This window comes from Gardnerella greenwoodii 00703Dmash, assembly GCF_000263635.1.
In the GTDB taxonomy this organism is placed as follows: Bacteria; Actinomycetota; Actinomycetes; order Actinomycetales; family Bifidobacteriaceae; genus Bifidobacterium; species Bifidobacterium greenwoodii.
The window spans coordinates 1-93952 of the sequence record NZ_ADEV01000006.1 but is presented as its reverse complement, the minus strand read 5'-3'; the positions used below and the strand labels follow the sequence as shown (position 1 = coordinate 93952).

At 43.6% G+C, this 93952-nt stretch carries 70 protein-coding genes, 1 other RNA gene and 1 pseudogene; 52 read left to right on the top strand and 20 right to left on the bottom strand.

The genetic code is table 11. From position 1 onward, the window contains the following. Positions 1 to 475: 475 nt before the first annotated feature. The 7 genes and pseudogenes from NG78_RS03445 to NG78_RS03475 all read left to right on the top strand — a co-directional run bounded on the left by NG78_RS03445 (position 476) and on the right by NG78_RS03475 (position 5761). On the top strand, positions 476 to 1195 hold the full coding sequence (locus tag NG78_RS03445) for a nitroreductase family protein (protein ID WP_004574777.1): 720 nt from the start codon (positions 476 to 478) through the stop codon (positions 1193 to 1195). Positions 1196 to 1216: 21 nt separating this feature from the next. Then, a pseudogene (locus NG78_RS03450) lies at positions 1217 to 1567 on the top strand (XRE family transcriptional regulator). Between the two features lie 318 nt (positions 1568 to 1885). Further along, positions 1886 to 2788, top strand: a complete 903-nt coding sequence (locus tag NG78_RS03455) for an efflux RND transporter periplasmic adaptor subunit (protein ID WP_004574775.1) — start codon at positions 1886 to 1888, stop codon at positions 2786 to 2788. Continuing rightward, on the top strand, positions 2785 to 3495 hold the full coding sequence (locus tag NG78_RS03460) for an ABC transporter ATP-binding protein (RefSeq protein ID WP_004574774.1): 711 nt from the start codon (positions 2785 to 2787) through the stop codon (positions 3493 to 3495). The genes NG78_RS03455 and NG78_RS03460 overlap by 4 nt, the downstream gene beginning before the upstream one ends. After that, a complete protein-coding gene (locus NG78_RS03465) occupies positions 3479 to 4690 on the top strand; it encodes an ABC transporter permease (RefSeq protein WP_004574773.1) in 1212 nt (403 codons plus the stop codon). The genes NG78_RS03460 and NG78_RS03465 overlap by 17 nt, the downstream gene beginning before the upstream one ends. A gap of 27 nt (positions 4691 to 4717) precedes the next feature. Next, on the top strand, positions 4718 to 5242 hold the full coding sequence (locus tag NG78_RS03470; protein ID WP_004574772.1) for a hypothetical protein: 525 nt from the start codon (positions 4718 to 4720) through the stop codon (positions 5240 to 5242). Positions 5243 to 5359: 117 nt separating this feature from the next. Then, on the top strand, positions 5360 to 5761 hold the full coding sequence (locus NG78_RS03475) for a type II toxin-antitoxin system HicB family antitoxin (protein ID WP_004574771.1): 402 nt from the start codon (positions 5360 to 5362) through the stop codon (positions 5759 to 5761). A 180-nt stretch (positions 5762 to 5941) separates the two neighbouring features. Here the strand turns inward: NG78_RS03475 and NG78_RS03480 are convergent, their stop codons facing one another. The 5 genes from NG78_RS03480 to NG78_RS0105835 all read right to left on the bottom strand — a co-directional run bounded on the left by NG78_RS03480 (position 5942) and on the right by NG78_RS0105835 (position 11506). After that, entirely contained in the window at positions 5942 to 6313 is a 372-nt protein-coding gene (locus tag NG78_RS03480) for a hypothetical protein (RefSeq protein ID WP_004574770.1), read from the bottom strand. 161 nt (positions 6314 to 6474) lie between these two features. After that, on the bottom strand, positions 6475 to 7635 hold the full coding sequence (locus NG78_RS03485) for a hypothetical protein (protein ID WP_004574769.1): 1161 nt from the start codon (positions 7633 to 7635) through the stop codon (positions 6475 to 6477). Beyond that, the gene (locus NG78_RS03490; RefSeq protein ID WP_004574768.1) at positions 7632 to 8303 is read right to left on the bottom strand and encodes a response regulator transcription factor; all 672 of its coding nucleotides are present in this window, start codon (positions 8301 to 8303) and stop codon (positions 7632 to 7634) included. Before NG78_RS03490 ends, NG78_RS03485 begins: the two co-directional genes overlap by 4 nt. A 275-nt stretch (positions 8304 to 8578) precedes the next feature. Next, on the bottom strand, positions 8579 to 9847 hold the full coding sequence (locus NG78_RS03495) for an MFS transporter (RefSeq protein WP_004574767.1): 1269 nt from the start codon (positions 9845 to 9847) through the stop codon (positions 8579 to 8581). Positions 9848 to 9979: 132 nt separating this feature from the next. Next, complete coding sequence (locus NG78_RS0105835; protein ID WP_004574766.1) at positions 9980 to 11506, bottom strand: aminotransferase class I/II-fold pyridoxal phosphate-dependent enzyme; 1527 nt, start codon at positions 11504 to 11506, stop codon at positions 9980 to 9982. 271 nt (positions 11507 to 11777) lie between these two features. Here NG78_RS0105835 and NG78_RS03500 point away from each other — a divergent pair, with 271 nt between their 5' ends. Both NG78_RS03500 and NG78_RS06195 read left to right on the top strand, forming a co-directional pair. Continuing rightward, positions 11778 to 13814 (top strand): cation:proton antiporter, encoded by a 2037-nt coding sequence (locus NG78_RS03500; RefSeq protein WP_032837738.1) that lies wholly within the window; start codon positions 11778 to 11780, stop codon positions 13812 to 13814. Positions 13815 to 13862: 48 nt separating this feature from the next. Continuing rightward, a complete protein-coding gene (locus tag NG78_RS06195; protein WP_029599928.1) occupies positions 13863 to 14120 on the top strand; it encodes a hypothetical protein in 258 nt (85 codons plus the stop codon). Positions 14121 to 14152: 32 nt separating this feature from the next. Here the strand turns inward: NG78_RS06195 and NG78_RS03505 are convergent, their stop codons facing one another. Then, positions 14153 to 14935: a nitroreductase family protein gene (locus NG78_RS03505; protein ID WP_004574763.1), complete on the bottom strand. Its 783-nt coding sequence runs from the start codon at positions 14933 to 14935 to the stop codon at positions 14153 to 14155. 70 nt (positions 14936 to 15005) lie between these two features. After that, a complete protein-coding gene (locus tag NG78_RS03510; protein ID WP_004574762.1) occupies positions 15006 to 15461 on the bottom strand; it encodes a DUF4235 domain-containing protein in 456 nt (151 codons plus the stop codon). Between the two features lie 172 nt (positions 15462 to 15633). On the opposite strand from NG78_RS03510, the gene NG78_RS03515 reads away from it, so the two are divergent. From NG78_RS03515 to NG78_RS03525, 3 genes are all read left to right on the top strand, one after another. Then, positions 15634 to 16344: a histidine phosphatase family protein gene (locus tag NG78_RS03515; RefSeq protein ID WP_004574761.1), complete on the top strand. Its 711-nt coding sequence runs from the start codon at positions 15634 to 15636 to the stop codon at positions 16342 to 16344. Positions 16345 to 16521: 177 nt separating this feature from the next. After that, on the top strand, positions 16522 to 17937 hold the full coding sequence (locus NG78_RS03520; protein WP_019260507.1) for an ABC transporter substrate-binding protein: 1416 nt from the start codon (positions 16522 to 16524) through the stop codon (positions 17935 to 17937). A 273-nt stretch (positions 17938 to 18210) separates the two neighbouring features. Beyond that, a complete protein-coding gene (locus NG78_RS03525) occupies positions 18211 to 19557 on the top strand; it encodes an ABC transporter substrate-binding protein (RefSeq protein WP_019260508.1) in 1347 nt (448 codons plus the stop codon). Between the two features lie 238 nt (positions 19558 to 19795). Here the strand turns inward: NG78_RS03525 and NG78_RS03530 are convergent, their stop codons facing one another. Next, entirely contained in the window at positions 19796 to 20809 is a 1014-nt protein-coding gene (locus tag NG78_RS03530; protein ID WP_004574758.1) for a LacI family DNA-binding transcriptional regulator, read from the bottom strand. Between the two features lie 300 nt (positions 20810 to 21109). Here NG78_RS03530 and NG78_RS03535 point away from each other — a divergent pair, with 300 nt between their 5' ends. The 3 genes from NG78_RS03535 (at position 21110) to NG78_RS03545 (ending at position 23592) form a co-directional block, all read left to right on the top strand. Continuing rightward, complete coding sequence (locus NG78_RS03535; RefSeq protein ID WP_004574757.1) at positions 21110 to 21964, top strand: carbohydrate ABC transporter permease; 855 nt, start codon at positions 21110 to 21112, stop codon at positions 21962 to 21964. Continuing rightward, positions 21961 to 22794 carry a carbohydrate ABC transporter permease gene (locus NG78_RS03540; protein ID WP_004574756.1) on the top strand — a complete coding sequence of 278 codons (834 nt, stop codon included), beginning with the start codon at positions 21961 to 21963 and terminating at the stop codon, positions 22792 to 22794. Before NG78_RS03535 ends, NG78_RS03540 begins: the two co-directional genes overlap by 4 nt. A gap of 192 nt (positions 22795 to 22986) precedes the next feature. After that, positions 22987 to 23592, top strand: coding sequence for a DUF624 domain-containing protein (locus tag NG78_RS03545; RefSeq protein WP_004574755.1), 606 nt, complete (start codon positions 22987 to 22989; stop codon positions 23590 to 23592). Between the two features lie 154 nt (positions 23593 to 23746). On the opposite strand, the gene malQ is transcribed toward NG78_RS03545, so the two are convergent. From malQ to NG78_RS03570, 5 genes are all read right to left on the bottom strand, one after another. Beyond that, positions 23747 to 25990: a 4-alpha-glucanotransferase gene (malQ, locus tag NG78_RS03550; protein WP_004574754.1), complete on the bottom strand. Its 2244-nt coding sequence runs from the start codon at positions 25988 to 25990 to the stop codon at positions 23747 to 23749. Positions 25991 to 26183: 193 nt separating this feature from the next. Next, positions 26184 to 28193, bottom strand: a complete 2010-nt coding sequence (pulA, locus tag NG78_RS03555) for a type I pullulanase (protein WP_004574753.1) — start codon at positions 28191 to 28193, stop codon at positions 26184 to 26186. Between the two features lie 373 nt (positions 28194 to 28566). Beyond that, positions 28567 to 29487 carry a sugar ABC transporter permease gene (locus NG78_RS03560; protein ID WP_004129320.1) on the bottom strand — a complete coding sequence of 307 codons (921 nt, stop codon included), beginning with the start codon at positions 29485 to 29487 and terminating at the stop codon, positions 28567 to 28569. Then, positions 29484 to 30884, bottom strand: a complete 1401-nt coding sequence (locus NG78_RS03565) for a carbohydrate ABC transporter permease (RefSeq protein WP_004574752.1) — start codon at positions 30882 to 30884, stop codon at positions 29484 to 29486. The genes NG78_RS03560 and NG78_RS03565 overlap by 4 nt, the downstream gene beginning before the upstream one ends. Positions 30885 to 31057: 173 nt before the next feature. Beyond that, the gene (locus NG78_RS03570; RefSeq protein ID WP_004574751.1) at positions 31058 to 32287 is read right to left on the bottom strand and encodes an extracellular solute-binding protein; all 1230 of its coding nucleotides are present in this window, start codon (positions 32285 to 32287) and stop codon (positions 31058 to 31060) included. A 260-nt stretch (positions 32288 to 32547) separates the two neighbouring features. Between NG78_RS03570 and NG78_RS03575 the strand changes: the two genes are divergently transcribed. The 13 genes from NG78_RS03575 to NG78_RS03635 all read left to right on the top strand — a co-directional run bounded on the left by NG78_RS03575 (position 32548) and on the right by NG78_RS03635 (position 51962). Beyond that, positions 32548 to 34254 carry an alpha-amylase family glycosyl hydrolase gene (locus tag NG78_RS03575; RefSeq protein ID WP_004574750.1) on the top strand — a complete coding sequence of 569 codons (1707 nt, stop codon included), beginning with the start codon at positions 32548 to 32550 and terminating at the stop codon, positions 34252 to 34254. 118 nt (positions 34255 to 34372) lie between these two features. Then, the gene (locus tag NG78_RS03580; RefSeq protein ID WP_004574749.1) at positions 34373 to 35149 is read left to right on the top strand and encodes a TraX family protein; all 777 of its coding nucleotides are present in this window, start codon (positions 34373 to 34375) and stop codon (positions 35147 to 35149) included. 39 nt (positions 35150 to 35188) lie between these two features. Continuing rightward, positions 35189 to 37876 (top strand): glycoside hydrolase family 31 protein, encoded by a 2688-nt coding sequence (locus tag NG78_RS03585; RefSeq protein WP_004574748.1) that lies wholly within the window; start codon positions 35189 to 35191, stop codon positions 37874 to 37876. Positions 37877 to 38088: 212 nt separating this feature from the next. After that, positions 38089 to 38439: a hypothetical protein gene (locus tag NG78_RS03590; RefSeq protein WP_004574747.1), complete on the top strand. Its 351-nt coding sequence runs from the start codon at positions 38089 to 38091 to the stop codon at positions 38437 to 38439. A gap of 140 nt (positions 38440 to 38579) precedes the next feature. Next, positions 38580 to 43673: an FIVAR domain-containing protein gene (locus NG78_RS03595; RefSeq protein ID WP_004574746.1), complete on the top strand. Its 5094-nt coding sequence runs from the start codon at positions 38580 to 38582 to the stop codon at positions 43671 to 43673. Between the two features lie 622 nt (positions 43674 to 44295). Next, complete coding sequence (gene thiO, locus NG78_RS03600) at positions 44296 to 45366, top strand: glycine oxidase ThiO (RefSeq protein WP_004104781.1); 1071 nt, start codon at positions 44296 to 44298, stop codon at positions 45364 to 45366. A gap of 53 nt (positions 45367 to 45419) precedes the next feature. Continuing rightward, positions 45420 to 45626 carry a sulfur carrier protein ThiS gene (gene thiS / locus NG78_RS03605; protein ID WP_004574745.1) on the top strand — a complete coding sequence of 69 codons (207 nt, stop codon included), beginning with the start codon at positions 45420 to 45422 and terminating at the stop codon, positions 45624 to 45626. Between the two features lie 38 nt (positions 45627 to 45664). Continuing rightward, positions 45665 to 46489, top strand: a complete 825-nt coding sequence (locus NG78_RS03610; RefSeq protein WP_004574744.1) for a thiazole synthase — start codon at positions 45665 to 45667, stop codon at positions 46487 to 46489. Positions 46490 to 46524: 35 nt separating this feature from the next. Continuing rightward, complete coding sequence (locus NG78_RS03615; protein WP_004574743.1) at positions 46525 to 47256, top strand: HesA/MoeB/ThiF family protein; 732 nt, start codon at positions 46525 to 46527, stop codon at positions 47254 to 47256. 257 nt (positions 47257 to 47513) lie between these two features. Then, positions 47514 to 49409, top strand: coding sequence for a molecular chaperone DnaK (dnaK, locus tag NG78_RS03620; protein ID WP_004137127.1), 1896 nt, complete (start codon positions 47514 to 47516; stop codon positions 49407 to 49409). After that, positions 49409 to 50122, top strand: a complete 714-nt coding sequence (gene grpE / locus NG78_RS03625; RefSeq protein ID WP_004137129.1) for a nucleotide exchange factor GrpE — start codon at positions 49409 to 49411, stop codon at positions 50120 to 50122. Before dnaK ends, grpE begins: the two co-directional genes overlap by 1 nt. 126 nt (positions 50123 to 50248) lie before the next feature. Further along, the gene (locus tag NG78_RS03630; protein ID WP_004137132.1) at positions 50249 to 51310 is read left to right on the top strand and encodes a DnaJ C-terminal domain-containing protein; all 1062 of its coding nucleotides are present in this window, start codon (positions 50249 to 50251) and stop codon (positions 51308 to 51310) included. A gap of 55 nt (positions 51311 to 51365) precedes the next feature. Beyond that, positions 51366 to 51962, top strand: coding sequence for a heat shock protein transcriptional repressor HspR (locus NG78_RS03635; protein WP_004137134.1), 597 nt, complete (start codon positions 51366 to 51368; stop codon positions 51960 to 51962). Here NG78_RS03635 and NG78_RS03640 read toward each other — a convergent pair. Together NG78_RS03640 and NG78_RS03645 are read right to left on the bottom strand one after the other, a co-directional pair. Beyond that, the gene (locus NG78_RS03640; protein WP_004137136.1) at positions 51916 to 52689 is read right to left on the bottom strand and encodes an HAD family hydrolase; all 774 of its coding nucleotides are present in this window, start codon (positions 52687 to 52689) and stop codon (positions 51916 to 51918) included. The two genes, NG78_RS03635 and NG78_RS03640, sit on opposite strands and share 47 nt — an antisense overlap. 28 nt (positions 52690 to 52717) lie before the next feature. Beyond that, entirely contained in the window at positions 52718 to 55069 is a 2352-nt protein-coding gene (locus NG78_RS03645) for a transglycosylase domain-containing protein (RefSeq protein ID WP_004137138.1), read from the bottom strand. 173 nt (positions 55070 to 55242) lie between these two features. On the opposite strand from NG78_RS03645, the gene NG78_RS03650 reads away from it, so the two are divergent. The 6 genes from NG78_RS03650 (at position 55243) to NG78_RS03670 (ending at position 62763) form a co-directional block, all read left to right on the top strand. Next, positions 55243 to 56385 carry an inositol-3-phosphate synthase gene (locus NG78_RS03650; protein ID WP_004129278.1) on the top strand — a complete coding sequence of 381 codons (1143 nt, stop codon included), beginning with the start codon at positions 55243 to 55245 and terminating at the stop codon, positions 56383 to 56385. An 88-nt stretch (positions 56386 to 56473) separates the two neighbouring features. Then, an RNA gene (ffs, locus tag NG78_RS05980) (signal recognition particle sRNA small type) lies at positions 56474 to 56570 on the top strand. A 61-nt stretch (positions 56571 to 56631) separates the two neighbouring features. Then, complete coding sequence (locus tag NG78_RS03655; RefSeq protein ID WP_004137140.1) at positions 56632 to 57798, top strand: phosphatase PAP2 family protein; 1167 nt, start codon at positions 56632 to 56634, stop codon at positions 57796 to 57798. Between the two features lie 132 nt (positions 57799 to 57930). Further along, a complete protein-coding gene (gene topA, locus NG78_RS03660; RefSeq protein WP_004137143.1) occupies positions 57931 to 60792 on the top strand; it encodes a type I DNA topoisomerase in 2862 nt (953 codons plus the stop codon). Positions 60793 to 60855: 63 nt separating this feature from the next. Then, complete coding sequence (tmk, locus tag NG78_RS03665; RefSeq protein WP_004137145.1) at positions 60856 to 61560, top strand: dTMP kinase; 705 nt, start codon at positions 60856 to 60858, stop codon at positions 61558 to 61560. A gap of 33 nt (positions 61561 to 61593) precedes the next feature. Then, entirely contained in the window at positions 61594 to 62763 is a 1170-nt protein-coding gene (locus tag NG78_RS03670) for a DNA polymerase III subunit delta' (protein WP_004137147.1), read from the top strand. Positions 62764 to 62783: 20 nt separating this feature from the next. Here NG78_RS03670 and NG78_RS03675 read toward each other — a convergent pair whose 3' ends face one another. Together NG78_RS03675 and NG78_RS03680 are read right to left on the bottom strand one after the other, a co-directional pair. Next, entirely contained in the window at positions 62784 to 63863 is a 1080-nt protein-coding gene (locus NG78_RS03675; RefSeq protein ID WP_004137149.1) for a LacI family DNA-binding transcriptional regulator, read from the bottom strand. 109 nt (positions 63864 to 63972) lie between these two features. Continuing rightward, the gene (locus tag NG78_RS03680) at positions 63973 to 64239 is read right to left on the bottom strand and encodes an HPr family phosphocarrier protein (RefSeq protein ID WP_004129267.1); all 267 of its coding nucleotides are present in this window, start codon (positions 64237 to 64239) and stop codon (positions 63973 to 63975) included. Positions 64240 to 64507: 268 nt separating this feature from the next. On the opposite strand from NG78_RS03680, the gene ptsP reads away from it, so the two are divergent. From ptsP to rsmI, 8 genes are all read left to right on the top strand, one after another. Next, positions 64508 to 66166 carry a phosphoenolpyruvate--protein phosphotransferase gene (gene ptsP / locus NG78_RS03685; protein WP_004129265.1) on the top strand — a complete coding sequence of 553 codons (1659 nt, stop codon included), beginning with the start codon at positions 64508 to 64510 and terminating at the stop codon, positions 66164 to 66166. Positions 66167 to 66232: 66 nt separating this feature from the next. After that, positions 66233 to 66682 carry a PTS sugar transporter subunit IIA gene (locus NG78_RS03690; protein WP_004137152.1) on the top strand — a complete coding sequence of 150 codons (450 nt, stop codon included), beginning with the start codon at positions 66233 to 66235 and terminating at the stop codon, positions 66680 to 66682. 61 nt (positions 66683 to 66743) lie between these two features. Beyond that, on the top strand, positions 66744 to 67013 hold the full coding sequence (locus NG78_RS03695; RefSeq protein WP_004574742.1) for a PTS sugar transporter subunit IIB: 270 nt from the start codon (positions 66744 to 66746) through the stop codon (positions 67011 to 67013). Between the two features lie 54 nt (positions 67014 to 67067). Further along, entirely contained in the window at positions 67068 to 68585 is a 1518-nt protein-coding gene (locus tag NG78_RS03700) for a PTS ascorbate transporter subunit IIC (RefSeq protein ID WP_004137153.1), read from the top strand. A 344-nt stretch (positions 68586 to 68929) separates the two neighbouring features. After that, complete coding sequence (locus tag NG78_RS03705; RefSeq protein ID WP_004129257.1) at positions 68930 to 69481, top strand: YbhB/YbcL family Raf kinase inhibitor-like protein; 552 nt, start codon at positions 68930 to 68932, stop codon at positions 69479 to 69481. Positions 69482 to 69556: 75 nt separating this feature from the next. Next, on the top strand, positions 69557 to 71164 hold the full coding sequence (locus NG78_RS03710; protein WP_004129253.1) for a C69 family dipeptidase: 1608 nt from the start codon (positions 69557 to 69559) through the stop codon (positions 71162 to 71164). 48 nt (positions 71165 to 71212) lie between these two features. Then, on the top strand, positions 71213 to 72730 hold the full coding sequence (locus NG78_RS03715; protein ID WP_004129250.1) for a formate--tetrahydrofolate ligase: 1518 nt from the start codon (positions 71213 to 71215) through the stop codon (positions 72728 to 72730). Between the two features lie 17 nt (positions 72731 to 72747). Next, positions 72748 to 73728: a 16S rRNA (cytidine(1402)-2'-O)-methyltransferase gene (gene rsmI / locus NG78_RS03720; protein ID WP_004137154.1), complete on the top strand. Its 981-nt coding sequence runs from the start codon at positions 72748 to 72750 to the stop codon at positions 73726 to 73728. A gap of 109 nt (positions 73729 to 73837) precedes the next feature. On the opposite strand, the gene NG78_RS03725 is transcribed toward rsmI, so the two are convergent. Together NG78_RS03725 and NG78_RS03730 are read right to left on the bottom strand one after the other, a co-directional pair. Further along, positions 73838 to 74107, bottom strand: a complete 270-nt coding sequence (locus NG78_RS03725; protein WP_004129243.1) for a variant leucine-rich repeat-containing protein — start codon at positions 74105 to 74107, stop codon at positions 73838 to 73840. Further along, entirely contained in the window at positions 74098 to 74724 is a 627-nt protein-coding gene (locus NG78_RS03730) for a hypothetical protein (protein WP_004129241.1), read from the bottom strand. The genes NG78_RS03725 and NG78_RS03730 overlap by 10 nt, the downstream gene beginning before the upstream one ends. Before the next feature lie 310 nt (positions 74725 to 75034). On the opposite strand from NG78_RS03730, the gene metG reads away from it, so the two are divergent. Beyond that, positions 75035 to 76906 (top strand): methionine--tRNA ligase, encoded by a 1872-nt coding sequence (gene metG, locus NG78_RS03735; protein ID WP_004129240.1) that lies wholly within the window; start codon positions 75035 to 75037, stop codon positions 76904 to 76906. A gap of 490 nt (positions 76907 to 77396) precedes the next feature. Here metG and NG78_RS03745 read toward each other — a convergent pair whose 3' ends face one another. Next, complete coding sequence (locus NG78_RS03745) at positions 77397 to 78851, bottom strand: C1 family peptidase (RefSeq protein ID WP_004129237.1); 1455 nt, start codon at positions 78849 to 78851, stop codon at positions 77397 to 77399. A gap of 564 nt (positions 78852 to 79415) precedes the next feature. Between NG78_RS03745 and NG78_RS03750 the strand changes: the two genes are divergently transcribed. From NG78_RS03750 to NG78_RS03790, 9 genes are all read left to right on the top strand, one after another. Then, positions 79416 to 80399, top strand: a complete 984-nt coding sequence (locus NG78_RS03750; protein ID WP_032837733.1) for an ABC transporter permease — start codon at positions 79416 to 79418, stop codon at positions 80397 to 80399. 27 nt (positions 80400 to 80426) lie between these two features. Beyond that, entirely contained in the window at positions 80427 to 81374 is a 948-nt protein-coding gene (locus NG78_RS03755) for an ABC transporter permease (protein WP_004574740.1), read from the top strand. 21 nt (positions 81375 to 81395) lie between these two features. Continuing rightward, positions 81396 to 83285, top strand: a complete 1890-nt coding sequence (locus NG78_RS03760; RefSeq protein ID WP_004574739.1) for an ABC transporter ATP-binding protein — start codon at positions 81396 to 81398, stop codon at positions 83283 to 83285. Between the two features lie 323 nt (positions 83286 to 83608). Next, the gene (locus NG78_RS03765; protein WP_004574738.1) at positions 83609 to 85351 is read left to right on the top strand and encodes an ABC transporter family substrate-binding protein; all 1743 of its coding nucleotides are present in this window, start codon (positions 83609 to 83611) and stop codon (positions 85349 to 85351) included. 194 nt (positions 85352 to 85545) lie between these two features. Beyond that, the gene (locus tag NG78_RS03770; protein ID WP_004574737.1) at positions 85546 to 87360 is read left to right on the top strand and encodes an ABC transporter ATP-binding protein; all 1815 of its coding nucleotides are present in this window, start codon (positions 85546 to 85548) and stop codon (positions 87358 to 87360) included. A gap of 2 nt (positions 87361 to 87362) precedes the next feature. Then, the gene (locus tag NG78_RS03775; RefSeq protein WP_004574736.1) at positions 87363 to 89159 is read left to right on the top strand and encodes an ABC transporter ATP-binding protein; all 1797 of its coding nucleotides are present in this window, start codon (positions 87363 to 87365) and stop codon (positions 89157 to 89159) included. 122 nt (positions 89160 to 89281) lie between these two features. Continuing rightward, complete coding sequence (locus NG78_RS03780; protein WP_004134330.1) at positions 89282 to 90262, top strand: TatD family hydrolase; 981 nt, start codon at positions 89282 to 89284, stop codon at positions 90260 to 90262. Positions 90263 to 90435: 173 nt separating this feature from the next. Further along, positions 90436 to 93015, top strand: coding sequence for a KUP/HAK/KT family potassium transporter (locus tag NG78_RS03785; protein ID WP_004134328.1), 2580 nt, complete (start codon positions 90436 to 90438; stop codon positions 93013 to 93015). A gap of 61 nt (positions 93016 to 93076) precedes the next feature. Next, a complete protein-coding gene (locus NG78_RS03790) occupies positions 93077 to 93892 on the top strand; it encodes an HD domain-containing protein (RefSeq protein WP_004134326.1) in 816 nt (271 codons plus the stop codon). Positions 93893 to 93952: the final 60 nt, after the last annotated feature.

Sequence of the window (93952 nt, the reverse complement as noted above, 5' to 3'; positions counted from 1 at the left end):
ATTCTCGCATGCTGCCGCACGCATCACGCCAGACACTCCTACCACACACCAACCCGCAGCTTAAATATGCGACTTTAGTTGCACTTAGCAAACCACGCACTTTCGTAACAAACTTAACGAGTCTATGAGTTTTGTGTTGTCGGTTAATGTGTTGAGAGGCTGGAAAAATTGTGTTCAGTGCTAAAAGAGGACTGAGAAGCTACACTCTTGAAGAAAGGCGAACACAATAAGCGCCTTTAACAGCCAGAGCGCCCGAAGGACGGGACGCACGCAAACACAAATTTTCTAGCCTCGTCAAAAACAAAAAACTAAATCAGTTACAAAACTCATAGACGATACTCAAGAATAACGTAAACAAAATCGCGAGGAGAGAAATCCACCAAAACTCGCGCAACATCAAGCAAGAGCGAAAGCAGGCCGTCGCTCAAACTCGAGAAAATACTGCGTGCGTATTTGGTGCGATATACTAAAAGACATGACTACACAAACTTTTGAAGCACTCGCAAAGTCGCGATTTTCTGCACGTGATTTTCTAAATAAACCAGTCGATTCTAAAATACTTGAAACTATTTTGCAAACAGCTGCACAATCACCGAGCTGGTCTAACACTCGTGGCTACATGCTCGCTATTGCTCAAGGAGAACGCAAGCAGCAGCTTATTGATGCATATACGCAAAAATGCAAAGCAATGTTTCGTACTAAAGACGCTACCCTTAGCGAAGAAGAACGCCTGATAGCACAGAAAATGAGCCAGCCGGATGGAGATTTTCCTGTAATGGCTCCGTATCCACAATCGCTTAAAGAGCGCAGTGCGCGTTTAGGGTTGGCGTTGTATAAACATTTAAATATTGATCGTAAAGATTTTCCTGCTCGAAACGCTCACACTTTGCGCAACTTCCAGGCGTTTGGTGCGCCAGTTATGGGATTTGTGCTTGTGCGTCGCGATTTTCTGCCATTTGCTGCGCTGGATGCTGGAATTATGCTGCAAACGTTACTGTTGGCTGCCAAAGAGCAAGGCGTAGATTCATGCCCGCTTGGCGTTCTTGCTACATGGCGTTCACCGCTTGACGAAGTATTCGACATTCCGACGGAGTATGCGCTGATTACTGGTTTTGCGCTGGGATATGCGTCTGAAGCGCACGTAAATGCTTTCCGCGCGGAGCATCCGCCAATCGAACTTGCGCAAGAAAAGTAACTTCGCACAAACCAATCTATCTTGCAAAACCCAAAGTACTTTGGAAAATATCAGATAGTAGTGCCGGAAATACCAGGATTGTTTACTCAAATACGTAGGCTTGATTAGGTTGCAGTAATGGTAAAAGATGTTGCTGCAACTTTAAATGTTAAAGTCAATGGCGTGAAAGTAACTCCGAAACTTAGTGAGCAAGATGAGCTTATGCTTCAGCGCATGTTAGATGCAAAATCTGCAGCTATAAAAACTCAGGAAGAAGCGTCTATGCTTATGCGTGAAACAGTTCGCTTATTAAGGAATCAGGGATTGACGGTTCGTGATGTTGCAGAGCTTACGAGGGTTACTCCGCAGCGAATAAGTTCGCTTAAAGCTTAGTGATTTAATCACAATGTGGTTGGGGCTATGCGCACGGAAGTCGCTCAGTAGTGTATAAACTCTATGCAAAATAAATCATTCTCTGGTATTACACAAGCTTAAAGAATCATAAATAAAAATCATCATTTAGTGTGATGCAAACTCTTTACGGCGATTATAGGCTATTAAGCAAAAGCTGAAATTCTAAATAAAGTGGTAATCAGAAAAGCGTTAATTGCAGCATTATCAAGCACTTTATTTATTTTGGGTCAGTTTGAGAGGCTCGTTTCGACGCATCCTATGTGTTTTACGAGTTTGGTGAGTAAGGAGCTTTGTGTTATGCGTAAGTTTACAAAAGTACTCTTGTTGGCTGTTCTGCCAACGTGTTTGCTTACTGCATGCGCTGGTAGAGCAGTTGATGATAGTCAACAGCAGGCATCACATGATTCAGTTCCACTTGTTTCAGTCAAAAAACAGCCTTTAACACAAGTTGTGTCGGGTAAAGCAGTAATAGAACAATCATCTACCTTTGTTATCACTGCTGTAAGTAGAGGGAATTTTTCTCCATCTGTAAAAGCAGGAAGTGCTGTAAAAGCTGGAAGTATTTTAGGCTACAATGCTGGTAACAAAATTATTGCTCCCGTAAACGCTAAAGTTGTGTCAGTAGCTGAATCATCTGCGGACGTGCCTAAATCTTTCCCGCTATTCACTCTTAAATATGAAGGTTTTTCAATAAGCCTTAACGCAAAAGCTTTACTTCGTTCTGCTGATATTGCAGATGTTAAAGGTCGCTTCCAAGTTGAAGATGGTGTTGGACCAACCAATTGTTTGCAAATAGTACAAAGCGGTGGAGCTTCTACCGATGTTGCAGCCTCGGGTAGTAGCAAGAATGATAATGCTGATTCAACTCAAACAGATGAGTCGAGTGTGCAAAGTACGCCTAGTGTATCGTCAAAAGTTTTAACGTGTTTAATAGATAAAAGCACAGAAGTAGAATCAGGCCAAAATGCGACGCTTGTTTTTAATGGCAAGCATAAACAATCGGTTTTAACTCTGCCTGTTAGTGCGGTTGCTGGAAGAGTCCAAAAAGGTTTAGTCTCATACAAGAAAGGCGATAATTGGGAGCGTAAAGAAGTTGGTCTTGGAATCAGTGACGGCGCTAATATTGAAATTACGTCTGGCTTGCATGAGGGTGATGTTGTAGCAGGTGTTTCTCCTGATCTCATTCCAGGAGTGCAATGATTATGGGAAACAATCCTGTTCCGCTGGTTGAACTACAAGACGTGTCAGCGCGTGTAAAACTAGGCAATGGCGAATGGCTTACCACTGTCAACTCTGCTTCTATGCTACTTAATCAAGGTGAAACATACGCGGTAGTTGGCAGGTCTGGCTCTGGCAAAACAAGTCTTATTTCTATTATTGGATTTTTGAATAAAAATTTTACTGGAAAATACTATTATTCTGGCAAGTCAATCCAAAAGTGTAGTGATGCTACAGTATCGCATATGCGCGCTCGAAATATTGGTTTTGTTTTTCAAAACTATTCGCTTATTAAGCATTTAAGCATTAGAGAAAATGTTGAGTTGCCGCTTTTGTACGCAGGGCTACAACAAAGCAAGCAGACAAGAAGAAAAACGATAGAAGAAGCATTATGTGCTGTTGGATTGCAAGATAAACTAAATGAATACCCTGGAAGGCTATCAGGCGGTGAACAGCAGAGAGTCGCAATAGCGCGTGCCCTAGTTACTAATCCCGAATTACTTATTTGCGATGAGCCAACTGGTGCGCTCGATAGTAGTACGGGAGAAAAAGTGCTTCAAGTGTTGCATGATCGTGTTCAAGAATCTGGAACAACATTACTATTAGTCACTCATGATATGAAAGTGGCTCGTTCTTGCTCTCACATTTTTACTATGGAAGGCGGTGTTCTTTATGACCATGCTGCTTAAAGATTTGCGCCTGTCTCCTATGAGATCTTTCCTCACAGGTTTTTCAATGTTTATTGGCATCGTTGCTGTTATTGCGTCAGTGCTTATCGGCACGGTTGGTAAGGACTATCTTATTGCAACTAACGAACAGCTAAACGGCCGTAGGCCAACATACGAGATTACTTTTTCAGCACAAAATTTTGACGAATATTCAGTATTTAACAAATTCTTAAATCGCATTGAATCCGCAAACCGTAATGCTAACGTTATGCTACAACCAAACACTGGACTACTGTTTAGCGCTTCTATGCCAGCTTTGAATAGCGTAAAAATAAGCGAAGAATATAAAACCAGCAATCTTCAATATGTTGACGCTGTTTACACTACGTCAGGATACAACAAAGTTTATAACTTACCTATTGTAAGTGGAAGATGGTTTAGTAATAGCGCTAAAAGCAACGCATTAGAAATGGTAGTAAACCAATCTGCTAGCAAAAGATACAAGATTGGTGAAGTAGCATTTATTACTTCTCGCAAAACAACACAAATGAGTCCTATAAGGATTGTTGGAGTTGTGAACGATGGCGTAGACTCAGCAAAAGTATACGTGAATATTCTAGGCTTGTTACGTTACGCTCCAACTCTTTGGGAATATTCTGAAAAAGAAGCTCAAGGCTCAATCTACTGGTTAAATAAAGAAAATCGTTCTCAAAAATCAATTAAATCTTATGTTTCAGATGCTCTTTACGACTGTTGCGGTGGACAAGTAAATGAAATTAGAAGACATGATAATAGTGATAATTACGAGAATGTTATAACAGTATTGCAATTAAGTTTTGCTATCGTAGCAGCATTATTGCTTTTTGTTTCCGCGCTAGGTTTAATCAATATTGGTTTAGCATCGTTGGAGCAGCGCACACATGAATTGCTTATACGCAGAGCCTTGGGTGCTACTAGATGGTCGATTGCTTCACTTGTGTTAGGCAGCGCGATTATTTTAGCGCTGATAGTTTCGATTGCTGCCGTCGCTGTTTCCTTTGGTCTTGTGTCTATAGCATCAAGTTTTTGGGATGCAGCAAGCCCAGTTAGTCCGCCAGTTTACCCATATGAAGCCGCTATTGGAGCTGTTATTGCGGCTTTTATAACAGCACTTGCTGGAAGTGTGGTGCCGGCAATAAAAGCATCGCGTTTACAACCAGCATTAGCATTGCGTTAATTTTCAAAAAATAAGAAAGAAGGAATAATGAATAATCATACTATTGGTAAAGCAACTCTTATTATTGGTGTGCTTAGTGCGATTCTTATGTTCAATGCTTGTGGAGGAGTAGGCAACAATAATGCGAGTGGTATGGGTGGTGCGCGCTCGCAAAATAGTTCGCCTAGAGAGACTGTTGATTTTGCTCATATAGAGAAGGAATATCAGGAATCTGTGGCAAAGCTTAGTTGGCCTGAAAAATATAAAGCTCCTGCAAACTTGGTTGGAGAAGAAAAAGACAGTCAGTTCCAGAGTGGATATGGCGATACACAAGCATCTAATTATTATCAGTGTGCTTGGGAACGGCAATGGCTAGACACGTATGCTAGTGATGAGCGCGCAGCAAGTAAAGCTTTGCGTGAGCTTGAAAAAGTGCCTAGTATGCCGTTTATGGGTCCAGACCGTTGTGATGATGCAACGCGAAACTTTTTCAAAGAGCACATGCGTAAAGCAAAACTGGGAGATCCGTCAGGATTCCAACAGGATGTGCAAACTAATTGTCCTGTGATGTAATTGCATTTGTATAGCTTTGTTGTGCTGATTTTATATGCAATGCCTATTTACTGAATTGATAAATAGGCATATACTTATATGTGTGAAGCGAAAAGAGTTGGAGAAAAGACTTAATCAATGAGTGCTACTGAGCATGATAATGCAACGACTTGTTTGCAAAATGTGACCGCTATAGCTCGCAGATGCGATGGCTGGTGGGCTATAGAAGTGCCAGAAATACCAGGATTATTTACTCAAGTACGTAGACTTGATCAGGTTGCAGCAATGGTAAAAGACGCTGCTGCAACGTTAAATGTTAAAGTCAATGGCGTGAAAGTAACTCCGAAACTTAGTGAGCAAGATGAGCTTATGCTTCAGCGCATGCTAGATGCAAAATCTGCAGCTATAAAAACTCAAGAAGAAGCGTCTATGCTTATGCGTGAAACGGTCCGCATACTAAGGAATCAGGGATTGACGATTCGTGATGTTGCAGAGCTTACGAGGGTTACTCCGCAGCGAATAAGTTCGCTTAAAGCTTAGTAACTTAATGCAATATAGTTGAGGCTATAAGCAAATGAATTGTTAAGTAACGTATACACTCTATGCAAAATAAATCATTAACAGATAAATAATAAAGGCCAAGCCGTAGGATGCGTGGCTACAGCTTGGCCTTTGAAAATTGTGATATGTTTTTATATTAAAATTCGCGGTCTAATGCTTTTACTTATTTTTGGCTATGCCAAGAGCTTTTGAACTTTCATCCTTATCAAGGCCTATAAATAGAAGCACAATTATACCAATAATCAGCGGAACATAACCGTATCCAGATCCGTGGATTATGCCGAATATTTCCATAAGCCCATTTGCTATTACAGCTAGTGAGGATACGATAAAATATAGTTGCGCGCACCACGGTTTTTTAATGAGAAACATGGTTGTAAGGCCAAATAATCCAGCGATAATTTGAGGCACTCCCCATAGATAATCATTACGCATTACAATCAGCGCAATTCCGCTAGCAAGAAATACGCCATTGGCTATTGTCCAAAATACGGACGGAATTTGTGCTTTTGTATCTTCTAAATTACTCATATTCTTCTCCTTCTAATACAAGAAAATAATTGCGTATATAAAACCTTTACAATTTATAAATTAATGGCGCGCTAAAAGGTAAACAATATCTTGTATATGAAAACCTTTACAAATAATTACTAACTAAAACTACTCAAGATTCATTAATCTTTTAAACTGAATCAGTAAAGTATACTATTTATACGGTTATGTTCATTTTTTAAAGGGATAACTGCATTACATTCCCAATACTTGCCAAAGGCTCGAAAATAAAGTGAACCGCCTAAATGCTTTAGGGTATCGCGATGAAGCAGAAGCCCTTTTTGAGATACTGCGCGAATCGCATCTTTACTTTTCTTGCCCAAAAATCGAACATTGAACTGTTTTATAACAATTTGTTTTTCGCGTATCGAAATTCTGATGTAATAAACTAAAGAAGCATATTTTCGAATGTTCAAATATAGTTCTTCGATTAATTCAATAACTTCACAGATGATTTCATCGCTAATGTCTTCAGGAATATCGTTACTAGATATATTGCATATGGATCTTCCTTTTAATCCACATGATTCATTGATTGAGTCGTTCATTTGTAGCGTATCTTCAATGCGCTGAATGAACTCGCTTCGAGCATCATGCTTAGCAGTATTTCCACGTAGAATGTCGATAATATTATGACCTTCTTCAAAAGCCTGATCTGCCAAATCATTTATTTCTTCAATAGCTTCTCGTTGCTTTTTAGAAATAGACTTGTCAAGTAATGCTATTTTACTTTGTAGTGCAATATCTGCAATCTTATTAGTTAATTTATCGTGCATTCGCACAGCCAAATTAAGATTATTAATTGTTTGCCTATCTTTTTCATAGAGAACCATTTTTTGGTGATAAATGCGCAAAATAATACCAGTGCAAACGCAAAATATATTTATTAAAAGGTAAGCAATAAGATACTTGAAAGACAAAGTTGATAGGTATCGGTATGCAACGTAGTGTAATGCATCTAGTACTAAGAATAAAGGTAGTGTAAATTGAATCGGATATAAATATGAAATAAAAACAAATGATATGATGAGCCCGAAAGTTACTGGTGGAAGATTCAGACTAGGAATAACAAGAATGCTGAGGTGCACAAAAATATAGCACATGCTCATAAAATGCGGGAGCAAGCAAAGGAACAGATTCATAGCAGCAAGAATCATGTAAACTATGACAAGTTGTATTGTGCTATTGTCGCTATTTGAGTAAATATATGCATCCATTGCGCTCGACAAACATCCCAATAGTAAAAATGTTTTATTGTCAATAAGCTTTTCTCGCAAACGCCGCATTAAGAAAATAATCATTGTGTATCATTCCCTAAATATTCATCATGCAGCCATGTGGTAATAAGTTGTGAACGATTCGTCACATTCAACTTTTTGAACACGCGACGAAGGATAGTTTCCACAGTACAAGTTTCAACAAATAAACGTTTAGCGATTTGCGCATTTGTCATGCCTTTACTGCACAACTTTACAATTTCAGTCTCATGATCCGTTAAAGCAAGGCGTCCCTTTTTTGGCTTATTTTGCAAACGTTGAAATGCTGTCATCGTGTCGTCAAAATGAAGATCATCTATTATTTGCGGCTTGAACGCGCCTTGGATAATACTGCTAAGCATAGCGCAAATAGTTTCTGGGTGGTTTTTCCCAACAATGCCTTGTGCGCCTGCCGCCGATGCTTTTAAGGCATAATCGTTGATAGGGAATGAAGTTATAGCAATTATTATTGGGAGTGAGTATCTTCTTCGCAATTCGTATAATATTTTAATTCCCGAAACCCCAGACATATACATGTCAATTAGCAGCACGTCTGGGCATCGATTTTGACAAAACTGAATTGCTTGATTGGCACATGTGGACAACCAGCAAATACTGCAGGACGGAACAACCTGTTCAATATATGTTTTTAGGCCGTGTAGACAAAAACAATCATCGTCGACAATGCCAACAGTAATATGCTTTGCTGCCATACTGCTCCTTTATAAAAGCATTATTTAAGTAATAATAATACTTGAATTTGTATAAGGAATATCTTGTCTAGGAAAACCTTTACAAATGGAATCTTATAAAGGTAGTCGCTGAGAGCTTACGGGGGTTACTCCGCAGAGAATAAGTTCGCTTAAAGCTTAGTAACTTAATGCAATGTGGTTGAGACTTGGCGATGGCTGAGGCTTGGCGATGGCTGAGTAAAGAAGTTGCCATGTGTGCTTTATAGCTTCATTGCGCTGTCGCACTAAATGGCTTGTTATATGCTTCTTTTTACCCATGTTGATGGTGTCCAATAATCTTTGGTAAGCATTGATGGGTATGTTTGTTTACGAGTTTGAATAATCCATAAGGCTATACCTGTTGAAACAAGTATTACGCCAGATGCAATCATTATGAATAATGATGAATTTAGATTTCCCCATGCTAGTACGCTTGCATACCCCACGATAATGCCGCATTGCTCCATAATAGAAGTAAAAGTAGTAGTCGCGCCGAGAATGCGCGTTGGTATGCCGTCGAGAAGAGCTGTTTGCCCATAGACAATAGTGGCGTCAAAAATAATACCTGCAATGAAAGCAGAGCAAAGAAAAAGAGCAATCCAGTTATTAAGTGCGAAAATAAGTAAAGGAATAGAAAGGAATCCAGGTAATAAAATAGAGTATAAAATCTCATAATGCAGCACAATATATTTGCATAATACTGAACCTACAATCATGCCAATGTTAAATATGCTGACTATTGAACCCCACGTGGATGCCGAATGAAAAAGCGTGAGACAATGATGTGCTCCCATTAGTCTGAATGCAGCAAGCCATGAGCCTGATTGTAATGCGGATACTACTCCTAAGACTATTAACCATGGTGTAGATTTCATATACTGTAGAGAAGCTGCAAAACCAGCAGTTTTATTGCTTCCTGTTCCTGTTTTCGTATTGTTTGCGCTATTTTGTGCTTGCTGGTTTAGATTAACTAACAGTAGAGGTAGCGCCGCTAATATCATCACAATAGCAATGCTCGTAAAGAAAATGAGCGGATTGCATATATCAACAAATATGCCAGTAATCGCAGGTGCGGCAAGCCTGCTGAGATTAATCCACATACGCATGCTTGCTAAAAATTTAGTTTTTTCGCCAGTCGGTACGCTATATGCCATTAATACTTTTTGATTAGGCGAAGAAAATGCAGTAAAGAACCCGAATATTATGCCGAGTAGTGTAACCGTAATAGCAATAAGATTATGCTGTGCTACTAGAGCGAAACCGTATCCAGTACACAACAAGGCAAAACAAAACGTTAGTGCTATAAACAATCTAGTTGGTTGATATTTATCTGCGATAATGCCGCCAAGTGGTGCTGCTATGCAGGTCATAAGTGCTACTGATACCGCGTTAAGCGCTGCGTGAGATAAGTCAACATGTATTAAAAGATATAGACTCACGCCAAATCTACAGCTTGTTAAAAGAAAAGCATTAAGCGATAAAACGGCAATAATAAGAGTTGTACGAATCCGTGCCGCAGTGTTCATTTCCTTCTCTTTTTTCTTTCATGTTATGAATGTCTTTCATATTCTGAATGATATATGCCTCTTGATATACACCTTTTTCTGGACTGTGTGTGAAATAAGTGTTTTACTGCGATTTATAGTCAGGAGTTGCGGCTACTGGCGATAGTAGGAGAGGAAGCTGGAGAGTTTGCCCATTGCGTCACGAAGCGTTTGCAAGCGCGGCAAGTAGACTACGCGGAAGTATCCAGGAGTCTGCCAATTAAAGCCTTTTCCGTGCACAATCAGCAACTTCTGATCGCGTAGCAAATCAAGAGCAAACTGTTCATCGTCGTGAATGTTGTATCGACTTGGATCGAGCTTTACAAACATGTAGAAAGCAGCGTCTGGCCGCTCAACGCTTACGCCATCCATCTCCTGAATAGCGTTATAGCAGTACTCGCGCTGCTCATACACGCGTCCGCCCGGCTCCAAATACTTCTCAACGCTCTGGTATCCGCCCAAAGCAGTCTGAATAATCGACTGCGCAGGAACGTTAGAGCACAAGCGCATATTAGACAGCATGTTAAGTCCCATAATGTAGTCGCGAGCCTTGGATTTATCTCCCGAAAGACTCATCCAACCAATGCGGAAGCCAGCAATCATATGCGACTTAGAAAGTCCGCTGAAAGTTACGCAGAACACGTCTGGAGCAAGAGAAGCAATCGAAATATGCTTCTTGCCGTCCATAACAAGACGGTCGTAAATCTCGTCCGCAAAAATAATCAGATTAAACTCGCGCGCAATCTTAACAATCTCTTCCAAAACTTCGCGGCTATACAGCACGCCCGTAGGATTATTTGGGTTAATAATCACGATTGCTTTAGTGCGAGGCGTGATTTTAGAGCGAATGTCGGCAATATCTGGGTACCAATGCGACTTTTCGTCACACATGTAGTGCACAGGAGTGCCGCCAGCCAAGCTCGCACACGCAGTCCACAGAGGGTAGTCCGGGCTTGGTATAAGAATTTCGTCGCCGCAATCAAGAAGCGCTTGCATAGAAAGGTTAATCAGCTCGGAAACGCCGTTGCCGGTGTAAATATCTTCCATTTGCACGCCTGGAATGCCCTTAAGCTGATCGTATTGCATAATCGCTTTGCGCGCAGAGAAAAGTCCGCGGCTATCCGAGTAGCCTTCGCAATCAATAAGCTGCTGCTGCATGTCGTAAATCACTTCGTCTGGAGCGCGGAATCCAAAAGGCGCAGGATTTCCAATGTTGAGCTTTAAAATATGCGTTCCGTTTGCTTCCATGCGGTTTGCTTCTTCAACAACCGGGCCGCGAACATCGTAAAGCACGTGCTCAAGTTTGGTGGATTTGTTGAAGTTCCTATGTTTGAGCGTTTCGGAAAGTTCAGCTTCCGTAAGCTGTGGCTGATTTAATTGCGATTCTTCTTCAGACTGGCAGTTTTGCTCGATTTTTGCGCAAGAATGACCGCCTTTGATGCCGTCGCCGTTGATTCCAAGAATTTCGGCAAGCATGTTACGCACGTCTTTGCGAGGCTCAGTTTTGCCGCTTAAATACTGACTTAACTGGCTTTTGCCAAGCTTATGACCGTTTTTCGCTGCAAGCTCGATTACGTCAATCTGCTTGTACCCCTTGCGTTTCATAGCTTTCTTAAGCTCATCAGCAAAATTCTGTGCCATAATCTGTCTTTCTCGTAAAATCAGCGTTTATAAATTGAACAAGTTTATAGCAAAGTTCAAAATATAAGTATTAAATTGAACTATTTATATTTTTAGTGATGATTTTACGCGCAAATTTGCATTTTGCAAAGTAAAATTGAATTTATTTTGAACTTTTGAACAAGTTCCTCTTTATTTTTAAATTATTTTGCATTTCAATAGATTTTATATTAGTTGCCATGTTTCGATAAGCTGAAAAATAAGGTAAATAAACAGGGGGAGTTATAGTAGTATGCCAGTTTTTGAGCTAATTCTATACATCATGGCGGTTGTAGTGCTGTCATCATTCTTGGAACGTTTTATACCGAGAGTTTCAGTGCCGCTTGTGCAGATAGCCATGGGTGTTATAGCTTCAGAACTGCCTTTCTTCCCAAACGTTACTTTCGATCCAGGGCTTTTTATGATCGTAATTGTTGCGCCTTTAATTTATTTTGAATCGCGTGAGATAAATAAGTTAGCGTTATTGTCTTCATTTAAATACTCAGCAACTCTTGCTGTTGGTTTAGTACTGGCAACTATGGTCGCAGTTGCTGTGCTTTTACCTGCAATATGGTCATTTATACCGATTGCCGCTGCAGCTGTGTTAGGGGCAGCTTTGGGACCGACTGACGCTGTGGCAGTAAGTGCGTTAAGTCATGAAGTATCGCTTACTGACAAACAATTTAGCGTACTACAAGGTGAATCGCTGTTTAATGATGCGTCCGGAATCGTAGGCTTCCAGTTTGCAGTTCTTGTTGCTGCGTCTGGTGTTTTCGATATTACGCCAGCGCTAAGTAGTTTTGCATCAAAATTCTTTGGTGGAATTGCAATTGGCGTATTTGTAGGATTAGCTGCAAATTGGTTGTTTGAAAAAATCAGATCTTTAGGTTGGGAAACTACAAAAACGCGCATCCTTATGGAACTGTTCCTTCCATTTTTGCTTTACATGGGTGCTGAAGCTATTGGCGCTTCTGGAATGCTTGCGTTGGTTACTGCAGGTTTACTTGCAAGATTTGATCGTTCTGGCGTGGGGCCAAACGTTTCGCGCACAAATATCGTAGCGAATAGTGTTTGGAGCGTGCTTTCGTTCGGTTTGAATGGCGCTGTTTTTGTGCTTTTGGGTATTGCATTACCAAAAGTTATAGGCTCAAGTTGGAATGATGGCGGAATAAATAATTTTCTATTGGTTGCGATTATTGCAGCAACTTTGCTTATCGTTATTGGCGTACGCTTCTTGTGGATGCTGATTATGGTTCGCATGGTGCGCTCTAAAAAATTCAAAGCAACAGGCGGATTAAAGTCTGCTGTAATTATGACTTTAGGTGGCGCAAAAGGAACTCTAACTTTGGCGTTAATGTTTACTCTGCCAATGAGCTTCCCATTGAGGAATGAGCTTATTTTCGTTGCGGGCATTGCGATTGTAGTAACTTTGCTTATGGCGAATTTCATTCTGCCGATGATTGCGCCGAAAAAGAACAATACTGAGCTTGAAGAAGTTACGCCTATTGTTATTGAAGTTCTTAGACGAACGGTTGAAGAATTAACTGCAAATACTACTAGTGAAAATCGCCGCGCAGTATTAGCTGTAGTTGACTCTTATACTGAACGAATTGAACGTTTAAAACAGCATATTGGTTGTAGAGATGCAAAAGAGTATTTAGATTTGCGAATTGAAGCTCTTAATTGGGAAAAAGATTATATTAAGCAGCGTTTGCGTAAGCTAAAGCAAGATTGTTCTTTATCGAAACAGGAATTGCTGGAGGTTGAAGCTTGTGAGCGTCTGTTGGATCAAATTATGAATTCTTTACGTCACATTCACACTGATAGGCAGTTGGGAACCCTCATGTGGCATGTTCGCGGAAGGTTAAGAGCATTACAGCGTCATATTGGAACAGTCATAATGCGAGTAAGTAATATGATTCGCAGAACAGCTCCACTCTTACAAGAAGACGTTATTTTTGTGCATATTCGTCAGTTGCATATTGAAGTTATTCAGCACGTTATTGAACGACTATATAATGTCATGAGCAATCAGGAATACGCAGCTGAGTACTGTTCTGCACTTTTGCGCGAGTACAGGAGTGTTGAACGATTGTTGCGTTCTAGACCTAATGTGAGCTTGAGCGTGCGTTTAATCGAAAATATTGAAGAAGTAAAGCGTGAAAGTTACGCAATAGAATTGCGTATTATTCACGATATGTATGAAGCTGGCGATATTACGCGAGTTCAAGAGCGTCAGTTGCGTAATAATGTGTATGTTATGAATGTTGATACTAACGTGGATATGTAATTATTGGACGTATCATAAACTGTTAAGCGGTTTGCTACCATAAAAGCTATGTATTTCTTTACTCCGAGGCGCTGCGAATCTACCCAAAAAATCATGTACAAGAATAAAGGGCAGGCTCTTATGGCGGCGGAGCAGAGTTTAAGAGAGCGCGGCGCGCAGTTGTGGGTTTATGCTTGTGAATATTGCGGTTGTTGGCATTTGACGCATAAAAATCCGGTGGATCGAATGTATTCAGATATGCGCTCGCCGTCTGCAAGCACAAAGCCAAAATCTAAAAAACGCGGGTACAAGCCAAGACGGCGCTAAGTTAAAGCTGCGCTAAGTTAAAGCGTAACTAATTAAGCAACATTAAAACCTTGTCTTGCAACCTGCTCAACATCTTCTGCCTCATGCTTTTTCGCGCTATTATCCGTTGCTAACGCAACAATTTGCGCACTAAAAGCGTCAACTGGTCGGCTGGCGTTTCGCAAATCGTAGTATTGATGCACGCGAGCGTCAAAATCAGCAAGATTTTCTAATAATTCAGCGTCGTCAGCAGGGTAAGTATTCTCAAAAATTTGCATGTTAGCGCTCATTCGCGGCTTTAATTCAGGATTTTGCGCAGGCTTACCAATTGCCAAGCCGAGAACAGGGTACGTGTATTCAGGCAAATTCAAAATATCAATAAGCTGAGTTCTACTGTTCAAAATTGAACCAAGAATTACGCAACCAAGTCCCAAAGATTCCGCGGCAGTTTCCATGGCATGAAGCGCCAAAATAACGTCGTTTTGAGCCTGTGTAAAGCGGTAACGAGTTTTAAGCATAAACTCATCGCTGCTGGTATCGATGCCATTTTTTCGCGCAATTGCAGCGTTTCTGTGTTGGTCAATAATAAAAACGTACAGTAGCGGAGCAGTAGCAATATAGGTTTGATTGCCAATTTCGGAAAGCTTCTGCTTAATTGAAGCGTCAGTAATCCTAATCGCTGACCAATCGTTCAAAAACTGGCTGCAAGCAGCGCGCTGAGCCACGGTTTCAAGAGTTGCAACCGTGGCTTCGTCAATTGCTTCATTGCTAAAAGCGCGAATTGAGCGGCGGTTCAGTAAAGTATCAATAGTTTCGTTATGACGTAAGTTTTGCACGTTTCTTTTGTCCCTTATCTTATTTTTCTTATTTCGCTTATTTCTGCATTCTCAGTTTATTTGTTCAAAATTAGAATTTATTTTTTCTAAATTGACGCTTTCTTTGCCTTCGTGCAATATAAGACAATGTTCCGCTGCTTACTAAGCGACCCACAATCGTAGTAAGAATCGCAGAAAATACTGCAAATCCAAGAGACATTAGCAACGGCTCTTCTTGATTAATACACTGCTTTTGTGCAATTTTTTCTTTAGAAAGATTGTTAGGACGATTATTAGAGTTTAAATTGATCTTTTTAGTATCAACATGTTTTTTCCATATTACGTGCGCAATCTGCCCGGCAATAAACGTTGCAAGAGAAGGGAGTGCGGCTTTAAGTAACGAATCTCCTAAAGTATTTGGGTTTTTTAATCGGCGCTCGCGAAGCGCATCAATCTTACGATTCGCTGCATTAAGTCGCTGTACTGTAGCCTGAGCTGCGCGATGATTGCGAGCGTATTTATTATTTGCCGATGATAATTGCGTCATATTTTCTATGTTAGTGGTAACGAAATACCAATTTTGGCGGTAACATAGAACAGTAATCTTGATTTGCAGCAGTGTGGATGCATTTTGAGAATTGTTTACGTAAAAATCAGTCGTGCTGTGCGGCGCCCGGCGCGATAGAAGGGTACTTGGCGCGCTAAAGGAATGTGAAGCTATGCAAACTAATGGCACTCAAGAATCGAATGATGAAAAGTGTGAAGAACTTGGACGTTTAGTGCTACTTCGTCATGGGCAAACTGCTTGGAGTGTGTCCGGCCAACACACTGGGCGCACAGATTTGCCGCTTACTGAAGTTGGTGTTGAGCAAGCAAAAGAAGCTGGGGAGCGTTTGCGTAAGGAATTTCCGCAAGGTTTTAATCCAGATTGTGTGCTTGTTAGTCCGCTTCGTCGCGCGCAGCAAACAGCTCAGGGTGCGGGATATTCTCCATATACTTTGTGTGAAGGGGTTGTTGAGTGGGATTATGGAGCAGCAGAAGGTCGCACTCGCGCTGATATTGCTGAATTAAGTGGAGTAGAGTCTTGGGATGTGTGGAAGCATGGTCCGAAAGTTCTTCCTTCTCATATGATTACTGATGCTAAAGAAACTTTGCCAAATGGTGAAAATGTTTCAGTGCATCGTACGTCTGGTGAAACTTTGCAAGCGGTTGCAGAAAGAACTCAGAGTGTTATTGATGTTGCAATGCCTAAACTTAAGCAAGGCAAAGATGTTCTTGTGGTTGCGCATGCGCACGTATTGCGAATACTTACAACTCGTTGGCTGGGAGTAAATCCTGAATTTGCGCGTCTTCTTCGCTTAGATACGGCGCATTATTCTGTGTTGGGTGCTTACAAAGGTGACAATGTAATCGTGCATTGGAATTGCTGAAATGCAGATTAGAATTTCAGATATTTTATTGTGATTTGCACAATTTTTATTGCAGATACATTTATATATTTGAGTCTTGCGTTTGCTGTAGTATTGGTTCACTACTGTGGTTTAAACAGTATTCAATAGTGGTAATTAGTTAGTTTGGAAGAGATTAGCAGTATGTGGAAAGGTTCGATGATGAGTCGTTCAGTTAAGTCGATTATTGCGCTAGTGGTTTGCGCTGTTTTGGCGGCTTGCGCGTTTGCTGCTTTTGGTTTTTCTAAGTCTTTTGGTGCAAATACCGATAGGTCTGCTAATGGGAAGGTTATTTTCTTCAACTTGAAGCCTGAAGCTACTGCTGCATGGGAAGAAGTTGCTAGAAAGTACACGGATGAAACTGGTGTTACAGTAAGCATAGTTACACCAACTGGTGGCCAGTATGAAAAGAGACTTAAAACTGAAGTCGAGAAAAATAAAAATAATCCAGATGGCATGCCTACTCTATTTCAGATTAACGGCCCTGTGGGCTACGCTAACTGGAAGGATTACACTGCGGATCTAACTAGTTCTCCTCTTTATATGCAACTTAGCAATAAAAATCTTGCTTTTACGGATAAAGGTAAACCAGTTGCTGTGCCATATGTTACTGAAAATTACGGCTTGATTTACAACAAGGCTTTGCTTGCTAGGTATGCGGATCTTAAAGATGCAAAGTTGAAGCCGGAAGAAGACGGCAAATCTTTTGAAGATCAAATAACTAATTTTAATAAGTTGAAAGAAGTTGCAGACGATTTGCAAAAACGCAAGGATGAGCTTGGAATTGACGGTGCTTTTGCGTCTGCAGGTTTTGATTTGAGCTCCGACTGGCGCTTTAAAACACATCTTGCAAATATGCCTTTGTATTATCAATTCAAGGAAGATGGTGTTGAAGGCCAGCCGCAGAGAATAAATGAAAAATATGTTGATAATTACAGGAAGATTTTTGACCTTTATATTTCTGATTCCACAACTCCTGTAAGTCAGTTAAGCACTAAAACTGGCGAGGATGCTGTTTATGAGTTTGCTCTTGGTAAAGCTGTGTTCTACCAGAATGGTACTTGGGCTTGGGGTGATCTTTCAAAAGCTGGCATAAAGCCTGCCGATGTTGGCATGCTACCAATTTATATTGGTGTTAATGGCGAAGAGAAGCAAGGTATGGCTACCGGTTCTGAAAACTATTGGTGCATTAATAAAAAGGCTTCAAAAAAGAATCAGCAGGCAACTAATGCCTTCCTTAGTTGGTTACTTACTTCAAATTATGGTAAGGATGCTTTAGCTAATAAGATGGGCTTTGCTACTCCTTTCATAGGTTTCCCTAAAGCAGAAAATCCTCTTGTTCAGGCCGCTGTTGAGTACACTGCTAAGCCTGGCAAAGTGCCTGTTAAGTGGGTGTTTCTTACTATGCCATCTAACGGTTGGAAAGACGATGTTGGCTCTGATCTGCTTACATACGCTCAAGCGACAAAAGACGGTATGACTTCTATTGGCGCTGAAAAGGCGTGGAGTACTCTTAAATCCGCATTCGTTAACGGCTGGGCTAAGGAATATAAGATTGCTCATGCGCAGGGTTAGCTTAATTAAATAATTTGTTTTAAACTATAATCCTCAAGGGGTTGCGCAATCGTTTGCTAAATTATTGCGTAATCCCTTTAATTATTTCCAAAAATATCTGTCAATTTTATTAAATATATTATTATGTGCCGTTTTTATGGCGACACGCGTTAATTTAGGTTATGCCATCGTTTGCAATATTCAAATAGTTGAGGCATAATAAGTATTGTCGATAAGGACACCTAGTGGTGTGGCAGTCCAATGAAGGGATTGTCGGCATACGAGAAAGGTTCGATGATGAATCGTACGATTAAGTCAACAATTGCACTGGTAGCTTGCTCAGCGATGGCTTTTGGCGCTCTCGCAGCTTGCGGTTCCTCTTCCAGCGAAAAAGCCGCTGAGAAGGGCAAGGTTTACTTCCTGAACTTCAAGCCTGAAGTTGCAAACCAGTGGAAGGAAGTTGCTAAGGAATATACCAAGAAGACTGGCGTTCAGGTAAAGGTTCAGACCGCTGCTTCTGGTACATACGAGCAGTCTTTGAAGAGCGAAATCAGCAAGGGCGACGAAGCTCCTACACTCTTCCAGATTAACGGCCCAGTCGGTTACGCAAGCTGGAAGGATTACACTGCTGATTTGAAGGATACCGAGCTTTACAACCAGCTCCAGAACAAGGATATTGCTCTTAAGGATGGAGATAAGGTTGTTGGTGTTCCATACGCAATGGAAACCTACGGCTTGATTTACAACAAGGCTTTGCTCAAGAAGTACACCGAGCTTAAGGATGCAAAGGTAAAGTCTGCTGAAGAAATCAACTCCTTCGACAAGTTGAAGGCTGTTGCTGATGACATTCAAGCTCATAAAGCAGATCTTGGTGTCGATGGTGCATTCACTTCTGCAGGTTTCGATTCCAGCTCTGACTGGCGCTTCAAGACCCACCTTGCAAATCTTCCTCTGTACTACGAGTTCAAGGAAGATCACGTTACCAAGCAGCCTGCAAAGGTTAAGGGTACGTTCCTTGATGGTTACAAGAAGATCTTCGATCTTTACATCAATGATTCCACCACTCCTGCAACTCAGCTCAGCTCCAAGACTGGTGAAGATGCAAACGCTGAATTCTCCCAGAACAAGGCTGTGTTCTATCAGAATGGTACTTGGGCTTGGGGTGACCTCTCCAAGGCTGGTATGAAGGCTGAAGATCTTGGCATGCTCCCAATTTACATTGGTGCTAAGGGCGAAGAGAAGCAGGGCTTGGCCACCGGTTCTGAGAATTACTGGTGCATCAACGATAAGGCTTCTGACGCTAACAAGAAGGCCACCAAGGACTTCTTGAAGTGGTTGCTTACTTCCGATGCTGGTAAGGATGCTTTGTCCAAGCAGATGGGCTTCACCACTCCATTCAAGAGCTTCGCAGATATTAAGTCCGACAATCCATTGACTCAGGCTGCTGTTGAAGATGCTAAGTCCGGTAAGACCCCAGTAAGCTGGAACTTCACCGTGATGCCATCTGATAACTGGAAGAATGATCTCGGCTCCGCTTTGCTTGAGTACGCTCAGGGCACTGGCAAGTGGGATAAGGTCAAGACTGCATTCGTCGATGGCTGGGCTAAGGAATATGCTCAGGCTCACGAAGATGAGGACTAATCTTCATTAAATAAATTAATATCAAATAAATTAATAGACGTTGCACCTCTGACGTAAGTAAGCAAAGGTGACGTAAGCGAATCCGCTAGGATACTGACACAGTTTAGTGTTAAGTCCTAGCGGATTTTTGTTATTGTTTATTATTTCGATGTTGCTTATTAAACAGTAAAACTGTTAAACCGTGTAATTATAAAACCGTGAAATTGAGAACCTATAAAACTTATAAAACTTAAAATGCTTACTCGCTTAATAAAGCCGCTGTACTTGAGCGCACAATAAGTTGAGCTGGCACAATTCTATAAGGATTGTCAATTTTCTGACCGTTTATAAGCGAAAGTGTTATTTTAGCTGCAGTTGCCGCAATCTCAACCGGATCTTGCCTAATAGTAGTTAAACCAGTTTCGTGAGCGTAAAAACTATCGTCAAAACCAATAATTGATACATCGCTAGGAGTTGCATAACCGCTACGAGCAAGCTGGAACATAAGAGGTATTGCAATTCCGTCTTCCTGGCAAGCAATAGCAGTTGGCATTGTTGCGTTTCCAAGAAGCATAGAAACTATAGCGCTTATTCTGTCTAAATTAGCTGGAGCAACAATCTCAATTGGCGTAATAGCGTTCTTTTTACACTCGTCAATAAATGAATGATAACGTTGCAATACGCTGAAATGTAGTGAAACATCGCGAGTAGTGCGAACATATGCAATATTGTGATGCCCTAATCCAATCAAGTGGCGTGCCATAAGCCGCGCGCCTTGATCATCGTCAATATTAATAGTTGCGTCAAAATCGCAGTCCTTAGGATGCAAGCAATTTATGCCAACAATAGGCACTCCTGTAGTTTTAAGCTGCTCAATTTCGTTAGTGTTTACGTCAAAAGAGCATACAACAACAGCGTCTGCGTTTCGTCTAGTTGGAAGCATTGTGAAAAATTCGTTACGCTCTTCAATGCTAGAAATCTGGAAAATAGATAAATCGTAGCCTGCGCTGTGAAATACTTGATTAAGACCTTGAATAATAGATGCGCTGAACCATAGGCGAATTTGATCGCTTACAAGTAAAGCTATGCGCAAAGTTCGTCCGGATTTTAATGCTGCTGCAGATTTGGAAATAGAAAAGTTTAATTTTTCTGCGATTCCCAATACTTTGTTGCGTGTTGAAGCGGAAACTAGATCTGGTCGTGTAAATGAACGAGACACGGTAGAAACAGACACGTGTGCTTTATCTGCAACATCTTGAATATTTGCCGGCATGTGAACTCCTTTATTCCCATACGCCAAACGTTTTAACACGGCATCGTTTAGGTTGTTCGATACGGACTTTTGTGGTTCGTAATAAACAAACGTTTGCAACCGTTTCCATTTTAGCAGATTTTGTTAAAAAGCCAATGATAGCAAGCAATTTTTTAATTATAGAATTGTAATTTGTTATAAATTCTTTGCAAGAAAATGACAACGTTTGACATCGCTCATTCATGTAGTAGAATGAAGATATTGGTTCGGATATCGACGTCTATGGTGACGTCGCACTCAAGGAGGAGAAATTGACGAGTCATGATTAGTATGAGCGGAAAAGCAATACGTAAATGGTGGGCGTTATTCGCTTTGCCAACATTTGCGGCTTTTATTATTGGTTTTGTTGTGCCGTTTATTATGGGCGTATATTTGAGTTTTACTAGATTCCACGCTGTTACGGATAGTAAATTCATTGGCGTTCGTAATTACGTTAAGGCGTTTAAGGATCCTCATTTCCTTCATTCGCTAATGTTCACTGTAGCGTTTACTGTTGTAACAACTATTCTTATTAACGTAATTGCTTTTGCAATTGCCTACATGCTTACTAAGAAGTTCAGTGGATCAAACGTTTTCCGCACTGTGTTCTTTATGCCAAATCTTATTGGTGGCATTGTGTTGGGCTATGTTTGGCAGCTGGTGCTTAATGGTATTTTGGCATACTTCGGCCGTTCTATTACATATTCTGCCGTGTATGGCTTCTGGGGATTGGTTCTGCTTATTTGCTGGCAGCAAATCGGCTATATGATGATTATTTATATTGCTGGTTTGCAAGCTCTTCCAGGAGATGTTATTGAGGCTGCAGCAGTTGATGGTGCAACCCCGATGCAAACGCTGTTTAAGATTACAATACCTCTTATGATGCCTTCGATTACTGTTTGCACATTCTTAACAGTCACGAACGGCTTCAAGCTATTCGATCAGAACTTGGCTTTGACGAACGGTATGCCTTCGCATAAGTCTGAAATGTTAGCTTTGAACATTTTCAACACTTTCTACGGGCGTACAAATGGTGAAGGCGTTGGTCAGGCAAAAGCAGTTGTGTTCTTCGTGATTGTGGCTGTTATTGCTTTGATTCAGAATATGCTTACTAGGTCTAAGGAGGTAGTGGCATGAACGAGAAAATGAAGCATCCGGTACTTTGGACAATCTTCTTTACCGTCGTAAGCTTACTTTGGATTTTCCCAATCGCTATAGTTTTTATAAATTCTTTCAAGTCGAAGATTTATATTGCTAGTGAGCCTTTTAGCCTTAACCCTAAGTCTTTTATTGGACTTGGAAATTATTCCCTAGGCATTGAGCGTACGAATCTTATAATGAGCTTCTGGTGGACTATAGTAATTACCGTTGGAGCTGTGATTTTAATTCTGCTTTGCACATCAATGTGCGCATGGTGGATTGTTAGAGTCAACAATTGGTTCGCTGTAATGCTTTACGTGCTGTTCCTATTTAACATGATTGTGCCATTCCAAATGGTTATGTTCACTCTTTCCGACATCACTAACAAGCTCGGATTGAACACTCCATGGGGATTGTGGATTATTTACTTAGGCTTCGGCGCTGGTCTTGCAGTGTTCATTTTCACTGGTGTAATTAAGGGAATACCACAAGAACTTGAAGAGTCTGCGATGATTGATGGTGCTTCTGTGCCGCGCATATTCTTCCAGATTATTATTCCAATTATGCGACCAGCAATTGTGTCTGTGTCTATTCTGCAAACTATGTGGATTTGGAACGACTTCCTGCTTCCGTACCTTACCTTGGACTTGAACAAGTACAAGACGGTTTCGATTGCAGTTCAGTATTTGAAGGGTGGCTATGGTTCCGTTGAAATGGGCGCCATGATGGGCTGCTTGGTTCTTGCCATTCTTCCAATTATTATCTTCTACCTCATCTGCCAGAAGTATATTATCAAAGGCGTTATGTCAGGTGCGGTAAAAGGCTGAGATTTCTTCTCCTCCAAAATCTCAAGTGGCTAAAATAATGGTGGTGACTACGGTCGTAAGATTTGTAAGTCACCACCATTGTATTGTTGGTAGGGGTATTGTTAGTACGTGTTGCTAGTAAGTACTGCCAGTAAGTACTGTCAGTAAGTCAGCTATAAATAGCGCAAACAAAGCGTAAAGGAGATATATTAAATGTTCTCGTTTGGAAGCCCGGATTCAAAGTTTGCGCAAGGCATGGAAACATTTGCTAATACAGTGTGGCTTACCATACTAATGATTGTTACTAGCATACCTTTAATTACCATTGGTGCAGCTGTTAGCGCAGCGCACGATGCTGCAAGACGTGTAGAAAATGCGGAAGGGCACATGACTTCTGCCTACTTCCGCGCTTTTGCCAGCAACTTTTTGAAATCAACTGTAATCTGGATTGTAATGGCTCCGTTTTTAGCTCTTATATTATGGGCTTGGATTGCAGTTAGAATACCACCGCTTTTAATCCCGCAATTTGCAATAAGCATAATCTGGATTCTTATAGCAGAATGGGTTTTTGCATTACAAGCGCGTTTTGAAAATTCCATTGGCAAAACTATTCTGAATGCTTTTATTTTCAGCGTTGCATACTGGCAAGCAACGCTTGGAATGGTTATTATTGACGCTATTTTTATAGGTCTTGTGGCTGCATCAGTTATTTACTTTCCGCAAGGTTTACCTTTGCTATTATTCATCGGTTGGGGATCGACTATTATGCTTCACACGCCTTTGTTGGAGCGTGTTTTCGCAAAGTATATTAAGAAGTAGTTTGTGCAAATAATTAATGAGGCGAGCATCATCGTAGATACTCGCCTCACATAGGACATCATTGCAAGAAATATTTTTAATTTGCTACTGTGCAAACCACATTCCTTGCGGGGAATTGAGTCAGTTTTTCAGTAAACCAACGTTTTAATTATACTCACTTCCTTGTATTTTCGCCGCGCATAACTGCTGTCATAGAAAGCACTCGTGGTGATTTAAATACTTCATCAGTGTGGATTACGCGACCATCTGCATCAGCAAGCGGAATACGCCAATTTGGATACTCCGTGCTAGTGCCAGGCTGATTCTGAGAGCGGCGCTCGCCAACAGCATCAACCAAAGCAACCTGCAAAAGCAAAGATGGGGAAGTGAGCATAATCGCGTGCATAGCTTCAACAATCTCTTGCACGTGATTTTCAACATCCTCGGCAGCTTCTTTACTAATCCAGCCGCCCTCAAGAAGCATCTTCATCATTGCATCACGCTCAGCTTGAGCTGCCTCTTGGAAGGTTTCTACGGAGTCTGTAAGCAGGTGAAGCTGTTCGCGAAGCTTTACATGCTCAAACGCAAGATAACCCGCTGTAGGTGGCATATCGTGCGTTGTAACGGATGCAAGCGCGTACTCGCGATACTTAGAAGGATCGGCAAATATAATCTGCTTCTTTCCAGCCTTCTTAGTTTCAGCCTCTGCATCATCGTCGTGAGTGAACCACTCAACAACAGTTCCAAGAACGCCGTGAGATGCAAGAACTTTAGAAACATACTTCGGTACAGTTCCCAAATCTTCGCCAATAACAACACCGCCTGCGCGAGTTGCTTCAATAGTCAGAACTGCAATCATTGCGTCTACGTTGTAGTACACGTATGCGCCGTTTCTTGCTCCCTGGCCTTGCGGAATCCACCACAAGCGGAAAAGTCCAAGAACGTGGTCAATTCGTGCAGCTCCAGCATGCAAGAACACGTTATGAACCATATCTCGGTAAGCAATATAGCCGGTTTCGTCCAGGTAATTTGGATCAAACGGAGGCTGGCCCCAATCCTGGCCCTGCTGGTTGTAGAAATCAGGAGGAGCACCAACGCTTACGCCGTTAGCAAATCGTTCTGGGCTCCACCAAACGTCAGCACCGTAGCCGTGCACGCCAACAGCCATGTCTTGCATAAGGCCAATTGCCATGCCTGCAGCCTTAGCTTCAGCGTGAGCTGCAGCAACCTGCTCGTCAGCAATCCACTGAAGCCAACGATGGAATTCAAACAAATCAGCATGCTCGCGCTTAAGTCGTTCAATTTGCGGAGTTCCTTTACTGGTAGTGTCAAACCACAAGTTTTCTCCCCAAGGAGCGCCCCAAACTTCAAAAGCAACACACCAGGTGGCAAAAGCATCAAGATCTTCACCGGAGCGATGCTTAAACTCAGTAAACTCGCGCTCGCGTTCTGCAGAGCGAGGCTGCTTGAAGATTATGCGCAGAGCCGGAAGCTTAGCGTCCCAAGCAGCGTTAATATCCATAGGATTTGGATTGTTGTTTTGAGGCGCAATAGACTCGTGTAATTGCTCAACTTTAGCAAGATCTTCGCCGCTCAATTCAGCATATTCTGGAATATCTTGCGGACGAATATACGTAACATTCAAGAATCTACGCGATTCAGGCAAATATGGCGAAGGCTCAAGTGGAGTTACAGGAGCGCATGCATGAATTGGATTAATCAGCATAAAATCAGCTTTGCCGATTTCGCCAGCATCCTTAAGTAGGCGACGCAAATCGCCATAATCGCCAATGCCCCAAGAGTCTTTTGAACGCACAGAATACATTTGCGTCATAAAGCCCCAACGGTGCTGCTTCTTTACGCTTTGTGGAAGAGGAATGCGTGCCGGAGCGGCAATCAAGGTAACGTCTGCATGCTGCGAGATTTCGCCGTTTTTATTCGTTACTTGCGCATGCAAAGTGTGGTATCCCATTGGCAAATCGTCAGGGAGCTCAGCGTATAGGTCGCCGTCGTCCTCGGTTAGGATACTTCCTAATTTGCCCTCGTAATCAGTGCCGTCTTCAAGAGTAAGCGAAAGTCTAATATCTTCCGGCTTAGCATCCCCAGCGTGAATTGGTACACAAGTTTTTGTGCCGTTAAATGAAACTACAGTTGGAGGAAGTAGTTCACTGGCTCTTTTAGCCTGCACTCGCTTGTACGATGACGCTATATTATCTTGAGTGTCAGCAGGCATTCCTAAGGCGTCAAGCACTCCAACCAATGCTTCGTCTGTAATCTCTGTGTAGCTTCCCTGCTGATCAATATAAAAAGTGGCAACACCGCATGCTTTTGCAAGTTTTATAAGCGGGCGTGCAAGACGCTCAGCGCTTTCTTCCATAGGCTTATCAGTGTCAGCTGTGCCGTTAGCTGTTTTGCTCATGGTGCTCCTTCTATCTATTAATCTGGCACATCCCTAACGTCGTCGTAAGCGTGCCAAACGTGCCACTATGGCGGTAGAGTGCAACTCAATACATCTCTGGATTGAAATACGCTCTGTCTGTCAATTATATAAACACCTGATATCGTTTGCAAATTAGCGTTGCGATATCAGGTGTCAGTTTTTTAAAACGCAGTTATTTAGCACTAAGCACTACGAAAGTGCGGCTTGGCAAATGCAGAGTAGTATTATTTTCTTCATTTGCAATACATACGTCAGACTCAGGCTTAGAGCCCGTCCACTCGGAATAATAATCGTTTGAATTAAGTATGCAATTCCAGCCCTTAGACTTTGTGCTGTGAATTGTTGGTAGCTCAACAGTTGCGTCTTCATGATACATAGGATTTGCGCAAACAGTAATATTATTGCCGATTCTAGTAGCTAAAACAGTGCGATTAGATGTAGTAAGCTGCTTTCGCTTGCCGTCGTACAATGCGCTGTATTCTGCTCGAAGCGCAATAAGATCCTTATACCAATTAACTAAAGGCTTGAATTGTTCAGCGCGCGCCCAATCAAGCTGGTTTAGCAAAACGCCTCTATTGTAAGAATTATCGCAACCGTGCTTAGTCCGTCCAAACTCTTCTCCACTTAGCATAAATGGGATTCCAGCAGAGCAAAGAACAATTCCGGCTGCAAAAATATTCGCGTTCAAAATATCTGCAACCTGCTGCTTGTCTTGTGCATTAAACTCAAAATCGCCAGCATTGTCGCGCATAGAAATACAAAGCTTATCCCACAAAGTTAAATCGTCGTGAGCAGAAGTGTACTGAACGATTTGGCCAACTTCTTTACCTGCAGAAGGCGTATCTCTCCACGCATCCAACGCTTGACGAGCAGCATCGCAGCACCAAAATTCGTTGCCATTAACATAGCCTCGGTCGCGATGATTCATAACATTGCCTTTAAGGGAATCGCGAGATTCGTCACTAAACCAGCCAATGCGCTCGTTAAGAGTATGACGTCCTTCCTTATTTCCCAAAGAAATTGCTTCGTCGGCAGCAGGGTCTGAAGCGCCCCAAGGTTCGCCGTACATAACAATATCTTTGCCTCCAGGAAGCTCATCTAATGCAGCTCGTGCCTGATTTAAGGTTTCAGTATCCGTCAAACCCATAAGATCAAAGCGGAAGCCGTCAATATGGTAGCAGCGCGCCCAATGCAGCAAGGATTCAATAATAAACCTGCGGAACATAGGGTGCTCAGAAGCCATTTCGTTGCCGCATCCAGAACCATTAGAGAATGATCCATCTGCGTTACGCCTGCAGAAGTATCCAGGAGCAACACATTCAAAAGCATTTTCTGCGGAACGGTACATGTGGTTGTACACAACATCCATAATTACGCGCTGACCATTAGCGTGCAGGGATGCAATCATTGCTTTACATTCGCGTATACGTGCAGTGCCATCGTAAGGATTGCTGGAATACGCGCCTTCAGGAACGTTATAAGCGTGAGGATCGTAACCCCAGTTGTATAGAGAATCTAATTCTTCGGCTGAAGCACCATTTTTGCGCGCATTGTCGATTGCAGCTTCGTCAACTGTTGCAAAATCGTAAATAGGTTCAAGCTGTACGTGAGTAACGCCAAGCTTCTTTAAATAATCCAATCCGGTAGGGAAGTTGCAGTCGGAAGAATCTGGTTTTTGTAAAGTTGTATGCTCTTCGGTAAACGCGAGATACTGACCGCGATGCTCCGGCTTAAAACCGCCATTAGAGTTGTTGCTGAAGTCAGCAACATGCGTTTCCCACACAACCATTGCGTGGCGCACAAACTTAGGGGACTTATCTTTATGCCAATTGGCAGGAGATATGCGCTCTTCGTCCACAACAAGGCTGCGCTCGCCGTTTACGCCGCTTGCAATACCCCAAGGGTCGCTTGTGCGATTTACAGTGCCATCAGGGAAAGCGATGAGATAATCGTAGTATATGCCGTCCAAGCGTTTGCGGAAATTAATACGCCAAGCGCCGTCGTGCAGCGGTTTTAACTCGTGTGTTTGAGTAGGTTCGCTGTTATTGCCTGTTTCAAAAAGTCTTAAAGTTACAGTTTGTGCAGTCGGAGCCCACATGGTGAAAGTTGTGGACTTTGAGTTCAAAGTAAAACCGAGAGGACCTTCGTACACTGGCCAGGTTGCCGAAGATTGGAACGTCATGTGTAATATCCTTCTTATTTTGTTATTTCGTAAGTACTATCTTACTGTATGTCTTGCAATTAAGTGTGATATTAAATTTTACGATTTACTTATTTTTAATTTATTGGTTGGAATTTTTATTTTTACGCAACTTTATTCGAGCGTTATTTGGCTTAATGCAGTAAGGTTTTGTAACCAGTATCGTTTTGAGTCAAACTGCGGGTAGCTTAAGTTATTTTAGATTATTTTTAGCCTCGACTATTTAATTTTTTATTTAATTATTTAGTTAGTTACTTTTTTTGATGTGCTGATCTGTGTAATAGAGAAGGCCGAAACGCTCGAAAGCGCCTCGGCCTTCATCTTTTTTTAAATCCTACAAATCACTTGCAGAATATCAGCCCTTAACGGAGCCAGACATGGACTCTTCGTAGAAGCGCTGCATGATGATGAACAGGATTGCAATAGGAATCGAAACGCACACAGCGCCTGCGCAGAATCGTGCAAACCAGTGGCTAATGAATTCCCTATCAAGCATCTTCCACAAGCCCAAAGCAACAGTGTAGTTGTCCTGGCTGTTGGCAATCGTCTTAACCATAACGAAGTCAAGCCATGGGCCCAAGAAGCTTGTAATTGCCTGGAACACAATCATAGGCTTGCAGATTGGGAGGATAATCTTGTAGAACACCTGCCAAGTAGTGCAGCCATCCAAGTAAGCAGCTTCATCCAAAGACTTTGGAATGGTATCCATGTAGCCCTTCATAACGTAGAAGCCGGCGCCGCTACCTGCAGAGTAAACGATAATAAGTGCGATTAGAACAACCGAACCATTCGTCAAACCGAGAGCCTTCAAAATGAAGTAGATAGCGATAACTGCCATGATGCCTGGGAACATGCCCAAAATCAAAGCAATATTCATGAATGTCTTACGTCCGCGGAAGCGAAGGCGAGACATGCAGAACGACACGGCAAGTACGAAGAGCAAGGAAATAATGCACACGAAAATGGACACAACCAAAGTGTTCAAGAACATGCGCGGGAAGTCCAAGGCTTCGCGCTCGGTGAACAAGCGAATATAGTTATTGAACGAATACTCTGTTGGGAAGAATGTCTTCTGGAATGGAGATTCGTTCTTGTTGAAGCTTTCCAAGAAAACCCAAACAATTGGAATCAACCAAATAATCGACAGTACAGCCAAGAATAGGTGGGAGAAAATATCTCCAATTATTCTTCGTATACGTTGATCTTTAAACAGAGAGACGCTACGAGTGCTGTGTACAACAGGTTCTTGCTGCATAGCGGTATTTTTATTACTCACCGGAATCCCTCCTCGTTCTTATAAGATCCAGAGTTGCGATACGTAATAAGTGCTACGACGGCTAGAACAATGAACGTCATAATACCGATAACAGCACCAATGTTGTAGTCTCCGCGATCCACTGTCAACTTGTAGAGCCAAGTAATAAGCAAATCTGTCTTACCTGCGGAAGAATCAAGTGGTGTCGGTTCGCCGCCAGACAAGAGGTAAATAACGTTGAAGTTATTGATGTTACCAGTGAAGGTTGTAATCAAGTATGGCGTCATCACGAAGATGATGTATGGCATAGTGACGTTCATGAAACGCTGCCACCAGCTTGCACCATCGAGCTCTGCAGCTTCGTAAAGTTCTGCAGGAACATTCTGCAAAATACCCGTAATCTGCATAATCGTGAATGGAATACCAACCCAAAGGTTAATAAGAATAACTGTTACGCGAGCCCAAGTCACATCCTGGAAGAATGGAAGAGGTTGAGAAATCCAATGGTTTTCCAGAAGGATGCTGTTAATAGCACCATTGCGCTGAAGCATGTTGTTCATAACAAGCAAGGACACGAACTGTGGAACTGCAATGGTAAGAGAGAAGCAAGTACGCCATAATCCCTTAAGACGAGTGGACTTGCGGTTAATAATCATTGCAATAAACATACCGAAGAAGAAGTTCAGGAATGTTGCAAAGAATGCCCAAATAAGAGTCCACAGCAAAACGTCGAAGAATGTAGCTGCGTTAATAGAGCTCTTAGCGTTACCAATCGCGAAGAAGTTGTTTAATCCAGTCCAAGTAAACAGAACTGGGTGCTTCCTATCGTAGCTGGTGAATGCCATAGAAATCATGAAGATCAATGGCAAAATGGTGAAGAGAACAATACCTGCGGTTGGAAGCGTCATTAAACCAATGTGCGCTTTGCTGTCGAGCAAAGACGAAGCGTCTTTAATAAAGTTTACTGGCTTTTGGCCGCTTGCTGTAATAGCCTGTGCCTTATAAGCGCTGCGTAGAGATAGCGTTGCTAAGTAAATGAGCACGATAATTGCTGCAATCGCCATAACGCTGTACAGCAAAATTTCTACAGAATTATCGCCGGCAGTGTAATGATAGAAACCATTGACTTTAATCTTGCCTTGCTTTTTTGTACCAAGCGTAAGAATTTTTGGAAGGTACTCTGCACCGGTTGTGAATAAGAATCCAAAAAGAACAGCTTCGCACAGAAGGAACAAAATGCCTTTAATGAACTGTTTGCGAACAAAAGTGCCGAAACCAAAGATAATAACGGAAATCCACGAAAGAATGTCTGCGTGCTCTGCAGCCTCTTTCAGTGAATATGGTGAAGGAGCAAAGCGTTCTATATTTGACGTCTTCTTCTGGCGCCTTTCTCGCTTTGTGGATGTCGTGCCAGTCATGACATACCTTTCATATAAACAGTGAGTGCTTTAGAGAAGTATATATAAATAGCACGCCCCGGCCCCTTTTCACTAGAGTGGGGACTGGGGCGTGCTATTTGCAAATGCACAAGTTACTTGTAATTTTCACTTACGCATTTATATAAATTTATTTAATTATCGAAAGTAAATGCTTACTTTACGGCGCCAGCTAAGCCCTTGGCAAAGTCAGCGGTCTTGTCAGCAGCATTTGCTTCGGTAACTTCATGATTAGCAATTGCCTTACCGAAGTTGCCCATTGGCTCCCAGAAGCTACCCATCTCAGGGATTGCTGGCTGCAAGACAGAAGTCTTAGCAATGGTTTCCATCTGAGCAACAGCAGCTGGATCAGACTTTACGGAATCAGCAAGAGACTTGTCGGAAGGAATAACGCCCTGCTTCTCGTAAGCAATCTGCTGGGACTTCTTGGAGCCCAAGAATGCAGCGAACTTAGCAGCCATCTCTGGGTGCTTGGAGTTAGGGTTGTAAGCAACAGCCTTAGAACCAGCGAAGGACTTCATCTGATGTTCGCCGGATTCGGTCTTGAAGGTAGGAAGAGCAGCAGCAGCGTAGTTGTCGCCGAGAGACTTCTTTACATCAGCAGCATCCCAAGAGCCGGAGAAGTAAGCGTCAACCTTACCGCTCTTGAGGCCGTTCAAGCCAACGCTGTTGCCATCAAGAACGAAGTTCTTGTTTGCGAAAAGCTTTGCGATATACTTGGTGACTTCAGCAGCCTTGTCGCCGAGCTTCATGCCAGCCTTGGCGTCAGTGCCCTTCTCGCCGAAGAGTGTCATGTTGCCATCGAGGTAGAAGCCTGGGAGGTACCAAGCGTTGCTAAGATCGAATGCAACCTTGCCCTTCTCGAGCATCTTGTCGAGGGACTTTACATCGTCAGCGGAGAACTTAGCCTTGTTGTAGTACATGAACCAGGTGTTGCCGGTGTAAGGAACGCCGTACATGTTGCCGTCCTGAGCAGTGACGGAATTAACCAAAGTATCTTCGTTCTGTTCCTTAACCTGCTTTACAGCGTCATCGCTCAACTGGCCAATTGCGCCAGCCTTAACCAAGTCGCCAAGCTGATCGTTAGGGAAGAGATAAACATCAGCAGCAGCCTTTGCATCCTTCTTTACAGACTCAGCAGCTTTTGGTGGCTCAACAACAGTGTTCTTGAACTTAACGTTTGGATTGGCCTTCTGGAATTCCTTCTCGACGGTGTCAACCCAACCGCCTGCCTTCTGATCTTCAGAAGCAGACCAAACTGTAAGCTGAACAGGGCCGGACTCGGCAGCCTTATTATCGCTATTTGTGCTAGAACCGCAAGCTGCAAATCCAAACAATGTAGCAACAGCAAGACCTGCACCCAGCATCTTCTTAATATTCGTCATCCTTGACCTCCTATATCATGCCAAAAATTGGCACATCATTTGGTGGCGTAGTAACGGATTTCGTTGTGGCGCAACATCGCGATAGCTGCGTAGAGCAGCGTCACAAGTCTCACAAAAATCCGTTCGTAAGCAATGTGTAGTATACACGGATATTATGTCGTTTGCAAATGAGTGGCGGGTTATTTGTATTTTTTCGAATAATATGTTTTTTAAAGTGTCGTCGTATAAACTTTATATAGCAACAAAAGAAGGGTAAAACAATGGGATTATATAATCACGCACAATGGCTTAAAGACGCGGTTTTTTACGAAATTTATCCGCAAAGTTTTTATGATGCAAATGGCGATGGCATAGGCGATATTCAGGGAATTATTGAAAAATTAGATTATGTAAAATCGCTTGGTTGCAACGCAATTTGGCTTAATCCTTGCTATGATTCTCCTTTTAAAGACGCTGGTTATGACGTGCGTGACTACAAAAAAGTGGCTGCTCGCTACGGCACTAACGAAGACTTGCAGCATCTTTTTAACGAAGCTCACACTCGCGGAATGCATATTTTGCTTGATTTAGTGCCAGGTCACACTAGTGAAGAACATGAATGGTTCCGAGAAAGTTCAAAAGCTCAAGAAAATGAGTTCAGTAAGCGCTACATTTGGACTGATAGTGCGTTTAGCGGCTATTCTATGCCATTTATTGGCGGCGAAAGCGAGCGCGACGCAACGTATATTCTAAACTTTTTCAAATGTCAGCCGGCATTAAACTACGGTTTTGCGCATAGGGATCGAGCTTGGCAATCTTCGCCTGATTCTAAAGAGGCTGCCGAAACTCGCGCCGCAATGGTTGATGTTATGCGTTTTTGGCTTTCGCTCGGTGCCGACGGTTTCCGTGTTGATATGGCTGATTCGCTTGTAAAAAACGATGACAATAATGGCGAAGGAAGTCTTGGCAAAGATAATACGATTCACGCATGGCAAGAAATGCTGGGCGCTGTAAAAGAAGAGTATCCTGATGCTGCTTTTGTGTCCGAATGGGGAAGGCCTCGCCAGGCTCTTGCTGCCGGATTCGACATGGACTTTTATTTAAGCTGGCGTTGGGATGGGAATCCTAACGGTTATGCGCGTTTGGCTAGGGATGTTGACAACGCTTTAGACAGTAATCCTGAGCATGATCACAGTTACTTTTCGGCGCGAGGCGGCGGAAGCATTTGCCCATTCTTAGACGACTACTGCCCGCAGTATGAGTCAACCTGTAATCAAGGCTACTTTAGTTTCATCACTTGCAATCATGACACGCCGCGCATGGCTCCGCGCCTAAATGAGCGTGAGCGCAGAGTCGCTTTTGGCATGCTGCTTACAATGCCTGGCGTGCCTTTCGTGTATTACGGCGACGAAATCGGCATGAAATATCGCGATATTCCAACAAAAGAAGGCGGCTATGCTAGAACCGGCACGCGAACGCCAATGCAGTGGGATGACACAAAAAATCTTGGATTCTCAACAGCTGCAAAATCTAAATTATACTTGCCTGTTGAAGCGCGAGCAGATGGAAGAACTTGCGCAAATTCTCGCAAACAAGCAGTGGAAAGTGGCGAAATTACAACAGTTTCTGCGCAAATTAATTGCGAAAATTCCTTCCTTTCTTGGGTGCGCTCGCTTATTGCGCTTCGTCATCAGCGCGCTTCTTTACAAGCTGACGCTTCTTGGAGAGTGCTGTATGCTCCTGTTGACGGCCGCGGCTTTGCTTACGAGCGTTGCGCAAAAAATAACGAGGGAGAATCAGCTTCAGAAAGAAGCATCGTTGTTATGAACCCTGGAGTAAACGCAGAAACAGTACCGTTTGAAGCGCTGGCAAATCTTACTCAGGAAGCAGTCGAAAATCCTTTGCTAAAAATTGGCGAAGTATTAAGCGATGGAAATTCTTTGAAACTCGGCGCGCAAAGTTTCGCAATATTCAATCTGCCGCTTTAAGTCGTAATAAATACTGCGATACAATAAACGGTAGTAAAACAGAGCAGTAAAAAATAAGCAAACGCTACTTAGAACGACGCTACTTAAAACAACGCGTGAAAACAAGGGAGTGCAAGTCATGGATGTGCTAAAGCCTAAAATTCGTGCAGATAAAAACATAAAAATGGGCATTACTTTGCGCAAGTTTAAAATGCTTGGCGCATTCATGATGATGCTTAGTGCATTTAGCGCTCCCGTAATACCGCATTTGTTCGGCGGCTTGCGCAAAGATAACATGCTTGCTCTTACATTCGCGGTTCTTTGCGAAGTAGTTAGTTGGACTGCGCTGCCATGGTATGCGTGGATTCTTATGCGCGGGTATCACAATACGCATAACGTGAATCTTTACATATTGCGACTTTTGATTTTGGCAGTAATTTGCGAAGTTCCGTACGATCTTACTACATCCGGTTGTGCGTTTGATTTGCGCTCGCAAAATCCAGTGTTTGCGCTGGTAATTGCGCTGTTTGTTCTTATTGGGATTGACATGGTTCGAGAGCGTTTTAACGGTTTTTCTCGCGGTGCTGCGTATGTTGCGGTAGTAATTGCAGGATTATTGTGGAATATTATTGGCAAAGTTTATGTGCGTCAGCAAATTTTCTGGGGAGGCGCAATATTTCTTGTGTTTGTGCTGATTTTTGAGCTGATGCAAAAGCATGAAATTCGCATGGAGCTGATTGCCGGCATGTTTGGCGCCATGTCGATGCTTGCGCCAGGCATTGGTGTGGCAGTGTTGCACTATCGCAGCCCTTATGGTGACGGGCATAAGGATTCGCAAGCATTTCGTTGGGCTATGTACGCTTGGTACCCGGTAATGCTGGCGATTGCAGCATTATTTGCAGTGTTCGTCAAATAGAAGCGTGCGCAAATTAATAAAAAGCAAAGGTGCAAAATAATGGAATCTTCTAAGTTGGGAATTTTTTATAAGTACGCAGCCGACTCAAACGCAAAGGCTCAGGATACTCAGGTAATTAAAGGCGAAAAGTGGCGAATTACAGTTATTACAGATTCGCTGTTGCGTCTTGAATGGAGCGATGATGGAAAGTTTGTTGACAATCCTACGCAAACTGTAATCTGCCGCAATTTTGCTCGCAAAAGTGCTGACGCTCAGCCGCAATTTAGTGCGCGCACAAACGAAAATGGATGGCTGGAAGTCGAAACTGAAAAGCTGCATCTTACTTATAATTGCGAAGCTTTTAGCAAAGAAGGTTTAAGTATTGTTGTGCGCGGAGTGCCGTGCACGCAGTTTAATACGTGGCATTACGGAGACGCGTGCCCGGGGAATCTTCTTGGAACTTTTAGAACTTTGGATCAGGCTAACGGCCCGGTAAAACTCGGTAAAGGAATACTTTCGCGCGACGGATGGTCTGTTTTAGACGATTCTGCAACTTGCGAAATTGTGCCAGCTGAGGAAATAAATGGCAAACCAAACCCGTATGGGGCTTGGGTTAAGTCGCGTGCGCAAAAAGTTAGCGAACAAACTGGAAGATATAAAGACTTGTACTTCTTTGGCTATGGACACCACTATATTCAAGCAATTCAAGACTTTTATAAGCTTACGGGCGCTCAGCCGCTGCTGCCGCGTTTTGCGCTAAGCAATTGGTGGAGCCGCTACTATCGCTACCGTCAAGACGAATATTTGCAATTGCATAATCGTTTTAAGCGTGAAGGCATACCTTTTAGCACGGCTGTTATTGACATGGATTGGCATGTGACGGATGTTGATTCTAAGTATGGTTCTGGTTGGACGGGCTATACGTGGAACGAGGAGCTTTTCCCGGATCATCGCGCTTTTTTGCGTAAACTTAACGCTGCTGGATTGTCTCCAACTTTGAACTTGCATCCGCGCGACGGCGTGCGTGCGTTTGAAAAAGATTATCCGCAAGTTGCGCAAGATGCTGGCATTGATCTGGCAAGCGGCAAAGCTGTGGAATTTGATTTAACAAATCCGCAGTTTGTGAAGGCTTACTTCAACATGCATCACCGCATGGAAGATGAAGGCGTGCGATTTTGGTGGATTGACTGGCAGCAGGGTGGAGTGACGCGTGAGCCTGGCTTGGATCCGCTTTGGATGCTTAACCACATGCACTACGAGGACGCTGCGCGCGAAGGCCGTTGGCCGCTTACTTTCTCTCGTTACGCTGGTCCTGGTTCGCATCGCTACCCAGTTGGATTCTCGGGAGATACCGTTACTACTTGGGATTCGCTTGCTTTCCAAACTTACTTCACTTCTACAGCTTCCAATATTGGCTACGGATGGTGGAGTCACGATATTGGCGGACACATGCTTGGCGTGCGCAACAACGAGTTGGAAGCGCGATGGTACGCTTTCGGCGCGTTTAGTCCTATTAATCGTTTGCACTCTACCTGCTCGCCATTTGCTGGAAAAGAGCCGTGGAATTTCCCTCGCGAGACTCGCGAAGCAATGGTGAAAATGCTTCGTTTGCGCGCGGAACTTTTGCCATACGTTTATACGATGAATTATCGCGCGGCTTTTGATGGCAGGCCGATTATTGAGCCAATGTACTGGCAGTCGCCGGAAGTTGGAATGGCTTACGAAATTCCTAACGAGTACCGTTTTGGAAGCGAGCTTATAGTATCGCCGATTGTTTCGCCTAACGACGCGGCTGCTTTGAGCGGATGTGCTGGAGTTTGGTTGCCGGAAGGTGATTGGTACGATTTGTTTGACGGGCGCAGGTATGTGTCTCGCGGCTGGAATGGCCGCAGATTTGAAGCGTGGCGCTCGCTTGACCGCGTTCCGGCTTTTGCGCGCGCTGGAGCGATTGTACCTCTGCAAGTTTTGCCGGAAGTTGCAGATTGCGAGCGTAGTGCTGAGGCTGCTGAAGCGGTTAATAGTATTGAAAATCCGCAATCTTTGCGTGTTCTTGCATTCCCTGGAGCTGACGGCGAATTTGTGATGCGAGAAGATAACGGCGATTTTGCTGCAGCGTCTGCTGGAAATACTGCTAATACACGTATGAATTTTGTGTGGCGAGACGGCAATGGTTCTTCGCAATTTATTATTTCCGGTGTTGCAGGATGCGATGCTGCCGTAGAATCTGTGCCGCAAAAACGCAACTGGAATGTTGTATTTAGAGGAGTTGCTTGTGCAGATTTTGCGCACGTGCGCGTACTTGTGGAGGGAAGAGAGCTTAACGCAAGCGAGTTTGCGGTTTCTTACGAAGGCGAAGAGTCGACTTTGAGCTTGTCGGTTTCTGTGAAAGACGTGCCAGCTCGTTCGGAAGTTCGCGTAATTGTTGACGGCGGATTGCAAATCGCTGCCGACCCTAAAGTTGGAGACGCTTACCGATTCCTGCTTCAAGCGCAAGTGCCGTACCGCGGTAAGGAAATGGCTTTTGACGCAGTGCGAGATGCTGGCGGAAGTGCAAGCGCTATTGCTGCAATCTCAACTCTTGAATATGAAAACGAATCGGAAGCAGAAAAGTATCGCAACAGCGTTGATATGCTTAACGCTTACGCAACTGATCAGCCTTCCGTAGTGAAGTGGGCGCAATGGCGTTGCACGCTGCCTGTTTCGGTAAAGCATGCGCTTGAGGAGATTTTGCTGCGCTCGGTTGAGTGAGTAGGTCTGTTTATTGGCAAACAGACCCTATGAAAATTGACTTTGAAATGGTACAATTCATCATTAACGGGCTGCATGGACGCAATAAAATACGCTAAAAGATTGCTTCATGCAGAAATATACATTTACGCATATTTGGATGCATTTTTAAATGCGTACGAGGCATAATTTAAAGCCTAGAGAGCATAAGTGCATTTTGAAGAGGAGGAATTATGGGTTCAAAGTCTGTAAAGCGTGAGAGCAAGGTAATCTTGGATGCTTCTGTTAGCAGCGCTATTGCGAAAGCTGTGAATACACGCAAAGTGGCTGCGCTTACTATAGGCGCTGCTGGAGTGCTTGCCGGTGCTGCGTTAGCCTTTAGCATTACTCCTGCGAATATTGCAAAAGCTGCAGAGGTGAAAGATTCACAGGTTGTTCAAAGTGATGCTCAAAAAGGCGAGCAACAGAAGAATGCGCAACAAGCTAACGATAAGCAGGTTCAGAAGAAAAATGTGACTGAAACTCCTGAAAACCAAATGGGGGGGGTCTGCCTTCTAAGAAGGACGTTAAGCAAACTAAGGTAGAGAAGCCTGAAGTAGAAAAGACTCAAGTAAAGCAAACTGAAGAAAAGCAAGATAAAGTAAAGAAAACTGAAGATAATCAGCCTAATGCAAATAAAGCCGAGGCAGAGCAGCCTAAGCTAAAATCCGCAGCTTCGCCATTTATGCTGTTGGCTACTAATACTGACGATGGGGATGATGAAGATTACCCAATGCCGCCAATATTCCCAAATACTGATCTTAATTTTGATAAGCCAGTAATCAAAGATCCTGAGCATTTGACTGATTCTGAAAAACTTGAGATTAGGAAGCGTGTAGCTAAAGCAAATAATGTCCCCGTTGATAAAGTGACTTTTGGCGATAACAGGAAAATTGTTATTAATTTTGGGCAAATAATTCCAGGCCAGGATTATACGGACACAATTAACTTGGATGATGCAATCATAAAAGAGATTGCCGAATCTAATATTGCTATTCCTTCTGGCGATGATGCCGTTCCTGTGTACAATCCAATCGCTTTCTCGAATGATGAATTTAATCACATTAAGGAAGCTGTGTATAAAGCAAATAAAAATAATAATGAACTTGGTCTTACATACGAAAATTACAGTAGTGCAATTACAGTTAAATCAAAAATCAGTGGTGATTTAACTAGGACCGGTAAAGCAAACGAAGGTATTTCTAACGGTATGGCAGAAAATACCATAACCGTTACAATCAAAACCGACAAAGCGTATGTGCAGTTTACGTCGAATATTAAGAATAGCAAGCTTACGCGTGCGGTTGATATTCGCAAGGATTATAAACTTGAGTGGACTAAGCAGCAAATGGATGGTCGCAGCACAGATGAAGGCTTTAGCTGGAGTAGCGACAATAATACGCTTATTTACCGCTACGATGCCACTAAAGCGCAAAAATTCAGCACGGAAGATGTTATTAAATATTTGAAGGCAACACCAAAAGACGCTAACTCTGGTTTGCGTACAATAATTGGCGGAGAGACGCTTGCTAGCGAAGGCAGAAATGGTAAAGGGCAAAGATCTAATATGCACTATTTGCTCGATGCTCAGGACAACCCAACAACTTCGCTTACGATGGGCAATATGAGCGGCCCGTATTGGAATGGTAATCCTGCAATTGATAATTCGGATCGTAATTTAGATGACCATAATTCAGATGTACAGGATTATCATTTTGGCAATGATGCTCATATGAAGCTTGCTGCTAAGAGTGGCAAAGTATACCCAGCTCATTTGTATTTATCTCCGTACGATTATTCGTATTTTAAGCTTGCAGTCTCAGTTAACTCTATTAACTTACTGTTTGTGCCACAGCCTTCGCATGATAAAGATAAGTTGAAGGCGTCGATTGATGAGTATACGACTGCGCAAGTTGGGGATAAGAAAGTGCCAACTAAGTCAAAGTATTACAATGCGTCGGATACTTTGAGGAATAATTACGATACTGCGCTTAGCGCTGCTAATACTTTGTATACGAGCGTTGAAAATACTGCTAAAGAGAATCTTACAGAGCAGCAGAAAGCCGATATTGATAACGCAGCTATTAAGCTAAATAAAGCTTATGAAGCGCTTAACGGTGATCCTACAGATAAGAAAGATCTTAATAAAGACATTACGGATCAGGGAACTGCTGCAACAGCACAGGGCGCCGCTACTGGAACGCATGCAACTGATAGGTATAAGAACGTAGCTAATCCAAAATTTAAGAAAGCGGATGGTTCGCTTGATACCGATAAAAATGGCAGAGCTACTCAGGCAAAAACTGCGTACGATGAAGCTCTTGAAGAAGCTAATAAGGTAAAAGAAAACCAGTATGCTACGCAAAAAGAAGTAAACGCTGCCAAAGAGAAGCTTGATAAAGCGCGCAGGGCGTTGGATGATTTTGAAACCAATAAAGATAAGTTGAGCGAAGTAATTCAAAGCTCCAAGGTTAATACTGGTGGTAATCAGGGTATTACTAATGCTGATCCTGCATATCAGAATGCCAGTGATTCTGAGCGTCAAGCTTACGATGAAGCTGTAAAGAAAGCGCAAGAGCTTTTTGGTGATCCGAATGCATCGCAAGCAGAAGTTGATCTTGCGCTGGAAAATCTTAAGAATGCTAAGAAAGCAATTGATGCTAAGGCGACGAATAAGTCTGCTCTTGATGCGCAGGTTTTGCAAAGTCATGACCATGACGGTGACAAAAAGAGCGTTTTCTATAAGAATGGAACTTACAACAAATACTTTGATGACAATCTTCCTGAAGGTGTAAATAAGGAAGAAGCTAAGCAGTACGCATCTAAGTACGATGAGGCTTTACAAAAAGCAAAAGAAGTTATTAATAATCCTAAGGCAACGCAAGCGCAGGTAGATGAGGCGCTCAACAATCTTAAAACAGCCGAAGAGAATTTGCATAAGCTTAAAACAAATAGCTATGACTTAATTCAGACCCTTGCAAATAATTTCAGCGGTAATAAGCTTCCTGCATACTTTAATGCGTATGAGGAAAGCCAAAACGGAGCTGATGCTGCTAAAAAGACGCAGGCTGGTAAGGACTTTGTTGCGTATAACGATGCGTACGCGGAAGCTAAAAATATTAAGCAAAAGATTGATGCTGCTAAAGCTGGAACTTCTACGTATTCTCAGCAAGAAATAGATGCTGCAAAAGCTAAGCTCGACAAAGCGCGCGATGCTATTGTAACCTATGCAACTAAACCGTCTGCTTTGCAAACTTCTGCAGATCAAGATGATGTAACGCAAAACACAACTGCTTACAAGAATGCAAAAGCGTTGGCTGGTAAGGCAGGCGATGGGTCGCTTACAGTGGAAGAAAAAGCTAAAGTAGATGCAGCTAAGAAGATTGTTGATGAGTATACTGCCGCGCTTGCTGCTGCAAAGAAAGTTTTAGCAAATCAAGTTGATAAAGACAAGAATGCTAATGGAGAAGTAATCGATGATTCTGTGGACGGCACAGGTGATCCAAGCTCTGCAACATTCCTTAACGGCGTGCAAAAGCATCCTGAAAACAAGGCTTTGCAGAAAGATGTTGATGAAGCTCTTAAGCGCTTAGATGCCGCTCGCGCTGCACTTTCTACTTACGCGACCAAGAAGGATGATTTGCGCAAGTCGGTGGATGCAGATGCAGACACCAAGCAGTTGCCTCAATATAAGAACACGGATAGCCCTGTGTTTAACGATGCAGATGGTTCAAAGAACACGCAGGCTTCTGCTGCTAAAACAGCGTACGACCAGGCTCTTAACTCTGCTAAGAATGTGCTTTCAAAGCAAGACGCAACGCAAGTGGAAGTAGATGCTGCGCTTAAGAATCTTGATACAGCGCGTAAGGCTTTGGACGCATACAACACTGATTTTGCTAAGCTTAAGGAAAGTGTTGGCAAGAACGGTGAACTTAATGCAGATGGTAGTGCAAAATCCGAAGGAACGCTCACGTCTGACGCATATAGGAATGCTTCTAATCCGCAATTTATGAAGAATGATGGTTCTGGAAATCTTGTTCCTGATGCGGATAGAAATAACGCAGCTGCCGCAGCAAAGACAGCGTACGATTCTGCACTTGCTAAAGCTAATGAATTGCTTGCAAAGAGTAAGGATGCTAATACTCCTGCGGAAGAAAGGCCAACACAAGCGCAGGTAAATGATGCTCTTGCTGCACTTGAAGCGGCTCGAACAGGGCTTGATGTATATAAGACCAATTCTGCAGATCTTAAGGCTGAAACTGAAAAGTCTCAGGCAGAAGGTGCAACCGATGAACCTGCTGCTGATAAGTTTGAGCACAATCTTCAGATTAACAATGCAAAATATCTTCTTGAAAAGCTTAAAGGCAATCAAGATTCTCTTGCATACAAGGATGCAAAAGATAAGCTTGATGCTTACAATGCGGCATTAAAGAAAGCGCGCGAACTTGTAAATAACGCAGAAGATCAAACGCTTAGCAAGCACCCAACTCAGCAAGAAGTTGACGATGCTCTTGCGGCGTTGAAGAAAGCAAAGTCCGACATTGAAAACGATCCGCAGTTCAACACAGATAAGTCTTCATTGCAGAATGAGGTTGACGGTAAAGATAAAGACGGCAAAGTAATTACTCCGAAGTTCGAAGATACTCCAGAGTTTAATAATGCTGCTGGTTCTGCTGCTGCTACTGCGTATACAAAGGCTCTAGAAGACGCAAATAAGGTTCTAAGCGATACAAACGCTACGCAAAAGCAGGTTGATGACGCTTTGAAGGCCTTGCAGGATGCCAAGAAAGCTATCAGCCAGTTTAGTACAGATAAATCTAAGCTTCGAAACGAAGTAGAAGGTAAGGATTCTGACGGCAACATAATAACTCCAAAGTTCAATGAATCTGCGGAGTATAAGAATGCTGAAGCTAAGGCTAACGCAACTCCTGCAGACGAGGATGCGAAGAAAGATCTTGAAAATTACACGAATGCTTTAAATGAAGCTAATTCCGTGCTAAATGACTCCTCTGCTAGCCAGTCAGCTGTTGATGCGGCTTTGAAGAGGCTTCAAGAGGCTAAGAAGAAGATTGCCGATTCTAATAAGACTGATAAGTCTAAGCTTAAGGATGAGGCTGACAGTGACGCTGACTTCCGTAAGTCGCCGTACTTCATAATCGGTAGTAGGGATGATATTGACGAGTATGAGAAAGCTTTGGCTGAGGCTAACAGAGTGCTTAAGGATCCTAATGCAACTCAGGCTGAGGTTGATGCTGCTTTGAAGAGGCTTGCTGCAGCTAAGAATAAGATTAATAATCCATTCGGTCGTGGAGGGAATGGAAGTGGCTCTGAATCCGGTGCTGATTTTGGCTCTGATTCAGAAAATGGCTTCGGATATGGCTACGGCAATGGTTATGGTCACTTCTACGACTCTGACGGTTTAGGCGATTCTTCCAATGGATCTGCAGATAAGTCTGCTTTGCGCGCAGAAGTTGCAGAAGCTGAAAATATTAATGCTGGTAACGCAAACTCTGCTGATGCGAATGCTTACTTTGATGCGCTTTCAGAGGCTCGTAGCGTTCTTAACGATCCTAATGCTACGCAGGCTCAGGTTGATGCGGCTTTGAGGAAGCTTCAGGCGGCTAAGGCTGCGTTGCTTAATAGTTTGAGTGGCGCATCTGGTCATAAGATTGCTAAGACTGGTGCTGCAACCGGCTTGTTTGCAGGATTTGCTGCAATCTTCGCTGGTCTTGGTGCTGCAGGCGTGGCTTCTCGCCGTCGCAAGCACTCTAACGAGTAACCTTACGCATAACTAACAGATCCCTCGCAGGTTATCCTCTGATAATCCGCGAGGGATTTTTTCGTGCTGCTGCCGCACGAAAGAACGCTCGCGCGGTTAACGCGCTCGCTACTGAGCTTGCGTTGAAAGCACACCGTGCTTTCAACTTGAGCAAGCTCACGCTCCGAGTTGCTTTCGCGCGCGAAATGCTGCGCGAAAGCAGGTCGTCGCGCACGTTTGGAGCGAAATGTATCCTCAAACCCTCCAAACGTGATATAAGTTACGCACGCAGTGTGCAATCTGCGCTAGTAACGAAAAAACGGCATTATTCGTTACTAACGCAGAACGCAATCTGCGTCAGTAACGAAATTGCTTAGTTTTGCGATTTGACATGCCGTCTCAATTAACCAATTTTTCACAAAAGTGCTAAAATGCTGCACGGTAGTATGACGAAGCTCACATATTTTCGTTACGTCTATCTGTAGCGTTTGTAATATCGCTAAAGTTGGCAATATTACAGCTTTACAATCGCAGTTTTGAAAGTCAAAGCTACGAAACGCGGGAGCTTGTTCTATACAGGCTGAGAGGGCGAAAGCCGACCGTAAACCTGATGCGGGTAATGCCGCCGTAGGGAAGGAGTATTATGCGAAATATTCGTATTATTGGTGCAGGTATTATTGGTTTAGCAACAGCGTGGAGACTTACGGAAGCTGGCGTAAAAGTTAGCATAATTGATCCAGATCCAGTCTCGGGCGCTTCTCACCATGCTGCCGGCATGTTAGCTCCTACCGCAGAAATGCAATATCAGCAAGAAGCGTTGTATCCGCTTATGTTTGAGTCTGCAACTATGTATAAGGAATTGGTTGATTCGGTTGCAAAGTACACCGATAAGCCAACCGGTTACTTAGAGTGTGGATCTTACGTAATCGGTGGTGACGCTGCAGATAACGAGCACGTAAACGAGTTGCTAAACTTGCAGCATCGTTACGGTCGTAGAGCTGAGCATATTTCTGTGAGTAAGCTTCGTGAGATTGAGCCTGCTCTTTCGCCAACTATTGCTGGCGCTGTAAGCGTGCCGGACGACCATCAAATCAATCCTCGTCTTTTCACTGCAGCAATGATTGATGCACTCGAAAAGCGTGGTGTTGTTATTGAGCGACGCGCAAGCACTCCAGACGATTTGGGTCCAGACACAGTTTTGGCATCCGGCTTGGGTGCTAAGGATATGCTTCCTCAGCTTAAGCTTCGCGCTGTGTGGGGCGATATGATTCGTATGACTATTCCAGAGCCTTTGCGCCCAATTTTGAGCTCTGTGGTTCGTGGATTTGTGCATGATCGTCCAGTTTATTTGGTGCCTCGCGCTAAGGAAACAGGCGAGCTCGTGCTTGGCGCTACTTCTCGTGAAGACGACCGCGATATTCCAAAGGTCGGTGGCGTACTCGACTTACTTCGCGATGCTGCAAGCGTGCTTCCTGGCATTCAGGAATGCTCGATTACTGAGGTTACCGCTGGCGGCCGCCCAGGAACTCCAGATGATTTGCCATTCATTGGTATTGATCCTAAGACGCACACTACGATTTCCACTGGTTACTTCCGTCACGGTATTTTGCTCACCGCTTTGGGTTCTTCTTTGACTACAAAGCTTGTTCTTGAGCAAGAGTTGACTGAGAAGGAAAAGGGCTTCTTGGAAAGCTGCAATCCTGCTCGCTTCTAGTTACGCAAGTTTCTAGTAGCGCAAGTTTAATAGACGTTAATAAAGGTTGAATTATGCAAATCGTCGTCAATGGTGAAACTATTGAAGTTCAAGATGGGTTAACTGTTGCTGAGCTTATTGCTCAACGTTACGGTTCAGACGCTGGTCCTGGCATAGCTGTTGCAATTGGCGACGATGTGCTTAAGCGTAATCAGTGGGCATCGACTGTGATTTGCGATGGGAATCAAATCGAGATTCTCAGCGCAGTTCAAGGCGGCTGATACTTACAAAATATTAAATTTTAAATAAAAGGCTTAAAATGGCAGAAAATAATTCTGAAAATAATGCAGAAGAAAGTGTCGATACTTGGCAGCTTTGTGGTAAGACTTTACATTCGAGGCTTTTGCTTGGCACTGGTGGCATGACGAGCATTGATATTATGGAGAAGTCGCTTGTGGCTTCGGGTGCGGAAGTAGCTACGGTTGCTTTGCGCCGTCACGCAAAAACAGGCGTGGATATTTACGGAATGCTTCAGCGCCATAATATTAACGTTTTGCCAAATACTGCAGGATGCAAAACTGCGCATGACGCTGTGCTTACTGCAAAAATGGCTCGCGAATCTCTTGGAACCGACTGGATTAAGCTCGAAGTTATTGCAGACGACGATACTTTGCTTCCAGATACTCGCGAAGTTTTGCTTGCTGCAGAAAAGCTCGTTGAAGAAGGCTTTAGCGTGCTTTGCTACACGAATGACGACCCGATTGTGGCTCGTCGTTTGGTTTCGCTTGGCGTGAAGGCTGTTATGCCTGGTGGCGCTCCAATTGGCACTGGTCTTGGTATTTTGAATCCTCGAAATATTGAGCTGATTGTGCGCGAATGCAAGGAAGCTGGCGTTCCTGTGATTTTGGATGCCGGCGTTGGCACTGCTTCCGACGTTGTTAAAGCTTTTGAAATCGGCTGCTCCGGCGTGCTTCTTGCAAGCGCCGTAACTCGTTGCCCAGATCCAGTGAAGATGGGCCGCGCAATGGCTGCTGCTGTAACTGCTGGCAAGCTTGCTCACGACGCTGGGCGTATTCCAATGCGAAATCATGCTCTCGCTTCCTCTCCTGTTGAGGGCCGCGCTTGGGCTGATTCCGTGCTGTAAATTTTGTACTGTAATTTTTCGGCATATTATTCAACATGACGATTAATAAAATTTACGACAACCTGCAGGAGCTTGAGGCGGAGCGCACTTGCCGCCACTTGCTCCTGCCGGGCTTTACGCATGAGCATCAGCAGTTACTTCGCAATGCGAAAATCTGCATGGTTGGAGCCGGGGGGCTTGGCTCGCCATGCCTACTTTCGCTTGCTGCAGCAGGAGTCGGCGAAATCACAATTTGTGACGACGACGTTGTTGAGCTTTCTAACTTGCAAAGGCAGACTTTGTACACTGTTGATCAGTGCGGCCAATCTAAAGCGCAACTTGCAGCTAAACGCTTGCAGGCGCTATCTCCGGGCTTAAAAATCAACCTTGTAAATAGATTTAATGAAGATAATGCAAAGCAGCTTGTAGAAAATCACGACTTGATAATTGACGGTTGCGATAATTTTGCTACTCGTTTTTTGATTGCGGATTCTGCCTGGAGTGAGGGGACTCCGGAAGTTTATGGCTCGGTGCTTTATTACGAGGGTCAAGTAAGTGTTTTTATGCCTGGAGAGGGACCATGCTTGCGCGACTTGTATCCTTGCCCACCTCTGGAAGAAACGGTGCCAAAATCGGCAGTATTAGGCGCGACTGCGGCTATTGTTGGCGCAATGATGGCAACTGAAGCAATTAAACTTATAACCGGTATTGGCACGCCGCTTATTGGTGTTTTGGCGCGTTACAATGCGCTGGATAATTCTTTGCGCCGCTTTAAGTTCAGCGCGTGAAACTTGCGTAATTTCTCCTTAAGTTATGCTTTTATTCAAAACTTGAGTCTAGTTGTATAAAGTTTTTTGTAATTTTTGGGAATAAAAGTTGACTTTTACAAGTTGAGTGTAGTAGGCTCAAGTTTTGGAAAGTAAAAAAGCTGGTGATTTACCTAGTTTCCAATAAGGAATCTAAATAAAGCTCAGCTCACGTAACTACAAAACTTAAAGGAAAACGTAATTGCACAAAGCGTGCAATACCTAGTTAAGGAGAAATTATGGGACGTGCAGTAGGTATTGATTTGGGTACAACTAATTCTTGCATCGCTACTCTTGAAGGCGGCAGCCCAACCGTTATTGTGAACGCTGAAGGCGCTCGCACCACACCATCTGTTGTGGCATTTAGCAAGTCCGGCGAAATTCTGGTTGGTGAAGTTGCTAAGCGTCAGGCTGTAACAAACGTTGATCGCACAATTAGCTCCGTAAAGCGCCACATGGGCACTGATTGGACTGTTGAAATCGACGGTAAGAAGTGGACTCCACAGGAGATTTCCGCACAGGTTTTGATGAAGTTGAAGCGCGATGCTGAAGCTTACTTGGGAGAGCCAGTAACCGATGCCGTTATTACCTGCCCAGCATACTTCAACGATGCTCAGCGTCAGGCAACTAAGGACGCAGGTAAGATTGCAGGCTTGAACGTGCTTCGTATTATTAACGAGCCAACTGCTGCAGCTTTGGCTTACGGCCTCGAAAAGGGCAAGGAAGACGAGCGCATTTTGGTATTCGACTTGGGTGGCGGTACTTTCGACGTGTCCTTGCTTGAAATTGGTAAGGATGACGACGGATTCTCCACAATTCAGGTTCAGGCCACTAATGGCGATAACCACTTGGGTGGCGACGACTGGGATCAGAAGATTATCGACTGGCTCGTTGGCGAAGTTAAGAACAAGTATGGCGTTGATTTGAGCAAGGATAAGATTGCTTTGCAGCGTTTGAAGGAAGCTGCTGAGCAGGCGAAGAAGGAGCTTAGCTCTTCTACTTCCACTTCAATTTCTATGCAGTACTTGGCAATGACTCCTGACGGCACTCCAGTGCATTTGGATGAGACTTTGACTCGCGCTCACTTTGAGGAAATGACTTCCGACTTGCTTGGCCGCTGCCGTACGCCATTTAACAACGTGCTTTCTGACGCTGGAATTTCCGTAAGCCAGATTGATCACGTGGTTCTTGTTGGTGGTTCTACTCGTATGCCAGCCGTGAAGGATTTGGTAAAGGAACTTACCGGTGGTAAGGAAGCTAACCAGTCCGTGAATCCGGATGAGGTTGTTGCCGTTGGTGCAGCTGTGCAGTCGGGTGTTATTAAGGGAGACCGCAAAGACGTTCTGCTTATTGACGTAACTCCACTTTCCTTGGGTATTGAAACCAAGGGCGGAATTATGACTAAGCTTATTGACCGCAATACTGCAATTCCTACGAAGCGCTCGGAAGTATTCTCCACTGCTGAAGATAATCAGCCATCCGTGTTGATTCAGGTTTACCAGGGTGAACGTGAGTTTGCTCGCGATAACAAGCCTCTTGGCACTTTTGAGTTGACTGGTATTGCTCCAGCTCCTCGTGGCGTTCCTCAGATTGAAGTTACTTTCGATATTGATGCTAACGGCATTGTGCACGTTTCCGCTAAGGATAAGGGCACTGGTAAGGAGCAGTCCATGACTATTACCGGTGGTTCTGGCCTTCCAAAGGACGAAATCGATCGCATGGTGAAGGAAGCTGAAGCTCACGAAGCTGAAGATAAGAAGCGTAAGGAAGAAGCTGAAGTTCGCAACCAGGCAGAAGCTTTTGCCTACCAAACTGAAAAGCTTGTGAACGATAATAAAGACAAGCTTTCCGACGAAATCTCCAAGGAAGTTACCGAAAAGGTGAACGCTTTGAAGGAAGCTTTGAAGGGTGATGACGTTGAGAAGATTAAGTCTGCTCAGAGTGAGTTGATGACTTCTGCTCAGAAGATTGGTCAGCAGCTTTACGCTCAGCAGGGCGCTGCTGGTGCTCAAGCTGGTCCTGCTGCTGGTGCTCAGGCTGGTGCAAATGCTGGTGCTGAATCTGCCTCTAAGGATGATGACGTGGTTGACGCCGAAGTGGTGGACGACGACAAGGACGATAAGGACAACAAGTAATGTCCGATTTTAACACCAACGAATATTTGCAAGGAATGGAAGATTCTGACTCGCTGGATGTAAAACCTGCAGAAGATTCTGCGAAGACTTCTGCACAATCTTCAAAGCAAGCTGAAAACGTGAATCGTGCAGAAACGGAAGCTGACGAGCATTCTGATGCTAATGTTTCTGCGGATTCCGCAGATTCTGTGGATTCTGCAAATGTCGCAAATTCTTCTGAATCTTCTGAATCTTCTGAATCGAAAGATAGTAAAGATGCAGACGACAGCAGTTTAACGCCTTTAGGTAAAGCCAAAAAAGAGGCTGCTGAATACTTAGAAGCGTTGCAACGCGAGCGAGCAGAGTTTATTAACTTCCGCAATCGTTCTGCGAAAGAGCAGGATCGTTTCAGACAGCATGGAATTATCGACGTGCTAACAGCATTGCTTCCAGCTTTGGATGATATTGACCGTATTCGCGAGCACAGCGAAATGGATGATTCGTTTAAGGCTGTTGCAACCAAGATTGATAAGGCTTTTGAGAAGTTCGGCGTAGAAAAGTTCGGCGAAAAAGGCGAAGACTTTGACCCTACAAAGCACGATGCTGTTTTACATCGTCCTGATCCAGACGCTACAAAAGAAACTGTGGACGCTGTGGTTGAAGCGGGGTATCGCATAGGAGATCGTGTTATTCGCGCAGCTCGTGTGGTCGTTTCTTCACCAAGTAATTCCTAACGAAACTCTTAGTTGTAACTTTATTGCGTAACTTGCTCGTGCTAGCTCATAAGAGTTGGCACGAGCAGGCTATATTTGGTCAAAAAAGCGAAATAGCCAATGTGCTTGTAAAGAAAGGAGGCACAAATGGCTGAAAATGAGTGGTTAGCTAAAGATTTTTATAAAGTTTTAGGTGTCTCCAAAGACGCTGACGAAGCAACGATTACTAAAGCGTATCGTAAGTTAGCGCGTAAATATCATCCGGATTTGAACAAAACAAAAGAAGCTGAAGAAAAGTTTAAGGACGTTTCTGAAGCTTATGATGTTCTAAAAGATAGCCAAACTCGCCAACGCTACGATGCTATTCGTCAATTTGGTGCAGGAGGTGCTCGTTTTGCCGGTGGCGCCGGGGGAGCAGGCGGATTTGATGCGTCAAGCTTCTCGGATATTTTCTCCATGTTTAATGGAGGAGCCGGTATGGGCAACATGGGCGGAATGGGCGGAAACGGCTCGCGCATTCGTTTCGCAAGTAGTGGCGCTGGCCCAAATATGGGTGATATTTTCTCCATGTTTGCCGGTGGACGTCAAAATTCTGGTGCGTCTGGATTCCAAAGCGCGAACAGTTTTGAAGACGAGCAATACGAAAGTGCTCAAAACCAAAATGTGCCTACGAAAGGTGACGATATAACAACAGATATTAAACTCACTTTTAAGCAGGCATTTAAGGGTGCTACTGTTTCGCTGCGTGCAGCCGGATCGACTTTTAAAACGCATATTCCAGCCGGAGTAAAAAACGGTCAAAAAATTCGTTTAAAGAGTAAAGGAAAGCCAGGAAGATTTGGCGGTTCTGCAGGAGATTTGTACCTACAAGTTCATGTAGAAGAATCTAATAAATTCACTTTGCGCGCAAACGATTTGGTCGCAACTCTTCCGGTAACTTTAAGTGAAGCTGTGCATGGTGCAAAAGTTACGCTTAATGACGTAGATGGTAATCCTGTTACGTTTAAAGTTCCAGCTTGCTCATCTAGCGGAGATGAAGTTCGTGTGAAAGGCGCTGGAGTTCCGGGAGCAAATGGCGATTTTGTTGGTCTTGTGCAAATTCGCCTGCCACAACGAGCAAATATGTTGCTTAAGCGTGTAGCAAAAGAATTTGATAAGACTGCCGGCGAATCTTACGCGGAAGAAATTAATAATTTGAGACAAAAATAGTGTAAAAATAAATTAAGAAAAGTAAAAGTAAAAGTAAAGTAAAGGAAGGCGTGCTATGACACCTATAACGCGTGAAACTAAAGCACTGTATGAAATGTGCGCAGTTGCTTTAGTGCGTGGTAGTGCAACGCTTGACGGCGCGGACGAAGTAGGTTTTACAATCGATTTGCCAATATTTACCGTCAGCCATGTAGCGCGCCTTACCAATACTCATCCGCAAACCCTTCGCCAATACGATCGTTTGCGTTTAATCATGCCTCAGCGCACAGAAGGTGGCGCTCGCAGATACTCTTTGAGAGATATAAGCAGAATTGTACAAACGCAGCATTTAAGTCAAAATGAAGGTATCAATTTAGCTGGAATTATGCAAATTCTGGATCTGCAAGAAGAAAATCGACAGCTTAAAAGGCAAGTTCGTCATTTAACAGAAGCTGCAGAGTCTTCAGAGCGCAATATTTTTGCTGCAAACGCAGATGGCGACATTGTGGAAATGCAGCGTTCGCGTAATGCTCGGCGCTGGAGACGAGATATTCGCACTGAGCGCCGAGCTTTGCCGTCGTCTTATTCGTCATCAGAGTATGCAAACGCAAGTGATAATAACGCAATTAAAGACGAGAAATCTGTTGTTCTTTGGCGCGCTTGGCGCGTTTAATAACAATATTTTCAAGAGTTTTTGCGCTCACGCCTTCATATCCATTAAGCTCATCGTGGTGCTTGCTTTCGGAAATATTTGCGCGCGAAAAACCAGTTTGCGCAACTACAGTAGCTCCCGAATTAACTGCAGCAGTAAGACCAGATAAAGAATCTTCTATGATTACGCAGTGAGCCATTTGTTCAGCGATTTCTTCCGCGCTCCCACAAATACCAACCATTTTTCCAGCAGCCAAATATGGCTCAGCGCTTGGCTTAGGCTTAAAACCATCGTCTCCACAAACGTATCCAGCAAAAGCGCCTTCTGGAGCATGCTTAACAATATTTTCTACTAGGCAACGCGGCGAATTGCTGACTAAAATAGAAGGAATACCAGCATTTGTGAGGCTTTTAAGAAGGTCTAGAACTCCTGGAATCCACGGAACGCGTTCAGCTTCGCGAGCTGCAACGTAATCGACCATCCCTTTGCCGATTTCTTCTACGGTAAGTTTAGTCCCGGAAGGAATCATTTTATTTGCAACTGTTTCCAAAGATCCGCCAGAACATTTCCAAGCTAAATCTTCATCCCAATATCCGCCGTATTTTTCTACTAAATAAAATTCAGACTCGTGCCAATACGGTTCCGAATCAATAAGCGTGCCATCCATATCCCAAAATACCGCACGCAAAATATTCTTGCTCGATTGTGTGTTTGTAATTTTTTCTGATTTTTCAGTTTTTTGTTCCACTATTTATGATTCCTTATACTTTCTGTAATTACTGCCCGCTGTGTGGCGTAGAAGCGTCGGATTGGCTTTCGCCAGTGTTTCCAGATTCCGAATTTCCGTAGCTTCCACTGTAACTATTTCCGTAGTTTCCGCTATTTGTATAGCTATCCCACGGATTGTCCGAACGATTAATATGGTCAGGGTCTAAATCGTCTTTATCTTTATCCTTATCTTTATCTTTGTCCTTATTTTTATCTTCTTCATCTTCATCATGAGTGTAAGCATGTCGATCGCCTAAGCCCCACGTGCCGTCCGGCCCACCAATCTTACCAGTATCTTTTACCTCAGGGAATTTAGCAACAGGAGTTCCTGCTACAGCTTGGCGCATGTATCTAGTAAACAAGTGAACAGGGTAGTCGCTTCCGCCAAGATACCCGTGGAATGGCTTAATTACTTGCGGGCTGCCATTTGCGTCTGGATTCCAAATTGCAAAAGCCGTAACAATATTAGGCGTAAATCCTACGAAGCTTCCAGCGGTTTCGTCGTTTGCTGTTCCAGATTTACCAGCTACAGGCCTTCCAATTGATCTAGCCTCGGTTGCAGTACCGTGTTGAACTACTCCAACCATTGCTTTTGTGGCTAATGCAGCATCTGTTGGCGAGAAAACTTGCTTTCCAACAGTTGGAGCACGATAAAACTCTTTGCCATCAGGATTCTTTACGCTAGCAACAATATGCAAATCTGGGCGTCTGCCTTGATTGGCAAAAGTTGCGTAAGCGCGCGCTATTTCGCTTACATGTACAGAATCATTACCGAGCACAGTAAACGGATTTTTACCATTAACTCTCTTAGGATTTAGTCCTGCAGTAACAGCTGTATGTGCAACTTTTTTAGCGCCAAGTTTACTCTGCAAATCCATATAGACCGTATTGACGGAATCTGCAGTCGCTCTATACAAGTTAATCATGCCATAGCTTGCGTTTGCAAAGTTTCCAACAGGTTTTTCAATACCGTCAAACTTGCGCGGCGAATTTCCGTTGAACATTGTGTCAAGACTTGTGCCTGCTTGAATTGCGCCAATTAAAGCAAAAGGCTTCATTGTAGATCCAGGCTCATAAAGTGCTTGAGTTGCGTTATTTAACTGTTTTGTTAAATAGTCGTCGCCTGCATAAACCGAAATAATCGAGCCGTCTTTTGCATTTACGGAAATTCCGCCAATTTGCAATCCTTTAGGCACAATCCCACGTCCGCCTTGAGAAGGGCTTGCAACATTAAACATTAAATCTTGTTTAGACTTATCAATCGTAGTAATAATACGGTATCCGCCGCTATCGAGATCTTCCTGGCTAAAAGCACCATTACTAGTCAACTCGTCGCGAACCATGTGCAGTAAGTAGCCTTGTGGACCTGCATACATATTTTGCGTAGTTTGTGTAATTGTTTTTGGAATCTTAGCTTTTGCTGCCTGAGAAGCCGTAATATAACCGTCTTTTTTCATAATTTTCATCACTCGCTTAAAGCGAATGCCGGCTTCTTTAGGGCCGATTGCAGGATCCCAACTACTTGGAGCAGGAATTATGCCCGCCAAAAGAGCTGCCTGAGATAATGTCAGATCTTTAGCTTCTACGCCGAAATAAGCTTTTGCTGCCGCTTGAATACCATAAGCGCCGCGTCCAAGATAAATAGTGTTCATGTAATTGCATAAAACAGTATCTTTATCTTGTGTTTGAGCGATTTTCAAAGCCAAAATAGCTTCGTGAAGTTTACCGAGATACGTTTTAGTTTCGCCAAGATAGTAGCGTTCAGCGTACTGCTGTGTAATGGTAGAGCCGCCCCAGCGACCACGTTTAGTAACGTTATGAATAAGAGCGCGGCCAATTCCCTTAAAATCAATTCCGCCATCTTGGTAGAAGGAGCGGTTTTCTGAAGCAACTATTGCCTGTCCAACGTATTTAGGAAGAACTGAACAATTAATAATTTCACGGTTTTGTTCAGCAAAAGACCCTAACTCTGTTTTTCCATCTGCGTAATAAACCTTGGTTTTATCTGCCATAGCAACTTTGTCAGGAGCAGGTATGTCGGTAGTTGCGTACATATAAGCAAAAATTGCTGCGCCAATTAAAATAGGTACAAAAATTAGTATTAGTGCCCAAAAAATAATAGGGTGCCTTCCGCGCCAAGTCTTTCTGCGCTGTTGACGAGTGTATGCGCGTGAGCGTTCTCGTCTTGAGCTTCGGTTGCTATTGCCGGAACCTGAAGAATGATATGAGCCGTATGAGCCTTGTCCACGAGGTGGAAGAGAGGCCGGTGTATTCGTATTTTTTTGTGATTGTGACGATACGCTTCTTGGCTCGTTTTTGCGCGAATTAGACGCTCGTCTTCCAGCTTTATTTACAACCATACATTCCACCGTAGCGCCCGGTATTGAATTTTTCACAGAAATTACATGTTTCGGCGTAGAAACGACTGAAAATCTCCCATATTGCACATAATGCTTATGGAAATAGTATTATGAAATGTGTATGAGTGCGGCATAACGTAATGCCGCTGATTTTTTGCAGGCAAGGAGTCTATATGAGCATCCGCGTTGCCATTGCCGGAGTAGGTAATTGCGCTTCGTCGCTGGTTCAGGGCGTTGAATATTACAAAAACGCTGATGACGGTGAGAAAATTCCAGGGTTGATGCACGCTGTTTTTGGACAGTATCGTGTGCGCGATATTGAGTTTGTTGCAGCATTCGATGTTGATTCTTTAAAAGTTGGGCATGATTTAAGCGAAGCAATTGGAGCTTCGCAGAACAATACTATTCGTTTTGCTGACGTGCCAAATTTGGGTGTGGAAGTTATGCGCGGCCCTACTTACGACGGCTTAGGTGATTATTATCGTGAGATGATTGACGAGTCCGAGGCTGAACCTGTTGACGTAGCTCAAGTTTTGCGAGATAAGCATGTTGATGTGCTTGTTTCTTATTTGCCAGTCGGCTCTGAAGAGGCAGATAAAGCTTACGCAACATTTGCAATGGAAGCTGGTTGCGCTTTCGTAAATTGCTTGCCAGTATTTATTGCATCCGATCCTGAGTGGGCGCAAAAGTTCCGCGATGCTGGAGTTCCTATTATTGGTGACGATATTAAAAGCCAGGTGGGTGCAACTATTACTCACCGTGTTATGGCTCGACTTTTTGAGGATCGCGGCGTTCGTTTAGACCGCACTTATCAGCTGAATGTTGGCGGAAACATGGACTTTATGAACATGCTTCAGCGTTCAAGGTTGGAGTCTAAAAAGATTTCTAAGACTCGCGCAGTAACTTCAATCGTTCCTCACGAAATGGATGAGCACAATGTTCATATTGGCCCATCCGACTACGTTGCTTGGTTGGATGATCGCAAGTTTGCTTTTGTGCGTTTGGAAGGTACGACTTTTGGTGATGTTCCTTTGAACTTGGAGTACAAGCTTGAGGTTTGGGATTCTCCAAATTCTGCAGGTATTGTTATTGATGCTGTTCGAGCTGCAAAAATTGCTTTGGATCGCAAGCTTTCTGGCCCGATTTTGGCTCCAAGCTCCTACTTTATGAAGTCTCCTGCAGTTCAGCATGAAGATAACGAAGCTCGTCAATTAGTTGAGCGCTATATTGCTGGAGAAGTTGAAGCGGATGAGCTGCAGCTTAATGCAGATGTTGAAGAAGCGAAAGAGCGCGGTAAAAGCGTTTGGAGAGCCTAATTTATTGCTAATAGTAGCTATTAATTTATTTTTAGTTTCTATTACTCGTTGTTACTACTCGACATGTAGCGAAAATCGTGTAATATAGTTAGAGCCTCCGCGTGGCACTATGTCACCCAATCCCCCCAGGGCAGAAATGCAGCAAGGGTAAGTGGCCTCTGGTGGGTGCGTGGAGGTTTTATTTTGCCAAAATTTTATTATGCTCAAAACTAGCGCTGTCATAGAGACTGTCGTAAAGTCTAAAGTATGAGCGAAGAATTTACAGGAACAAATGACGGCTTAAACTCCAATAGTTTGAAAGATATTGAAGAGCTTCCAGACTTGCCAGAAGTGAAGGCTTTTTCTGCAGTGCCTAGTAGCGATGAATCTACAGTCGAGCTATTAGATTCAAAGAAGATTGCGGAAGCTGGCGCAGAAACCGGCATAGAAACGAACGCAAAATCAAAATCAAATAAAGATTCTTCCTTACAAGAAGACGATGTTGACGAGTTTGATCCTCTACTTAAGCGCCCGCGTGTTTCCACAATATTATGGTGTGTTGCGCTTGCAGTCATATTTTTAGCTTCTGCAGTTGGTGTTTGGTTTGTGAGCGTGCAAACAATACTCGGACAAAGCTATGAGGAAATGGTAATTGACGGTTTTGGTTCTAGAGGAATGCCAGCGTGGTTATCTACTTGCTTAAAACCGCTTTGCAATTCACTTGTTGTTATTATTCTCGGTGTTGTTATTGCGGCAATTGCTTTAGTTTTAGCTTGTGTTAGAAAACGCTGGTGGCTGCTTGGGCAGTGTGCAGGAATCATCATTTTGGCCGCAGCGGCTGAACCTTTAAAAAAGATTCTTCCTCGACCAATGCTTATCAATATTGAGTATTTGTCGGCAAATTCAGCACCTTCTGGTCATGCTCTACTTATTTGTGCGGCTTGTGCTTTGCTTATTTGTACTGTTTCTAGAGTTTGGCGTGCGGGGGTTGCTGTTGCAAGCGCTGTAATAACTATTTTGGTACAACTTTCACTGGTTGCTGGGCACTGGCACAGGTCTTCCGACGTGCTTATTTCATTGCTAATAGTTGCTGCAGCAACTCTTATTGCGCTTGCTTTAACGCGTTGCAGCGGAATGGACATGCCTGCGTATAGAAGATCCTCAATTAGCGTGCAAATTGTAGGAAGTTCTATGATTACTTTGGGTGTTCTTGCTTGCCTTTACTCACTATATTTAATATGGCAAATTTTGCCAGGCGTAGATATTTTTGCACAGTGGGCGGCTAGTGTATCCTATACTGCAACATATTGGCTGACTATTGGTGCATCTTTGCTTGTTTATGGAGTGATTATGGTAATGCGTCATTCTACAGCTTCCCCGCTTGGAAGGCTTGGATTAGTTGGTGCACCTCCAACACCACCGTCTGCTGCATGAAAAATGTCTACTCTATCTGCTTGTATCCACCGAGGTGGAATTTAATAGACGTACAGCGTAACTTGCGATACAGTTAGTGCGAAGCATACAGTTAATGCGTGTATGTTTGATTGTGTTAGGAAAGGAGCGAATATGGCAGCTGAACATAAGCTAGTCATTGTGGAGTCTCCCACGAAAGCGCGCAAAATTGGCGGGTATTTGGGTAACGGGTACACGGTTATGGCGTCTGTGGGGCATATTCGCGACCTCGCTCAACCAAGCCAAGTTCCAGCCTCACGCAAAGCTGCGTTTGGCAAGTTTGGTGTAGATGTTGATCATGGTTTTGCTCCATACTATGTTGTTGGAGCAGATAAAAAGAAAACAGTTGCCGATTTAAAGTCTGCGCTCGCCAAAGCCGACGAGCTGTATTTGGCAACTGATGAGGATCGCGAAGGTGAGGCTATTGCTTGGCATTTGGTTGAAGCTTTGAAACCAAAAGTGCCAGTAAAGCGTATGGTTTTTCACGAGATTACTAAGGATGCTATTCAAGCTTCGTTAAGTAATACTCGAAATGTTGACGACAATATGGTTGATGCGCAAGAAACGCGTCGTGTGCTAGATCGTTTGTATGGCTACGAGCTTTCTCCTGTGCTATGGAGAAAAGTCGGTCCAGGTCTTTCTGCTGGTCGTGTGCAGTCTGTTGCAACAAGGCTTATTGTTGAGCGTGAACGCGAGCGCATGGCGTTTAGGAAGGCTTCATACTGGGATATTAGTGCTGTTTTAAGCTCTAAAGACTCTGATGGTAAAAGCGTTGATTTTGAAGCGCGCATGAGTGAGCTTTCTGGCCGTCGCCTGGCTGGTTCTAAAGATTTCAATTCAAAAGGCGAGCTTGTTTCTGCAAAAAGTGAGTCGCAGAAAGCTTTGCATGTTGACGCTGATTTTGCGTCCGAGCTTTCTAAAGCTCTTGAAAATTCAGATTTTGTAGTTGACTCTATGGAGACGAAGCCGTATCGTCGTCGTCCTTTGCCTCCTTTTACTACATCAACTTTGCAACAAACTGCTGGAAACCGCCTGTCGATGAGCTCTCGTCAAACTATGCGAGCGGCGCAATCCTTATACGAAAACGGCTATATTACTTACATGCGTACGGATTCCGTAACGCTTTCTAAAGAGGCTATTGAGGCCGCGCGAAATGCCGCTCGTGCAGCGTTTGGTGATGAATATGTTTCTAAATCTCCTAAGCAGTACGCAACTACGTCTGCTGGAGCGCAGGAAGCTCACGAATGTATTCGCCCTGCTGGAGCACGTTTCTTAAGCCCGGACGAACTTGCGGATAAATTGCCTGCAGATCAGCTTAAATTGTATACGCTTATTTGGCAGCGAACTCTTGCGTCTCAGATGGAAGACGCTACTGGTTTTACAGCAACAGTTAAGTTAAATGCTTCTGCTGGAGAATATGGTGAGGCTTTGTTCCAAGCTTCTGGAACAGTAATTACTTTTGCTGGTTTTATGAAGGTTTTTGCTAATTCGTCTGCGGCTGAAAGTGATGGCGAAGGCGAAAAGGCACTTCCTCAAATGCGGGCTGGGGATGTTCTTGAAGCTAAAAGCGTTAGTGCGGATTCTCACGAAACTCAGCCGCCTGCAAGATACACCGAGGCTTCTTTGGTAAAAACGCTGGAAGCTAAGGAAATTGGTCGCCCTTCTACTTATGCAACTATTATTTCCACGATTATTGATCGCGGATACGTGTATGAGCGTGGACGTGCTTTAATTCCTTCGTGGCTTGCGTTTGCTGTAATCAAGCTTTTGGAAGCTAACTTCCCAAAGTATGTTGATTACGCGTTTACTGCGGATATGGAAAATGGTTTGGACAGGATTGCACACGGTGAAGAAACCGGTCGCGATTGGTTAACTAGATTCTATTTTGGTTCTGGAGATGACTCTGCAAAGTCTGCTGACGAAGCGCATATTGGTTTACAGCAGCAGGTTGCGGAACTTGGTGAAATTGACGCGCGTGAAATCAACACTATAAATATTGGTGACGGATTGCATGTTCGTGTTGGCCGTTACGGACCTTATTTGGAAGATACTACGCATTTGGACACTGAGGGTAATCCTCGACACGCCTCTCTTCCAGAGACTTTAGCTCCGGATGAGCTTAGCGTGGATGTTGCGCGAGAATTGTTGGATAACAATGCTGAAGGTCCGCGCGTGTTGGGCAAAGATCCTGAAACTGGTGGCACTGTTGAGGTGCGCAATGGCCGTTTTGGCCCGTACGTTGCTTTAGTTGACTCTCAGGATAATGAAGATACTAAGTCTTCTAATTCTGACGCAAAATCTTCTAAGTCGCGTCCAAAAATGGCGTCTTTGTTTAAGACTATGGATCCTTCAACCTTAACTTTGCAAGATGCTTTGCAGCTTTTGCACTTGCCGCGTTTGGTTGGCGAGTATGAAGAAGTTGATGCTGAAGGTGTGGTGAAACTAGCTCGAATTGAGGCCAGCAACGGGCGTTACGGCCCATACTTAACTAAAACATATTCTGCTGTAGATGCTTCTGCCGTAGAAACTGTGGAATCTAAGCCAGAAACGCGCTCTTTAGCTAGTGAAGACGCTATTTTTAGTACTACTTTAGAAGAAGCGAAAGCTTTGTTTGCGCAACCAAAGTACGGTAAGCGTACTCGCGGCGCGGCTAAGCCTCCTCTTCGTGAGCTTGGTGCGGATCCTGAAACAGGAAAGCCTGTTGTAATTAAAGATGGTTTCTACGGGTCTTATATTACTGACGGCGAAACGAATCGCACTTTGCCAAAGCAGTACACGCCTGAATCAATTGACCCTCAGGATGCGTTTGCACTATTGGCTCAAAAGCGCGCAGCTGGACCTGTAAAACGCAAGAGGAGTGCTGCTAAAAGCACTGCAAAATCTTCCGCAAAGAAGTCTACTGCGAAAAAATCTACAGCAAAGAAAACTTCTGCAAAGAAGACCGCTTCAAAGAAATCTACCGCTAAAAAAGCATAGGAATGAAATCTAAAGATTAAATAGACCTTGCGTATGGAGTCACAAAATATGGAGTCACAAAATATGGCATCTAAGAATGGTGATTTTTCAGGCGGTTGCGCTTGCGGAGGAAACTGTGGTTGCAACAGTGAAAAATATGCTGAAAATAAAGGCTTATTTATTTCTTTTGAAGGAATTGACGGCGTTGGTAAAACGACGCAAGTTGAGGCGCTGAAAAAGCATTTGCAATCTTTGGGGCGAGAAGTTGTAGTTACGCGCGAGCCGGGTGGAACTGATCTTGGAAAGTCTTTGCGCGAAATATTGTTGCACGGATCTTATGTGTCCTCTAGAACTGAAGCTTTATTGTTCGCAGCAGATCGCGCTCAGCATGTTGCTCAAGTGATTCGCCCAGCGCTTAGCCGTGGAGCGGTAGTAATTACAGATCGTTACATTGATTCTTCTCTTGCTTACCAGGCAGGCGGCCGCGAACTGACTATGGATGATGTGCGAACTTTAAGCGAGTGGGCAACTGACTCTCTGTGGCCTAATCGCACTTATTTGCTAGACATGCAGCCAGAAGCAGCTTTTGAGCGTTTGCATCGTGAGCAAGATCGAATGGAATCAGCCGGAATTGATTTCCAGCGTCGCACTCGAGAAGCTTTTTTGGATTTAGCGCAAGAATCTGCAAATAGGTATCGTGTATTAGACGCAACATGTTCTGCACAATCCTTAGCGGAACTAATTTCTAGCGATGTGAATAATTTAATTGCGCAAATTGAATCTAAATAAAATGCGGCAAATCGAAATTTAGGGGGTGAAGCAGTGAGCGTTTGGGATAATGTAGTTGGTCAAGAGCAGGTGATTAAGCGTTTGCAAAAAGTTGCTTGCGCGGACGCCAGTAAAATAGCCCAATCTTGGCTAATTTGCGGAGCTGCCGGCTTCGGTAGCGTACAAGTTGCGCGCGCTTTTGCTGCTGCTCTCGAAAGCCCGGATTGTTTAGACGCAAATCGAAATATTAATGGGGAAGAAGAGCTTAGTAAAACTGCCAAAGAAGTTTTAGCGGGCTCGCATCCGGATGTTCATACGCTTGCAACCGAAGGTGTTACTCTCAGTATTGACGATGTTCGTGAAGTTATTGGAATTTCAGAGCAAATGCCTAGCACTGCTCCGTGGCGAATAATAATTATTGAAGACGTTGACAGAATGTTGGAACGCAGCACAAACGTTCTTCTTAAAGAGATTGAAGAGCCTAGCAATCACACTATTTGGATTCTTTGTGCTTCAAGCGCTAAAGATGTGCTCCCAACAATTCGTTCGCGCACACAACTTGTGCAATTAGCCATGCCGGATGAGCAGTCTGTAGCAGAATATCTTATTAAAAAAACGGATGCGGATAATAAGCTAGCAAGTCGCGCAGCTAGACTTTCTCAAGGAAATATAGAAACCGCGTTGATTTACGCAAGCGACGAGCGTGCTTTAGGTAGGCGAGATGAGTTAGTTGCAGGGTTGCTTCGCATGCATGATGCTGCTGACGCAATTATGCTTGCTGCAATGCTTATTGAAGACGCAAAAGCTCAAGCAGAAGATGAAGTTCAGCGAAATGTTGAAGCTCAGCAGAAAGAATTTTTAAGAATTAACGGCTTAAAAGAAGGCGATCGTATTGCGCCAAAATTGCGCACAGCTTATAACGCAATTGGTAAAAAAGATGAGGTAAAGCGCAAAGTTACTCGTGTAAGTCGCGACGTATTGGGTCGTTCTTTAGACGCAATTAGCAGCGTGTATCGAGACGTTTTAGTAATACTTAACAATGCGCAGGATACTTCGCCAATAATAAATCAAGAATACAAGTCTGGAATTGTGGAACTTGCTAAAAGACTAACGGCGAAGCAGGCGCTTGATTTTGTTGACAACATTGCTACAGCTCGTAAGCGCTTGGCTAGGAATGGTAACGCAACTCTTGTTTTTGAAGCTCTATTTTGCTCGCTTTTGTAGAAAAGTAACGTAGAGTTTTGCTATATTCGCCACGGAAGTGACATATCGCTTGTGCCTATTCTCGGCGCGTTAGTTGATTCACGGCGCATAATTTCTGGCCTAAACTCCATGTGTGCTGGAAGCCAATGTTGTTCGGACTTATCAACAGTGGTTAAGCGAATAGCTTCGCGCGCAATCTGCTGGTATGGAGGCCTGATTGAAGAAAGCTTAGGCTCAGATATTTTTGCCTGCCTGCTATCTCCGTAACCTATTACGCGCACATCTTGCGGAACCTTTAAAGAAAGCTCATCTAAAGCCAAAAGAGCTCCCATTGCCACGGCGTCGTTTGCGCAAATAATAGCGTCTGGTCTGCGTGATTGCTTAGCTGCAGAAGTGGAAAAGAGCCTCATAGTATCCTTAAATCCACGCTGATAAGTAAGCTCGCCAAAAGTCGTCCAATCTGGCTCAGGAAGTAGACTTAATCGGCTTGCGGCAGTCTGGAAATTAGCGAATAAGTTTGCGTTTTGTGTGGAGTCAACATTTCCGCTTAAATAAGCAATATTGTGCGCGTCGTGGTGTGAAAGATGTATTAAAGCAGCTTCCATCATGGATTCTTGATCCATGCCAACCCAGTTAATGTGGAACGAAGTTGCAGTGCCGCCGATTTGCACAATTGGAAGATTATTTACGTAGTTTTCAAGTATTTTTGTTAAATCAATATTGTTAGACTGTATCACAATAAGACTGTCAACATTGTGTTCAATAAGTTCTTCAATGCGCTCTTCTTGTGTTTCGGCATCTTTGCCTGTTCCAACAAGAAGTATTTTGTCTATTTTCTGAGCTGCCTCGTCAAGGGCGGAAAGCATGTTTACGTTGAACGAATCGTCTACGTTGCTTGTACTTATTACTACGCCGATTGTGTTAGTCGTGTCGCTTCTTAATGCGCTTGCTGCATAATTTACTGAATAATTAAGCTGTTCTGCAGCTTTTCTAACGCGTTTTGCAATATCGTCATCTTTGGCTCGACGACCAGAAAGTACGCGGGATACTGTTGCGATTGAAACTTTTGCGAGCGCCGCTACATGAGTAATGGAGGCATTCTGATTTGTTTGATTTGTCATATGTGCCCCCGAATGAGTGCGGTGCTGTAGCTAATAATAAGCAGCACCGCAAATCGAATATTATAAAGTGAATATTATTTATCTGTTCATTTATTTACTTAACTCTATATTATTCGCCTTTCGTGACTACTTCTACAAGCTTGCTTGCCACATTTTCGGCATCTTCGCCGTCTACTGTAATTGTGATTGAGTCTCCCTTAGTAATACCCAAACCCATAATTGAAAGAATGCTGTTTGCGCTTACTGGAGTTCCTTCGCCTTTGGCGATTGTTACAGTGCAATTTGAGGCTATTGCGGCTTGTGAAAATTCAGATGCTGGGCGAGCGTGAATTCCAACAGGGTCTTCAATGGTAACGGTGCGAGTTGCGACTGACATTTTTTCTCCTTTGAATAAAATTAATAATTTCTACTTTTATCTTACTTTCGTATAAAAGCAAAGTTTTTTTTCTTAAGTTTTTTCTTATTGCTATTTTTAATGTTAAGTGTAACACAATTAACTGAAAAATACAGAAAACGTTTTCACTTGTTGTAACAACGTTTTTAATGGTGTATAGTTTCATTAGTAAGAAACGTTTACCTACAAGAAATGCTTCTGCGGCGTTGCGGCTGTGGTAAAGCGTCTAAACCTAAAGGAGGGTTTAAGTATGGTAATCACTGGTGTTGGTATTGGTCGTTCAATGGCGTCTGGTGAAGTATTGTGTATGGCACCTGCTTTGCGAGAGCCACAAGATGTGGCTCGTCCTACAGAAATATCAGTCGAAGATGCCAAAATTTCGGTACAAAACGCTCTAAATGCAGTAAACAAAGACTTGCAACAGCGCGCGCAAGCTGCTCTTAAAGCAGCGGATGAAGGAACTAAAAAAGCAGCACCAATTATGCAGGCTCTTGCTCAAATGGCGTCGGACCCAGCATTAATAAGTGCGATTGAAGCTGGAATTTCCGCTGGAAAAACAGCTGAACGCGCTACTTGGGAAGGCTTTGCGCAGTTTGAAGATATGTTGCGTAATCTTGGTGGCTATATGGCTGAGCGTGCGGGAGATTTGCACGATGTTGGCCAGCGCGTTATTGCATATTTGCTTGGTGTCGAAGCGCCTGGAGTGCCAGAAAGCGATTCTCCTTTTGTGTTGGTTGCTAGGGATCTTTCTCCTGCCGATACTGCTTCGCTTGATTTAAGCAAGGTTCAGGCAATTGTTACAATCGACGGCGGCCCTACTAGTCACACTGCTATTCTTGCTCGCGCTCGCGGAATTGTTGCTGTTGTTGGAGCGCACGATGCTTGCCAACTAAATAATCATCAAATGGTTGTAGTTGATGCTGCTCGCGGACGTGTTATAAGCGACCCTAGCGAAGAAGAAATTGAGCATGTTAAAGAGTCTCGTGAGCGCTTAAGTCGTGCTCGTGAATTGCGCGGATTGCCTGGAAGTACTAAAGATGGTCATTTGATTCCGCTTTTGGCAAATGTTGGCAAGCCATCGGATGCTCAAGTTGCGCATGAATATGGTGCTGAAGGTGTCGGCTTGTTCCGCACAGAATTTCTGTTTATCGGTAACGAGCAGCCTCCTAGTGTAGAAGAGCAAACAGAAGCCTACACGAAGCTGCTATCTCAATTTGATGGCAAAAAAGTTGTTATTCGTCTGCTTGACGCTGGGGCAGATAAGCCGTTGCCATTCCTGACTCCGGAAGATGAACCAAATCCTGCTCTAGGTCTTCGTGGTTTGCGTACTTTAAGGCAGCATATGGATGTTTTAGACGGACAGTTGCAGGCCTTGGCTCGCGCTGATGCTGTAACTAATGCTGATTTGTGGGTAATGGCTCCAATGGTTTCAGACGAGCATGAAGCAGCGTATTTTGTAAAGCTTGGTAAATCTAAAGGTCTTAAGAAGGTTGGCGTTATGGCTGAAGTTCCTTCTATTGCTTTGGTTGCCGAAGAAGTTGCTCAAGTTGCTGATTTTGTTTCTATTGGAACGAATGATTTGACGCAATACACTCTTGCGGCTGATCGAACGCTTGGATCTGTTTCTAATTACCAAACTGCTTGGCATCCTGCTGTGTTGCGTGCAATTAAAATGATTGCGGACGCTGGTAACGCTCATGGTATGCCAGTTGGAGTTTGTGGAGAAGCTGCGGCGGATCCAGACTTGGCGGTTGTTCTTACTGGTCTTGGTATCAACTCGCTTTCTATGACTCCAGTTGCTTTGGACGATGTTCGTGCAGAACTTGCTCAGACTACATTTGATGAAGCAAAAGTTAAAGCTCAAGAGGCTTTATCTGGAAAGTTCTACCGTTCGATAATGCAGGAATAATCAAAATTTAATAATTACAAAATTTAAAAAATAGTAAAAATTAAAAATAATCAGAAAAGAGAAAATATGAGCGCTGATATTGACGAGCTTCTTCCGGACGCTGCAGTTAATCTTGATATTGCGGCTAAGGATTGGCGCGATGCGATTCGTCTTGCGGGCGATGCTTTGCGAGAAGCTGGCTTTACCGCTGACGAATACACGGATCAAATGATTGAAACCGTTGAGAAAATGGGGCCATATATTGTTATTGCTCCAGGCTTGGCTTTGGCTCATTCAAGGCCATCTGCAGCGGTTCTTAAAAGCGGTTTAAGCTGGGTTCGTTTAAGCACGCCTGTTGAATTTGGCAATGCTGCTAACGATCCGGTTTCTTTAGTTATTGGTCTTGCAGGTCACGATGAAAGCGAGCATATTGGGGTTATGGCCGCAGTTGCTGCAGCTTTGTCTAATCCTGTAAAAACTAAGGAACTTGCGCAAGCAAAAAATGCTGAAGAAATTCGCGCGATTCTTAAAAGTTAGATATTAAATCATAAAGTAATTTTGTAAAATTAAAAATGATCACTCAATGAAAGAGGCTATTATGAATATTCTGTGCGTATGCGGAAACGGCATTGGCACGTCTGTACTGCTCAAAATCAATGTTGAGGCTGCAGCAGCAGACCTTGGTCTTGATGTTACGGTTACTACTTCCGATGCTGGAAGTGCAAAAGGTACCGCTAATATGAACGACCTCGTTCTCACATCTCCTCAGCTTGCTCCAGAGCTTGAGGGCACTACCACTCCTGTGGAAACAATTGAAAATTTCATGGATGTTGAAGAGGTGAAGAGCATACTTGAGCGTTACGTATAGTAATTACTCATAGTATTTGCTTTTCCCTAGGGAATAAAAAAGAAGGAAATAAAAATGAACATTGTAGTTCAGGTTTTAAATTTCATAAGTCAGCAGATTTTGAATGTGCCGGCTTATTTGATTGGTATTATTGCAGCAATCGGTCTTATTGCGCTAAAGCGTAGTGCAGGACAAGTTATTGCAGGCGGCTTAAAGGCTGCTATGGGTTACCTCATTTTGGGCGCAGGTGCCGGCGTTGTCGTTGGTGCTCTTGCTCCATTTGGTGACTTAGTTTTGAAGTCTACTGGTGCACACGGCGTTGTTCCTACTAACGAAGTTATTACAGCTCAGGCTGCAGGACAGTACGGTGCTACCTCTGCATACATTATTGTGCTTAGCTTTGTTCTTATGCTTCTTGCTGCACGCTTTACTCCACTAAAGTACATCTTCTTGACTGGTCACCACATGGTGTTCATGTCTATGCTTCTTGCTTTGGTGCTTTCTGTAGGCTTCGGCGCAAGCAACCAGCTTCTTATTGTTATTGTTGGTTCCATTATTATGGCTACTGTTATGGTTGTTTTGCCAGCTTTTGCTCAGCCATTCATGAACCGCATTACCGGAAGCGATAAGCTTTCAATCGGTCACTTCAACTCCTTAAGCTACATTGTTTCTGGTGCTGTTGGTGCGGCTGTTGGTAAGAAGTCAAAGTCTACTGAAGACATCAACTTCCCTAAGGGCTTGAGCTTCTTGCGTGATTCCATGGTTTCTACCACTTTGTTGATGGTTGTGCTTTATCTTGTGTTTGCAGTATGGGCTTCTGTTGTTTTGCCAGCAAAGGAACTCTTCAAGATTTTCGCATCTCATCCTGCTGATTACAGCGCATTCTACATGGCTGCTTTTGCTCAGGCTTTGCAGTTCGGCATTGGCGTTAGTGTAATCCTCTACGGCGTTCGTATTATCTTGGGCGAATTGGTTCCTGCATTCCAGGGCATTGCTAACAAGGTTGTTCCAGGCGCACGCCCAGCATTGGATATTCCAATCGTATTCCCATACGGTGCTAACGCTTCCCTCATTGGCTTCTTGGCTTCCTTCGTTGGTGGCCTTGTAGCTCTTGGCATTATTGCAGTGTGGATGGGACCGGCTTGGGGCTTGGCCTTGATTCTTCCTGGCATGGTTCCTCACTTCTTCGATGGCGGCGGTGCTGGCGTATTCGGTAACGCAACCGGCGGTCGTCGTGGTGCCATTCTCGGTGGTTTCATTAACGGCTTGATTATTACATTCCTACCAGCAGTATTGCTCACTGTTATGGGTTCCTTCGGTTTGGCAAACTCCACCTTCGGTGATGCTGACTTTGGTTGGGTTGGCACTGTTGTTGGTAACTTTGCACACCTTGGTGCAGGCGTTGGTTCTGTAAGCTTGATTGTTTTTGCAGTTATAATCTTTGCTTTGGCTTGGGTATGGCAGGTTAAGGTTGTTAACGCCGGCTGGCTTCCTGCAGTAAAGCATGCTGAGTTCATTGAAAGCATTAAGGAACAAGAGCGTGCTGCCAAGAAGGCTGCTATGGCTGCTAATAAGGAGGCTGCAGCAAAGTAAAAATCGAGTATAAAATCTCCATTTTCTAAATCAGTGCGCCCGGTTATTTATATAGCTGGGCGCACGTTTTTATTAATCTAATTAATCTTCGAAGTTATAGGACAAGCTGCAACACTGTTAATATCTCAGTTTGTTAGCTGAGTTTTTAACGGTGTTTTGCTTATTACCGTTACTTTCTCAGTTTGTTAGCTGAGTTTTTAACGGTGTTTTGCTTATTACCGTTATTTTCTCAGTTTGCTGACTGAGTTAGTAACAGTGCTCAACGCGCGTAAAGCGAATAGTTTGCAAATAAGTAATTTATTAACGCAGTTGATTAGTGCTATGTAATAGTAGATACTTGAATTATGAATATTTCTACAGATTTCACTATTATTCCGGACGATTATTCTAAAGCTGCACCGTCGCAGAATAAAATTAACGGAGTTCCAGTAGTTTCATTCCCGTTTTACATTGACAATATGCCATCTTTTGTGCACTACCTACATTGGCGACTTGTTGACGATGATGCAATACCGGTATGCGGTTTTGAATGGATTCATTGGACGGCTGCAAACGTGCCAGTAGATGCGTTAATGTTTGATTTTAACGATTCTCATGCTTTGCAAATTCCGGAAGATTTTTCGCGCAAAATGCCGTCGATGATTCCGGAAGCAGTTCAAGGACGCAATTCACAAGCAAGCAGATTCGTTGGTTGTGAAGATCCAGCAATTACTATGCGTTACAACGGTCCTCAGCCTCCGGATAAAGATCACGAATACATGCTTGAAGTTTTCGGCACGGAACAACCTTTGCCAAATCTTAAACAAGGCTTCTACATGAATGAATTGTTGCGCGAAATTCGTAACTGCACTAGCGGCGTAGATGCGGGCGGAATGTTCTTTACTGGGCGCGCCTAATTTAAGTAACTAGCGATAGAATCAATCAGGAATAAAAAATTAGTAAAATATTGAAACTCACAATGGGGGCTGCAAATGGCATGCACAACAATTCTCGTCGGACGCGGCGCAAGCTACGACGGATCTACGCTTATTGCGCGTAACGAAGACTCCGCAAATGGCGAATTTAATCCAAAGCGCTTAGTAGTAGTAAAGCCAGAAGATCAGCCTCGCGTTTATAAGTCTGTTCTTAGTCACGTGACGGTTGAACTTCCAGACAATCCAATGCAATACACAAGCGTGCCAAACGCTGATTTGCGCGAAGGAATTTGGGGAGAGGCCGGCGTAAACGAAGCAAACGTTGCAATGAGCGCAACCGAAACGCTTACGTCCAACGAGCGCGTGCTCGGAGCGGATCCAATGGTTGAGCTTCAAAAAGCACAGGGCAAAGTTGGAGATGCTGATTATAAGCCGGAAGTGCCTGGTGGAATTGGCGAAGAAGACTTCCTGACGATTGTTTTGCCTTATATTCGTAGCGCTCGCGAAGGCGTTGAGCGTTTGGGTGCGTTGCTTGAAAAATACGGCACTTACGAAATGAACGGCGTTGCTTTTTCGGACGTAAACGAGATTTGGTGGCTTGAAACTGTTGGCGGCCATCATTGGATTGCTAAGCGCGTGCCGGATGAAGCTTACGTTGTTATGCCAAACCAGCTTGGTATTGACGAGTTTGACTTGGATGACGCTTTTGGTGAGCAAGAAGAGCACATGTGCTCGGCTGATTTGCTTGAGTTTATTAAAGAAAATCACTTGGATTTGTCGGTTGAAAACGCTTCTCCTTTCAATCCTCGCGATGCTTTTGGCTCTCATTCGGATTCTGATCATGTTTACAATACTCCTCGCGCATGGTTCATGGAGCGCTTCTTGAATCCGTATGACGAAGTGTGGGATGGTAAAGACGCTGATCATCGTCCGGACAGCAACGACATTCCTTGGGCTCGCCAGCCAGAACGCAAGGTAACCATTGAAGACGTTAAGTACGTTTTAAGCTCGCACTATCAGGGCACTGAATATGATCCTTACGGAAAGCTTGGAGACGAGCATACTCGCCACATGTTGCGCCCAATCGGCATTAACCGTCAAAGCGAGCTTGCTGTAATGCAAATCCGTCCTTACATGCCGGAAGAAATGCGTGCAATTCAGTGGATTACTTACGGTTCTAATCCTTTCAACGCTTTGGTGCCGTTTTATCCGAACGTAAATCGCACTCCAAAATATTTGGAAGATACAACTACTCGCGTAACAAGCGAAAACTTCTATTGGGAAAATCGCATTATTGCAGCTCTTGCCGATGCTGCGTTTAACGATACAGCTAATACGATTGAGCGTTACCAGGAAACTGTTGGCTCTCTCGGGCATGCAATGGTTAAGCGCACAGATAAAGAAATTGCTGATTTGCTTGGCGTTTCTTTAAGCGATTACGAGCCAGAGCGTGAATGCGATGAAGACGGTTATTGCGGCGATGTTGTGCGCAATCCGGAAGAAATTATTGCCGCTCTTCGCGACGCAAAAGTTCGTGAGGCTTTGGCTAACGCGAATGACGGCATGGCAGAAAGGTTGAAGAAGGAAACAGACGCGTTGCTTGATAATGTTCTTTACATTACAAGTATGCGTATGAAAAATGGCTTTAACCGTTCTGATCATTAAATTATATAAAATATGCATTTATGCATTATGCCTATGAAAGTGGGGAACATGAGCATTATTGATAAATACACAACAACATTCGGCTTGGTTAAAAAGATTGATGCATTCGGGTATTTGGACTATTTAAAGCAGAATCCTGATCAGCCTCGCAAGCATGGAAAAGTGCTTCTTGTTACTGCAGACACTCCGCTGAAAGCATCTCGTGGTGAAGGTAAAACAACTACTACGATTGCTTTGGTTGATGCCTTGCGTGAGCGCGGTGTTGACGCGGCTGCGGTTCTTCGTCAGCCAAGCATGGGCATTACGGCCGCTGGTTCTAAAGGCGGCGCAAGCGGCGGCGGTAAGTCTTCGCTTTCTCATCCTGAGCTTATTGATTGGGGCTTGTGTGGTGAGATGGCTGCTATTGCTTGCGCGCAGAATTTGCTTGTGTCGTTTGCAGAAAAAGCAGTTGATGAAGGCGTGCTTGATACGATTTTGGTTCCTCGCGTAAGTGAAGTTCCATCTCGTTCACTTCGCAGCATTGCTGTTGATTATGGCAAGGGCACTGTTCCTGAGCGAGTCGTTTTGACTCCAACATGCGAGCTTATGCAAATTGTTGTTCTTTCGCGCAGCATGGATGAGATTTCCGAGCGCGTTGCTTCAATGATTGCTGGCACAAAGGATGGTGTTCCTCGTAAGTTTGGTGATTTCGTTGATTTGTGGCGAATTACAAATATTCTTTCCGACGCTGTAAATCCTGCAAAGACAGAAACTATTAACGGTTCGCCGATTTATGTGCATTGCGGTCCGTTTGCAAACGTTTCGCTCGGTATTCCAAGCCTTGTAAGCGTTGAAATGGCTTGCGCTGAGCATGATGTTGTTGTTGTAGAAGCTGGTTATGGTACGGATGCTGGTGCTCAAAAGTGGCTTGATATTGCTTCCCGCGAATTTGGCGCAAAATGGCCTGCCGCTGCAGTTGTAGTTACTCGCGCAACTACTTGGCGAGATGACGAAACTTTGGCTTGGCGCTACCCATTCCATGTTGCTCGTCTTGAATCTCTTAATATTCCTACTTTCCCGCTTATTAATTTGTGGGAAGGTGAGGATGATCAGGTTCCTGAACTATTGGCGCAGGCGAAATCTTTGGGATTTAGGAAGCCGATTGTTGGCAATCTTTTTCGCGACGGCGGCGATGGTTTGGCAGATCAGCTTGACGATTTTGTGTCTGTAATTAGTGCAGATACTAAAGCGTATGCTCCTGAATCCAGGCGCGGAAATACTCTTATGAATCGAATTAAGCTTCTGTGTGAAGAAGCTTACGGCGTTCCAGCTGATCGTGTTATTGAAAAAGATGGCTTTGCTGATTCTCTGTCTGCAGCGCAAGATTTGTGCGCAAATGCAGGTGTTGATTTCAACAGCCTTGCGTTAGTGGCAGTCAAGTCTCCTGCAACCATGACGGACGACGATCACAAGCCTGCTGGGGAGCGCACAGTTACCTTAAAGAAGGTGGAAGTTCACGCTGGTGCTGGAGTTGTGCAAGTAAACCTTACTGCATCTCTTACAACGCCAATGCCAAAAATTGTGTGAATTGGCAAGGAGTAAAAATGAGCGAGACCGAATCTGAAGAAATTAAAAATAATACTTCAGGAAATCGTAATTTACGTAGCAAAGTCGTTCTCGCAGAATCGCCTATTGGTAGTAAATGCGGCAAGGTTTTTCTTGCCGCAACGCCAATTGGTAATATTGGTGACGCTTCTTCTAGGCTAATAAATCTCCTAGAAACTGCAGATATTGTGGCAGCTGAAGATACGCGTAGGCTTTACGATTTGGCGAATCGACTTGGGGTTCATGTTTCTGGGCGCGTTGTTGCGTATCACGATCACAATGAGCGAAATAAGGCCGACGGTTTGCTCGACGAAGTAGAGCAGGGTGCTAAGGTTCTTGTGGTTTCAGATGCCGGAATGCCAACTATTAACGACCCAGGTTTAGCAATTGTTCGCCGGGCTATTGAACGTGGACTTCCTGTTACATGTGCTCCAGGCCCTAGTGCGGTTCTTGATGCGCTTGCGCTTTCTGGATTGCCAACTGATCGCTTCTGCTACGAAGGTTTTTTGCCAAGAAAGTCTGGTGAACGACAGCAACATTTGCGTTCTCTTAAAGCAGAGCGCAGAACAATCGTGTTTTATGAGGCTCCGCACCGAATTGCAGAAGCTATGGAAGATCTATTAGTCGTGCTTGGCCCTAATAGACCAATGGCATTATGCCGAGAGCTTACTAAAGATTTTGAGGAAATTCGCCGCGGGAATGTGCAAAGTATTTACGACGGCGTGCTGGCTGATCCTCCTCGTGGCGAAATTGTGCTGGTTATTGGGGGAGCTAACGATGATGAAGTTAGAGCAGAAAGTCAAGATTTAAGCGTAGATGCTCTTGCTGAGCTTGCGGCTGATTGCGCAGAAAAGGAAGGTTTGCGCATTAAAGAAGCAATTACGAAAGTAGTAAAAGAGCATCCGCTTTTAGATGGTTCTTTTGCAAATCGTAAGCAAGTTTACGCAGCATGCCTTAAACAAAAAGGTGAGGCTGAGTAGGGAATTTTCGTATAAATTTCAAATAATCCTAAAACTATTGCCGTAAGCCTGCCTTAAAGCCTGCTGTAAGTCTTGCTGTAAGCCTGCTGTAAGTCTGCCGTAATAGATGTCATATATCGCTATCATAAGATGCAAATAACACTTCAAAACTGTGACGAACATCCGGTCCGCCTTGTTGAGAAATGTATTCTAAAAGATGAGCGTCTGCAGAAGGATTTGCAATAACCCATTTACGCAATTCGGGTATATGTTTTGCAATATGCCACAAGATTTCCGGATTTGTTGAGGGGTCGCTTGCAACAACAGGCGTAAGGAGTATTGGCGGCTTGGGAGGAGAGCTTGCATGCTCCTTCGTGAATGAGTTGAATTTCATTTCCATGGTTTCCTTATTTCATTCGCAATATCATTCAGCCAAGTTCTTGCGCGCACAGAGCCTGGAAAATAAGGATTGCTGTCAATAATACGTCTGCACTCGTGCAAATCTACGCGATAGTGAGATATTAGTAAGTTTGCAATGCTTTTTCTGTATAACTCGTAATTTTCACTATCTCCTTGTGTATATGCTAAATCGCATATTGTTCTCTCCGGAGTTGTTATGCGAGTTTTTCCAAGAGTAACATAGTCTTTTTCGTTTAATTTCCTACGAAATGATCGAATTGTGTGACCGTGTGGTTTCCTTCTATAATGACCGTAATCAATAACATCTATATTTTCAGGAAAATTTCCACCAAGCCACACCCACGCAGCTGTAAATAAGCAAGCAACGCTTTCCGAAGGTATTAAATCGTTTACTATATTGCTTCTTCCGCACATAGAAATAGCCGTTTTGTGCGAGTAGCCGGTATTAGATGTTAAGCGGTTAAATATTCCAAATTTAGAAAGCTTTTTCATGCACATTGGCCCAGGTAAATGGTTGTTATCAAGAAGAGGCGGGAATTCTTCGTTGTCTATTTTGCCGATTTTCCAAATCGTATATGCCATTTGTTGATCAATCATATTCTTCCTCTCTTTTTATTGATTTAAGAATTGAGATTATGAAAATTTTTAGAGGTAAATAAGATTAAATAAATAAATTGTGGATATGTGAATTGCTATTTGAATAGATACTTAATCAATATTGAATCGTTATTGTTTTTAAGTGCATATAATTCGTATTAGCTAAAAGTTTTGCACATATTCACAATTAGAATATTCGTAAGAATCTGCTATTTTTACGCTATTTTTGCGCTATTTTCTGCGCTTTTCTCTAAATTTTTCTTTGATATTCGTCTAGAACTGTCCGCGCTGAACAAGATAATATTTGCCTATGAGTCATATTTTGGTGAATGTTGCATGGCCTTACGCTAATGGCCCTCGTCATATTGGTCACGTTGCTGGATTTGGTGTTCCTTCAGACGTGTACGCGCGTTACGAGCGCATGAAGGGTAATGACGTGTTGATGGTTTCTGGAACTGATGAACACGGCACGCCTATTTTGGTTGAGGCAGATAAAGAAGGCGTTTCTGCGCAAGAGCTTGCAAACCGTTACAATCGCGTAATTACTAAGGATTTATGCGATTTAGGTTTAAGCTACGATTTGTTTACGCGCACAACAACCGCAAACCATGAGCATGTGGTTCAGGAAATGTTCCGTCAGTGCTTAAAGAACGGTTATATTTATAAAGGTACGCAGAAGGTTGCAATTTCGCCTTCTACCGGACGTACTTTGCCTGATCGTTATATTGAGGGAACTTGTCCATTGTGTGGTGCGGATGGCGCTCGCGGCGACCAGTGTGATGCTTGTGGAAATGAGCTTGATCCGGATGAGCTTATCAATCCTGTTTCTAAGATCAACGGAGAAACTCCTCGCTTTGAAGAAACTGAACACTACTTCTTGGATTTGCCGTCTTTGGCTGAGGCGAATGTTAATTGGCTTCATTCGCGTGAAGGTTGGCGTACTAACGTTATTAACTTCTCGCTTGGTTTATTTAAGGAAGTAAAGCCTAGAGCTATTACGCGCGATATTGATTGGGGTATTCCGGTTCCTGTTGAAGGTTGGATTGATAACCCGAATAAGCGCTTGTATGTGTGGTTTGACGCTGTTATTGGCTACTTGTCTGCCTCTATTGAGTGGGCGCGCAGGCAGGGTAAGCCGGATGCTTGGCGCGACTGGTGGTGTGATCCTAAGTCTCCTGGATACTACTTTATGGGCAAGGATAATATTACTTTCCATTCTCAAATCTGGCCTTCGGAAATGCTCGCATATAACGGAGCTGGATCAAAGGGCGGCGAGTCTGGTGTTTACGGACCGCTTAATATGCCTGAGCAGGTTGTTGCTTCTGAGTTTATGACTATGGAAGGCAAGAAGTTCAGTTCTTCGCGCGGAATTGTTATTTACGTGAAGGATATTTTGGCTCGTTATCCTGTGGATGCTGTGCGATACTACATTTCTATTGCAGGCCCTGAAAATTCTGATGCTGATTTTACTTGGGCTGAGTTTGCTCGTCATAATAACGAAGAGCTTGCTGCAAGTTGGGGCAATCTTGTTAACCGTGTGGCAAATCTTATCAATAAGAATTTTGGCGAGATTCCTCCTTTGGATGAAGATTCTATGACTTCAATGGATCGCGCTTTGCTTGATCAGACTTCTGATGCGTTTGCTTTGGTTGGTAGCTTGATTGAGCGTCATCGTCAGAAGAATGCTCTTACGGAAGCAATGCGAGTAGTTGCGGATATTAATAAATATATTTCCGCAACTGAGCCGTGGAAGATTAAGGATGACGAAGCTCGTCTCGGAACCGTATTGCACGTGGCTGCGCAGGCTGTTTCGGATGCTAATCATCTTCTTGCTCCGTTCTTGCCTCATGCAGCGCAAAAGGTTTGGGAAGCTCTTGGTGGCACTGGCGTGTTCTCACCGTTGCCTCATATTGAGGAAGTAGAGGATTTGGATAATCCGGACTTTAAGTATCCGATTATTACGGGTGATTATCGTTTGGGTGAAACTGTACATCCGTGGGAGAGTGAGGAATTGGTTGCGGGAACGCCTGTTCCTAAGCCAACTCCTATTTTTGCTAAGATTCCTAAGGAAGCGGTTGATGAGGAGCTTGAACGTTTTGCTTCTGCATTGGCTGAGCGTCAGCGTGTTGAAGCAGAAAGACTTGCTGCTGCAAAAAAATCTTTGGAAAATAGTGGCGAATAGGTTGAAAATTTTAGGTAAATCGTTATAAAATAACAAAAAATATAGCAAGTTTTCTTAATAAAAAATATTTTAAGGAAATTTTAAGGAAAAACTCTTTCCTTTGGACGAAAGTTTAGCTATACTAACATATGTTAATGGTTCGCCATTAGCGAGGTTCGTTCGCGAACCCCATAATTGAAACCTTCTTCTCTCTTTCTCTCTGCCCCGGCGGGTTTCCTCCCGCCGGGCTTCTTTTTTATCATTTGTTTCATCGCTTGAAAGCATTCGCCAATCCAAACAGCTACAAATGCCGGAAAATTACACGGCAAATGTTTCCAAAACCCACAAAAACGAAAACAAATGCCGTGGAAAGATCACGGCGTTTGTGGTCAAATGCTGTCGAAACGAAAACAAATGCCGTGGAAGATCACGGCAAATGTTTCATAAAAGCGCTAAAACAAAAGCGCAGACTGCAAAAAGCAATCTGCGCTTATAAATTTAAGCACTTAAACTAGCGGCAGCGCTTTGAAAGTGGCTCCCACGGCTCAAGCATTACAGGCTCTTGCTTTAAGATGGCAAGAGTTGCTTCGTCAAGATACTTCTTATTGATGATTACTTCAGTAACGTAGCGGTCGAACCAGTCGGCAGAGCCAACGTAGTAGCCATCTTCGCCTGCATCCTTACCCCAGCTGTTCTCAATCTTCCAGCGATCCGGGTTGCCGTTTTCGTCTAAGTTCACGCCTGTAAATGTCATAGCGTGATTTCCTGGAATATCCATGTATTCCAAACCCTTCGCCTTATCGAATGTAAATTCAACATCGAAGAGTTGGTCAACGCGAACTACTGCAGGATCAAAGAAGCCGCTATCGCGCAAAGAGAACTGTGTGCAATCGCAAGCAAACCAAATTGGGTGTCCGTCGCTTAGCTGCGCTACAGCTGCCTTTCGGAACACTTCAAGAGGAACGTTCACAAATTCAAGCTCATCTGTTTCAGCAACATTCGTGCTGTACTTGAGTTGATAGCGCTTGTTGAAAGGAGTTCGTTTCATAGGCGAGTTGCACAATGTTACGAAGTCGTTTACGTCAACAGGAACATATTTCTTAGCGAACTCAAGTGGAGTAATGCCGTATTCGCGAATCATCGGACGTTCGTCTTTGCCAGTCTTTGGCTTGTCGTCCTTGCTGTCCTTCTTTTCTTCGTCGGCTTTTTCGCCATCCTTGTTTTCGTTCTTTTTCTCGTCCTTCTTATCGTCGTCATCTTTAGTACGTGCGAAGAAGTCGAACTTTGCTGGCGGCTCGCCGAGCGCAATAGTGGTCATGCGGTAAACGGTTTCCAAATCGCGGATTTTCATTTCGCGCAATTCTTCCAAAGAAGAGCCGTTCTTATAAGCTTCGCGCAATTCGCAAGCAAACTCGCGCAACTTTGTATTGATGTACTGCACAAAGGAGTCGGAATCAGTTGCATTCTGCGAATCAGGGTAGGCGCTCTTTGGCACAAGTCCGTACTTGTTTACCAGGTTGACGAACATTTGCCACCAACCGCCGTCATCAATCGGACCGTAGTTAATGCTTTCAAAAACTCGACTATCAAGTTCTTCATCCAAAGTTGCCAACACGTTTTCCAAATACGCGTTTGCTTTTTCAATCTTGTCCCAGAAGAACAGGTAGCTTTCTGAAAACTCAAAGTCATCTAAATTCCACTTATGCATTAACTCATATCGCAAAGTGTTAAGGGATGCAAACATCCAGCATCGCCCGGAACGTTTTTGATTTGTAATGCTTCCTTGCTTTAATTCCACAGAGAATTCGCGTGGCAGCGCGCGCTGACCTTGATAGCTTGTTGCAGCTTTAAGCACGCCATTTGTTACTGCTGCATTTGCTGCTAAAAGATTTGCACGCTGCTCGTTGAAGTGCTTGGAATAATTTTTTACATGTTCCAGAGTTACGGCTTTAACGTTTTCAGCCATGAGTTTACTCAGTCTCCTTTTAGAGTTGATAATACGAATAACAGATATTGTATACTGCACAATGTCTTGCGTGTGTTTCTTGTTTATAGCGATTTCCGGCCTTTGCGCGAATAACCTTAATTATTTTTGTAAAACTAAACTTTTTCCGTTAAATATTCAGTTTTTGTAATTAATTTTTGAATTTATTATATTTGCTGATAACGCGTATTTTGCATGTATAAAAATAATTTTTTGATTCTGTAATACATATTATTTCGTAATTATATATCAAAGAAACGTTGAAATTCTGCGCTTTTGTGTAGGTTGTAATCTGTATAATATAACTTATATATTCTAAATTTTGCTTTTATATACTTAAAAAAGCATTGTGCAAAAATATTTTCTGTTAAGCTCTTTGTACATAGCTTGGCTAAAAATATACTAATTATGTGTCCCGGATTGACGAGGGTCAGTTCAAGCGCGCCCTTTTGAAGGCGAAACGCTAAAGCGGTTATGATGTAGATTTAACGATTTGCAGCATGCCAAATGGAGGTAAACAATGGCTAGGCGTAGAAAAGAGTCACAATGATACGATACATCGTTAAGCGATGCCTGAATTATGTGGTGATGTTGTTTGTTGCCGTATCCATGACGTATTTCTTGGCGAGTGCTTTTATGAGACCGCGTTCGAACTATATGTCTAGGCATCCGCATCCACCTATTGCATCAATCAACCGTTCTTTGGATTTGGCAAATATTAACGACCAGACTCCAGTGTTTACTCGTTATTGCCGTTGGATTTACAACATTTTTACTAAGTGGGATTGGGGATTGAGCCCAGATCAGGCTCCAGTTGGCCCGGCAATTATGTCTCGTATTGGCGCATCTGTTCAGCTTGTTACTGGTGCCACAATTCTTGGTATTGTTTTAGGTGTTAGCGTTGGTGTTTACACTGCTATCCGTCAGTACAGGTGGCAAGATCGAGTTCTTAATTCCACAGCAACCTTCCTGTTGGTTGTTCCTGCAGCAGTTTTGGGTTTGATGGTTGTGCTTGCTGCTATTAGCATTAACCACGCAGCAGGCGTGCGACTTTTCTACGTTACTGGTCTGCACTCTTACCAGGGTTCTGACCCGTTTATGTTCATTCTTGACTTCCTTCAGCATTTGATTTTGCCAACAATTGTTATGACAGTTCCTGGCATGGTTGGGTATCATTTAACTCAGCGAACTTATCTTCTCGATACTATGAATGCTGATTACGTTCGTACAGCTAGGGCGAAGGGCTTACCTTTGAATATGGCTATTCGTCGTCACGCTTTGCGTACTTCTTTGATTCCAACAGCTGTTGACGTCGCATTCTCTATTGCAGGCGTTTTCACCGGTGCAGTTATTACTGAAACCGTGTTTGCTATTAACGGCCTTGGTAGCTACTTCGTTCAGACCATTATGCAGAACGACATCAACGGTTCGGTTGCTATTGCTGCATTTGGTGCCGTATGTACCTTAGTTGGTGCCTTGCTTGCAGATATCTTCTCTGCTTGGCTTGATCCACGTATTCGTTTGAACTAATTGTGCAACAGTGTAGGTGACATTGACATGAATAAAAAAGATGTATCTTCAGAACCTCTTGAGTCTGCTGCAAATAAAACGGCTACTTCTAACGCATGGGGCAATTTTAAGCGCACTGGAAAGATGACGCTTTACACGCGTCGATTCTTCCGTCGCCCGTCTGCAGTTGTGGGCTTGGTTATGCTCTTAATTTTGGTTCTTTTTGCCTTGTTCGGCTCAAAGATTTCAAAGTGGAGTTATGACGAACCAGACTTTTCTTCTCTCGCAACGCCTCCTTCTGCAGAGCATTGGCTCGGCACTACGCCAGGCGGCTCAGATATGTATGCAATGGTTGTGCGCGGACTTGGCCGTTCACTTTCCATTGGTATTGTTAGCTCTATTACCATTACAGTTATTGCTGCTTTGGTTGGTACTGCTATTTCTTACTTCGAAGGATGGTTCGAGCAGGTTGGTATGTGGCTTTTGGACATGCTGCTGATTGTTCCTTCCTTCCTGCTGATTGCTTTAATCATTAGTGCTTCTAGTGGTGGTAGCGATTGGTTGTGGTTGGCATTTGGCTTAACTGCTTTTGGTTGGATTGGTTACGCTCGTACGCTTCGTACGTTGACTTTGAGCCTGCGTGAGCGCGAGTATGTTCGCGCAGCGAAGTTCGAAGGTGTTTCTTCCTTCCGAATTATTGTTCGCCACTTGGTTCCAAACTTGGGTTCTGTTTTGATTATTAACACGGTTCTTGGTGTTATTGGTGCAATTAACGGCGAAACCGCTTTAAGCTTCTTGGGTCTTGGTATTAAGGCTCCAGATACTTCTCTTGGTACTTTGCTAAATGCTGGTCAAAGCGTAGTTCAGACTTCTCCTTGGGTACTTTTGGTGCCGTCTGCAGTTTTGGTTTTGTTAACCTTCTCTGTGCAGCTTATTGGAGATGGCTTGCGCGATGCTATCGATCCATATTCTAAGTCTGTTGGTAAGGCCGAGTAGGGCTTGATTGGGGGTATGAACATGACTGATATGGATAATAACGCAATTAAGGAAGAAACTACGATGCAAGATCAAAACAACGAACCATTGCTTTCTGTACGTGATTTGCAGGTTAGCTTCGCTTCTGAAGCTGGTACTGTGCATGCTGTGCGCGGAATGAATTTTGATTTGTACCGCGGAAAGACTATTGGTATCGTTGGCGAATCTGGTTCTGGTAAGTCGGTTACGTCCTTGGCTGTTATGGGCTTGCTGGATAAAAACGCAAGCGTTAAGGGCTCTGTGAAGTATAAGGGCGAAGAGCTTTTAACTAAGTCCGATTTAGAGATGAGTAAGATTCGTGGCAAGAATATTGCCATGGTTTTCCAGGATCCTCTTTCTGCTTTAACTCCAGTTTTCTCTATTGGTGATCAGCTTAAGGAAGCTTTGGTTATTCATAACCCGGGCATGAGCGAAGAGCAGATTCGCGAGCGTTCTATTGAATTGCTTGATTTGGTTGGTATTACTAAGCCTGCTGAGCGTTTGAAGGCTTTCCCTCACGAGTTTTCTGGTGGTATGCGCCAGCGCGTGATGATTGCTATGGCAATTGCTAACGATCCGGATATTATTATTGCCGATGAGCCTACTACCGCTTTGGATGTGACTATTCAGGCTCAGGTTTTGGAAGTTTTGAAGAAGGCCCAGAAAGAAACTGGCGCTGCAATGATCTTCATTACCCACGATTTGGGCGTTATTGCTGGCGTTGCAGACGAAGTTATTGTTATGTATGCGGGCCATTTGGTTGAGCATAATAGCGTTGAGGAGATTTTTGCTCACCCAACTCAGCCTTACACAATCGGCTTGCTCGGCGCTGTTCCTCGCGTTGACCAAAAGCGCACTCGCCGCTTAACCCCAATTTCTAAGCCAACTATGGATATGCTTATGGCTGAAGAAAAAGGTGGGGACGACGGCACAATGATGGGCCTTGAAGCCGAAAGTGAAACAGTTCGCGCCTTGCTCCACGCTGAAACTGAAAGGCCAATCAAGCCTATGTTTGAAGGCATTCCTCGTGAGCAACGAAAAGTTGTTTTGGATGTTAAGAACTTGGTTAAGACCTTCCCAATTACTAGCGGCGGCTTCTTGCGCCGTAAGGTTGGTGAGGTTCGCGCGGTTGATGGTGTGAGTATTGAGGTTCGTGAAGGTGAAACTGTTGCTTTGGTTGGCGAGTCTGGTTCTGGTAAGTCCACGACTTTGATGGAAATTATGAGCTTGAAGAAGCCTGAATCTGGTTCTATTACAGTTTTTGGTACTGAGTTGAACGATAAGTTGACTCGTGAGCAGCGTCGCGAACTTCGTTCTAAGATTCAGTACGTGTTCCAGGATCCAATGAGCTCGCTTGATCCACGTATGTTGGTTTACGATATTCTTGCAGAGCCTTTGCTTGTGCAGCGAAAGTCTAAGGAAGAAATTCGCCAACGTATTGCTGAACTTATGCAGCTTGTTGAGTTGAATCCTGATCAAGTTGATCGCTTCCCAACTCAGTTCTCTGGCGGCCAGCGTCAGCGTATTGCTATTGCTCGTGCTTTGGCTGTGAATCCTAAGCTTTTGCTTCTTGACGAGCCTGTTTCTGCTTTGGATGTTTCTATTCAGGCTGGAATTATTAACTTGCTTGAAGATTTGCAGGATAAGCTTGGCGTTGCTTACTTGTTCGTGGCTCATAACATGGCTGTTGTTCGACATATTTCTAGCCGAATTGCTGTTATGTATCACGGTCGAATTGTTGAATCTGGTGAAACGGATGAGGTGTTTGATAATCCAAAGCACCCTTACACTCAGGCTTTGATTAGCGCTGTGCCAATTCCGGATCCTACAATTGAGAAGAACCGTAAGCGTATTATTCTTTCTGAAGAAGATAATTTTGACGATGTTAGGTAATTCATGACTTGTCGATTTTAGTTAATCTTCATAAATCTGAATAAATTACTTAGTCGCGCATGTTTATTGCAACATGCGCGATTTTTTATTGTGTAACGTAAATTTAAAAAACGTAATATATTTTGTTTTTTAGCAAAAATAAACTAAAAAATTTTCTGTTTTGCTCATTATAGATAATAAATTATTCTTTTTTGCCTAATTTTCATAAAGTTGAAAAGAAAAAAATCAATATTTTGTGAAAACGATTTGTCGAATGTCATAGAGTTGTATATACTCATACAACATACCGGAAGACGGACATCATCCGGGGAATGAGAGGAATCATGAAAAATACAAAAGCAGGTAAACTGACTGTATTTGCCGCAGCTGCACTTTCTGTTGCAATGCTGCTCGGCGCTTGCGGCGGTGCTACTAACAATGCTGGTAAAGCAGGTATGACTGAAGAGCCAGCTGCTGGTGTTGACACTTCTTACACTGGCGAACTTCCAATGCCAGATGTCAACAAGCGTTACGATAATCCACAGGCACGTGACAACGTTAAGGACGGCGGCACTTACACCGTTGCTCTTCCTGTTCTCGGTCCAAACTGGAATTACGCTTCTAACGACGGTAACTCTGGCTACATGGCTACTTTGTGGGGCTTCTACCAGCCAAATCTTATGGCTTATGACACCGTTAAGGGTGAGAAGCTTAAGTACAACCCTGACTACATCACTTCCGTCAAGAAGGTTAGCGATAAGCCACTCGTTGTTCAGTACAACTTGAACCCAAAGGCCAAGTGGAACGACGGTACAGAAATCGACTACACCGCATTTAAGGCTACTTGGCAGGCTTTGAACGGAAAGAACAAGGATTACTCCGTCCCAAGTACTGAAGGCTATGACTGCATCAAGAGTGTTGAACAAGGTTCCACTCCAAAGCAGGTTATAGTGACTTATGAGAAGCCATGCGCAACATGGGAAATGCTTTTCGCTCCACTGGTTAATCCAAAGGCCGGTGACGTTAAGACCTTCAACCAGGGTTGGGTAAACAATCCTCACAACGAGTGGGGTGCAGGTCCATTCCAGATTGAATCCGCAACCGAAAATCAGGTTGTCTTCACCCGCAATCCAAAGTGGTGGGGTAAGAAGGCAAAGCTCGATAAGGTTGTTGTAAAGCGTATGGAAGATACCGCAGCTTTGAACGCCTTCCAGAACGGTGAAATCGATGCTGTAACCGATACCATTTCTTCTAAGGACGCAATCAAGTCTGCTCGTAGCGTTAAGGGCGCTCAGCTCCGTTACGGCTACAGCACCAAGGTTCGCGTGCTTAACTTCAACGCTAAGTCCAAGCCACTTAACGAACTCGCAGTTCGTAAGGCTGTTGTTCAGGCATTCGACGTTGCTACATACAACAAGATTCAGTTCCAGGGCATGAACTGGAAGAGCGAGCAGCCAGGTTCTGAGCTTCTCTCCATGTTCCAGGCTGGCTACAAGAACAATCTTCCTGCTGACGGCAAGTACAACACCGAAAACGCTAAGAAGACCCTTGAAGCCGCTGGCTACAAGATGGGCAAGGACGGCTACTACGCCAAGAATGGCAAGACTCTTGAGATTTCCTTCACCTTCTTCGGTGACGATTCTACTCAGGCAGCTCTTGCTAACGCATTCCAGGCCATGATGAAGAAGGCTGGAATTAAGTGCAAGACTGTGAACCATGCTGTTGCTAAGTTCTCCGAGGTTGTTGCTTCGCACAAGTACCAGGTGCTTCCATTGGCATGGCAGTCCACATCTCCATTGAGCTTCTTGTCTGCAGCAAGCCAGGTTTACAAGTCTGATAGCGATTCCAACCTCGGTCTCGTTGGCAACAAGAAGATTGATGCTATGCTCAACAAGATTGGCAAGACCTACGATTACAAGGAACAGACTGATTATGCAAACAAGGCAGAGTCTGCAGCTCTCGCACTCTACGGAACTCTTCCAGTTTCTGCTCCTCCTATTTACCAGGTGTTCAAGAAGGGCTTTGCTAACAACGGCCCTGCTGGTTACGCAACCACCTACCCAGAGGATATGGGCTGGCAGAAGTAAGTAAATTTGTAGCGATAATTCGCGCAAGTTTACTAAGCTGATTGCTTAACTTATAGCATGTGGCGTGTAGTCTTATGGCTGCGCGCCACATCTTTTTGCGCTTGCTAAGGCAGAAAATAGTATAAACTTAAAAAATAAGTCTTAAAAAATAGGTCTTAAAAAATAAAAATCTAAAACAAAGGAGCACTCGGCGCATGTACGTCAACCCAAATCAACGCAAAGACGCGAACAACGTGCGCTGGGTATTGCAATATTGCAAGCCAGACATGTGGAGAGTAGGCGTATCGCTTATACTTTTTACAATTAACGACACAATGGCAATGACGATGCCGTTGCTTTCTGGCTTTATTGTGGACAAAATCATTATTGGCAAACAGCATAATCTGCTGATAAGCATATGCGTTTTAATGGTTGCGATGATGATTATTCGCGTAGGCTCAAGGTACATTTACCAGCTTCAAATGGAAAGATTCGGTCAAAACGCCGTGTATCGCCTAGTAAGCGACGAGTACGAAAAGCTGCACTCTTTGGACTTCACATACTTTAATCACACGCGCACTGGCGATATTATGAGCCGAATGACGTCGGATACGGATGCGATTCGCCATATTCTAAGCTGGGTTTCTTATATGGCGCTGGATTGCGTAGTAATGTTCGTGCTTGCGCTAGTAATAATGTTTTCAATCCAATGGCAGCTTGCTTTAGCTCTTATGGCAATTACTCCATTTTTGTTCATGCTTGCAAGAGTTATGGGCAAAAAAGCTAGGCCGAAATTCCTTGCAATTCGCGAATCTTTTGCGCGCATGAATTCAATGGTCGAAGAAAATATTGAAGGAAACCGCGTAGTAAAAGCTTTCGTGCGCGAGTCTTACGAAACTAAAAAATTCGATGAATGTAACGAAGACTACTTTAATCGAAATATTACGCTTGCAAAAAACACGCAAAAATACATGCCTTGGCTTGATGGCATGGGTTTTGTGCTCGAGCTTATAACAGTTGGTTTCGGCGGATGGCTCGTGCTAAACGGCAGCATGACATTAGGTACATTCGTTACTTTTAACAGCTTCCTTTGGATGCTTAATATGCCAGTTAGAATGACAGGGTGGCTTATTAACGACTGGCAGCGTTTTAACGCGGGCTGCGTTAATATTCGTAAGCTTCTTACGCAAGAATCGCATATTAATCTTCCAAAAGAAGCGGAAGCAAGCGTTAAAGTAAAAGGCGAAATCACTTTTGAGCATGTTGATTTTGCGTTCCCAGACGATCAAGACTCGCCAATCTTAAAGAATATTGATTTAAGTGTTCCTGCAGGAAGCAAACTTGGTATTCTTGGTGAAACCGGATCTGGCAAATCAACTCTTGTAAGTCTTATTGCAAGATTCTACGACCCGACGCAAGGCCGCGTTTTAATTGACGGAAAAGACGTGCGCGAATGGCCTCTGGAAACTGTGCGAAATGAAGTTAGCATAGTAGCTCAGGAAACTTTCCTGTTTTCGGACACGATTGCAGGAAATATTGGCTTCGGTTTGCCTCAAGATAAAGAAAATTGCAAAGAACTAGACGATACGATTCGCAGAATGGCTAGAATTGCAGCGGCTGACGATTTTATTATGAGCATGCCAGAAGGTTACGAAACTGTAGTAGGAGAGCGCGGAGTTGGTCTTTCTGGCGGCCAAAAGCAACGCCTAAGCTTAGCTCGCGCTTTAGCAAACGATCCGGCAATCCTAATTATGGATGACACAACTTCAGCTGTAGATATGGAAACAGAAGAGCATATTCAGCAAGAGCTAAAGAAACTCGACGGCACGCGCACCGTAATCACTATTGCGCACAGAATTTCATCCGTTAAAGATGCAGACATGATTGTTGTGTTAGATCACGGAAAAATCGTAGAGCGCGGCACTCACGCAGAACTTGTGGCTCAGCATGGAAGATACTGGGAGATTTACAGGAAGCAGCTTGGATTGCAAAGCGGCAAGTCTGCAGGATTTGAAACGAAGGGGGAGTAGAAATGGCGCAACGAAACACTTATCGCGAAGACGAAGAACAAGAAGAGCATGTGAACGTGCATGAGCTTATGCGCGTTAAAAAATACATGAAGCCGTACGCAACTAAACTTCTACTCGTAATTATGGTAGTTATAAGCGGAAGCATAATTATGACAGCAATGCCAATGATTACAAAAATGCTAATCGACGTGGTATTGCCGCAGAAAAGCTACACGTACTTATACGCAATTATTGCGGTTTTTATTGTGCTTATTGTGCTGTACGAGCTGGGCTTAGCGTACAGAACGCTTGCAATTACGCGCATCGGCCAGATGATAATTAGAGACATGCGCCGAGATATTTTTACGCATGTGCAATCGTTATCTTTTGATTATTTTGATTCGCGCCCGCACGGAAAGATTCTGATTCGCATAGTAAACTACATTAATACTCTTTCTGATACGCTTTCTTCGGGATTTATTAACGTATTTTCAGACGTTTTTGTGCTGATTATTACATTAATAACAATGTTCGTTATAGATTGGCGAATGGCGTTGTGGAGCTTAGCGCTATTTCCAATATTTATAATCTGGACGCGCGTTTTGCAAATTCTGCAACGAAAGGCGTCTAAAAAACTATCAAACAAGCAAAGTAATTTAAACGCGTATTTGCACGAGTCAATTGCAGGCGTAAAAACAACGCAAACTTTTGCAAGAGAGTCTGCAGCATACGAAACTTTTCAGAATCAGCAAGCAGAAGTAAGAAGCGCATGGATGCGAAACGTTAGGTTTCAAATGCTGCTTTGGCCTGGAGCTTCAGTTATTGAAACTGCTGCAATAGCGCTTTTGTACTACGTTGGAGTGTCGAATTTAGGCGGAATGAACGTGAGTACGGGAACGCTTATAGCATTCGTATGGTACTCGACTACCTTTTGGGATCCAGTAGTAAATATTGGAAACTTTTACACGCAGCTTGTAACATGCTCAGTTTATTTGGAGCGAATTTTTGAAACTCTAAGAATTAAGCCGAATATTGTAGATAAGCCTGATGCTAAAGAATTGCCGCAAATTAGTGGCAAGGTTGACGTAAACGACGTTGTGTTCCGTTACGAAGAAGGCGGAAGGCCGATTTTGAACCTGGTTGACTTGCACGTTTCGCCTGGGCAGACCGTTGCTTTAGTAGGCCCAACAGGAGCTGGAAAAACTACTCTCGTAAGTCTCCTTTCTAGATTCTACGATGTTTCAGAAGGCTCGATTACCATAGACGGCCACGATGTGCGCTCAGTAACATTAGCGTCGCTTAGAAAACAAATGGGCGTAATGCTGCAAGATAGCTTTATTTTTAGCGGAACTGTGCGCGAAAACATTCGATACGGAAAACTAGACGCAACTGACGAAGAAATTGAGGCGGCGGCTCGAGCTGTTCACGCGCACGAATTTATTAGCGAAATGGACAAAGGCTACGACACTGAAATTGAGGAGCGAGGAGCTACACTTTCGGCAGGCCAAAGGCAGCTTATTTCTTTTGCGCGCGTACTTTTGGCAGATCCTCGCATTTTAATTCTCGACGAAGCAACCAGCAATATTGACACTCGTACGGAAGAAGCGCTACAAGCAGGATTGGCTCAGTTGCTTAAAAATCGCACGTCTTTCGTAATCGCGCACAGGCTTTCTACTATTGAAAATGCTGATTTAATTTGCGTAATAGATCATGGCGAAATTGTTGAGCGTGGAACGCATGAAGAACTTATGGAAGAAAAGGGATCTTACTATCGCCTTGTTAAATCTCAATACGACGCAATTCGCAAAACAATTTTGTAAGCATCTAAATTATTTGTGGAAAATCGCTGGTAGAAGATTGCTGGTAAAAGATTGCTGGTAGAAGATTGCCGGTAAAAAATCGCTGGCAAAATACTGTTTTATTTGCGAGTAGACTTAAAAACATGAGTAAACATCACCGCGAGCATAATTGGGCGCCTGAATTAACCGAAGAATCTCAAGTATGGGAAAATCTAATAAAAAACGGCGTAACAATTGCGGACGACCACACGCATATGCTTAGCGTCGTCGATTTTGCGCATAATCTTAACCAAGAATTAGCAGAAAAAGGCCGCGAACCTATTAACGAGCCGACTGCAGACGACTTAGTTACTCAAGCAAAATCCGCTGGAGTTTCCAACATGCTAGAAGTAGGTTGTGAATACCCAGACTGGGAACCGACAATTTCCTTCGCTGAATCACACGCGGATTGCGTTCGCGCAGCAATTGCAATACACCCAAACGAAGCCGTTTTGCACGGACACAGGGGAGCGCAAGGCCCAGACGGATTGCCAATAGTTTATAAGCCATATCACGATATTCCATTCGACGAAGCTATGCAACATTTGCGTTCGCTTGTAATTGCGCATCCAAAAGAAGTTGTTGCAATAGGTGAAACCGGTTTGGATTATTTTCGTACGGGAGAGTCTGCGAGACTTGCCCAAAGAGAAGCTTTTCGCGATCATATTGCGCTCGCAAAAGAGCTGAATCTTCCATTGCAAATTCACGATCGTGACGCGCACGAAGACGTAGTAAAAGTTTTATTACAAGACGGAGCGCCTGAACGAACAGTGTTTCATAGCTACGCAGGTGGAGAAGATTTAGCCCAAATACTAAGAGAACACGGCTGGTACGCAAGTTTTTCCGGAACTTTGAGTTACAAAGGAAACGAAGATTTGCGTAAGTCTGCCAAGATTATTGGCGAAAGTCACATAACTGTAGAAACAGATGCGCCGTATTTAACGCCAATGCCTTACAGAGGGCGGCCAAACGCGCCTTATATGGTTCCGTATACTTTGCAAGCGCTCGCTAATGTACTCGATATTTCGCTTGAGAAGGCGGCTAAAGTAACTAGAGAAAATACGAAGAAAATTTACGGATTTTAAGCAAAAAGCCAATCTTAATAATCCTTATTTTTCAACGATTTTTAAAGATTTTTTGCACTATATAGCTATTGTTGTATACAATATCCAAGTACGGAAATAAAACTGTGAAGGGCAAGGTGACTGCATCTTCTTGTGGCATCAAGAAGAGCCTTACCCAGGAGGAACAATTAAGCATGACGAAGTCACGCACTACTGTGCCGTCAGCAGATGGCGCAAAGGATCCTCGCAACGGCGCGAAAGATTCCGAGAAGAGTCCGAAGACTACTAAGAGTTCGAAGGACGCTATATTACGAGCTGCGTCTTTTACAAAGGCACCGAAGGTGTCTCAAAAAACAACAACTCGTGAAGAGCGAAAAGTAATGGCTCAACAGCAGGCTCAGGAAGTTAAGGAAGCAGAAAAGCTTGTTGCCAGCGCTGTTAGAGGTCCTTTAGGCAGATGGTGGGCAAAGCTGCAAACAAGCTCTGACCGCTTTACCTTGGGCATGGCTATTGTGGCTCTTGGTGTTGTTTATGGCGATATTGGTACATCGCCTTTGTATACTGCTCAAACTTTTTTGGCCGGTCAAGGCGGATTGCAAAATATTAATCGCGAAACCGTATTCGGCATGCTTTCGCTCTTATTCTGGTCAATTACGTTGATTACAACCGTCAAATACGTATTCGTTGCAATGCGAACCGACAACAAAGGCGAAGGTGGCATTTTTGCACTGTACTCACTTTTGCGCAAAAAAGGTGCGTGGCTTGCAATACCGGCAATGATTGGCGGAGCTGCATTTTTGGCAGATTCTGTGCTAACTCCTGCAGTTTCTATTTCTTCCGCAGTAGAAGGTTTGCGCACTATTGCAGCGTTTAAACCAATATTCTTAGAAAACGAGAATTTGTCGATGATGATTACGGTTGTTATCATCGTCATACTGTTTTCTGTTCAGCAGCGCGGAACTGAGCGTATTGGTAAAGTATTTGGCATAGTAGTTATGCTTTGGTTTGCTTTCCTTGCGCTAGTTGGAGTTATGAATATTGGCCAAGATTGGACTATTTTTGAAGCTCTTAACCCAATTTATGGTGTGGAATTCCTGTTCAGCTCGCACAACGTGCAGGGCCTGGCAGTTATGGGCGTAATCTTCCTTTCTACTACTGGTGCGGAAGCGTTGTATTCAGATATGGGCCATGTTGGTCGAGGAAACGTATACGCAACGTGGCCGTTTATTAAAGTTGCTCTGCTGCTTAATTACTTTGGGCAGGGCGCGTGGATGCTGCAACATCAGAACGATAAATCATTGTGGTCTGTTGAAGGATTAAATCCATTCTTCCAAATGCTCGAACCTAATGTTCGATATATTGCAGTTATTCTTTCTGTAACGGCTGGCATTATTGCTTCTCAGGCTTTGATTACTGGCGCATACACTATGGTTTCTGAAGCTACTAGCCTTAATTGGATGCCGCATTTGCAAGTTCGTTACCCTGCACGCACTCGTGGACAGCTTTATATTCCTGTAGTGAATGTTGTGCTTTGCGTTGCGACTATTACAGTGCTCGCTGTTTTCCGCGATTCTGAACATATTTCTGGCGCGTACGGCTTGGCATTAACGCTTACAATGCTCGCAACAACCATTTTGCTTACGGTGCATATGTGGTATCAAAAGAAGCGTTTTGCGGCTCTTGGTTTTGCTGTAATCTTCCTAATGATTGAGCTCATGTTCTTCATTGCCTCCATGGCAAAGTTTATGCACGGTGGCTGGTTCACTATGCTTCTTGGAGCTTCGATTTTGACAATCATGGTTACTTGGAAAGACGGTACCAAGATTGAGCGTTCGCAGCGATTGCATATGAAGCCTAAAGACTTCCTGCCTGTGCTCGATAAATTGCATGGTGATTTTAGAATTCCGTATTTTGCCGACAATATTGTTTACTTGACTTCTGATCGCGAAATGAAGCGACTTGATACTGGAATTTTCTTCTCCATTTTTGCTGACCATCCTAAGCGAGCTAGAGCTTGGTGGGCTGTATCTGTGGAAACTGACGACGCTCCGTTTACGCGCGAGTATTGCGTTGAAAATTTTGGTACGGATTATTTGTTCCGTGTAAAAATAAAATTAGGTTTTAAAGTTTCGCCATCTATACCTGCATATTTGCACCAAATTATGCACGATTTGTCGCATACTGGCGAACTTCCTCGTCAAAAATCTGTGTATCCAAAGGTTGATGCGGATCCAGATATTGGTCCAATCCGTTACGTTCTGCTGCATAAGGCTTTAATGCCGGAGTCTAATATTTCTGTGCGTGGCGCATTGTCGCTAAAAATGAAGTATGCGATTCGCCATATTGCTGGAACTCCAGTTAAGTGGTTCGGCTTGGCGCCTTATAATCCTGTGGTCGAAGTGCAGCCGCTGTTTGTTTCTACGCGCAGACCTCCGCGCTTGAGTCGTGAAGATTGTTCGCAGCGCGCAGTGCAATCGTTGCAAGGTGCTTCGGCTGTGGAAACTGCCACGCAGGCTGAGTCTGATATTCGTCCTACGGATGCGGAGCAGACTGCAGTTATGAACGCTCGTGATATTGCTGCAGCTAATGTTCTGTTTGCAGATGAAAAACTTGCGAACACTGGAAACATTAGTCCTGTGCCGCTTAAAGCTCAGGCAAAGGCATCTAACGCGAATTTTAGTGGTGATAAAACTAATCTTGACGCTGCTAACGTAACTCATGCCGTTGTGCAGGCTGTAAAAGATGCAGAGCGTGCGGAAAATAAAGAATCTTGAATAAAGAATCTTGAATAAAGAATTGTAAATACATGATTGTGAATACAGAATCGTGAATAAAATGCGTAACAATTCAGAAGAAACGCTACAGTGCGATGCAGTAAAAATTGCCGATTTGCCTGATTTTAGCCAGGTAGAGCAATTGCATCGCACTACTGCGCCTTCTGAATCTGCGTACAACCTTATTCACGGTCATTGTGTGGTAATCGCCACAATCTCTTGGCAAATTGCGCATCATTGCAATATGTTGCTTGAGTCTAAAGCAAAGTGTTCGCCTTCTATTTTGGAGCGTTCTAAACTCGCGCAATCTTGTATTAAAAAACTTATTGGGAATAATTATTCTGATCTTCCGCCTATTAAAGGTGGGCGCGCGCCAAAGCAACCTATTGATGAGTACGCTGCTTTTATTGGTGGAATGTTGCACGATATTGGCACGTATTTTGTGCTGAAGAAAGATGGATCCGCAAATTTTGATGGCGAATTGAGTTTTGACGGCCCGAATTATATTTTGCACGGATTGCGTGGCTACAACTATTTGCTTAAATGTGGTTTTAGCGAGGAAGCTGCCCAGTTTGCGCGCAATCATACTGGAGTTGGATTGACTCGCGAGCAGGTTGCCATGCAAAACCTGCCGCTTCCTGCGGACGACTATAAGCCGCAAACTGTTGAACAAGAAATTGTTATGGTTGCGGATAAATACAATAGCAAGTCTATTCCGCCTCGTTTTTTGACTGTTGAAGAGTATCGTCGCAAAGCTGCGCGATTTGGGGAAGAAAATGCTTGCCGCTGGTTGCAGTTGGTTGATCAGTATGGTGAGCCGAATATTGCTGCTTTGGCGAATTTCTTTAACGAACGTATTTTTAGTTACTTTTTCTAGTTTTTCGACACTCCGGGGGATGCTAGTATTTCCAACGTTTTTGTGGCTGATTCGTGGGGT

What these genes read in the sequence shown, in the direction of transcription:
- NG78_RS03445 (WP_004574777.1), top strand. Translation starts at nt 476, where the DNA reads ATGACTACACAAACTTTTGAAGCACTCGCAAAGTCGCGATTTTCTGCA.
- NG78_RS03455 (WP_004574775.1), top strand. Translation starts at nt 1,886, where the DNA reads ATGCGTAAGTTTACAAAAGTACTCTTGTTGGCTGTTCTGCCAACGTGT.
- NG78_RS03460 (WP_004574774.1), top strand. Translation starts at nt 2,785, where the DNA reads ATGATTATGGGAAACAATCCTGTTCCGCTGGTTGAACTACAAGACGTG.
- NG78_RS03465 (WP_004574773.1), top strand. Translation starts at nt 3,479, where the DNA reads ATGACCATGCTGCTTAAAGATTTGCGCCTGTCTCCTATGAGATCTTTC.
- NG78_RS03470 (WP_004574772.1), top strand. Translation starts at nt 4,718, where the DNA reads ATGAATAATCATACTATTGGTAAAGCAACTCTTATTATTGGTGTGCTT.
- NG78_RS03475 (WP_004574771.1), top strand. Translation starts at nt 5,360, where the DNA reads ATGAGTGCTACTGAGCATGATAATGCAACGACTTGTTTGCAAAATGTG.
- NG78_RS03480 (WP_004574770.1), bottom strand. Translation starts at nt 6,313, where the DNA reads ATGAGTAATTTAGAAGATACAAAAGCACAAATTCCGTCCGTATTTTGG.
- NG78_RS03485 (WP_004574769.1), bottom strand. Translation starts at nt 7,635, where the DNA reads ATGATTATTTTCTTAATGCGGCGTTTGCGAGAAAAGCTTATTGACAAT.
- NG78_RS03490 (WP_004574768.1), bottom strand. Translation starts at nt 8,303, where the DNA reads ATGGCAGCAAAGCATATTACTGTTGGCATTGTCGACGATGATTGTTTT.
- NG78_RS03495 (WP_004574767.1), bottom strand. Translation starts at nt 9,847, where the DNA reads ATGAACACTGCGGCACGGATTCGTACAACTCTTATTATTGCCGTTTTA.
- NG78_RS0105835 (WP_004574766.1), bottom strand. Translation starts at nt 11,506, where the DNA reads ATGGCACAGAATTTTGCTGATGAGCTTAAGAAAGCTATGAAACGCAAG.
- NG78_RS03500 (WP_032837738.1), top strand. Translation starts at nt 11,778, where the DNA reads ATGCCAGTTTTTGAGCTAATTCTATACATCATGGCGGTTGTAGTGCTG.
- NG78_RS06195 (WP_029599928.1), top strand. Translation starts at nt 13,863, where the DNA reads ATGTATTTCTTTACTCCGAGGCGCTGCGAATCTACCCAAAAAATCATG.
- NG78_RS03510 (WP_004574762.1), bottom strand. Translation starts at nt 15,461, where the DNA reads ATGACGCAATTATCATCGGCAAATAATAAATACGCTCGCAATCATCGC.
- NG78_RS03515 (WP_004574761.1), top strand. Translation starts at nt 15,634, where the DNA reads ATGCAAACTAATGGCACTCAAGAATCGAATGATGAAAAGTGTGAAGAA.
- NG78_RS03520 (WP_019260507.1), top strand. Translation starts at nt 16,522, where the DNA reads ATGATGAGTCGTTCAGTTAAGTCGATTATTGCGCTAGTGGTTTGCGCT.
- NG78_RS03525 (WP_019260508.1), top strand. Translation starts at nt 18,211, where the DNA reads ATGATGAATCGTACGATTAAGTCAACAATTGCACTGGTAGCTTGCTCA.
- NG78_RS03530 (WP_004574758.1), bottom strand. Translation starts at nt 20,809, where the DNA reads ATGCCGGCAAATATTCAAGATGTTGCAGATAAAGCACACGTGTCTGTT.
- NG78_RS03535 (WP_004574757.1), top strand. Translation starts at nt 21,110, where the DNA reads ATGATTAGTATGAGCGGAAAAGCAATACGTAAATGGTGGGCGTTATTC.
- NG78_RS03540 (WP_004574756.1), top strand. Translation starts at nt 21,961, where the DNA reads ATGAACGAGAAAATGAAGCATCCGGTACTTTGGACAATCTTCTTTACC.
- NG78_RS03545 (WP_004574755.1), top strand. Translation starts at nt 22,987, where the DNA reads ATGTTCTCGTTTGGAAGCCCGGATTCAAAGTTTGCGCAAGGCATGGAA.
- malQ (WP_004574754.1), bottom strand. Translation starts at nt 25,990, where the DNA reads ATGAGCAAAACAGCTAACGGCACAGCTGACACTGATAAGCCTATGGAA.
- pulA (WP_004574753.1), bottom strand. Translation starts at nt 28,193, where the DNA reads ATGACGTTCCAATCTTCGGCAACCTGGCCAGTGTACGAAGGTCCTCTC.
- NG78_RS03565 (WP_004574752.1), bottom strand. Translation starts at nt 30,884, where the DNA reads ATGACTGGCACGACATCCACAAAGCGAGAAAGGCGCCAGAAGAAGACG.
- NG78_RS03570 (WP_004574751.1), bottom strand. Translation starts at nt 32,287, where the DNA reads ATGACGAATATTAAGAAGATGCTGGGTGCAGGTCTTGCTGTTGCTACA.
- NG78_RS03575 (WP_004574750.1), top strand. Translation starts at nt 32,548, where the DNA reads ATGGGATTATATAATCACGCACAATGGCTTAAAGACGCGGTTTTTTAC.
- NG78_RS03580 (WP_004574749.1), top strand. Translation starts at nt 34,373, where the DNA reads ATGGATGTGCTAAAGCCTAAAATTCGTGCAGATAAAAACATAAAAATG.
- NG78_RS03585 (WP_004574748.1), top strand. Translation starts at nt 35,189, where the DNA reads ATGGAATCTTCTAAGTTGGGAATTTTTTATAAGTACGCAGCCGACTCA.
- NG78_RS03590 (WP_004574747.1), top strand. Translation starts at nt 38,089, where the DNA reads ATGGGTTCAAAGTCTGTAAAGCGTGAGAGCAAGGTAATCTTGGATGCT.
- NG78_RS03595 (WP_004574746.1), top strand. Translation starts at nt 38,580, where the DNA reads ATGCTGTTGGCTACTAATACTGACGATGGGGATGATGAAGATTACCCA.
- thiO (WP_004104781.1), top strand. Translation starts at nt 44,296, where the DNA reads ATGCGAAATATTCGTATTATTGGTGCAGGTATTATTGGTTTAGCAACA.
- thiS (WP_004574745.1), top strand. Translation starts at nt 45,420, where the DNA reads ATGCAAATCGTCGTCAATGGTGAAACTATTGAAGTTCAAGATGGGTTA.
- NG78_RS03610 (WP_004574744.1), top strand. Translation starts at nt 45,665, where the DNA reads ATGGCAGAAAATAATTCTGAAAATAATGCAGAAGAAAGTGTCGATACT.
- NG78_RS03615 (WP_004574743.1), top strand. Translation starts at nt 46,525, where the DNA reads ATGACGATTAATAAAATTTACGACAACCTGCAGGAGCTTGAGGCGGAG.
- dnaK (WP_004137127.1), top strand. Translation starts at nt 47,514, where the DNA reads ATGGGACGTGCAGTAGGTATTGATTTGGGTACAACTAATTCTTGCATC.
- grpE (WP_004137129.1), top strand. Translation starts at nt 49,409, where the DNA reads ATGTCCGATTTTAACACCAACGAATATTTGCAAGGAATGGAAGATTCT.
- NG78_RS03630 (WP_004137132.1), top strand. Translation starts at nt 50,249, where the DNA reads ATGGCTGAAAATGAGTGGTTAGCTAAAGATTTTTATAAAGTTTTAGGT.
- NG78_RS03635 (WP_004137134.1), top strand. Translation starts at nt 51,366, where the DNA reads ATGACACCTATAACGCGTGAAACTAAAGCACTGTATGAAATGTGCGCA.
- NG78_RS03645 (WP_004137138.1), bottom strand. Translation starts at nt 55,069, where the DNA reads ATGGTTGTAAATAAAGCTGGAAGACGAGCGTCTAATTCGCGCAAAAAC.
- NG78_RS03650 (WP_004129278.1), top strand. Translation starts at nt 55,243, where the DNA reads ATGAGCATCCGCGTTGCCATTGCCGGAGTAGGTAATTGCGCTTCGTCG.
- NG78_RS03655 (WP_004137140.1), top strand. Translation starts at nt 56,632, where the DNA reads ATGAGCGAAGAATTTACAGGAACAAATGACGGCTTAAACTCCAATAGT.
- topA (WP_004137143.1), top strand. Translation starts at nt 57,931, where the DNA reads ATGGCAGCTGAACATAAGCTAGTCATTGTGGAGTCTCCCACGAAAGCG.
- tmk (WP_004137145.1), top strand. Translation starts at nt 60,856, where the DNA reads ATGGCATCTAAGAATGGTGATTTTTCAGGCGGTTGCGCTTGCGGAGGA.
- NG78_RS03675 (WP_004137149.1), bottom strand. Translation starts at nt 63,863, where the DNA reads ATGACAAATCAAACAAATCAGAATGCCTCCATTACTCATGTAGCGGCG.
- NG78_RS03680 (WP_004129267.1), bottom strand. Translation starts at nt 64,239, where the DNA reads ATGTCAGTCGCAACTCGCACCGTTACCATTGAAGACCCTGTTGGAATT.
- ptsP (WP_004129265.1), top strand. Translation starts at nt 64,508, where the DNA reads ATGGTAATCACTGGTGTTGGTATTGGTCGTTCAATGGCGTCTGGTGAA.
- NG78_RS03690 (WP_004137152.1), top strand. Translation starts at nt 66,233, where the DNA reads ATGAGCGCTGATATTGACGAGCTTCTTCCGGACGCTGCAGTTAATCTT.
- NG78_RS03695 (WP_004574742.1), top strand. Translation starts at nt 66,744, where the DNA reads ATGAATATTCTGTGCGTATGCGGAAACGGCATTGGCACGTCTGTACTG.
- NG78_RS03700 (WP_004137153.1), top strand. Translation starts at nt 67,068, where the DNA reads ATGAACATTGTAGTTCAGGTTTTAAATTTCATAAGTCAGCAGATTTTG.
- NG78_RS03705 (WP_004129257.1), top strand. Translation starts at nt 68,930, where the DNA reads ATGAATATTTCTACAGATTTCACTATTATTCCGGACGATTATTCTAAA.
- NG78_RS03710 (WP_004129253.1), top strand. Translation starts at nt 69,557, where the DNA reads ATGGCATGCACAACAATTCTCGTCGGACGCGGCGCAAGCTACGACGGA.
- NG78_RS03715 (WP_004129250.1), top strand. Translation starts at nt 71,213, where the DNA reads ATGAGCATTATTGATAAATACACAACAACATTCGGCTTGGTTAAAAAG.
- rsmI (WP_004137154.1), top strand. Translation starts at nt 72,748, where the DNA reads ATGAGCGAGACCGAATCTGAAGAAATTAAAAATAATACTTCAGGAAAT.
- NG78_RS03725 (WP_004129243.1), bottom strand. Translation starts at nt 74,107, where the DNA reads ATGGAAATGAAATTCAACTCATTCACGAAGGAGCATGCAAGCTCTCCT.
- NG78_RS03730 (WP_004129241.1), bottom strand. Translation starts at nt 74,724, where the DNA reads ATGATTGATCAACAAATGGCATATACGATTTGGAAAATCGGCAAAATA.
- metG (WP_004129240.1), top strand. Translation starts at nt 75,035, where the DNA reads ATGAGTCATATTTTGGTGAATGTTGCATGGCCTTACGCTAATGGCCCT.
- NG78_RS03745 (WP_004129237.1), bottom strand. Translation starts at nt 78,851, where the DNA reads ATGGCTGAAAACGTTAAAGCCGTAACTCTGGAACATGTAAAAAATTAT.
- NG78_RS03750 (WP_032837733.1), top strand. Translation starts at nt 79,416, where the DNA reads ATGATACGATACATCGTTAAGCGATGCCTGAATTATGTGGTGATGTTG.
- NG78_RS03755 (WP_004574740.1), top strand. Translation starts at nt 80,427, where the DNA reads ATGAATAAAAAAGATGTATCTTCAGAACCTCTTGAGTCTGCTGCAAAT.
- NG78_RS03760 (WP_004574739.1), top strand. Translation starts at nt 81,396, where the DNA reads ATGACTGATATGGATAATAACGCAATTAAGGAAGAAACTACGATGCAA.
- NG78_RS03765 (WP_004574738.1), top strand. Translation starts at nt 83,609, where the DNA reads ATGAAAAATACAAAAGCAGGTAAACTGACTGTATTTGCCGCAGCTGCA.
- NG78_RS03770 (WP_004574737.1), top strand. Translation starts at nt 85,546, where the DNA reads ATGTACGTCAACCCAAATCAACGCAAAGACGCGAACAACGTGCGCTGG.
- NG78_RS03775 (WP_004574736.1), top strand. Translation starts at nt 87,363, where the DNA reads ATGGCGCAACGAAACACTTATCGCGAAGACGAAGAACAAGAAGAGCAT.
- NG78_RS03780 (WP_004134330.1), top strand. Translation starts at nt 89,282, where the DNA reads ATGAGTAAACATCACCGCGAGCATAATTGGGCGCCTGAATTAACCGAA.
- NG78_RS03785 (WP_004134328.1), top strand. Translation starts at nt 90,436, where the DNA reads ATGACGAAGTCACGCACTACTGTGCCGTCAGCAGATGGCGCAAAGGAT.
- NG78_RS03790 (WP_004134326.1), top strand. Translation starts at nt 93,077, where the DNA reads ATGCGTAACAATTCAGAAGAAACGCTACAGTGCGATGCAGTAAAAATT.